Annotated in this window: 112 protein-coding genes, 10 tRNA genes and 3 pseudogenes (1 of these 125 running past the window's edge); 62 read left to right on the forward strand and 63 right to left on the reverse strand. The window is 43.9% G+C overall.

All coding sequences use genetic code 11. The features are described from left to right. Positions 1-386 precede the first annotated feature (386 nt). Positions 387-479, reverse strand: a tRNA-Ser gene (locus WGC32_RS03240). A 192-nt stretch (positions 480-671) separates the two neighbouring features. Here WGC32_RS03240 and WGC32_RS03245 point away from each other — a divergent pair. After that, positions 672-1,421, forward strand: a complete 750-nt coding sequence (locus WGC32_RS03245) for an SDR family NAD(P)-dependent oxidoreductase (protein ID WP_191481598.1) — start codon at positions 672-674, stop codon at positions 1,419-1,421. A 45-nt stretch (positions 1,422-1,466) separates the two neighbouring features. Here WGC32_RS03245 and WGC32_RS03250 read toward each other — a convergent pair whose 3' ends face one another. The 4 genes from WGC32_RS03250 to WGC32_RS03265 form a co-directional block, all read right to left on the reverse strand. Then, on the reverse strand, positions 1,467-2,477 hold the full coding sequence (locus WGC32_RS03250) for an aldo/keto reductase (RefSeq protein ID WP_342680675.1): 1,011 nt from the start codon (positions 2,475-2,477) through the stop codon (positions 1,467-1,469). 110 nt (positions 2,478-2,587) lie between these two features. After that, the gene (locus WGC32_RS03255) at positions 2,588-2,788 is read right to left on the reverse strand and encodes a spore germination protein (protein WP_342680676.1); all 201 of its coding nucleotides are present in this window, start codon (positions 2,786-2,788) and stop codon (positions 2,588-2,590) included. Between the two features lie 64 nt (positions 2,789-2,852). Continuing rightward, complete coding sequence (locus WGC32_RS03260; protein WP_342680677.1) at positions 2,853-3,305, reverse strand: hypothetical protein; 453 nt, start codon at positions 3,303-3,305, stop codon at positions 2,853-2,855. Continuing rightward, positions 3,299-3,505, reverse strand: coding sequence for a helix-turn-helix domain-containing protein (locus WGC32_RS03265; RefSeq protein WP_191481599.1), 207 nt, complete (start codon positions 3,503-3,505; stop codon positions 3,299-3,301). Before WGC32_RS03265 ends, WGC32_RS03260 begins: the two co-directional genes overlap by 7 nt. A gap of 176 nt (positions 3,506-3,681) precedes the next feature. Here WGC32_RS03265 and WGC32_RS03270 point away from each other — a divergent pair, with 176 nt between their 5' ends. The 15 genes from WGC32_RS03270 (at position 3,682) to thrC (ending at position 17,083) form a co-directional block, all read left to right on the forward strand. Then, positions 3,682-4,773 (forward strand): DUF362 domain-containing protein, encoded by a 1,092-nt coding sequence (locus tag WGC32_RS03270; protein WP_342680678.1) that lies wholly within the window; start codon positions 3,682-3,684, stop codon positions 4,771-4,773. A 24-nt stretch (positions 4,774-4,797) separates the two neighbouring features. Next, positions 4,798-5,964 (forward strand): phosphopentomutase, encoded by a 1,167-nt coding sequence (locus tag WGC32_RS03275; protein ID WP_342680679.1) that lies wholly within the window; start codon positions 4,798-4,800, stop codon positions 5,962-5,964. 46 nt (positions 5,965-6,010) lie between these two features. Further along, positions 6,011-6,424, forward strand: a complete 414-nt coding sequence (locus WGC32_RS03280) for a cytidine deaminase (protein WP_342680680.1) — start codon at positions 6,011-6,013, stop codon at positions 6,422-6,424. Between the two features lie 14 nt (positions 6,425-6,438). Further along, positions 6,439-7,761, forward strand: coding sequence for a pyrimidine-nucleoside phosphorylase (locus tag WGC32_RS03285; RefSeq protein ID WP_342680681.1), 1,323 nt, complete (start codon positions 6,439-6,441; stop codon positions 7,759-7,761). 12 nt (positions 7,762-7,773) lie between these two features. After that, positions 7,774-8,139: a TIGR04076 family protein gene (locus tag WGC32_RS03290; RefSeq protein ID WP_342680831.1), complete on the forward strand. Its 366-nt coding sequence runs from the start codon at positions 7,774-7,776 to the stop codon at positions 8,137-8,139. Between the two features lie 145 nt (positions 8,140-8,284). Continuing rightward, the gene (locus WGC32_RS03295) at positions 8,285-8,848 is read left to right on the forward strand and encodes a hypothetical protein (protein WP_342680682.1); all 564 of its coding nucleotides are present in this window, start codon (positions 8,285-8,287) and stop codon (positions 8,846-8,848) included. Positions 8,849-8,997: 149 nt separating this feature from the next. Further along, positions 8,998-10,851 (forward strand): TIGR03960 family B12-binding radical SAM protein, encoded by a 1,854-nt coding sequence (locus WGC32_RS03300; protein ID WP_342680683.1) that lies wholly within the window; start codon positions 8,998-9,000, stop codon positions 10,849-10,851. Further along, complete coding sequence (locus WGC32_RS03305; protein WP_191481548.1) at positions 10,835-11,503, forward strand: TIGR03936 family radical SAM-associated protein; 669 nt, start codon at positions 10,835-10,837, stop codon at positions 11,501-11,503. Before WGC32_RS03300 ends, WGC32_RS03305 begins: the two co-directional genes overlap by 17 nt. A 176-nt stretch (positions 11,504-11,679) precedes the next feature. After that, positions 11,680-12,024 carry a 50S ribosomal protein L19 gene (rplS, locus tag WGC32_RS03310; protein WP_191481549.1) on the forward strand — a complete coding sequence of 115 codons (345 nt, stop codon included), beginning with the start codon at positions 11,680-11,682 and terminating at the stop codon, positions 12,022-12,024. Between the two features lie 86 nt (positions 12,025-12,110). Continuing rightward, positions 12,111-12,719 (forward strand): signal peptidase I, encoded by a 609-nt coding sequence (lepB, locus tag WGC32_RS03315; RefSeq protein WP_342680684.1) that lies wholly within the window; start codon positions 12,111-12,113, stop codon positions 12,717-12,719. A gap of 13 nt (positions 12,720-12,732) precedes the next feature. After that, entirely contained in the window at positions 12,733-13,617 is an 885-nt protein-coding gene (ylqF, locus tag WGC32_RS03320) for a ribosome biogenesis GTPase YlqF (protein WP_191481550.1), read from the forward strand. A gap of 15 nt (positions 13,618-13,632) precedes the next feature. Continuing rightward, positions 13,633-14,253, forward strand: coding sequence for a ribonuclease HII (locus WGC32_RS03325; RefSeq protein ID WP_342680685.1), 621 nt, complete (start codon positions 13,633-13,635; stop codon positions 14,251-14,253). Then, positions 14,250-14,633, forward strand: a complete 384-nt coding sequence (locus tag WGC32_RS03330) for a YraN family protein (protein ID WP_191481552.1) — start codon at positions 14,250-14,252, stop codon at positions 14,631-14,633. Before WGC32_RS03325 ends, WGC32_RS03330 begins: the two co-directional genes overlap by 4 nt. Continuing rightward, positions 14,620-15,558, forward strand: a complete 939-nt coding sequence (locus WGC32_RS03335; RefSeq protein ID WP_342680686.1) for a dipeptidase — start codon at positions 14,620-14,622, stop codon at positions 15,556-15,558. Before WGC32_RS03330 ends, WGC32_RS03335 begins: the two co-directional genes overlap by 14 nt. Positions 15,559-15,589: 31 nt before the next feature. Continuing rightward, positions 15,590-17,083, forward strand: coding sequence for a threonine synthase (gene thrC / locus WGC32_RS03340; RefSeq protein WP_342680687.1), 1,494 nt, complete (start codon positions 15,590-15,592; stop codon positions 17,081-17,083). 42 nt (positions 17,084-17,125) lie between these two features. On the opposite strand, the gene WGC32_RS03345 is transcribed toward thrC, so the two are convergent. Beyond that, positions 17,126-17,299 (reverse strand): DUF1540 domain-containing protein, encoded by a 174-nt coding sequence (locus tag WGC32_RS03345; protein WP_342680688.1) that lies wholly within the window; start codon positions 17,297-17,299, stop codon positions 17,126-17,128. A gap of 93 nt (positions 17,300-17,392) precedes the next feature. Here WGC32_RS03345 and WGC32_RS03350 point away from each other — a divergent pair, with 93 nt between their 5' ends. From WGC32_RS03350 to WGC32_RS03445, 20 genes are all read left to right on the forward strand, one after another. Beyond that, positions 17,393-18,109: a metallophosphoesterase gene (locus WGC32_RS03350; RefSeq protein ID WP_191510622.1), complete on the forward strand. Its 717-nt coding sequence runs from the start codon at positions 17,393-17,395 to the stop codon at positions 18,107-18,109. Between the two features lie 121 nt (positions 18,110-18,230). Next, positions 18,231-19,649, forward strand: a complete 1,419-nt coding sequence (gene tig / locus WGC32_RS03355; protein WP_342680689.1) for a trigger factor — start codon at positions 18,231-18,233, stop codon at positions 19,647-19,649. Between the two features lie 131 nt (positions 19,650-19,780). Continuing rightward, positions 19,781-20,362, forward strand: coding sequence for an ATP-dependent Clp endopeptidase proteolytic subunit ClpP (gene clpP / locus WGC32_RS03360; RefSeq protein WP_191481558.1), 582 nt, complete (start codon positions 19,781-19,783; stop codon positions 20,360-20,362). A gap of 11 nt (positions 20,363-20,373) precedes the next feature. After that, positions 20,374-21,687 carry an ATP-dependent Clp protease ATP-binding subunit ClpX gene (gene clpX, locus WGC32_RS03365; protein ID WP_191481559.1) on the forward strand — a complete coding sequence of 438 codons (1,314 nt, stop codon included), beginning with the start codon at positions 20,374-20,376 and terminating at the stop codon, positions 21,685-21,687. Positions 21,688-21,960: 273 nt separating this feature from the next. Beyond that, positions 21,961-24,384 carry an endopeptidase La gene (lon, locus tag WGC32_RS03370; RefSeq protein ID WP_342680690.1) on the forward strand — a complete coding sequence of 808 codons (2,424 nt, stop codon included), beginning with the start codon at positions 21,961-21,963 and terminating at the stop codon, positions 24,382-24,384. A 19-nt stretch (positions 24,385-24,403) separates the two neighbouring features. After that, positions 24,404-25,006 carry a ribosome biogenesis GTP-binding protein YihA/YsxC gene (gene yihA / locus WGC32_RS03375; RefSeq protein WP_191481561.1) on the forward strand — a complete coding sequence of 201 codons (603 nt, stop codon included), beginning with the start codon at positions 24,404-24,406 and terminating at the stop codon, positions 25,004-25,006. Between the two features lie 37 nt (positions 25,007-25,043). Further along, a complete protein-coding gene (gene lysA, locus WGC32_RS03380) occupies positions 25,044-26,342 on the forward strand; it encodes a diaminopimelate decarboxylase (RefSeq protein ID WP_342680691.1) in 1,299 nt (432 codons plus the stop codon). A 139-nt stretch (positions 26,343-26,481) separates the two neighbouring features. Continuing rightward, positions 26,482-26,775 carry a YerC/YecD family TrpR-related protein gene (locus WGC32_RS03385; protein WP_191481563.1) on the forward strand — a complete coding sequence of 98 codons (294 nt, stop codon included), beginning with the start codon at positions 26,482-26,484 and terminating at the stop codon, positions 26,773-26,775. Further along, complete coding sequence (locus tag WGC32_RS03390) at positions 26,775-27,518, forward strand: class I SAM-dependent methyltransferase (RefSeq protein WP_342680692.1); 744 nt, start codon at positions 26,775-26,777, stop codon at positions 27,516-27,518. The genes WGC32_RS03385 and WGC32_RS03390 overlap by 1 nt, the downstream gene beginning before the upstream one ends. 3 nt (positions 27,519-27,521) lie before the next feature. Continuing rightward, positions 27,522-28,397 carry an Hsp33 family molecular chaperone HslO gene (gene hslO / locus WGC32_RS03395; RefSeq protein ID WP_191481564.1) on the forward strand — a complete coding sequence of 292 codons (876 nt, stop codon included), beginning with the start codon at positions 27,522-27,524 and terminating at the stop codon, positions 28,395-28,397. Between the two features lie 92 nt (positions 28,398-28,489). Then, positions 28,490-28,565, forward strand: a tRNA-Val gene (locus WGC32_RS03400). Positions 28,566-28,568: 3 nt separating this feature from the next. Beyond that, positions 28,569-28,645 (forward strand) — tRNA-Asp (locus WGC32_RS03405). A gap of 6 nt (positions 28,646-28,651) precedes the next feature. After that, positions 28,652-28,727 (forward strand) — tRNA-Phe (locus tag WGC32_RS03410). 4 nt (positions 28,728-28,731) lie between these two features. Next, positions 28,732-28,807 (forward strand) — tRNA-Gly (locus WGC32_RS03415). A 259-nt stretch (positions 28,808-29,066) separates the two neighbouring features. After that, positions 29,067-29,142: transfer RNA gene (locus tag WGC32_RS03420), tRNA-Val, on the forward strand. Positions 29,143-29,145: 3 nt separating this feature from the next. After that, a tRNA-Asp gene (locus WGC32_RS03425) sits at positions 29,146-29,222 on the forward strand. A gap of 6 nt (positions 29,223-29,228) precedes the next feature. Further along, positions 29,229-29,304, forward strand: a tRNA-Phe gene (locus WGC32_RS03430). A gap of 4 nt (positions 29,305-29,308) precedes the next feature. After that, positions 29,309-29,384 (forward strand) — tRNA-Gly (locus tag WGC32_RS03435). Positions 29,385-29,389: 5 nt separating this feature from the next. After that, a tRNA-Cys gene (locus WGC32_RS03440) sits at positions 29,390-29,464 on the forward strand. A 142-nt stretch (positions 29,465-29,606) separates the two neighbouring features. Then, on the forward strand, positions 29,607-30,308 hold the full coding sequence (locus WGC32_RS03445) for a DUF4956 domain-containing protein (protein WP_342680693.1): 702 nt from the start codon (positions 29,607-29,609) through the stop codon (positions 30,306-30,308). A gap of 478 nt (positions 30,309-30,786) precedes the next feature. On the opposite strand, the pseudogene WGC32_RS15095 reads toward WGC32_RS03445, so the two are convergent. After that, positions 30,787-31,203 (reverse strand): annotated as a pseudogene (locus WGC32_RS15095) (collagen-like protein); the annotation flags it as partial. A 180-nt stretch (positions 31,204-31,383) separates the two neighbouring features. Between WGC32_RS15095 and WGC32_RS03450 the strand changes: the two are divergent. Together WGC32_RS03450 and radA are read left to right on the forward strand one after the other, a co-directional pair. Then, positions 31,384-32,199, forward strand: coding sequence for an N-acetylmuramoyl-L-alanine amidase (locus WGC32_RS03450; protein ID WP_342680694.1), 816 nt, complete (start codon positions 31,384-31,386; stop codon positions 32,197-32,199). After that, complete coding sequence (gene radA, locus WGC32_RS03455; RefSeq protein ID WP_191481568.1) at positions 32,150-33,538, forward strand: DNA repair protein RadA; 1,389 nt, start codon at positions 32,150-32,152, stop codon at positions 33,536-33,538. Before WGC32_RS03450 ends, radA begins: the two co-directional genes overlap by 50 nt. Here the strand turns inward: radA and WGC32_RS03460 are convergent. Beyond that, positions 33,535-33,699: a hydroxymyristoyl-ACP dehydratase gene (locus tag WGC32_RS03460; protein WP_342680695.1), complete on the reverse strand. Its 165-nt coding sequence runs from the start codon at positions 33,697-33,699 to the stop codon at positions 33,535-33,537. The two genes, radA and WGC32_RS03460, sit on opposite strands and share 4 nt — an antisense overlap. A 159-nt stretch (positions 33,700-33,858) precedes the next feature. Between WGC32_RS03460 and WGC32_RS03465 the strand changes: the two genes are divergently transcribed. The 3 genes from WGC32_RS03465 to WGC32_RS03475 all read left to right on the forward strand — a co-directional run bounded on the left by WGC32_RS03465 (position 33,859) and on the right by WGC32_RS03475 (position 37,243). Next, complete coding sequence (locus WGC32_RS03465) at positions 33,859-34,914, forward strand: efflux RND transporter periplasmic adaptor subunit (RefSeq protein ID WP_342680696.1); 1,056 nt, start codon at positions 33,859-33,861, stop codon at positions 34,912-34,914. A gap of 19 nt (positions 34,915-34,933) precedes the next feature. Beyond that, the gene (locus WGC32_RS03470; protein ID WP_342680697.1) at positions 34,934-36,118 is read left to right on the forward strand and encodes an ABC transporter permease; all 1,185 of its coding nucleotides are present in this window, start codon (positions 34,934-34,936) and stop codon (positions 36,116-36,118) included. Between the two features lie 144 nt (positions 36,119-36,262). Continuing rightward, on the forward strand, positions 36,263-37,243 hold the full coding sequence (locus tag WGC32_RS03475) for a tyrosine-type recombinase/integrase (RefSeq protein ID WP_191481572.1): 981 nt from the start codon (positions 36,263-36,265) through the stop codon (positions 37,241-37,243). Between the two features lie 15 nt (positions 37,244-37,258). Here the strand turns inward: WGC32_RS03475 and WGC32_RS03480 are convergent, their stop codons facing one another. From WGC32_RS03480 to WGC32_RS03525, 10 genes are all read right to left on the reverse strand, one after another. After that, a complete protein-coding gene (locus WGC32_RS03480) occupies positions 37,259-37,942 on the reverse strand; it encodes a hypothetical protein (protein ID WP_342680698.1) in 684 nt (227 codons plus the stop codon). A 131-nt stretch (positions 37,943-38,073) separates the two neighbouring features. Then, positions 38,074-38,880 carry a pyrroline-5-carboxylate reductase gene (proC, locus tag WGC32_RS03485; RefSeq protein ID WP_191481574.1) on the reverse strand — a complete coding sequence of 269 codons (807 nt, stop codon included), beginning with the start codon at positions 38,878-38,880 and terminating at the stop codon, positions 38,074-38,076. 35 nt (positions 38,881-38,915) lie between these two features. Next, positions 38,916-40,271, reverse strand: a complete 1,356-nt coding sequence (gene scfB / locus WGC32_RS03490; RefSeq protein ID WP_342680699.1) for a thioether cross-link-forming SCIFF peptide maturase — start codon at positions 40,269-40,271, stop codon at positions 38,916-38,918. Between the two features lie 88 nt (positions 40,272-40,359). Then, positions 40,360-40,500: a six-cysteine ranthipeptide SCIFF gene (gene scfA / locus WGC32_RS03495; protein WP_342680700.1), complete on the reverse strand. Its 141-nt coding sequence runs from the start codon at positions 40,498-40,500 to the stop codon at positions 40,360-40,362. A 62-nt stretch (positions 40,501-40,562) separates the two neighbouring features. Continuing rightward, positions 40,563-40,988, reverse strand: a complete 426-nt coding sequence (locus WGC32_RS03500; protein ID WP_342680701.1) for a TIGR04086 family membrane protein — start codon at positions 40,986-40,988, stop codon at positions 40,563-40,565. Between the two features lie 92 nt (positions 40,989-41,080). After that, entirely contained in the window at positions 41,081-41,422 is a 342-nt protein-coding gene (gene yajC / locus WGC32_RS03505) for a preprotein translocase subunit YajC (RefSeq protein ID WP_191481577.1), read from the reverse strand. Between the two features lie 76 nt (positions 41,423-41,498). After that, positions 41,499-42,629: a tRNA guanosine(34) transglycosylase Tgt gene (gene tgt, locus WGC32_RS03510; protein ID WP_191510596.1), complete on the reverse strand. Its 1,131-nt coding sequence runs from the start codon at positions 42,627-42,629 to the stop codon at positions 41,499-41,501. Positions 42,630-42,700: 71 nt separating this feature from the next. After that, a complete protein-coding gene (locus WGC32_RS03515; protein WP_342680702.1) occupies positions 42,701-44,797 on the reverse strand; it encodes a heavy metal translocating P-type ATPase in 2,097 nt (698 codons plus the stop codon). Between the two features lie 86 nt (positions 44,798-44,883). Beyond that, positions 44,884-45,156 carry a DUF6110 family protein gene (locus WGC32_RS03520; protein ID WP_191481580.1) on the reverse strand — a complete coding sequence of 91 codons (273 nt, stop codon included), beginning with the start codon at positions 45,154-45,156 and terminating at the stop codon, positions 44,884-44,886. A gap of 157 nt (positions 45,157-45,313) precedes the next feature. Further along, on the reverse strand, positions 45,314-45,526 hold the full coding sequence (locus WGC32_RS03525; protein WP_191481581.1) for a FeoA domain-containing protein: 213 nt from the start codon (positions 45,524-45,526) through the stop codon (positions 45,314-45,316). Positions 45,527-45,767: 241 nt separating this feature from the next. On the opposite strand from WGC32_RS03525, the gene WGC32_RS03530 reads away from it, so the two are divergent. From WGC32_RS03530 to WGC32_RS03540, 3 genes are read left to right on the forward strand one after another with little or no spacing between them, the layout of a single operon-like run. After that, positions 45,768-46,877: an HD domain-containing phosphohydrolase gene (locus WGC32_RS03530; protein WP_342680703.1), complete on the forward strand. Its 1,110-nt coding sequence runs from the start codon at positions 45,768-45,770 to the stop codon at positions 46,875-46,877. A 1-nt stretch (position 46,878) separates the two neighbouring features. Beyond that, the gene (locus WGC32_RS03535; protein ID WP_191481583.1) at positions 46,879-47,238 is read left to right on the forward strand and encodes an Hpt domain-containing protein; all 360 of its coding nucleotides are present in this window, start codon (positions 46,879-46,881) and stop codon (positions 47,236-47,238) included. Continuing rightward, the gene (locus WGC32_RS03540) at positions 47,235-49,766 is read left to right on the forward strand and encodes a hybrid sensor histidine kinase/response regulator (protein ID WP_342680704.1); all 2,532 of its coding nucleotides are present in this window, start codon (positions 47,235-47,237) and stop codon (positions 49,764-49,766) included. The genes WGC32_RS03535 and WGC32_RS03540 overlap by 4 nt, the downstream gene beginning before the upstream one ends. A 56-nt stretch (positions 49,767-49,822) precedes the next feature. Here the strand turns inward: WGC32_RS03540 and WGC32_RS03545 are convergent, their stop codons facing one another. After that, positions 49,823-49,990 carry a hypothetical protein gene (locus WGC32_RS03545; RefSeq protein ID WP_342680705.1) on the reverse strand — a complete coding sequence of 56 codons (168 nt, stop codon included), beginning with the start codon at positions 49,988-49,990 and terminating at the stop codon, positions 49,823-49,825. Next, a complete protein-coding gene (locus tag WGC32_RS03550) occupies positions 49,980-51,857 on the reverse strand; it encodes a heavy metal translocating P-type ATPase (protein WP_342680706.1) in 1,878 nt (625 codons plus the stop codon). Before WGC32_RS03550 ends, WGC32_RS03545 begins: the two co-directional genes overlap by 11 nt. Before the next feature lie 162 nt (positions 51,858-52,019). Between WGC32_RS03550 and WGC32_RS03555 the strand changes: the two genes are divergently transcribed. Further along, positions 52,020-52,277, forward strand: coding sequence for a heavy-metal-associated domain-containing protein (locus WGC32_RS03555; protein WP_342680707.1), 258 nt, complete (start codon positions 52,020-52,022; stop codon positions 52,275-52,277). Positions 52,278-52,337: 60 nt separating this feature from the next. Here WGC32_RS03555 and WGC32_RS03560 read toward each other — a convergent pair whose 3' ends face one another. The 6 genes from WGC32_RS03560 to WGC32_RS03585 form a co-directional block, all read right to left on the reverse strand. Beyond that, a complete protein-coding gene (locus WGC32_RS03560) occupies positions 52,338-53,066 on the reverse strand; it encodes a biosynthetic peptidoglycan transglycosylase (RefSeq protein ID WP_342680708.1) in 729 nt (242 codons plus the stop codon). 117 nt (positions 53,067-53,183) lie between these two features. Beyond that, positions 53,184-55,241 (reverse strand): ABC transporter permease, encoded by a 2,058-nt coding sequence (locus WGC32_RS03565; RefSeq protein WP_342680709.1) that lies wholly within the window; start codon positions 55,239-55,241, stop codon positions 53,184-53,186. Then, positions 55,238-56,002, reverse strand: coding sequence for an ATP-binding cassette domain-containing protein (locus WGC32_RS03570; protein WP_191481590.1), 765 nt, complete (start codon positions 56,000-56,002; stop codon positions 55,238-55,240). The genes WGC32_RS03565 and WGC32_RS03570 overlap by 4 nt, the downstream gene beginning before the upstream one ends. 111 nt (positions 56,003-56,113) lie before the next feature. Further along, positions 56,114-57,106: a sensor histidine kinase gene (locus WGC32_RS03575; RefSeq protein WP_342680710.1), complete on the reverse strand. Its 993-nt coding sequence runs from the start codon at positions 57,104-57,106 to the stop codon at positions 56,114-56,116. A gap of 26 nt (positions 57,107-57,132) precedes the next feature. Continuing rightward, positions 57,133-57,804: a winged helix-turn-helix domain-containing protein gene (locus WGC32_RS03580; protein ID WP_191481592.1), complete on the reverse strand. Its 672-nt coding sequence runs from the start codon at positions 57,802-57,804 to the stop codon at positions 57,133-57,135. 110 nt (positions 57,805-57,914) lie between these two features. Beyond that, positions 57,915-58,304, reverse strand: a complete 390-nt coding sequence (locus WGC32_RS03585; RefSeq protein WP_342680711.1) for a DUF4186 domain-containing protein — start codon at positions 58,302-58,304, stop codon at positions 57,915-57,917. A 160-nt stretch (positions 58,305-58,464) separates the two neighbouring features. Here WGC32_RS03585 and WGC32_RS03590 point away from each other — a divergent pair, with 160 nt between their 5' ends. Next, the gene (locus tag WGC32_RS03590) at positions 58,465-58,716 is read left to right on the forward strand and encodes a DUF6061 family protein (protein WP_087293638.1); all 252 of its coding nucleotides are present in this window, start codon (positions 58,465-58,467) and stop codon (positions 58,714-58,716) included. A gap of 149 nt (positions 58,717-58,865) precedes the next feature. On the opposite strand, the gene WGC32_RS03595 is transcribed toward WGC32_RS03590, so the two are convergent. Both WGC32_RS03595 and WGC32_RS03600 read right to left on the reverse strand, forming a co-directional pair. Next, complete coding sequence (locus WGC32_RS03595; protein WP_013379461.1) at positions 58,866-59,093, reverse strand: DUF2188 domain-containing protein; 228 nt, start codon at positions 59,091-59,093, stop codon at positions 58,866-58,868. A 4-nt stretch (positions 59,094-59,097) separates the two neighbouring features. Continuing rightward, positions 59,098-59,313 (reverse strand): hypothetical protein, encoded by a 216-nt coding sequence (locus WGC32_RS03600; protein ID WP_013379459.1) that lies wholly within the window; start codon positions 59,311-59,313, stop codon positions 59,098-59,100. 344 nt (positions 59,314-59,657) lie between these two features. On the opposite strand from WGC32_RS03600, the gene WGC32_RS03605 reads away from it, so the two are divergent. From WGC32_RS03605 to WGC32_RS03620, 4 genes are read left to right on the forward strand one after another with little or no spacing between them, the layout of a single operon-like run. Further along, on the forward strand, positions 59,658-60,992 hold the full coding sequence (locus WGC32_RS03605) for a transposase (RefSeq protein ID WP_342680712.1): 1,335 nt from the start codon (positions 59,658-59,660) through the stop codon (positions 60,990-60,992). Further along, positions 60,979-62,772: a type I restriction-modification system subunit M gene (locus tag WGC32_RS03610; protein WP_342680713.1), complete on the forward strand. Its 1,794-nt coding sequence runs from the start codon at positions 60,979-60,981 to the stop codon at positions 62,770-62,772. The genes WGC32_RS03605 and WGC32_RS03610 overlap by 14 nt, the downstream gene beginning before the upstream one ends. Further along, positions 62,765-64,084 carry a restriction endonuclease subunit S gene (locus tag WGC32_RS03615; RefSeq protein ID WP_342680714.1) on the forward strand — a complete coding sequence of 440 codons (1,320 nt, stop codon included), beginning with the start codon at positions 62,765-62,767 and terminating at the stop codon, positions 64,082-64,084. The genes WGC32_RS03610 and WGC32_RS03615 overlap by 8 nt, the downstream gene beginning before the upstream one ends. A gap of 2 nt (positions 64,085-64,086) precedes the next feature. Further along, positions 64,087-67,140, forward strand: coding sequence for a type I restriction endonuclease subunit R (locus WGC32_RS03620; protein WP_342680715.1), 3,054 nt, complete (start codon positions 64,087-64,089; stop codon positions 67,138-67,140). 32 nt (positions 67,141-67,172) lie between these two features. Here the strand turns inward: WGC32_RS03620 and WGC32_RS03625 are convergent, their stop codons facing one another. Together WGC32_RS03625 and WGC32_RS03630 are read right to left on the reverse strand one after the other, a co-directional pair. Continuing rightward, positions 67,173-68,366 carry a sigma-70 family RNA polymerase sigma factor gene (locus WGC32_RS03625; protein WP_087293555.1) on the reverse strand — a complete coding sequence of 398 codons (1,194 nt, stop codon included), beginning with the start codon at positions 68,364-68,366 and terminating at the stop codon, positions 67,173-67,175. A 32-nt stretch (positions 68,367-68,398) separates the two neighbouring features. Beyond that, positions 68,399-69,514, reverse strand: coding sequence for a DUF6076 domain-containing protein (locus WGC32_RS03630; protein ID WP_087293556.1), 1,116 nt, complete (start codon positions 69,512-69,514; stop codon positions 68,399-68,401). Between the two features lie 173 nt (positions 69,515-69,687). Between WGC32_RS03630 and WGC32_RS03635 the strand changes: the two genes are divergently transcribed. The 6 genes from WGC32_RS03635 (at position 69,688) to WGC32_RS03660 (ending at position 75,893) form a co-directional block, all read left to right on the forward strand. Then, positions 69,688-70,299: a CHC2 zinc finger domain-containing protein gene (locus WGC32_RS03635; protein ID WP_342680716.1), complete on the forward strand. Its 612-nt coding sequence runs from the start codon at positions 69,688-69,690 to the stop codon at positions 70,297-70,299. Beyond that, a complete protein-coding gene (locus WGC32_RS03640; protein WP_087293558.1) occupies positions 70,277-71,572 on the forward strand; it encodes a DNA primase family protein in 1,296 nt (431 codons plus the stop codon). Before WGC32_RS03635 ends, WGC32_RS03640 begins: the two co-directional genes overlap by 23 nt. A 422-nt stretch (positions 71,573-71,994) precedes the next feature. Then, positions 71,995-72,216 (forward strand): LLM class flavin-dependent oxidoreductase, encoded by a 222-nt coding sequence (locus WGC32_RS03645; protein ID WP_055080156.1) that lies wholly within the window; start codon positions 71,995-71,997, stop codon positions 72,214-72,216. A 338-nt stretch (positions 72,217-72,554) separates the two neighbouring features. After that, positions 72,555-73,820 carry a plasmid recombination protein gene (locus WGC32_RS03650; RefSeq protein WP_087293560.1) on the forward strand — a complete coding sequence of 422 codons (1,266 nt, stop codon included), beginning with the start codon at positions 72,555-72,557 and terminating at the stop codon, positions 73,818-73,820. 19 nt (positions 73,821-73,839) lie between these two features. Further along, complete coding sequence (locus WGC32_RS03655) at positions 73,840-74,145, forward strand: hypothetical protein (protein WP_087293562.1); 306 nt, start codon at positions 73,840-73,842, stop codon at positions 74,143-74,145. Then, positions 74,142-75,893, forward strand: a complete 1,752-nt coding sequence (locus tag WGC32_RS03660; protein ID WP_087293564.1) for a recombinase family protein — start codon at positions 74,142-74,144, stop codon at positions 75,891-75,893. Before WGC32_RS03655 ends, WGC32_RS03660 begins: the two co-directional genes overlap by 4 nt. Here the strand turns inward: WGC32_RS03660 and WGC32_RS03665 are convergent. The 20 genes and pseudogenes from WGC32_RS03665 to WGC32_RS03760 all read right to left on the reverse strand — a co-directional run bounded on the left by WGC32_RS03665 (position 75,865) and on the right by WGC32_RS03760 (position 96,966). Then, complete coding sequence (locus tag WGC32_RS03665) at positions 75,865-76,647, reverse strand: DUF5131 family protein (RefSeq protein ID WP_342680717.1); 783 nt, start codon at positions 76,645-76,647, stop codon at positions 75,865-75,867. The genes WGC32_RS03660 and WGC32_RS03665 overlap by 29 nt on opposite strands. A gap of 137 nt (positions 76,648-76,784) precedes the next feature. Continuing rightward, the gene (locus tag WGC32_RS03670) at positions 76,785-77,474 is read right to left on the reverse strand and encodes a zinc-dependent alcohol dehydrogenase (protein WP_342680718.1); all 690 of its coding nucleotides are present in this window, start codon (positions 77,472-77,474) and stop codon (positions 76,785-76,787) included. Positions 77,475-77,519: 45 nt separating this feature from the next. Continuing rightward, positions 77,520-77,795, reverse strand: a pseudogene (locus WGC32_RS15100) (alcohol dehydrogenase catalytic domain-containing protein); the annotation flags it as partial. Between the two features lie 111 nt (positions 77,796-77,906). Next, positions 77,907-78,686: a DeoR family transcriptional regulator gene (locus WGC32_RS03680; RefSeq protein ID WP_191483310.1), complete on the reverse strand. Its 780-nt coding sequence runs from the start codon at positions 78,684-78,686 to the stop codon at positions 77,907-77,909. A 122-nt stretch (positions 78,687-78,808) separates the two neighbouring features. Then, on the reverse strand, positions 78,809-79,933 hold the full coding sequence (locus WGC32_RS03685; RefSeq protein ID WP_191483309.1) for a hypothetical protein: 1,125 nt from the start codon (positions 79,931-79,933) through the stop codon (positions 78,809-78,811). Then, positions 79,930-81,339 carry an FAD-binding oxidoreductase gene (locus WGC32_RS03690; protein ID WP_224771885.1) on the reverse strand — a complete coding sequence of 470 codons (1,410 nt, stop codon included), beginning with the start codon at positions 81,337-81,339 and terminating at the stop codon, positions 79,930-79,932. The genes WGC32_RS03685 and WGC32_RS03690 overlap by 4 nt, the downstream gene beginning before the upstream one ends. Before the next feature lie 15 nt (positions 81,340-81,354). Then, positions 81,355-81,723 (reverse strand): DUF1667 domain-containing protein, encoded by a 369-nt coding sequence (locus WGC32_RS03695; RefSeq protein WP_191510214.1) that lies wholly within the window; start codon positions 81,721-81,723, stop codon positions 81,355-81,357. Further along, positions 81,720-82,982 (reverse strand): NAD(P)/FAD-dependent oxidoreductase, encoded by a 1,263-nt coding sequence (locus WGC32_RS03700; protein WP_342680720.1) that lies wholly within the window; start codon positions 82,980-82,982, stop codon positions 81,720-81,722. The genes WGC32_RS03695 and WGC32_RS03700 overlap by 4 nt, the downstream gene beginning before the upstream one ends. Next, entirely contained in the window at positions 82,979-84,673 is a 1,695-nt protein-coding gene (locus WGC32_RS03705) for an FAD-dependent oxidoreductase (protein WP_224771650.1), read from the reverse strand. Before WGC32_RS03705 ends, WGC32_RS03700 begins: the two co-directional genes overlap by 4 nt. 14 nt (positions 84,674-84,687) lie before the next feature. After that, entirely contained in the window at positions 84,688-85,377 is a 690-nt protein-coding gene (locus WGC32_RS03710) for an FGGY-family carbohydrate kinase (protein WP_342680721.1), read from the reverse strand. A 147-nt stretch (positions 85,378-85,524) separates the two neighbouring features. Continuing rightward, positions 85,525-85,982 (reverse strand): annotated as a pseudogene (locus WGC32_RS03715) (FGGY family carbohydrate kinase). A gap of 334 nt (positions 85,983-86,316) precedes the next feature. After that, positions 86,317-87,186, reverse strand: coding sequence for a ketose-bisphosphate aldolase (locus tag WGC32_RS03720; RefSeq protein WP_191510219.1), 870 nt, complete (start codon positions 87,184-87,186; stop codon positions 86,317-86,319). A gap of 90 nt (positions 87,187-87,276) precedes the next feature. Further along, a complete protein-coding gene (locus WGC32_RS03725; protein WP_342680722.1) occupies positions 87,277-88,158 on the reverse strand; it encodes a class II fructose-bisphosphate aldolase in 882 nt (293 codons plus the stop codon). A 191-nt stretch (positions 88,159-88,349) separates the two neighbouring features. Beyond that, positions 88,350-89,846, reverse strand: a complete 1,497-nt coding sequence (locus WGC32_RS03730; protein WP_342680723.1) for an FGGY-family carbohydrate kinase — start codon at positions 89,844-89,846, stop codon at positions 88,350-88,352. A gap of 14 nt (positions 89,847-89,860) precedes the next feature. Continuing rightward, complete coding sequence (locus WGC32_RS03735) at positions 89,861-91,354, reverse strand: FGGY-family carbohydrate kinase (protein ID WP_342680724.1); 1,494 nt, start codon at positions 91,352-91,354, stop codon at positions 89,861-89,863. Between the two features lie 15 nt (positions 91,355-91,369). Next, positions 91,370-92,878, reverse strand: coding sequence for an FGGY-family carbohydrate kinase (locus tag WGC32_RS03740; RefSeq protein WP_342680725.1), 1,509 nt, complete (start codon positions 92,876-92,878; stop codon positions 91,370-91,372). Positions 92,879-93,083: 205 nt separating this feature from the next. Then, the gene (locus WGC32_RS03745) at positions 93,084-94,292 is read right to left on the reverse strand and encodes an aspartate kinase (protein WP_342680726.1); all 1,209 of its coding nucleotides are present in this window, start codon (positions 94,290-94,292) and stop codon (positions 93,084-93,086) included. A 13-nt stretch (positions 94,293-94,305) separates the two neighbouring features. Beyond that, positions 94,306-95,205 carry a homoserine kinase gene (gene thrB / locus WGC32_RS03750; RefSeq protein WP_342680727.1) on the reverse strand — a complete coding sequence of 300 codons (900 nt, stop codon included), beginning with the start codon at positions 95,203-95,205 and terminating at the stop codon, positions 94,306-94,308. 55 nt (positions 95,206-95,260) lie between these two features. Further along, entirely contained in the window at positions 95,261-96,502 is a 1,242-nt protein-coding gene (locus WGC32_RS03755) for a homoserine dehydrogenase (protein ID WP_342680728.1), read from the reverse strand. Positions 96,503-96,522: 20 nt separating this feature from the next. After that, on the reverse strand, positions 96,523-96,966 hold the full coding sequence (locus tag WGC32_RS03760; RefSeq protein ID WP_342680729.1) for an ACT domain-containing protein: 444 nt from the start codon (positions 96,964-96,966) through the stop codon (positions 96,523-96,525). A gap of 396 nt (positions 96,967-97,362) precedes the next feature. On the opposite strand from WGC32_RS03760, the gene ytvI reads away from it, so the two are divergent. After that, entirely contained in the window at positions 97,363-98,439 is a 1,077-nt protein-coding gene (gene ytvI / locus WGC32_RS03765) for a sporulation integral membrane protein YtvI (protein WP_342680730.1), read from the forward strand. A 109-nt stretch (positions 98,440-98,548) separates the two neighbouring features. Here ytvI and WGC32_RS03770 read toward each other — a convergent pair whose 3' ends face one another. Next, positions 98,549-100,777 carry a transglycosylase domain-containing protein gene (locus WGC32_RS03770; RefSeq protein WP_342680731.1) on the reverse strand — a complete coding sequence of 743 codons (2,229 nt, stop codon included), beginning with the start codon at positions 100,775-100,777 and terminating at the stop codon, positions 98,549-98,551. A gap of 193 nt (positions 100,778-100,970) precedes the next feature. On the opposite strand from WGC32_RS03770, the gene WGC32_RS03775 reads away from it, so the two are divergent. The 5 genes from WGC32_RS03775 to WGC32_RS03795 all read left to right on the forward strand — a co-directional run bounded on the left by WGC32_RS03775 (position 100,971) and on the right by WGC32_RS03795 (position 105,249). Beyond that, positions 100,971-101,297 carry a hypothetical protein gene (locus WGC32_RS03775; RefSeq protein WP_191482270.1) on the forward strand — a complete coding sequence of 109 codons (327 nt, stop codon included), beginning with the start codon at positions 100,971-100,973 and terminating at the stop codon, positions 101,295-101,297. Between the two features lie 254 nt (positions 101,298-101,551). Continuing rightward, on the forward strand, positions 101,552-101,938 hold the full coding sequence (locus WGC32_RS03780; protein ID WP_191482269.1) for a VOC family protein: 387 nt from the start codon (positions 101,552-101,554) through the stop codon (positions 101,936-101,938). A 113-nt stretch (positions 101,939-102,051) separates the two neighbouring features. Beyond that, complete coding sequence (locus tag WGC32_RS03785) at positions 102,052-102,936, forward strand: PHP domain-containing protein (RefSeq protein WP_191482268.1); 885 nt, start codon at positions 102,052-102,054, stop codon at positions 102,934-102,936. Next, positions 102,911-103,999 (forward strand): ROK family protein, encoded by a 1,089-nt coding sequence (locus tag WGC32_RS03790; protein ID WP_191482267.1) that lies wholly within the window; start codon positions 102,911-102,913, stop codon positions 103,997-103,999. Before WGC32_RS03785 ends, WGC32_RS03790 begins: the two co-directional genes overlap by 26 nt. A gap of 41 nt (positions 104,000-104,040) precedes the next feature. Beyond that, the gene (locus WGC32_RS03795) at positions 104,041-105,249 is read left to right on the forward strand and encodes an MFS transporter (protein ID WP_342680732.1); all 1,209 of its coding nucleotides are present in this window, start codon (positions 104,041-104,043) and stop codon (positions 105,247-105,249) included. Between the two features lie 44 nt (positions 105,250-105,293). On the opposite strand, the gene WGC32_RS15105 is transcribed toward WGC32_RS03795, so the two are convergent. The 12 genes from WGC32_RS15105 to yfmF all read right to left on the reverse strand — a co-directional run. Further along, positions 105,294-105,614 (reverse strand): DUF3795 domain-containing protein, encoded by a 321-nt coding sequence (locus WGC32_RS15105; protein ID WP_462933614.1) that lies wholly within the window; start codon positions 105,612-105,614, stop codon positions 105,294-105,296. Continuing rightward, entirely contained in the window at positions 105,611-106,747 is a 1,137-nt protein-coding gene (locus tag WGC32_RS03800) for a glycerate kinase family protein (RefSeq protein WP_342680733.1), read from the reverse strand. The genes WGC32_RS15105 and WGC32_RS03800 overlap by 4 nt, the downstream gene beginning before the upstream one ends. A 162-nt stretch (positions 106,748-106,909) precedes the next feature. After that, the gene (locus tag WGC32_RS03805; protein WP_342680734.1) at positions 106,910-107,791 is read right to left on the reverse strand and encodes a YitT family protein; all 882 of its coding nucleotides are present in this window, start codon (positions 107,789-107,791) and stop codon (positions 106,910-106,912) included. Positions 107,792-107,822: 31 nt separating this feature from the next. Further along, positions 107,823-108,269, reverse strand: a complete 447-nt coding sequence (locus tag WGC32_RS03810; protein WP_342680735.1) for a Mini-ribonuclease 3 — start codon at positions 108,267-108,269, stop codon at positions 107,823-107,825. Positions 108,270-108,283: 14 nt separating this feature from the next. Next, the gene (obgE, locus tag WGC32_RS03815) at positions 108,284-109,555 is read right to left on the reverse strand and encodes a GTPase ObgE (RefSeq protein WP_342680736.1); all 1,272 of its coding nucleotides are present in this window, start codon (positions 109,553-109,555) and stop codon (positions 108,284-108,286) included. Between the two features lie 237 nt (positions 109,556-109,792). Next, the gene (gene rpmA, locus WGC32_RS03820; protein WP_191482260.1) at positions 109,793-110,077 is read right to left on the reverse strand and encodes a 50S ribosomal protein L27; all 285 of its coding nucleotides are present in this window, start codon (positions 110,075-110,077) and stop codon (positions 109,793-109,795) included. A gap of 4 nt (positions 110,078-110,081) precedes the next feature. After that, complete coding sequence (locus WGC32_RS03825; protein WP_342680737.1) at positions 110,082-110,396, reverse strand: ribosomal-processing cysteine protease Prp; 315 nt, start codon at positions 110,394-110,396, stop codon at positions 110,082-110,084. 2 nt (positions 110,397-110,398) lie between these two features. After that, positions 110,399-110,710, reverse strand: a complete 312-nt coding sequence (rplU, locus tag WGC32_RS03830) for a 50S ribosomal protein L21 (RefSeq protein WP_191482258.1) — start codon at positions 110,708-110,710, stop codon at positions 110,399-110,401. Between the two features lie 216 nt (positions 110,711-110,926). Beyond that, positions 110,927-111,793 (reverse strand): bifunctional methylenetetrahydrofolate dehydrogenase/methenyltetrahydrofolate cyclohydrolase FolD, encoded by an 867-nt coding sequence (gene folD, locus WGC32_RS03835; protein ID WP_342680738.1) that lies wholly within the window; start codon positions 111,791-111,793, stop codon positions 110,927-110,929. Beyond that, positions 111,783-112,880 (reverse strand): prolipoprotein diacylglyceryl transferase, encoded by a 1,098-nt coding sequence (lgt, locus tag WGC32_RS03840; RefSeq protein WP_342680739.1) that lies wholly within the window; start codon positions 112,878-112,880, stop codon positions 111,783-111,785. The genes folD and lgt overlap by 11 nt, the downstream gene beginning before the upstream one ends. Before the next feature lie 84 nt (positions 112,881-112,964). Further along, on the reverse strand, positions 112,965-114,311 hold the full coding sequence (gene yfmH / locus WGC32_RS03845; protein ID WP_342680740.1) for an EF-P 5-aminopentanol modification-associated protein YfmH: 1,347 nt from the start codon (positions 114,309-114,311) through the stop codon (positions 112,965-112,967). Beyond that, positions 114,238-115,343, reverse strand: partial view of an EF-P 5-aminopentanol modification-associated protein YfmF gene (gene yfmF, locus WGC32_RS03850; protein ID WP_342680741.1) — the 3' portion only. Its footprint extends 184 nt past the window's final position; 1,106 of the gene's 1,290 nt are visible here — the last part of the coding sequence; its start codon lies beyond the right edge, outside the window; the stop codon is at positions 114,238-114,240. Before yfmF ends, yfmH begins: the two co-directional genes overlap by 74 nt.

Genomic DNA, 115,343 nt, shown 5'->3' on the forward strand with positions numbered 1-115,343 from the left:
TTATAGCAGCTTGGACGTTGCTTCTTGCTTAAGCTCTAAACTCCCACCGGCATAGCCGGCGGTTTTTGAAGCCCCAGCGACTTACCGCTGGGGCTTCTTTGCTAAAGCATAATAAAAAAAGAACAAAAGCGTTTTTTGAACGCCTTTGTTCTTATGGCTGCCATATTATCACAAAATGAAATTGTTGTCAAATTTTTTTTTAAATTTTTTGACTTTTTTATAGTTCTGCTGTGTATTTTCTGTGTATTACGATGCGTAAAATTATGTTACTTAGTGTCATTCTATGGCACTCAGAAAACGAATAAAAAACTTGATTTTTTCGCATAGACATGCGGTTTTTCGCATAAAAACAGGCTCCGTAGAATATTCCTACAGAGCCATGCTTTTGGCGGAGAAGGAGGGATTCGAACCCTCGAAGCGCTATCAACGCTTACACGATTTCCAGTCGTGCGCCATAAACCGGGCTAGGCGACTTCTCCTTATCTTTTTACTTTTTCTACAGGACGCTTAATTATTATACGACAGCAGCTTTTATTTGTCAACCAGAAATTTCATAAAATTTTATTTATATTATTTTTTACAAAATTTCATGAAAAAAGCGTACAGTTCACTTAAATTTCTTAAATCTGGATTATAATAGCTATAGCAAAACTCAAGAGGGGTGGATCAAAATGACCGCGTTAATTACGGGAGCAAGCTCTGGACTTGGCCGGGATATGGCAAAGCTTTTAGCGGCTCGTGGGTATGATTTAATTTTGGTAGCTCGACGTCAAGACCGCTTGGAAGCTCTGAAAAGAGAGTTGCCATGTAACGTAGAAATTCTATGCCTCGATCTTGCAAAAAAGCGAAATTGTTATATCCTTTACGAGAAGGTCAAACATGAACCCATTCAAATTCTGATCAATAATGCTGGCTTTGGTTTGTGCGGCGATTTTGCTCAAACTGATTTGGAGACAGAACTTTCTATGATCCAAACCAATATTCGGGCGGTACACATTTTGACCAAGCTTTTCTTGCGGGATTTTCTTCAAAGGGATAAAGGCTATATCCTGAATGTAGCCTCCTCAGCGGCATTCCAACCAGGCCCCTTGATGGCGTGTTATTATGCAAGTAAAGCATATGTACTCCGCTTAACCCAAGCAATCCGTGAGGAGCTGCGGCGAAAACACAGTAAAGTCTATATTGGAGCCCTGTGTCCAGGGCCATTTCATACAGAATTTAGTGATAAAGCGCATGTTAAGTTTGCCGTGCCCAGTCTCACAAGCAGGGAAGTTGCATCCTACGGGTTGGCCCAGATGTTCCGGCGTAAAGGTGTGATTATTCCGGGGAAACTAATGAAGGCCTCCAAGTTTTCTCAGCGATTTTTACCGGACAACATTGTCACAAAGTTAGCATATCATATGCAGAAAAGAAAAAATTAGGCAAAAGGAATCACCGTGTCCATGGACACGGTGATTCCTTCCATTCTATTTAAGGAATGTTTGATAATCTTCCCAGTTTTCCCTGAGCAATTTTGGCGTATCAAGCCCGTAAGGACAGTGGTCAGAACAATGATTGCAATGAATGCAGTTTTCAATGCGGGACATTTTTTCCTGCCACTCTGGAGTCAGATAGGGAGCGGAAGGCATCCGGCGCAACAGAAGGGACATGCGAGCGCTGTTGGGAATCTCAATCTGTGCGGGGCAGGGGAGACAATAACCGCATCCGCGGCAGAAATTGCCGGAAAGATCTTTTTTGTCTTTGGAGATCAAAGCAGCAATTTCCTCCGTCATCTGTGGTGGATTATCCACAAAGGAAAGAAATTCATCCAATTCCTTTTCTCGCTGTATCCCCCAGATGGGGAGAACATGGTCATATTGTCCGATAAAAGCGGCAGCGGCTCTCGCATTGGTAATGAGCCCCCCAGAAAGGGCTTTCATAGCAATAAAGCCCATTTGCTTTTCTTTGCAAAGATTAACAATTTCCAGATCTTTTTCGGTTGCCAAGTAACAGAAAGGAAACTGCATAGTGTCATAAAGCCCTGACGCAATGGCTTCTTTTGCTATGTGGAGACGGTGATTGGTTATGCCGATAAAGCGAATTTTCCCCTGTTTTTTCGCTTCTAATGCGGCCTCATATAATCCCGTTCCGTCCCCAGGCTTTGGGCAAAAATCTGGGTTATGGAACTGATAAATATCAATGTAATCAGTTTTCATCATCCGAAGTGATGTGTCTAGATCTTTCCAGAATCCATCTCCATCCTTAGAAGGTGTTTTAGAGGCCAAAAAGATATGATGACGCACATCACTCATGGCATATCCAATTTTTTCCTCGCTGTCCGAGTAGCTGCGGGCAGTATCAAAGAAGGTCATTCCTCCCTCATATGCCTTCCGAAGCAGCTTTTTTGCTTCATCAAAGGAAACCCGTTGGATTGGAAGAGCACCAAATCCATTCTTATCTACGGTAATTCCAGTTTTTCCCAATGTAACCTTTGGCATAATTTTTCGCCTCTTTTTATAGGAGTCGGGAATATCCCATTCCCATTATAATCAAATAGAAAAGATTGTACAAGTTTTTACAAGAAAAAGAAGCGATCTGACAGAATATCTTAAAGATGGTAGCCTTGGCGTAAACGATTACGGATAAAAAGCTTTTTAAACGCCTTTGGGTTAAATGGAATCAATGGATAGAGATAACTTTTCCCGGAGATTGTCTTATGGAAAGCAATGGAAAAAATAAGCAGCAGTATCCCGGCAATATATCCATAGAGGTCGAAGAAAAAGGTGAGAACAAGGGTGATCATCCTCATAAACTTTAAGGCATATGATTTGCGAAAAGAAACCGTGGACAGATTCTGTCCACGGTTTCTTTTTTCACATTCTTCGACTCATGAAAAAGTAGATGATAGCAAAGAGGATAGCAGCGGTCCAGAGGCAGCAAATCAGGGTGATGAGAACAGTGAAGTTCATCATGGCAAATATCAAGCTGGCAAGGGTAATGCCTAGAACAAAAATAACAAAGGTCCATTTGCATGTTTTCTCCATGATGGTTTGCCGACGCTCATCGTTTTCGTCAATTTGAAATTGCTGCAGCTTCTGTGGATTTCGCAGGAGTAACAAGATTTGTATCAAAAGAAAAGCACCTACCAGAGCCACGCTGCCGCCGCCTCCTAAGAGAAAACCGCTGGCAAAGTCAAATTGACTGCTTTGGCCTCCACCATGAATTGTAGTATAGAGACCAATGGAAAAGACGCTCAGCCCGATAATCAGAGCAATGATAGAATAAATAACACGCAACCGGATGGTCTTGGCTTGCTTAATCAGCATAACGATTCCTCCTCAAACAGAAAGACTTCTTCAATTGTTAGGCTAAATGTTTTGGCAATTTTGTGGGCCAAGAGGATGGAGGGATTATATTTCCCGCTTTCTAAGGAAATGATGGTTTGGCGAGAGGTTTCCACCATAGTGGCCAGCTGTTGTTGGGTAAGACCGTGCTCCTCTCGGAGCGCGGCAATGCGGTTTTTCAACGGGATATTTCCCCCTTTTGCACGTGCGTTATTTTGATGTAAAGTTAACTTTACGTCCATTATAAACAAACCTTTGTGCTATGTCAAGTAAACTTTACATCAAGAAAAAATATAGGTTGAAAAACAGCTAATAAGCGGATACAATGAGGGTAGAAAAACAAAGGGGGGCGTTTGCCATGCAGATCGAGGATATTTATGTCATTTATGGGAAAAAACCAAAATCCATGGTAAAGGAACTTTTGGAAAAATCCGATATTATATCTGAAATCCCGCAAGGGGCGATGATTGGATTGAAGCCCAACCTGGTGGTTTCCAAAGGGGCGGAAACCGGTGCTACCACTTCTCCAGAAATTGTTGAAGCCATCATCGAATATCTTCAAGAACACGGCTATGACAAGATCACCATTATGGAAAGCTCCTGGGTTGGTGATGACACCAGCCGTGCTTTCCGGGTATGTGGATACGAGGATATTTCCCGCAAATATCATGTGCCACTTAAGGATTTAAAACGCGACTCTTCTACCGTGCACAAGGCAGGGGGATTGGGGATCGAGTACTGTGATACGCCCTATCATGTGGATTATCTTATCAACCTTCCAGTGCTCAAAGGGCATTGCCAAACAGGGATGACCTGCGCGCTCAAGAATATGAAGGGCTGCATTACAGACCGGGAAAAGAGAAAATTTCATACCATGGGACTTCATAAGCCCATTGCCTGCCTCAATAAAGTGCGTTGTGCAGATCTTGTATTGGTCGACGGGCTGCGGGGCGATTTGGACTTTGAAGAGGGAGGAAATCCAGTGGAAATGAATCGGATTCTTCTCGCCAAAGACAGCGTTCTGGTGGATGCCTATGTGGCTCAGCTCATGGGATATGAAATCAGTGAAATTCCCTATATTGCTATGGCCGCTGAACTGGGTGTAGGCAGCATGGAGGTGGAAAAGGCCCATATCGTGGAGCTTAACACCGACCATACAGGGGCCAAACTCACTTCTTCCAGAAGGGCACGGGCTCTCGCCAAATATATTGATGAAAATGATGCCTGTTCCGCCTGTTACGGAAGCTTAATTCATGCCTTGACCCGAATGGAGGATCGTGGCATGCTGCGAAATATTCAGGGAAAAATTCATATAGGACAGGGTTTCCGAGGCCAACAGCCCGGCGGAATTGGTGTCGGTGTCTGCGCCAAAGGCTGCGATAAATGCGTCATTGGATGCCCGCCCAAGGCCATTGATATTGTCAAAATGTTAGAGGATCAGTTTATCTAACAGGAAGTACAGAAGGGTTATTTTATGAGAGTGTTTTGCATCGTCCTTGACAGTATGGGGATAGGGGAGATGCCGGACGCGGCATCCTACGGAGATATTGGAAGCAATACGCTGGGAACAATCCGGCGCTCTCCCAAATTTCATGTACCGATTTTGGAGAGACTAGGTATTTTCCAAATCGATGGCGTAGCTCCAATGGAAAGGACAGTGGCACCAGAAGGGGCTTTTGCCAGGCTTTCTGAAGCTTCCAAGGGAAAGGATACCACCACAGGCCATTGGGAGATGATGGGGATTATTTCTCCCCATCCCATGCCAACCTATCCTAAGGGCTTCCCGCCCGAGGTGATTCAAAGTCTGGAGAAATCCTGGGGCAGAGGAATCCTATGCAATCAGCCTTATTCCGGAACAGCGGTCATCCATGATTACGGGCAGGAGCATCTAAAAACAGGGAAGTTGATTGTCTATACCTCGGCAGACAGCGTACTGCAAATCGCCGCTCATGAAGGGATTATCCCGGTTGAGGAGCTCTATGAATATTGTCGGATTGCCCGGCAGATCATGCAGGGGGAACATGGTGTCGGCCGGATCATTGCAAGGCCATTTCAAGGTACCTATCCTGATTTTTGGCGAACAGCCCATCGACGTGATTTTTCCTTAGCCCCGCCCGGGAAGACGACGTTAGATTTTCTCAGTGATGCGGGAAAAGATGTTATTGCCGTGGGAAAAATTCATGATATTTTTGCCGGGCAGGGGATAACAGAGTCCATTCATACGGTTAATAATGATGAGGGAATGGAAAAGGTCCTGGCTATCGCAGAAAAACGGGATTTTGACGGTTTTTGTTTTGTCAATCTTGTGGATTTTGATATGATATATGGACATCGAAATGATGTAGATGGTTATGCTGCGGCCCTGAGCGCATTTGATCGGCAGCTGGGAAAGCTTCTGCCCCGGCTGCGTGGGGACGATCTGTTGATGATCACCGCTGATCACGGATGTGATCCAGGCACCGAAAGTACAGATCACTCCCGGGAATATGTACCATTGATGCTCACAGGTCCAATGGTTTACCCTATTAATCTAGGTACGAGGGAAACCTTTGCCGATATCGGAAAAACAGTGCTTCATGCGCTGAAGATTGAAAATAATCTTCCTGGAAAATCTTTGTGGAATTTAGTGCGCAAGAAATAATAAATAGACGCTGCCTAGACGAGAAGACAGCAGAAGGGAGTTTGTCATGTATCGAACTGAACTCATTCACGAAGCTATTCTGGCAAGAAAAAAAGCTTATTGTCCCTATTCCCATTTTGCGGTAGGCGCTGCGCTTCTAGGGGAGAATGGCAAGGTTTATCATGGTTGTAATGTGGAAAACGCTTCTTATGGGGCGGGCAATTGTGCGGAACGTACCGCAGTTTATTCTGCCATTGCCCAAGGAGAAAGAAAATTTACCGCTATCGCAGTAGTCGGCGGTTATGAGGCGCATCCGCTTCCTTTTGAAACGTATGCATTTCCTTGTGGAGTATGCCGCCAGGTCCTCTGGGAATTGGGTGGGCCGAACCTTCATATCATTGTCGCTAAAAGTGAGGATGATTATCAAGAATATAAATTAAGCGAATTACTTCCCAAAGCATTTGGAGATCAAATGAAGTAAAGGGGGAAACTGCTGTGCGGATGGTAGACCTCATCGAGAAAAAGCGAGATGGCGGAAAGCTTTCTAAAAAGGAAATAGAAACCATTTTTTTGGGGTTTACTCAAGGTGAAATACCGGATTATCAAATGTCCGCCTTTCTTATGGCGGTATATTACCGGGGAATGGATGAGGAAGAAATTTCAGATATGACTGCGGTTATGGCTGGTTCCGGTGATATGGTGGATTTGTCCGAAATTCCCGGCGTTAAGGTGGATAAGCATTCTACAGGTGGTGTGGGGGATAAAACCACCTTGATTGCTGCCCCTATTGCAGCTGCCTGCGGGGTAACCATTGCCAAAATGAGCGGCCGTGGCCTTGGCTTTACCGGAGGCACGGTGGATAAATTGGAGTCCATTCCGGGATTTCGCACAGAAATCCCACGGGAAGAATTCATGAAAATTGCCGGTGAGACTGGAATTTGTGTCATTGGACAGTCAGGAAATCTCGCCCCAGCGGATAAAAAAATCTATGCGCTTCGGGATGTAACAGCAACAGTAGATAGCATTCCGCTGATTGCTGGAAGCATCATGTCTAAAAAGATTGCCGCCGGTAGTGATTGTATCCTTCTGGATGTAAAGACGGGCAGCGGCGCTTTTATGAAAAAGCTGGAGGATGCTGTCAAGTTGGCTGAAATTATGGTGCGCATAGGTGAAAAGGTCGGGCGCCATACAGCAGCACTTATTACCAATATGGACGTTCCTCTGGGTCATGCCATCGGCAATTCTCTGGAGGTTATTGAAGCGATACACACATTGCAGGGCAAGGGCCCTGAAGATTTAACCTCTATCTGCCTAGAACTTGCCGCCAATATGATCTTCCTTGCCGGAAAAGGCGAAATCAGTCAGTGCCGAAAAATGGCCAGACAAGCGCTCCAAAACGGCAGTGCTTATCAAAAATTAAAAGATATGATATCCGCGCAGGGTGGAGATATTGGAGTGATTGATTACCCTGAAACCTTTGAAAAGGCAAGGGTATGTCATGAAGTACCAGCGCCGGCAGGAGGCTATATCACCCACATGGATGCGGCTCAATGCGGCATAGCTTCTATGCTTCTAGGGGCAGGAAGAGCAACAAAGGAGAGCCTTATCGACCATAGCGCTGGAATTGAACTTATCAAAAAAACAGGCGATGTGGTTAAACTAGGAGAGCCCATTGCGCGACTGTACACTTCGGATCCGTGCCTTCTACCCGATGCCCAAAAGGCCTATTTACAGGCGGTGGAGATTTCAGATCATCCGCCAATGACCCAAAAGCTAATTATCGGCAGGGTTACCACCAAAGGTGTCGAATACGTCTGATAAGCTGCAAATCTGGAGGATAAGTATAAAAAATGGTATAACGAGGAATACGAGTTTGAGATCGAGGTAACCGGCTTTCTTCGCAGTGATCATACAGAGCGGTATTGCCGTAATGGGGAGGAAATAGGAGATAAATATACCTGCACCTATGGCTGCCCAGTCAATGAAGACGGACTGGGAATCTGCTCAAAGGTCATGATGATACTGTATCCTATCATGGAAGCGGTCAGAAGCGGTGGAGATTTAGAAAATATCGGTGGCTCCAGTCAGTATAGCAAGGATGTTGTATGTCCTGATGGCTGTGTAATGTTCAGATTAACAGCAAAAAAACTAGGAAATCTGAATTTTTATAAAGGGAAATTTTTTGATCCTGTCTAAAATTGGCCAATAGAACAAAATTCCAGACTGTAAAAGTGAAAGAGCTATAATCAAGGAGCAGCCAATAGCTGCTCCTTGATTATAGCCAATCCCCTTAAAAATCAGAAAAAAATATCAATAAGCCCAGAGGGAGGATATAAAGTCTATGGATTTGAATGATAGCGCGCTGAAAATCAACGCAATACAAGGACTCGGTATCATTCGGCTGGGCTTTTGGCTTGTTAAAAAGCCGAGTAAAACACCAGAGGAAGCATCGGCCGCCAAGGCGTTTCTAAGAACTTTTTGGATTACTCTTAGCGTTGTCCTATTCTTCGCTGTCCTTTTGTTTATCCTAACTGGATATACGATGGACGGAGTGGTGGGATATCAGGGGGACTATGACGAATCACGTACCGGCCGGATAGAAAATGGCCAGATCCGCTATGTGAAAAATGAACTTTACTATATTTCGTTAGAAGAAATTGACCTATCAGCAGAGGAGCTGTCTGAAGGCACACATATAAATCTGTATTTTGATGCTGAAGGGAATGTAGTGGCCGCCGAAAATGCGGATGAGATTGACAGAGAAGTTCAGTCCAGGGTCATTCTTACAATATTGGCTATGGGTGCGATGGTGGTTGTGCTGATTGCTTTTGCTATAATCGCCAGAAAAACATTTGGAAAGCCATGGTATCAATGGGCAACACGGGTGCGAAATAAAAAAATTTAAGCCGTGATACAAATTGAGAAACAGTGGGATGTGTGGTATAATAATTTGAAATTTGCATGGATAGGCCATGCTGTATACAATCAAAACGATGTTGTGCATTACCAAAATGAATGAACGGGTAAATATTTTATAATAGATGGGGATGAATTATGAGCGTAAATAAGGATATTGAGCAGATTTTGATGAAAGTTCAGAAACCTGGCCGCTATGTAGGGGGAGAGCTTAATTCCGTCATCAAGGACAAAGAAAAGGTGGACGTTAGATTTGCTTTTTGTTTTCCTGATGTTTATGAGGTGGGAATGTCCCACTTGGGGATGAAGATCCTGTACTCTCTGATCAATGAGAGGGAAAATTATTGGTGTGAGCGTGTATTTGCTCCGGAACTGGACATGGAGGAGCAGATGTTCCTGCACAAAATTCCCCTGTATGCGCTAGAAAGCAAGGACCCTCTGCGGGAATTTGATATCATTGGATTTACGCTCCAATATGAGCTTTGCTATACTACGGTTCTCAATATGCTGCATATGGCAGGGATACCAGTGCGCAGCGCTGACCGTGATGCCAGCTATCCTTTGGTGGTAGCTGGCGGCCCCTGCGTTTGCAATCCAGAGCCTATGGCAGATTTTATTGACGTTTTTCTCTTGGGAGAAGGGGAAGAAAACCTGTTGGAGCTTATCGATCTATATGAGCTCGCAAAGCGGGAGAAAATATCCAAACAAGAATTTTTGCAGCAAGCCAGCCATATCAAAGGCGCCTATGTACCCAGCCTTTATGATGTTTCGTACAATGAAGATGGTACCATCCAGAAGGTAACTTCCTTGGGTGGAGCGCCCATGCCGGTGGAAAAGGCCATCATCAAAGATATCGATCAGGTCTATTATCCGAAAGAATTTGTTGTACCTTTTATTGATACGGTCCATGACCGGGCAATGGTTGAGGTCCTGCGTGGATGCATCCGGGGATGTCGGTTTTGTCAAGCTGGATTTATCTATCGTCCGTTTCGAGAAAAGCATTATCAAACGATTGACCGCAATGCCCGTGATCTTTGTGCCAGTACTGGTTACGAAGAGATCTCTTTGACCTCGCTTAGCACCAGTGACCTCACTGAAATTGAGCCACTTCTCAACAGTATGCTCAGCTGGACTGAGGATGAAAAGGTCAGCATGTCTCTGCCATCACTGCGGGTCGACAATTTCTCAAAGGAGTTACTCGACAAAATTGCCAAGGTGAGAAAAAGTGGACTAACTTTTGCGCCGGAGGCTGGTTCCCAGCGGTTGCGGGACGCGATTAACAAGAATGTGACTGAAGAGCAGATTATGAAAACCTGTCAGACCGCTTTTGAGGGAGGATACACCAACGTAAAACTCTATTTTATGCTGGGACTCCCCACAGAAACAATGGATGATGTAGCCGCTATTGCGGATACAGCCCAAAAAGTGGTGGATCTATTTTACAGCTTGCCCAACAGGCCCAAGGGGAGGGGCGTCAATGTAACGATCAGTGTTGCATGTTTTGTTCCTAAGCCTTTTACCCCCTTTGAATTTGAGCCTCAGGATACGATAGAAATGCTCCGTGAAAAACAAAAGCATCTGGTGGCATCGGTGAAATCTAAAAAGATTTCCGTGCATTATCATGAAAGTAACACCTCTGTATTGGAGGGAGTTCTTGCAAGAGGAGATCGGAGACTTTGCGATGTCATTGAATACGCATGGCGTCACGGATGCAATTTGGATAGCTGGGATGAACATTTCCTCTACCAATCCTGGGTGGATGGATTTGCTGCCTGTGGCATTGATCCCGCATTTTATGCAAACCGCCGTCGAGAATATAACGAAATTATGCCTTGGGATCACTTAGACTACGGTGTGAGCAAAAATTTTCTCATTCGTGAGAATAAAAAGGCGTATCAAGCACAGACGACGCCCAACTGCAAAGAAAGCTGTAGCGGTTGCGGAGCTAATAAGCTGATGGGAGGGCCATGTGTCAATGGGCAATGTAAATGAATTTAAAAATATCCGCATTTTTTTCTCCAAAAAAGGAGATGCAAAATATATCTCTCATCTGGATCTGACCCGCTGTATGCAAAGATGTATCAAAAGGTCTGGTATTCCCATTTGGTACACCCAAGGCTTTCATCCTCACCAATACATGACCTTTGCACTGCCGTTGGCGTTAGGCTATGAAAGTGAATGCGAATCTATGGATATACGCCTGACGGAACCGATGGATTTTCAAGAGGTCAAGGAGCGCCTCAATGATGCATTGCCCCGTGATATTCGGGTACATAAAGTAGCTGATCAGCAGATGGATCCAAAAGAAATTTCCTTTGCTGACTATGAAATCCAGGTAGCCTTTTCTTGTGACGACGTTTTGACTAAGTTTGAAAAACTCATGGCAATGGAAAGGATCAATGTAGAAAAACGGACCAAGAAAGGTATCAAAGAGGTGGATCTCAAGCCCTTGGTTCAGGTGATTTCCACTGGGGAGGAAAACGATCAGCTCCTGCTGAAGTTAAGATTGCCAGCAGGAAACACTCTCAATATCAATCCAACCCTGCTTTTTGAAGCATTTTGCAAAGTCTATCACTGTGAAGTGGAGGCGTATCATATCCTTCGTACGGGCATCTTTACTGGGAATTTAGCTGAATTTTGCTGAGAAAACCTATTGCATTTGCCCAATGTTTGTGGTATCATATATAGGCATTTAGTGGCCTCCGCGCATCTTGTGCGGTGGGGTTTGATGCCCGGAATTTTGTTCCGGCGACATTAAAGCGGGCAGTCCTCTGGCACAAGGTGCGAATGAATGTCTGAAAAATAAGGAGGAAGTATCGAATGGATGCTTTGAAACACATTGCTGCGGATTGTATGAAATCCGAAGTGCCCAGCTTTGAAATCGGCGACACTGTCCGTGTTGACGTTAAGATCAAAGAGGGCGAGAGAGAAAGAATTCAGGCCTTTGAAGGTATTGTCATTGCCCGTCAGCATGGTGGCGTCAATGAGACTTTCACAGTGCGCCGCGTTGCTCATGGCTGTGGAATTGAGAGAGTTTTCCCTCTGCATTCCCCCAATGTTGACAAGGTTACTGTCATTCGGCATGGCCGTGTCCGCAGAGCCAAACTGTTCTATCTGCGTGATAGAGTGGGTAAAGCTGCCAAAGTCAAAGAGCAGATTCGCTAATTGATGCTTTCGGTAAAAAGGGACAGTTTTTGTCCCTTTTTTGCTTTATTCTGAAACTTATTCTGTTAAAGAATTGGAGGTTCATCATGGAAGATTTTATGCCCATAGAACCAATGGAGGATCAGGAACCTTCAAGGCAGTCTATCATAAAAGCAGAGAAAAAAAATAAAAATAGAAAATACAATAACTTTTTTGAATGGGTGGAGACCATTGTTGCCGGCGTTGTCTGCGCTGTGCTATGTTTTACTTTCGTGGTGCGCATGGTCGGTGTAGAAGGAATCTCCATGCAGCCGACACTATACGAGGGTGACCGGATCCTTCTGTCTAACTTGATACCTGTATATAGCAATGGAGATGTGGTAGTTGTTACCAAACATCACATTGATGATCGTCCTCTCGTCAAGCGGATCATTGCCACTGCGGGTCAGACCATCGACATCGACTTTGAGCAGGGCAAGGTTTACATTGATGGGGAAGAAATTGACGAACCCTATATCAAAGAAGCGACCTACACTGATGAGGGAACCGAGTTCCCCTTAACGGTGCCTGAGGGCTACGTTTTTTGCATGGGTGATAACCGCAATGAATCCATGGACAGCAGAGATCCGAGAGTAGGCCTGATTGACACCCGTTATATTTTAGGAAAAGCTGTTTTCAGGGTTTATCCATTGGATAGTATCGGATTGATCGATTAAGCAGGAGGAAATTATGATCGAAGCACCTTCCATTCAGTGGTTTCCAGGACATATGGCAAAAACTCGGCGGCTTATGCGGGATAGCCTGAAGATGGTGGATATCGTCATTGAGCTGACAGATGCCCGTATTCCCCAAAGCAGCCGCAATCCGGAGATTGACAAACTCATTGGAAATAAGCCGAGAATTGTTATGCTTAATAAGGCAGACGCAGCGGATGAGACCATCAACAATGCCTGGTGTAGTTTTTATGCTTCCAAAGGGATTGCTGCCTTGGCTGCCGATTGCCGCAGTGGGAAAGGGCTCAAGGCGTTTTTACCAATGCTACGTAAGGTACTGTCAGATGAGCTTTCCAGAAGGGAGAGCCGGGGAAATGTGGGAAAGCCTATCCGCATGATGGTGGTGGGCATCCCTAACGTGGGAAAGTCCTCTTTTATCAACCGGATGGCTGGAGGCAAAAGGACCAAGGTAGAAGATCGCCCCGGTGTCACGCGCAGTCAGCAGTGGGTCAAGGTAAATGGCGGCCCAGGTCTTAACAATTTGGATCTGCTCGACATGCCCGGTGTGCTCTGGCCTAAGTTTGAAGACCCCTTGGTGGGAGAAAAGCTTGCATTCACCGGAGCCATCAAGGATGATATCATGGATATTGAGCTTTTGGCGGCAAGACTTCTAGAGTTTCTCAATGAAAACTACCGTCAAATGATCTGTGGACGCTATCGTCTCGAAGAAAATGAAGTAACTGACCTAGCGGGCTTTGACCTTCTTTCCCTCATTGGCAAAAAGAGAGGAATGCTTATTTCCGGAGGCGAAGTCAATACAGAACGAGCGGCCATTATGGTGCTGGATGAATTTCGCAGTGGAAAAATTGGCCGTATATCCCTGGAAGCACCTACCGCATAGAAAGGGGACACCACTATGGCAGATATTGATATACTTGCACCTGAGAAAAAAGCAAAAAAACAGGGGTGTTCTCTTATTTGTGGGGTCGATGAAGCAGGGAGGGGGCCCTTAGCTGGACCTGTATATGCGGCAGCGGTGATCCTACCAGAACACTTTGACCTTCCAGGACTCAATGACTCCAAGAAATTGAGCCCCAAAAAGCGCGAACTACTCGACCAGCTTATCAGGGAACAGGCAATTTCCTTTTGTATTGCCAGTGCTAGTGAACAGGAAATAGACGAGATCAATATTCTCCAGGCGACTTTTCTGGCTATGAAGCGGGCGGTATCTGGACTTTCCACGGTGCCAGATATTGTACTAGTTGATGGCAATCGGGATCCAGGGCTTTCTATCAAAACGGAATGTATCGTCGGCGGTGATGCCAAATCCGCCAGTATAGCAGCGGCTTCGATTCTTGCCAAGGTGGCAAGAGACAAAGTCATGCAGCAGCTTCATGAGCAGTATCCTATGTACTGCTTTGATAAGCATAAAGGCTATCCTACCAAACTCCATTATGAAAAAATTTCGGAATATGGGGTATCCCCAGTACATCGAAAGACTTTTCTTAAAAAGTATTTTGCGGGAAAAGCACAATGAGCCGCCGAGATATTGGAAAGTTGGGGGAGGATTTTTGCGGGCACATCCTTGCCGCAAAAGGATATAGGATTCTCGCACAGAACTATCACTCCCGCTACGGAGAGATCGACCTAATCGTACAGAAAGAAGGCATTATTGCCTTTGTGGAAGTCAAAGCACGCAAGGCGGATGGAATCGCGCTTCCCAGAGAATACGTGGACGTGAAAAAACAGAGGCGGTTGATAAAAACGGCGATCCAATATCTTTCGTCCACAGGGGTAGAGTTGCAGCCCCGTTTTGATGTATTCGAGGTAAAATTACATTCTCAGACTGGTGCGGTCATCGGATACAAGTATATTGAAAATGCATTTGAAGTTGGTGATATTGATGCGATATTTTGATCTGCACTGTGATACCATTACCGAAATTTGCCGAAAAAAGACAGAGCTATCGGATTATAGCGGTCATCTTTCCATCGAAAAAACCAAGGGAATTCGTCTGTGGAGGCAGTGCTTTGCCATCTTTGTTCCCGATGACCAGCGGGGTGATGCCGCCATCTCCTATTACGAACGGCATTATCACTATTTTAAGAAGCAGATGATGGTAAACTCAGATGAAATATCCTGGCAAAGGTCTTTATCGGAAATTACAGGTGATCAGACCGCAACTAAAGCGGCTATTCTCACTGTAGAGGGTGGTTGTGTCTTGGCTGGGGACCTAAATCGGGTACAGCAATTATCCGAGGACGGGGTTCGGATGATTACATTAACCTGGAACGGTGAGAATGAACTAGGTTGTGGCATCTCATCTAACAAAGGTCTGACCCCTTTTGGACTTCAGGCGGTACAGGAAATGGAACAGCAGGATATTGTTGTCGACGTTTCCCATCTTTCTGATGCAGGGCTTGATGACGTGATTAACTGTACTACTCGCCCCTTTATGGCCAGTCATTCTAGCTCTCGGGCCCTTTGTGATCATCCCCGTAACCTGACCGACATGCAATTTGGCGCTTTGGCCAAAAAGAGATGCTTGGTAGGAATCAATTTCAGCAGAGGATTTTTAAACAGGGATAGCCAGAAGGCATCCTATCGTGATATGATAAAACATATCGATCACTTTCTTGGCCTAGGCGGCGAAGATGTCGTAGCCTTAGGTTCTGATTTTGACGGCACAGATATGCCAGCTGATTTTCCGGATATTACGGCGATACCGCGCCTCTATGAGGAAATGTTGCGTTTAGGATACCCAGAAAAGCTGGTAGATAAAATCTTTTATCAAAATGCAGCCGACTTTTTTGTCAGATATGAGCAAAGCAAAAAGCAATAAAAATTTCCATAGATTTTGAGGGGGAAAAGTAATGCAATATCAAAGCACCAGAAATTCCAGTGTCCGCGTTTCATCAGCGCAGGCTATCTCTCAGGGAATTTCTCAGGATAAAGGTTTATTCGTTCCTACAAGTATCCCAGTCCTGACCGCAGAGGATATCCAGGACATGTGCGGCATGGATTATATTGCCCGGGCGAAAAAAGTTCTTGGCGCCTATCTCACCGATTTCTCTGATGAGGAGTTAGGCGCATGTGTCCAGGGCGCATATCAGGGGAAATTTGAGGAAGATAAAGTTGCCCCTCTCTCCAAGGTGGGGGAAAACACTTATTTCCTGGAATTATGGCATGGCCCTACCTGTGCTTTTAAGGATGTTGCTTTACAATTACTTCCTTATTTGCTGACAACCTCTGCCAAGAAGGTAGTAGATGGAAAGAAAATCGTCATCTTGGTCGCTACTTCCGGTGATACAGGTAAGGCAGCTCTCGAGGGATTTAAAGATGTGGAGAACACCTCCATCCTGGTATTTTATCCAGAGGATGGGGTGAGTCCTATGCAAAAATTACAGATGACTACCCAAGCTGGGGAAAATGTGGCAGTTTGCGCCATTGAAGGTAATTTTGACGACGCTCAAAATGGAGTAAAAGCTATATTTACTGATCCTGTCATGGCGGCAAAGCTGGAAAAGCATGGTATGATGTTTTCCAGCGCCAACTCTATTAACTGGGGAAGACTGGTACCCCAAATTGTCTATTATATCAGTGCCTACTGTGATTTAATTGCGGATGGAGAGATTAAGGCAGGGGAGCCCATTAATGTCGTAGTTCCTACCGGGAATTTTGGCAACATTTTGGCCGCTTATTATGCACGGGAGATGGGCATTCCCATTGCCAAACTGATCTGCGCCTCCAACCAGAACAATGTGCTCACCGACTTTATTCGTACCGGCACCTATGATAAAAATCGGGTATTCCATACCTCGATTTCTCCTTCTATGGATATTCTTATCTCCAGTAACCTGGAGCGGCTGCTGTATCATCTTTGCGGTAAAGATGACAAAACGCTTACTTCTTGGATGCAGGCATTAACAGAAGAAGGAAAGTATGCCATCGATCCGCAGATGAGAGCAGAGCTTCAGAAGGTATTCTGGGGTGGCTATTGTGATGACACAGCAACTAAAAATACAATCCATGAAGTGTTCCAAAAATATTCCTATTTGTGCGATACCCATACTGCGGTAGCCGTCAATGTTTATGAGCAGTATGTAAAAGAAACCGGGGACGCCACCAAAACAGTGATCGCGTCTACCGCCAGTCCTTTTAAATTCTCTTCCAGCGTACTGGATGCTATTGCTCCGGAAAAGGTGGACAAGAATGATTTTGTGACGGCAGAACGCCTCAGCCAGGTGTCTGGTTATGCTATCCCCAAGGCACTGAAAGAATTAAAGGATAAGCAGCCACGTTTTGACACATGCTGTACCCGAGAAAATATGGAACAAATTGTTCTGGAAATGTTACATATCCAATAGACAAAAAACGCCCGATAGCCGGACGTTTTTGAAAACCAGTAGCTATTTGGGTTTAAATGTGCTGCAAATTGTATCTCCTGTCATGGCGGCAAAGGTGGGGCCAATTTTAACCTCTTTGGCCATACAATGGGAACGTTTTTCATTGTACATACAGTTAACAACTTCGCATTTCACGTTGGGCATATGATCTGGATGAGAATTCTGCTCTTTATTCATAGGAATACTCCTTTCGATGATTTCTTCTTTATTTTTTTACCGCAGTTTTCTATTATGCAGAACATGTGATATGATTTGAGAAAAAGGTGGTTTATGAATATATTTGCCATTGCCGACCTCCATCTATCTTTAGGCAGTGATAAGCCAATGGATGTATTTTCCGGCTGGGACGGCTATGTAGAAAAACTGAAGGATCATTGGTGTTCTAAGGTGAATGAAGCTGATATTGTCGTCATTGCTGGGGATGTCTCCTGGGGAATGTCTTTGGAGGAAAGCCTGACAGACTTTGAATTTATTCATAGCCTGCCTGGACAAAAATATATTCTCAAGGGCAATCATGATTATTGGTGGACAACGGCAAAAAAAATGAACAGCTTTTTTGAACAGCATGGATTAACCAGCCTGCACATCCTCCATAATAACTGTGTTGTCTGCGGAGGGCTTGCTCTGTGCGGGACGAGAGGTTGGATCTTTGAAAATGGCCAGCCACAGGATCAAAAGATTGTAGCCCGTGAAGCACAGAGGCTGGAAACCTCTCTGAAAGCTGCGGGAGATCGGGAAAAGATCGTTTTTCTCCATTATCCGCCCATATATATGAAAGAAATGTCCGTAGAAATTATGGAAGTATTGCATCACTATCAAGTAAAGACCTGTTATTACGGACATATTCACGGTGGGGGAAGACGGTTTGCCCTCAATGGCACTTATATGGATATCCAATTCCAGTTAATATCTTGTGATCAGGTTGATTTTGATCCGGTTTTTGTGGCTTCAACCGAAATGAAAGAGCCCGCAGAGAATATGACTTAAAAAAAGAATAATTCTTTACAAGTTTGCAGGAAAAACTTCAAAAAAAAACTTGGTATTTTCGTGCAAATATGATATAATCACTAGGATAAATGCGTTTAAAGTAACAGGAGGAAGTTCTGAAATGAGTTTAACTTCGGCAAAACAGGTGGAGACCAATAAGTATGAATTAGAAATTGCTGTAGACGGCGATACTTTTAATGCTGCTGTTGATCAGGCATTTCGCAAAAACGGAAAAAAAATGCAGGTGCCTGGCTTTCGGAAGGGAAAGGCTCCCCGTTCTATCATAGAGAAAATGTACGGCGAGGGCATCTTCTATGAGGATGCAATCAATTCTGTTTATCCCGATGCCTATGAATCCGCCGTCAAAGAGGCTAAGATTGAGCCGGTAGACCGGGCGGATGTTGAGGTGCTTGAGGTAGGCAAAGATGGCTTTACCTTTAAGGCGACTGTTACTGTCAAGCCAGAAGTCGAAGTTGAAAACTACAAAGGTATCGAAGCCACCAAAAAAATTGTCAATGTTTCCGAAGAGGAAATTGACAGCGAGATTGAGCGGCTGAGGGAAAGAAACGGCCGTATGGTCAATGTGGAAGACCGCGCCGCACAGAATGGCGACAACACCATTATTGACTTTGAGGGATTTGTTGATGACGTTGCCTTTGATGGAGGCAAGGGTGAGAATTATCCCCTGACTTTGGGTTCTAATCAGTTTATTCCTGGCTTTGAGGATCAGATTGTTGGCCACAATGTTGGGGATGAGTTTGATGTCAATGTCACCTTTCCTGAAGAATATCATGTAGCAGACTTGGCTGGAAAACCTGCGGTTTTCAAAGTAAAACTTCATGAGATTAAAATGCGTGAGCTGCCTGAGGTTGACGATGAGTTTGCCAAAGATGTCAGTGAGTTCGATACCGTGGCGGAGTTGAGAGACGACCTGAAAGCAAAGCTTTTGGAAGCTAAGCAAACTGCTGCGCAAAATGATTTGGAGAATCAGCTGATTGATGTTGTTATCTCTAATATGAAGGCTGAAATTCCTCAGGTCATGATTGAGCATCGCATTGACGAAATGGTCCGCGATTTCGATTATCGCCTGCAGTCCCAGGGAATGAATTTGCAGACCTATCTCCAGTATACTGGCATGGAGATGGATTCCTTCAGAAAAACTTTTGCCGAGCAGTCGGAACGTCAGGTTAAGGTAAGATTGGCTCTGGAAAAAATTGTAGAACTCGAAAATATCGAAGTAGAGCAGGAAGCAGCGGATGCAGAGATGCAGAAACTTGCTGAGCAGTATCAGATTGATCTGGATAAAGTAAAGATGATTATTCCTGAAGAGGAAATCAAGAAAGATTTGGCTGTCAATAAGGCCATTGATATGATCCGCGATACTGCAAAGGTCACAGAAGTAGCTGACGAGCCGGAGAAAGAAAAGACCGAGAAAAAAGCCCCGGCAAAAAAGTCTACTAGAAAGGCACCGGCTAAAAAAGCTGCAGCTAAAAAAGCGGAAGCTCCTGTTGAGGAAACAAAAGACGAAGTTACAGAGTAATTGATAGCTCATGTTACATATATTTCAGCGGACTTAGCTCCGCTGAAATATATTGTGCTTTTAGAGGAATATTTCCCGGAAATATTTGAACTTGAGAGAAACTCAGTGTTTATCATGCGGAGGTGTGTTAGATGAGTTTAGTCCCAATGGTAGTTGAACAGACCAATCGAGGAGAGCGTTCCTATGATATTTTTTCTCGCCTGCTGAACGATCGTATTGTTATGCTGTGCGAGGAGGTCAATGACGCCAGTGCTAGCCTAGTAGTAGCCCAGCTTCTTTATCTGGAGGGGCAGGATCCTGATAAGGATATCAGCCTATATATCAACAGTCCTGGTGGTTCTGTTACCGCTGGCATGGCAATCTATGATACTATGAAATATATCAAGTGTGATGTCTCCACCATTTGCATGGGATTGGCGGCTTCTATGGGCGCATTTTTGTTGTGTTCTGGAACCAAAGGAAAACGTTTGGCCTTGCCCAACAGCGAGATCATGATCCATCAGCCTTCAGGCGGTGCTCAGGGGCAGGCTACAGATGTAAAGATTCATGCGGAATGGATCATGCGGACAAAAGCCAAGTTGAATAAAATGATGGCGGAAGCTACAGGTCAGCCTCTGGAGGTAATCGAACGGGACACTGAGCGTGACAACTTTATGTCTGCAGAAGAAGCCGTGAAATACGGATTGGTCGACAGAGTGATTTATGAACGATAGGTTGTGATACAATGCCAAGAAACGACGATGGCAGAACGGTAAGGTGTTCTTTCTGTGGAAAAACCCAGGATCAAGTGCGGCGTTTAATTGCTGGACCTGGTGTTTATATCTGCAATGAGTGTATTGAACTGTGCCAGAGCGTAATGCAGGATGAGGGCTATGCTTCACGTCGATCAAAACCTGTGCGGGAAGAGATTGATATTACCATTCCAAAGCCACAGGAAATCAAGGCCATTTTAGATGAATATGTCATTGGTCAAGACGCAGCCAAGATTGCTTTGTCCATTGCCGTATATAATCATTATAAGCGGATATATTTCGGTGGAGAAGATGGGGTAGAGCTACAGAAAAGTAATGTACTTCTGTTAGGACCTACTGGTGTCGGCAAAACACTGCTGGCTCAAACCCTTGCCAAAATCCTCAACGTACCTTTCGCAATTGCCGATGCCACTACATTGACAGAGGCAGGGTATGTGGGCGAGGACGTGGAGAATATACTGCTTCGGCTCATTCAGGCTGCCGATTTTGATATTGAAAAGGCTGAACGTGGCATCATCTATATCGATGAAATCGATAAAATCACAAGAAAAAGTGAAAATCCCTCCATCACCCGCGATGTCAGTGGTGAAGGAGTACAGCAGGCGCTTTTGAAAATTTTGGAAGGTACCATCTCTAATGTTCCACCTCAAGGGGGCCGCAAGCACCCACAGCAGGAATTCATTCAGATTGACACCTCCAATATTCTCTTCATCTGTGGTGGTGCCTTTGAAGGAATTGATAAGATCATTGAGCGCCGTGTATCCACTTCTTCTTTGGGCTTTGGTGCCAAGATAAGAACTAGCGCCGATAAGGAGACAGACAATCTCATTGCACAGGTCATTCCCCATGATCTGGTCAAATATGGGATGATCCCAGAATTGGTAGGACGTATTCCTGTCATTACTACCCTCAATGCACTGGATGCACCTAGTCTGGTGCGGATTTTGTCCGAACCCAAAAATGCTGTAATTAAACAGTATAAACGCCTTTTTGAATTAGATGGAATTGACTTAGAGTTTGAGCCAGAGGCTTTACAGGCGATTGCGGATCAAGCGATTGAGAGTAAAACTGGTGCTCGTGGGTTGCGTACTATTATGGAACGAGTCCTTCAACCCATTATGTTTGATTCCCCATCCGATGCTACGATTGAGGAAATCACAATTTCCAAGGCCTGTGTCGACGGAACGGGGGAACCTGATATACTGCGCAATCCCAATAAAAAACCAATGAAACTACAATTGCCATCAGACCGGGCGATGAAGCCGAGAAAAGATTCTGTCAGCTAATCCAAATATTGGATAGGAAAGCAGCCGCAAATACGGCTGCTTTTTCTAAATAAAGAAGAAAATATGAAAAGACTTTGTGCGTATCAGGAAAAATATACAGGAAAAGTCTCTTTTGGACTGATGAGCCAATCATTTTGTTCAAAATTAGGGCAATTTGTATAAAAAGTAAACATTTTGCACTTGAATTACACGATTTTTTTCTTTATAATGAATGTCAATTGAAAAGGTAAATTTGAACCTTTTCAAAAAGCTAGGAGAAAGCGAGGGAAGTTTATGTACGAAATCGATGAAAACACAGTGAGAATGCCGATGCTGGCGCTCCGTGGACTTGTCCTTTTTCCTAACATGATCCTTCATTTTGACGTGGGAAGGGAAAAATCTATTGCAGCTTTAAAAAAGGCAATGGATGACGACCAGTACATATATCTTGTTGCCCAAAAAGATATTCGCGATGATGATCCGCAAGACTATGAAATCTATAATGTAGGTGTCGTTGCGCAGATCCGGCAGATCCTCAAGATGCCGGGGGATAGTCTGCGGGTATTGGTAGAGGGCGTTTATCGCGGTCAAACTAAGGAGATTGTCTCGACATCCCCTTACCTTGAGGCGATTGTGGAGAAGATGCCTCTCACCCAAATGCCAAAGTCCAAGTCTGTCGCATGCCAGGCGAGAATGCGCACATTAAAAGAACTCTTTGAGGAATACTGCTATCTTTATGCCAAGGTGCCCAAAGAAATTATTCTCAATGTGATGGAAACAGAAGATCCTGTTTATCTGGTGGAATACATCGCTGGGAATATTATGCTGAAGGTAGAGCAGAAGCAAACAATATTGGAGCAATCCAGTGGGATGAAACGGTTAGATCTGCTCATTAAATATCTGGATCAGGAAAATAAAGTCCTCACTTTGGAGAAGGACATCTATGCCAAAGTGAAAGACCAAATTGATGAAAACCAGCGGGAGTACTATCTACGGGAGCAGATGCGTGCTATTTCTGAGGAGCTGGGAGAAACAGAAAATGTACAGGACGAGGTAGACGGCTATCAAAAGCGGATTGCCGCATTAGATGTAGACGATGAGAGCAAAGAAAAACTTTATAAAGAAGCTGATCGCCTCTATAAAATGCCTTCCAACTCCCATGAGGCGGCAGTGATCCGCTCGTGGCTCGATGTCTGCTTGGATTTGCCTTACAATACCAGAACGAAAGATAAAATCGACATTGCAAAAGCCCAAAAGTTTTTGGATAAAGAGCACTACGGCCTCAAAAAAATCAAACAACGTATCTTGGAACTGTTGGCCGTTCGGGTTATGGCGCCAGATATCAAAGGACAGATTATTTGTCTGGTAGGCCCTCCAGGAGTGGGAAAGACTTCTATTGCCCGTTCCATAGCCCAAACTATGGGAAGAAAATATGCCCGAGTTTCCTTGGGAGGCATCCGGGATGAGTCTGATATCCGTGGACACCGTAAAACCTATATCGGCGCTATGCCTGGCAGAATTATCACTGCTTTGCAGCAGGCTGGTTCTCGTAATCCTCTCATCTTGTTGGATGAAATCGATAAAATGAGCAACGATTTCAGAGGAGATCCCTCTGCGGCCATGCTCGAGGTTCTTGACAGTGAACAAAACAACGCATTTCGGGATCACTATGTAGAAATCCCCTTTGATCTTAGCGAGGTATTGTTCCTTACTACGGCCAATACGCTGGATACTATACCTGCGCCTCTTCTTGACCGTATGGAAGTCATTGAACTTCCCAGTTATACAAGAGAAGAAAAATTCCAGATTGGAAAGCGTCACCTGGTTCCAAAACAGATGAAACGCCATGGACTCAACAGCAAGAACTTCCATATTTATGATGATGCCCTTTACGATTTGATTGATAACTACACACGGGAAGCCGGTGTCCGTAATCTGGAGCGGGTGATCGCTTCCCTCTGCCGAAAGGCGGATAAATGCTTGGTGGCTGGTGAAGTACAGAAGGTCAACATTCGAGATAAAAATATTGAAGAATTCCTTGGCGCCAAAAAGTTTAAGCCAGAAAAGATTTTGGAGACAGACGAAGTAGGAGTTGTCACCGGACTTGCTTGGACCTCTGTGGGCGGTGAGACTATGCCCATCGAGGTTGCTGTTATGGATGGAAATGGCAAAATCGAGCTCACAGGTTCTTTAGGAGACGTGATGAAGGAGTCTGCCCATGCGGCAATCAGCTATGTGCGCAGCCGTGCTGATGAGCTTCTCATTGAGCCTGACTTCTATAAAACGCGAGACATCCACATTCATGTGCCAGAAGGCGCGGTGCCAAAGGATGGTCCGTCGGCAGGTGTTACCATGTGTACTGCTATTGTATCCGCTCTGTCCAATACACCGGTACGTCGAGAGGTTGCAATGACAGGAGAAATTACCTTGCGTGGTCGGGTTCTACCCATCGGTGGTCTGAGGGAAAAAACGATGGCCGCCTATGCAGCAGGGGTAAAAACCGTAATTATTCCTCAGGACAATGTTCCCGATCTTGAGCAGGTAGATGATGTGGTCAAATCCTCTATCAAGTTTATTCCTGCCGCTAAAATAGATACCGTTTTAAACCATGCACTGATTAAAAATCCTGCTGTGGTTCAGCCTGATGACGATGGCTGCAAGACAGGTGTAAAACTTAACGAGAAAAAAGACATCAAAAATCGCTTTATTACCCAGTAAAGAGAGCAAAGGAGACAGTATGAATTATCACGCCATAGAGTTTGAAACATCTTTTGGTCTGCTTTCTCAATTGCCCCCTTCGACCATGACGGAGATTGCTTTTTCCGGTCGTTCTAATGTAGGAAAATCTACATTAATTAATAAAATTTTTAATCGAAAGACTCTGGCCAAAGTGAGTTCTGTTCCGGGAAAAACTAAAACGATCAATTTCTTCAAGGGAGATAATGTTCGTTTTGTGGATCTTCCTGGATATGGTTTTGCAAAGGTATCAAAATCAGAAAAAAGAAGATGGGCTGAGTTAATGGAGGGGTATTTTAATACCGAACGGGATATTGCCCTGGTCTTTCAGCTTATCGATATGCGTCATCCTCCCACGCAGGATGATCTAATGATGCTTCATTTTCTAATTGAGAGTGAAATCCCTTTCGTCATCATTTTGACAAAGTCTGACAAGCTTAGCAAATCCCAAAAGGAAGAACGGTTGGCAGCTCTCCAAGAAGAAATCCCTTATGCCGACCAAATCACCATGATTCCCTTTTCTTCTGTAAAGGGCGATGGCGTTGAAGATATTAAGGCAATTATTGACGACATTGCGGATGAAATTGCCGAAGTAGGGGAATAGGCATCAAAAGATATTGAAGACAAAGGAGAAATGCGACGTGTTTATTTCAGATTGCTTGGGAATTAATGAGGCCGGACACCTGACCATTGGGGGAGTGGATACCATTATGCTGGCCGAAAAATATGGTACCCCTCTGTATGTGATGGATGAGGATGATATCCGGCGAAGCTGTAGCCTTTACAAAAAATCCATCGACAAATATTACGATGGACAGGGACTTGTCACCTATGCCAGCAAAGCTTTCTGCTGTAAAGAAATTTGTAAGGTAGCAGCTTCAGAAGGCTTGGGCCTTGATGTAGTATCTGCTGGAGAGCTTTACACGGCGCATGAGGCCGGATTTCCTATGGAGAAGGTGTTCTTCCATGGCAATAACAAGACAATGGAAGAATTGACACTGGCTTTGGAATATGGCGTAGGACGTATTGTGGTCGATAATCTGACAGAACTAGCGTTTCTCAATACTTTGGCCCGTTCCCAAGGAAAGACGGCGAATATCTTTTTCCGCATCAAACCTGGTATTGATGCTCATACCCATGATTTTGTACGTACTGGGCAGATTGATAGCAAATTCGGCCTTGCGCTCGAGACGGGCGAAGCCATGGAAGCGGTAAAAGAAGCTCTCGGTTACGAAAATATCTGTCTAAAAGGGCTACACTGTCACATAGGTTCTCAAATTTTCGATATTGAACCCTTTGAGCATGCGGCACAGGTTATGCTTGGCTTTATTGCACAAATCAAGACAGAAACTGGTTATGAAATAGGGGAGCTAAACTTAGGCGGCGGATTCGGTATTAAATATATTACCGAGCATGATCCTGTGGAATATGACAGCTATATGCAAAAGGTTTCTGCCGTTGTTAACAGCACCTGCAAAGATCTTGCAATTAAGCGGCCGTTTATTATTATCGAACCAGGACGTTCTATTGCTGGACCGGCAGGCATCACCCTTTATACTGTAGGTGCTGTAAAGGAAATCCCCCATATCCGTACTTATGTTTCGATCGATGGAGGGATGACCGATAACCCGCGTTATGCGTTGTATCAATCTGAATATGAGTGTCTGGTGGCAAGCCGTGCTGGTGAGCCCAGAGAAAAGGTTGTCACCATTGCCGGTAAATGCTGCGAGAGCGGCGATCTCATCGGGGAAGGAATGCATATTCAGGATGTGAAACCCGGTGATATCATTGCTGTTTTGGCTACTGGTGCTTATAATTACTCAATGTCTTCTAACTATAATCGAATTCCTAAACCCGCTGTCATCTTTGTCAAAGGTGGTAAAGACCGGCTAGTGGTGAAACGAGAAACCTTGGAAGATATTATCCGCAACGATCTGTAGGGTAGTTTTTATGACTCTAGCGCATCGGAAGGAACCGGTGCGCTTTTCTCTGTCTATTTTTTTATAGAATCATTTACTTTTTCAGTTCAGTGTGGTAAACTATGAATAGACCTATCATGTGTAATTCGGAGGAAGGCATATGAACAGCAAACTGAAAGATATGAATGTGGATTATCTCTTCAAAGCGATTTTGTCTTTGGAAACTCTGGAGGAATGTTATAATTTTTTTGAGGATCTATGCACTGTTCCTGAGTTAAAGGCTTTGTCACAGCGGCTGCATGTAGCTAAAATGTTGGAAGAGCGCCATGTATATAGTGATATTGTCAATGAGACTGGCGCCAGTACGGCGACCATCAGCCGTGTGAATCGTTCCCTCAACTATGGTTGTGACGGTTATCGGGTGGTTTTTGAAAGACTGAAGGATGAAAAATAATGGCGTATCATTGTTTTGCGGCCTATTATGATCGGCTGACCTGGGATGTAGATTATCCGGGGAGAGCACAGTATTTTCAGGCATTGCTGCAAAAATATCACCGTGGCAAGGTCGAGCTTTTGCTCGACCTTGCCTGCGGTACAGGCAGCTTATCTCTCGAATTAGCTCGTCTCGGCTATGATGTTATTGCCGTAGATGGTTCTGAGGATATGCTTTCACAGGCCATGGAAAAGAACGATGGGAGTTATCCCATTCTCTTTTTATGCCAGCAGATGGAGGATTTGGATCTTTACGGTACGATTGATGCTGCAGTTTGTGCTTTGGACAGCATTAATCATGTGACAGACCCAAAGACGGTTCTAAAAATTTTTCAAAGGGTATCCCTTTTTATGAATCCCGGCGGCATCTTTCTTTTTGATGTCAACACACCTTATAAACATCGGGAAATACTCTCTGACTCTACCTTTGTCTATGAAGACGATGATCTATATTGTGTATGGCAAAATGGGCCAGCGGATCAGGAAGATTGTGTGGAAATCACACTAGATTTCTTTTCCTGGAACGGTGAGAGCTATGATCGGGAATCTGAGTCTCTCAAGGAGCGTGCCTATGCTCCGAAATTACTGACAGAATGGCTGCGGGAATCCGGTATGGAGGTACTGGCAATTTATGGAGATGATACTTTTCAAGCGCCAGTAGAAAATACCCAACGGCTTATATTTGTAACAAGAAAGAGTGAATAATGTATGGGAAAATTAGTACGGGCATTGAGTAAAGATGGTGGAATTTCTTGTATTGCCATTGATTCCACCGATATCGTTGCACGGGCTGAGCGTATCCATCAGACCAGTGCTGTTGTTACAGCGGGTTTGGGGCGTTTGCTAACGGCTGCATCTATTATGGGCTCTATGCTAAAAGATAAAGAAAATTCTATTACCTTACGTGTAGCAGGCGATGGCCCAGTTGGCGCGCTGATTGCAGTAACTGACGGCGAAGGCAATGTGAGGGGATATCCAGTCAATCCTATCGTTGAATTACCCCTTAACCAATATGGTAAGCTGGATGTGGGAGGTGCTGTAGGGAAAGGTGTTCTTCATGTAATCAAAGATCTAGGAATGAAAGACCCTTATGTTGGGCAAGTGCCTCTCATCTCTGGAGAAATTGCAGAAGACATTACCAGCTATTACGCCGTCAGCGAACAAATTCCCACCGTCTGTGGGCTTGGCGTACTTGTCAATACGGATCTAACTGTACTTTCCGCTGGAGGATATCTTATACAGCTTATGCCTGGGGTAGGAGAGGAGACCATTTCTGAATTAGAAGAAAATGTCAAGAAAATGCCTCCGGTATCCCAAATGCTCCATGAAGGGTTAACACCTCAACAGATCATAGAAAAAGCCTTAGACGGCTTTGAGCCAAACATATTAGAGGAAAAAGAGGTTTCCTACAAATGTGATTGTAGTAGAGAGCGGGTAGAACGTGCCCTGCTTTCTCTTGGAAAAAAAGAACTGCAAAAAATGTCAGAGGAAGATAAGGTCACAGAGGTTGGTTGTCATTTTTGTAGTAAAAAATATCGATTCAATCAAAAAGAAATAAAAACTTTGATGGCGAGAGCAAAGTAATATATCAATTTATAAAAAGCTTGACATTTTTGGGGGAATCATGTAGAATTAATTTCGCTGCTTGTGTTTTGGATAATTTGCAGCGAAATTGTGGGAGCATAGCTCAGCTGGGAGAGCACCTGCCTTACAAGCAGGGGGTCACAGGTTCGAGCCCTGTTGTTCCCACCAAATGGCCCGGTAGTTCAGTTGGTTAGAACGCTAGCCTGTCACGCTAGAGGTCGTGGGTTCGAGCCCCATCCGGGTCGCCAATGGATGCCTCTGTAGCTCAGTCGGTAGAGCAGAGGACTGAAAATCCTCGTGTCGTTGGTTCGATTCCGACCGGAGGCACCATCCTGCGGGTTTAGCTCATCTGGTAGAGCGCCACCTTGCCAAGGTGGAGGTAGCGAGTTCGAGCCTCGTAACCCGCTCCATAATCAAAAACACCTGAAGCAAATTTGCTTCAGGTGTTTTTGATTATTTGCCAAATGTCAAGAGCTAAGAATAACCCCGGGGAAAAGGGCATATGATAAGACTATCCTCTCGTTTTCTCCACAATCTTTATCTAAATCCAGTGAAAAATTAAATCGGGTTCATTTGGTAATTTTTTTTAAGAAAAACATTGACTTTTTTCTGTCTTTATTGTAAAATAATATTCGTCGCTGATGAGAAGTGACAATTTTCTGTAAAGATGGGAGCATAGCTCAGCTGGGAGAGCACCTGCCTTACAAGCAGGGGGTCACAGGTTCGAGCCCTGTTGTTCCCACCAAATGGCCCGGTAGTTCAGTTGGTTAGAACGCTAGCCTGTCACGCTAGAGGTCGTGGGTTCGAGCCCCATCCGGGTCGCCAATGGATGCCTCTGTAGCTCAGTCGGTAGAGCAGAGGACTGAAAATCCTCGTGTCGTTGGTTCGATTCCGACCGGAGGCACCATCCTGCGGGTTTAGCTCATCTGGTAGAGCGCCACCTTGCCAAGGTGGAGGTAGCGAGTTCGAGCCTCGTAACCCGCTCCATATAAGGCGCCATAGCCAAGTGGTAAGGCAGAGGTCTGCAAAACCTTCATTCCCCAGTTCAAATCTGGGTGGCGCCTCCAAAGAAAACACCCCTGAAAGTTCAGGGGTGTTTTCTTTTGTCCTTACCTAGATTTCATACATCAAATCATGTATAATTAAAGTCTATTATCTTCATCAATAAATCGTATGATAATTGAATTGCTTTCAAAAGGGGGTGTAGATATGAAAGAAATATTGAATAGTTTCTTCACTCGGGAATATGCACTGTCCCTTGAGGAAATTTTGGTTCATATTACGGTGTCTGTGATCATAGGTATGGTCATTTTTCTTTCATACTGGATCACCCATACTGGTACTATCTATAGCAGAAGGTTTAATGTGTCGCTCATCGTATTAACTGTTCTTACCACATCAGTAATGATCGTCATTGGTAGTAACATTGCCCTTTCCCTTGGTATGGTAGGTGCTCTCTCCATAGTACGCTTCAGAAATGCAGTGAAGGATCCTAGAGATACTGTCTATATTTTCTGGACAATTGTTGTAGGCATCTGCTGTGGCATCGGTGACTATATCATTGCGAGTATTAGTACATTAGCTCTTTTTGTTCTACTTTTGGTTGTTGGCAGAATCAAAAATGATTATAAAAGGCTACTGGTTATCCGGGCACATAAACGATTGGAAAAGGACATTCAATCTATGGTTACCTCATTTTTTAGAGCAAAAGAAAAGTTGCAAGCGATGAATACCACCAAAGATACAGTGGAATTTATCTATCAATTACCCTCTCGGCGCTTCTCTCAGATAACTAAGGCAGACAAAAAAATTTTAGAGCAAGTTGATAAAATGGAGGGAATTGATTATGTCAACATCGTTTCGCAAAACGACGATATCACTGATAGGCAACATGGCAAATATAAAAGTTGAACCCGGACATAATCTTTAAGATTTTGTCCGGGTTTTTTATTCCAGAAAAAATTCAATTGGGAAACGCAATAATATAGAGATAAAATTCACCGGAAGAAAGCGTTGCAGAAGATGCAATGAGAAAATCAAGATTTGTGCTGTCTCCTATGACAGGAAATGCTGTGGTTGATTCTGTCGAGGCGGAAAGACCTCCTGCCGTTGTTGTTGGAACCTTCGAGTTAAAACTTACTAAGATGGTTCCATTTGCTCTGCTGATGACCTGGAGGTAGCTGTCTGTATTGGTAGCCCCGAAAAAGGAATAAAAAATAAGATAGAAAGGTCCAGTCGCTAATGTGATTGTTGTTGGACTTGACTGTGAAATTAAATCAGGGGCGGAATTAGAGATTTCCACAAATTCAATGGGAGAACTCGTTGTGATCCTAGAGGCGTTAACATATCGTGCCAATAAAGCACCTGGTCCCGCTGCTCCAGTAGCACCGGTAGGGCCAGTATCGCCCCGTGGACCCTGTATACCTGTGGGACCCGTAGGGCCTGTCACACCGGCAGGGCCGGCATCTCCTTTGGCTCCCGCTATTCCTTGAGGGCCCTGAGGACCTTCGTGGCCTTGTGGGCCTGTAGGCCCAGTCGCTCCTGTAGGTCCTTGCATTCCCGTTGGACCCGTAGGGCCGGTTGGTCCTGTTGAGCCTGTTGTACCAGTGGATCCAGTCGCTCCAGTGGCTCCGATGATTCCCTGCGGGCCTTGGGCGCCTACAGGACCTTGTGGACCTGTAGGCCCAGTGGCGCCCTGTGGGCCTTGAGCACCCGTTGGACCCGTAGGACCGGTTGGACCGGTAACCCCACCAGGGCAGGGAGGACGACAGCAATAAAATGGGCAATGATAATTCAAGGTAATCATCCTTTATGAGATTTTATGATAGAAAGATATTTTTACATCCTATGCAAAATCTCTTTTGAAAGCGACTGGCCACAGGTTGCTATTTCTTGTGCAATGATAGAAAAAAAGGTATAATGGATTTAATCGTTAGTCTATTCACTGGACATACAGACATAAAATGTTTGTGGGGTGATAGAAAAGATGGCGATGAAAATTAATTATTTGAAATTGGTCGTACCCATTACCACACTTGCTGTGGTGATTTTTTGTATGTCAGCCGGTCATATTGTAAAAACGAATACTGTGATGGTTAATGTCAATACAGAAAGACAGCAGAGTAAAAAAGTAATCATCGATGCTGGCCACGGAGGCATGGATGGAGGAGCTGTTGGAGTAGATGGCATTGTTGAAAAGGATATTAACTTGGCTATTGCTCTCAAGCTGCGTGACCAGCTCCTTATGAATGGATATGAAGTTATTTTGACACGGGATAGTGATACCTCGCTACACGATGCGGATAAATCATCAGTTCGAGAACAGAAGATCTCTGATATAAAAAACCGCATGAAAATGATTGAGGACAATGAGGATGCGATTTTTCTCAGCATCCATCAAAATCAGTTCGGTATATCTAAATACAATGGGGCACAGATGTTTTTTAGCCCCAATCATCCTGAGAGCGAGATCCTTTCCCAAACGCTGCAGGATACTTTTCAGGAAATATTGCAACCTGAGAATACCCGGATACATAAAAAAGCGGGTGACAACCTTTATCTGCTTTATCATGCGCAATCTCCAGCGGTTCTTATTGAATGTGGTTTTTTATCTAACCCTGAAGAGGCACATAAATTGTCGACTTCCGAATATCAGGATGAAGTCGCTTTCACGATAGCATGTGCTCTAAATCGGTATTTTGCATCGAATATTCGGGATAAACAAAGTCAAAAAGAAATGGATGGTACAATCAATGGCAGTCAAATCAAAAACAATTTATGTATGCTCCCAGTGCGGAGGTGAAACAGCCAAATGGTTCGGGCGTTGTCCGGAATGCGGAGAGTGGAACACGCTAGAAGAACAGGTGAAGAATGTTGTAACAGGCTCTAAAAAAAGCGGCACTGTAGCGGTTTCTACAGCCGGCGGCCACGCTGTGACGCCAATGAATATCCAGCATATTACCTTCGGAGATGAGGATCGTTACAGCACAGGTCTTCAGGAATTGGACCGAGTATTGGGTGGCGGCATAGTACGTGGTTCTCTGATCCTGCTCAGCGGTGAACCAGGAATTGGAAAATCTACACTACTGCTGCAAATTTGCGAATATCTAGGGCAGGGGCAGAAGGTACTCTATATCACCGGGGAGGAAAGTGAAAAGCAAATTAAGGTCCGTGCTATGCGTCTTCATGTACAAACTGAAAATTTGTTTATCGCCACTATTACTGATGCACAGACAATTGTGGATACCATTGTCAAGGAAAGTCCAGATATTGTTATTATCGACTCCATACAGACCATGCATGTTGAGTCAGTACCGTCATCCAGTGGCAGTGTTTCTCAGGTGCGGGAGTCCACCCAGCTGCTTATGAGAGTGGCCAAGGAATACGGTATCTCTATCTTTATTGTTGGTCACGTCAACAAGGATGGTGCCATTGCTGGCCCCAAGGTGCTAGAGCATATGGTAGATGCCGTATTATATTTCGAAGGGGAGAGAAACCTTTCCTACCGTATTTTAAGGGCTGTTAAAAACCGGTATGGCTCTACCAATGAAATCGGTGTATTTGAGATGCATGATACTGGATTGGAAGAGGTAGAAAATCCCTCCCAGATGCTTTTATCTGATCGTCCACAACATGTCTCCGGTACTTGCGTTTCTTGCGTTATGGAGGGTTCTAGGCCGATTTTAACCGAGGTGCAGGCCTTAGCCACCAAGTCTGGTTTTACCGCACCAAGAAGGACTGCAACTGGCTTTGATTATAATCGGATGGCGCTGCTCATCGCAGTATTGGAAAAGCGGGCAGGTTTCTTTTTTGGAACTTTGGACGTTTATGTCAATGTCGTTGGAGGCCTGCGCCTCGATGAACCTGCGGCAGATCTTGCAGTTGCTCTGGCTTTAATGTCCTCTGTTACCGATCAGGTCATTGACCAGTCGGTAGCTGCCTTTGGAGAAGTGGGACTGGCTGGAGAAATTCGGGCAATCACAAGCATCGAACAACGTTTGACCGAAGCATCTCGTCTGGGATTTTCTAAATGCATTATTCCAAAACGTTGTTTGCGCTATATTAAGCAACCCGAAAAATATGGAATGGAAATTGTGGGAGTTTCCTATATCCGCGACGCCTTTAAGGCACTTTCCCGCTAATCTTTAACATTTGCTTGATAATTGACAGGCTGCTCTTTACTATTTTCTACATAGTAAAGGCAGCCTTTTTCTTTTGAGGAAGTAATATATGGCACCTTTTCTAATGTGCAGTAACCGTCCTTCTGATGCAGGCAAGGTTTGTCACAGGCGACGATGTTCATATTCATTCTCCTTTCGCTTTATCTGCCGGGGAAGATTCACAATACAAATATTTTGCTGTAAAAAAATCAAAATATTCTGGAAGGTCGCTTCATGCCTCATAAATCCCAGACTTTGTGAAAAAATAGGGGAAGAGATGATATGCGCAGTCGGAGGTCAAAATGAAACTAAAAATTGTAGTACTCATGATAGTCATTCTACTTATTCCTGGCACCCTTCTCATACCTACCATTGTAACAGCTGCTGTAGATACTGCTCAGGTGGTGATTGCAAAAGAAACACGTTTTGTCGATCAGGTGACAGCGACTGGTACCATTGAAAGCCTTGAGGAAGCACAACTATATTTGGATACAACCGTAGTGCCAGATCAGGTCTACGTGGAAGTCGGGGATTATGTAACCGAAGGCCAGGTGATCGCGGATGTAGATGTCAATAAATCCAAAGCAGTTATTGCGCAAAATCCCTTTAACAGCCTTGGTGAAACAGAAATAGAGATTCCGGATGAGCTCTCAGAGACACTGAGTGTTTTTGGCGCATTAAGTGGTTTAAGTGAAGAAGAATTGATCCAAGCATTCTCCGCAGCACAAGGTGGTAGCAAGAATGCTCAGATTACGCAGACTCTAGAGATCCCGACCCAGCTAACAGCACCCATGTCTGGCGTTATCGGTGACCTTACCCTCCAAACAGGAATGCCTACTCAAGCCGGAACAGCAGCCGTCACCATCGTGGATAATTCTAAATTGGCCCTTCGCGCTGAAGTGGGAGAATCACAGATACAGGAGGTATCCCATGGAGATCGATGTTACATTACTGGTTCTGGATTCTCAGGAAAACATTACACCGGCACAGTAACTCGAATTTTTCCCACCGCCAAAAAATCAAGTACAAACCTAAACACAGAATCAACTGTAGAAATTCTTATTGAAATAGATCAGCCGGATCAATATCTCATGGCAGGTTTTACTGCGAAAGCACAAATCGTGACGGAAATAAGAGAAAATGTTCTGACAGTGCCCTATGAGTCAATAGGACAAGATGAAGACGGTAAGGAATATGTATTCCTTTATGAAAACGGAAAGGCCGTACAGCGCTATATTGAGACAGGGGAGGAGATGCAGTCCGGCGTAGAGGTGACTGCTGGATTAGGACTAGGAGATGTGGTCATTCAAAATAATAGCAGCATCCGTAACAATGGTCAGTATGTGAGGATTGTTTAGATAAAAGGGAGAGGAAAATTTGTTCGATTTAATTATTGCTAGTATCAAAAATCTCCGTAGAAAAAAGTTCCGAAGTTTCTTGACGATTTTGGCCATCTGTATCAGTGTCGCCTCATTTGTTCTTATTTCTACTATCGGGGATGTGGGAAAAAGTGCAATTGAGACAGAACTAAGCAGTCTGGGAATCGATGGGGTTTCCATTTTACCTGAAGATAAAGAGACTACCTTACTATCTGAAGAACAGCTCCAGGAAATCAAGGAGTTTGATGGAGTAAGCAGCGCAGTTCCAATTGTCATGCAATACACAGATGTAAAGGTTGGCGCGCAAGAGTCCCAATCATTGATTTGGGGCATTGATGCAGGAGCAAAACAGGTCATTGCCTTGACACCAATTTACGGCCGACTCATCAATCAGTACGATATAGCTACATCGGCCAATGTATGCGTTGTAGATGAATCAATGGCGCTGGAAGCCTATCGACGTAGCAATATCGTGGGGAAAAATATCCTACTTAACATTGGCGGAAGTTGGGAATCATTTGAAGTTGTCGGAGTAGTCTCTTCTGGAGGAAATATATTACAAAATATTGTAGGAAATTATATTCCATCTTTTTTATATGTGCCATATTCCAGCTGGGGCCTTCTATCTGGTCAAAGTAATTTCGATCGCATCGCCATTAAGGTACAGGAAAATTATGATGTAGACAGCGTTGGCAGAGAAATTGTCGCTACATTGAATCAACAAGAGGGCGCTATAGGAGCCTATAAAAGTGAAAATATTTCCCAGCAGAAGGATCAACTTACCGAAGTTCTTTCCATTGTGACAACCGTTCTTTCTGTCATTGCCGGCATTTCACTCGTGGTGGCGGGGCTCGGTATTATGACGGTAATGATGTCATCAGTTACTGAGCGAACGAGAGAAATTGGGATAAAAAAAGCAATCGGCGCCAGTAGGCGCAATATCATGGTAGAATTTCTCATTGAAACCTTGACAATTTCCTTCCTGGGCAGTGCAATCGGCACTGCAATTGGGCTTGGCGTTGCCATTGTGGGTTGCTCAATGGTTGACGTGGAGATTATTATCAATCCACAGTTGATTCTGACCTGTGTTGTCTTTTCTGTGGGGACTGGTGTACTGTTTGGGGTATATCCAGCGCAAAAAGCGGCTAGTCTCAAACCAGTAGACGCACTGCGCAACGAATAATAGCTATGGGGAGAGAGACGAATCCAAAATATTTATTATTTCGCTAAATAAAAATTTAGCGAAATTAAGGGGAGACAAAATAGCAAGTCCATGGTATAATAATAAGCAAGATATTCCTAACCTAACTGACTGGAGTGATTGTCTTTGGCCACGTCTTCATATAATGATTGTCCAGAACTTTTAAGAAATTTTCTATTTTATATGGAAACGATCAAAGGTCGTTCACCCAATACCATTCAGGGATATTATCTTGATATCCGTCTATTTCTTAGATTTTTAAAACTCCATAAACATCTTGTTTCCGCGGACACTCCAGTAGATCAAATTGATATTGCTGATGTTGATGCTTCGCTTATAAAAAGTGTTACTTTATCAGATGTCTATGAATTTATGCATTTTATCTCTTCAGAACGCCAGAATAGCACTAGGACACGATGCCGAAAAGCATCCAGCTTAAAAGCATTTTTTAATTATCTTACTGTTAAAGCTAATATTTTGGAACAAAACCCCATTAAAGAATTAGAAGTTCCGAATAATAAAAAAAGTTTACCAAAATATTTGTCTTTAGAAGAGAGTATTTCTCTGCTGTCTCAAGTGGACGGTGATAACAAAGAAAGAGATTATTGTATTTTAACTTTATTCTTAAACTGCGGTATGCGCTTATCCGAGCTTGTAGGGATTAATTTAGGTGATATTAAAGAAAGCAGCATTAAAGTGACTGGTAAAGGCAACAAAGAGCGAATGATATATCTAAACGATGCGTGTATAGAAGCCATCAATGATTATCTTCCCATCCGACTCAAAAAAACGCCAAAAGACCGGAATGCACTTTTTATTTCACGCAATGGCAATCGGATTAATAAGCGCCGGGTGGAACAGATCGTTACGGAAAATTTAAAGAAGTGTGGCTTAGATGGGATGGGATATTCCGCCCATAAATTGAGACATACTGCAGCAACACTAATGTATCAACACGGTCACGTAGATATTCGTGCGCTGAAAGAAATTTTAGGGCACGCAAATATTGGAACAACAGAAATTTATACCCACGTCTCCAATGAGCAGCTCAAAAAAGCTGCAGATGCATCTCCCCTTGCCCATGTTCGAAAAAAAAGCAAGACATAGTGTGGCTTTCATTTCCTATAGAGTGGTGAAAAAGCTTCCAAACAGGCTGATAATTCCGCTTTCCAAAGCACAACCCACAAGATAAAAAGCTGTAATGCCCATATACTTTACACACATTTTTTTAGCATGTTTCCCTAAGGCAGTATGGTTGTCATCTGAAAGCACCTTAAAAAAGAATAAAACAGAAAGTTTTAAGGACTCTTTTGCTGCCCATAAAATTGAAAACGCAATGAAAAGCGCATTGGGCAGGAGAAAAACCAGTGCAGCAAGAATACCATTTTGACCTAATGTACTATAAGCATATCCCATAGACAGGCCAACGCCTAATCCCTTAAAAAAGACAACTCCCAACATGAGCGGCTGTGCAATCGCGGTAAACCCCATAAAAAAGAGAATAAGTAAATAAAGCAATCCGGAAATAAAAGAAGAGCTGAAATTTTGCAGAAAGGTCTGCCCTGCTTTTACTTCTATAAACTCTTTGGTGATAATGCCCAAATCAGAGAGTGCATCAATCCCTATCTTTTTGGTTAGCAGTGTCCCAACAATAACGCCGAGAAGCAATATAACTGCAAAGATAATCGTAAAAACATGTGGCAAAAGATAGTTTTTGGCGGAGCTTTTTTGAGGAGTCAGGGTCGGCGGTAACGAACTATGGATCCGTCTTGCTGCCGTATTTGTCATCACAGTCCTGTCCATCATCCTGTCCCATCCTTTGCTATCAGTATAGTCTAATTTATGCAAAAAAGAGGACAACTATGACTGAATATACTCTATATTAACTCTTAAGTAAAAAATGAAAGCGGGAGCCATTTTGGCTCCCGCTTTCATTTCTATTTTCCTAACTCATAGGCCCTGTCGATACACCGTTTCATTGCCTCTTCCAGAATACCCTTCCAATCCTTTTCGTAGAGAGTATCCACCAATTTGAGTGTCGTACCCCCAGGAGAACAAACCATCCGGATGAGTTCGTCCTGGCTTTTCCCTGACTGCAGCATCATTTGCGCAGAGCCAATTAAGGTCTGACAGAACAACGTATTCGCTGTTTCCCTATCAATGCCCAATGAATCTGCATAATCGGCTACAATTTTTGCGAGTAAATAAATAAAAGCCGGACTACTTCCATTGACGGGAATAATTTCATTCATTTTCTCCTTTGGAATGACTACTGCCTTACCTACGGAAGAAAAAATATCGAAGACAAGCTGAAATTCAGTATCCGTAACCGGTGGAATTTTAGCCAAGGCAGATGCACCGCATCCAATTAAAAGCGGTGTATTTGGCATCACCAATACCACCTTACAATCAAAATCAAGGGTAGCTTTAATGTAGGTATCACTGATTCCTGCTGCAATGGAAATCACAACATGGTGGTCATCAATGTGCCCTTTCAGTTCTGTCAAAACGCTTTCAATGACTTGTGGCTTCACAGCGAGAAAAATATAGTCACAATGGTCAGCTAAATCTACAGAATTTTTCGCAATTGTTATTCCCTGCTCTTGAAAATATTTGCAGCGTTCTTCTGACACATCAAAAACATATAGATTTTCCTTGGGGACAAACTGTTTCAGGATAATTCCTTGGATAATGGCCGTTGCCATATTCCCTCCGCCAATAAATCCAATACGAATCCCATTCATTGCGCCAACCACCTTTTCTTTGTATTTTCCTAATTTTACTCTGCAAGCGCTGCTTTGATCATGATCGCACACTCTAGCCGCTTTTTCTCCATCTCACAGGCAAGATGATAGGGCTTTAAGATATCTCCTGCGTACTGAAAGTTATTGGCATTACATCCACCACTGCAGTAGAACTTGGCCCAGCAATCACGGCATTCCTGCTTACCATAGATATTGGCCTTAGCAAAATTTTCCTTCCGTTTTTTATCTTCGATTCCAGTATCCACAGTACCCATTTTCCACTCTTCCATCCCTACAAACTGATGGCAGGGATAGATGTCACCATCGGGGGTAACCGCCACATATTCGTTGCCGCAGCCGCAACCCCGCAGACGTTTAATGGCGCATGGACCCTGATCCAAATCAATCATAAAGTGGAAAAAGTTAAAGCTTTTTCCACTCTTTTTGTGTTCAATGATGATTTTTGCCAGTCGTTCATATTCCGCAAACACTGCCGGTAGGTCGGCCTCGGTAATTGCATAATCATTGGATGCATCTGTAACAACAGGCTCAATGGATATTTGGTCAAATCCTTCATGATAAAAATGAAGTACATCTTCCGCAAAATCCAAGTTATATTTAGTGAAGGTACCGCGGACATAATACTGATCATGTCCCCTTTTTTCTACCAAGCGCTTAAACTTGGGAAGAATGCTGTCATAGCAGCCACTGCCATCAACTCGGGTGCGGATGCGGTCGTTGACCTCTTTTCTTCCATCAATGGATAGGACCACATTACTCATTTCCTTGTTGATAAAGTCAATTTTATCATCATCAAGCAGCATTCCATTGGTGGTCACTGTGAACCGAAAACGTTTATTGTGGATTTTTTCTAGACCTCGGGCATACTTTACTACTTCTTTGACAACATCAAAATTCATCAGTGGTTCGCCGCCAAAAAAATCTAATTCTAGATTATGCCGCTCTCCGGAATTAGCAATCAGAAAATCGATGGCTTTCTTTCCAACCTCCAAGGGCATCAACCTGCGTCCGGCTCCAAAATCTCCGGTGGATGCAAAACAATACTTACAACGCAGGTTGCAGTCATGAGCAATATGAAGGCACATGGCTTTAATAGGAGAAGAAACCATCATATCACGAAATTGCTCATAGTCATCTTCAGAAAAAAGTTGTCCTGCTTTATACAGTTCATATATTTCTTCATAAGTTTCCTCTATTTCCCGTTGTTGAAAGTTGGGGAGCTCCTTAAAAATATTCTGCGGACATACCGGTGCTAAAGGCGCAGAGAGGAAATCTAGCATATGGTAAAATAATTCATCAACGACATGAACTGCGCCACTGTGAACATCCAATACAATGTAATAACCGTTTAAAAAATACTTATGTATCATAACTTTCCTCACAACTCAAATTTAAACATAAATTAAGGGACAGAAACTGTCCCTTAATACATTTCATACAATTTCGGAATCTGGCTGACTATTTCTCACATTTCTGATTTGCTACTGTGCAAGAAGTTTTGCAAGCAGACTGGCAGGAAGCCTGGCACTCACCACAGCCACCTTTAGCAGCAGATTGTTTCAGATTGGCATTATTTAAAGTTTTGACATGTTTTTTCATGATACACTCTCTCCTATTCTTTTATATGATAAAATTATACCATATTTTTCTTATCCAGGCAATTAGTTTCTTCTCCGTTTTTGGTTAACCCCCAAAATTCCACCCAACACAGCAAATACAATGGCACAAAGAAATTTATAAATTCCTGTATTTGACAGATAACTCTGGCCAGTGACCATTGTACAAACCAAAATAAGAATACAAAAAATTAACCCACAACAAAAACCGTAGAATAAGCCATGTTCACCACTTAGCTTTGCGGCAATCAAACCGGAAACAAATGCTCCCACTGATAAACATACAAGGCTCAACGGCAAAATAATACCCTTGGGGAAATCTTGAATCGTTAAAAGCAGAGAAAAAAGAAAGAGCAAAAGCCCCGTGACAACAATGCCAATACCAACCCCAATTCCTACCGGTTTTAGATAGGTAATGACAAAACTTTCCTCTAGCTTTTGCTGCTCACGTCTTGATTTTCGCTGTTTCATATGTCCCCTCCTGGTTCTTTGTCATACAATGATGCTCCAACATCATTGTATGACAAAAGCCAAGGACATATGACGCTTCGTAAGGAAACCGTTTATTTTTCCGGTTTTTCTGCTGTAGGTTTAGCAGGAGCAGCTTCAGCCTCGTGAGGAGTATTATTGCTCTGAATCGCCCAGCGAGCCAATCTCATTTTACTTCTGTCACTTCCAGTTTCAATGACAATAGTGTCTTCTTTCATGCTGACTACACGGCCGATAATTCCGCCAATAGTAGTGATTTCATCTCCGATTTCCAGGCTGCTGCGCATTTTCTGCACTTCTTTTTCTTTCTTCTTTTGGGGACGAATCAAAATAAAATACATCAGGACGATAATGAGAACAAGCGGGGCAAACTGATAAAGCAAAGCAGTTGCCGTATTCCCAGTTTCTAAAAGCATGTTTTTTGCACCTCCGAATATGATAAGAAAAATTATAACATAACGCCTCAGGCGATGCAATAATCTTCAAAAGAATTTAAATACGTTTTCCCAAAATTGGAAGATATTTTTCCCTAAACGCTGCAAATTCTCCCAAATCCAGGGCTTCACGAATCTTTTCCATCAACGTGTTATAAAACCACAGATTATGCATCACAGCCAAGCGCATCCCCAACATTTCATTGGCCTTAAACAAGTGACGAATATAAGCACGAGAATGGCGTTGGCAGGTCGGACAAGTACAATTCATATCCACCGGTCGGTCATCTTTGGCGTATTTATTATTGGCAATATTGATAATTCCTTCCCACGTGAACATATGCCCATGGCGAGCATTTCGGCTTGGCATGACGCAATCAAAAAGATCCACGCCCCTATACACTGCCTCAATAATGTTAACAGGAGTGCCTACCCCCATCAAATAACGAGGTTTATTCTTCGGCATACAAGGCTCTACCGCAGAAATAATACGATACATTTCTTCTGCGGTTTCTCCCACTGCCAAACCGCCAATAGCATAGCCATCCAAATCAAGTTCGGCAATGTCCTTCATGTGTTGGATCCGAATATCGTCATAGGTTCCCCCCTGGTTGATACCAAAAAGCAACTGATGAGGATTGATGGTGTCCGGACGCTGGTTGCATTTTTTCATCTCTTCCTTACACCGAATCAGCCAGCGGGTTGTACGAGCGCAGGATTTCTCTACGTATTCTCTGGGAGAAGGGTTTTCAATACATTCGTCAAAAGCCATCGCAATCGTGGAAGCTAGGTTTGACTGAATCCTCATACTCTCTTCAGGCCCCATAAAAATACGCTTTCCATCTACATGGGATTGGAAATAAACGCCTTCCTCTTTGATTTTTCTGAGGGTAGAAAGTGAAAAGACTTGAAAGCCACCGCTATCGGTAAGTATTGGACGGTTCCAGCCCATAAACTTATGCAAGCCACCCATGTCGTGAATAAGACGATCCCCGGGTCTCACATGAAGATGATAGGTGTTGCAAAGTTCTACCTGACACTTTAAATCTACCAAATCATAAGAGGAAATTCCTCCTTTGATCGCAGCCGATGTTCCCACATTCATAAAGGCCGGCGTCTGCACAGTTCCATGAACCGTTTCAAAAATACCTCGCCGTGCGCTTCCCTCTGTTTTTATTAACTGATACATTGAGTCACTCCAACGTTATTTTATCTTATTAACTATAGCAAATTAAAAGGATAAAAGCAAATATTCATGTATCAGTGAGCTGATTTGTTCTCCTCGGAAATTAAGTTTTCCATGCTACGTAGGCTGATTCCAAGAGTTGAGGCGTTGTGTAAGAATGCAGATACCGTCGGTTGAATTATGCCCCCAGCTCCAAGTAAAATTAAGCCGCCATTCACCCCCAATATAATTCTATAATTGGTGTGAATCCGCTTCATCATTGCTTTGCTTAAGCGTCGTAAGGTAAGAAGTTCTTGAAGGTCTTCCGCGGCTACGGTAATATCAGCAATTTCCCGGGCAATTTCCGCTCCATCACTGATAGCAATTCCTACATCCGCAGCTGAAAGTGCCGGAGAGTCATTGATCCCATCCCCAACCATAACAACGATGTTTCCATTTTCTTTTTCTTTTAAAATGTAGTTGGCTTTATCCTCTGGTAAAACTTCAGAGTAATACTCGTTCACTCCTACCTGTTTAGCAATCACTGCCGCAGTACGATCACTATCCCCTGTCATCATTACAACTTTATGGATCCCCTCATGTTTTAGTTGCTGAATAACATCTTTAGCTTCCTCTCGTACTGGATCCTCAATGCAAATCACAGCTGCTAGTTCGTTTTCAATGGCCAGATATAGATGGGAATATTCTGAGGGAAGTTGATCAAATTTATTCTTAAACTCGTGGGGAATACCGCATCCCTCATCCTCAAAAACAAAATGATAGCTTCCAATAATCACACGTTTCTCTCCGATATATGATGCAATACCATGAGCAACAATATAGTCAACCTTGGAATGCATTTCATGATGCTCTAAATGCTGTTCTCTGGCCGCCTTCACCACTGCTTTTGCCATAGAATGAGGAAAATGTTCTTCCAAACAAGCTGCCATTCGCAGCATTTCTGCAGAAGTGCCATCTCCGAAGACAACGACATCCTTGACTGTCGGCCTTGCTTTTGTCAATGTACCTGTTTTATCAAATACAATTGTTGTTGCATCAGCCAGTGCCTCCAAATATTTTCCGCCCTTTACAGTGATATGATAGGAGCTAGCTTCGCGGATGGCTGAAAGTACGGTAATCGGCATCGCCAGCTTTAATGCGCAGGAAAAGTCTACCATAAGCACGGACAGTGCACGCGTAATATTTCGTGTAACCAGCCAGGCGATTGCTGTCCCAATAAAGGTATAAGGGACTAACCGATCCGCCAGATGCTCTGCCTTGCTTTCTACAGATGATTTCAACTTTTCTGAAGCCTCAATCATTTTGATAATATTTTCATATCTTGTCGATCCGGAAACTCTTTTAACTTGAACTGTCAATTCTCCCTCTTCTACAGCGGTCCCCGCATAAACATAACCTCCTGACTCCTTTTTCACTGGCAGTGATTCACCTGTTAAAGAGGCCTGGTTAACCATAGCTTCTCCCCCCACAACAATGCCATCAAATGGAATCAGATTCCCCATATGGATAACTACATGATCTTCAGGCATCACAGCAGCTATATCTACAAGTACTTCCTGATTTCTCCGTTTTAGCCAGACCTTTCCTACATTTAAAGAGAGACTACGGGCAAGATCGCCTACCGACTTTTTATGGGTCCACTCTTCGAGAATCTCTCCAATACTCAGAAGGAACATGACCGAACCTGCAGTGGTAAAATCTCCCCGTAAAAGTGACACCCCAATGGCTGTTGCATCCAACACTGGCACTTCTAGTCGCCCCCTCAGCAAACAGCGTAATCCTCTCTGAATGTATCGGAGGGATTTGACGCCAATATATAAAGCGCGAACGGGAGCGGGGAAAATAAATTTGCAGCAAGTGCGTACTAGAATTTTCCAAATTAATGTTTCTCGATATTTCGCATTGAGCTCACGCCCAGAACTCTCCAATAGTCCTTTCGGTACATTAACATTTTCATATTGGAATCGCTGCAACGATTTTAACAGTAGGTTGCGATCACCACAATAATAAATGATGGCATCTCCTGTCTGCTCATATACTTTTGCTTTTTGGACACCATGTAGATGTTCTAGATAATAAAGAAAAATATCCGCTTGTTGAATTGACATTGAAGATTGTACCAAATGAATCCGAAGTCTTCCCAATATTTCGTGTTTGATAATAAATTTCACAACAAGTCCTCCACAATAATTCTACAGCTAACTGCAGAAAAAAGGGCTGTATCTTTTGATGCAGCCCAAAACTCCTTTCTATCTTATTACTCTGTTATGTTCTCATCGATCAATGTAGCCGCCTCTTCAGCAGTCCTTTTTTCATTGATCTGTTTAGCCTCCGCTAAAATATCCTCCGCATTTTCCTGTGCTATTGTTACCGTCTTCATCACACTTTCTTTTGCTCGAAGGGCAGCTGCTGTGCAGTGGACATACACTTTTTTCGCATCTTTGCTCGAAAGGATTTTGATCCCAGCTGTTCCAAAGAGAACTCCTCCTAAAAATAACCCGATCTTTTTTACTTGAGAGACTTTTAACACAATAAATTCCTCCTTTTATTTATGAGAATAGCCAGTGATAAACAACATAACAAAGCAAAAAGCTGCTGCAAATGCCCAAAACCGATGTCGCTTCATTTTTTGCACATCCTTTCCTATTCTTACTCTGTCTATAGGTTTCTTTGGTAATTTTGTTCCCTTATACTATAATACGCTTTGCCATTTCACTACTAATTGCAACCCTAGTGTCCTTGACCATAACAATTAAGTTACCCCCAATGGTAGAAATGACAGTCACTTTGCCCCCAACGACAAATCCCATATCCTTTAAATGGGATTTTAATTCGAAAGAACCACCCACTTTTTTTATGATCTGCTCCTCTCCAGGAGAGACAAAACTTAACGGCAACATTTTTCATCTCCTGTCTTATTATTAACGATAGTTAGCTTTCGCTAATTTTAGTTATCCCTAGCTAATTCTAGATAATTTTACCACTATACAGATCATTTGTCAAACAACTAAAATTCATCCGACTTTTTAATTTTTTTAAGTAGTTTCTTAGAATCAGTGTCTTCTCTATAGTGTTAGATCAGTAAAATGTAGTATAATAAAAAATATAAACGGAGTTTTCTGTTAAGAAAGGATCGATAGTATGGGGGATAATCGCCTTCCCGCAGTGGCATATAACGCTCCGGATACTATATTGGTCGTAGACGACGACGAAATCAACCGTGGAATTTTAGAAAACATTTTCTGCTCTTCTTATCAGATAGATGAAGCTGAAAATGGAAAAATTGGTTTGGGAAAAATTTTAAAATCTCCCGATAAATTTTGTGCTGTTTTATTGGATGTTGTTATGCCAGAAATGGATGGAATTCAGGTATTGCGGCATCTAAAAAAACTGCAAATTCCTGATTTAATTCCTATTTTTTTAATTACAGCAGAGGCTAGTGATAATACCATAAAGGAAGCTTATCATTTGGGAGTTATGGACGTAATTAGTAAACCAGTTATCCCTTATATGATTCAAAAAAGGGTTAATTCTATTGTGGAGCTTTTTCAAGCGCGAAAGCGTCTAGGAAATGTAGTGGAAAAACAACAGTCAGAATTATTACGTCAGGCGCAACAGATCATTCAACTTCACATGGGAATGATTGAGTCTCTCTCAACTGCTATTGAATTCCGCAGCGGTGAATCTGGTACTCATGTTCGGCGTATCCATGACATTACCAAATATATGCTCACCCATACTGTATTGGGCAAAGATCTTGGGACGGAAACTATTGATCATATAGCCTTAGCATCTATTATGCATGATGTTGGGAAAATAGCTATTCCTGATGCCATCCTAAATAAACCCGGAAAACTGACGGCAGAAGAATTTGAAATTATGAAAACTCATACCCTCCAAGGTGCCCATCTGCTGGAAAAAATCCCACAAATGCAGGCACTGCCAGCTTATGAATATGCCTATGATATCGCTAGACATCATCATGAACGCTGGGATGGACGTGGTTATCCTGATGGACTTAAAGGAAATGAAATTTCTATTTGGTCACAAATTGTAGCACTGGCCGATGTTTATGATGCACTGGTAAGCAAACGCGTATATAAAAATGCTTTCTGTCCACAGAAGGCGCTAGACATGATCCGATATGGAAAGTGTGGCGTGTTTAATCCGGATTTATTAGAGTGTTTTTTCTCTGTGGAAAAGAATATTAGGGAACTATATTACGCGTATAGTGCGGAGGAGGTTGTTTAATTTGGACGTCCGACTTATCGAGTCTCTAACTGACGCTGGTATTGATGTAAACAGTGCTATAGAGCGCTTTATGGGGAACGAATCTTTATTTGAGCGCTTTTTAAAAAAGTTTCTAGAAGATTCTAATTATCATGATTTGCTTGCTGCCATATCTTCAGGTGATAGCGAAGGGGCCCTTAAGTCATCCCATACGCTTAAAGGCATATGTGGAAATCTTTCAATGAACCATTTGTTTGACCTTTTAACAAGACAAGTGTCTCTTTTTAGAGAACAACGTTGGAAAGAGGCTACCGAAATGATGTCAGACATTACCGAAAGTTATATAAACATCACCCAGGCAATTCGGAGGAACTTTTCATGAGGAAAACAAGAAAAAAATGGAAAGATATGCTTCGACATGGGAGGATCAATATTTTTGCGTTTTTAGTTCTTGTAATTTTGGCCAGTAGCGGTCTTTTATTATTGCGAACAAAATTGCTCCAAAATGCGCAAAGTCTAGGAATGTCTCTCTCCCGAAACTATGCAGCGGAGGAGAGTAATAACCTCACGGTCTATAAAACTCTTCTTTCTTTTGGCACGCAATCTATGGAAACACGAATAAAAGATGGGCTGTCACAAGAAGAACTGTCGGAATGGATACAGATGTATTTTCAACGTCTGCAGGCGGTACTGGGAGTAGAAAGCGTAGATCCCTATGCGGTTATCAACGGAAAAATTATTGCCGCCAATCCCTGGGAAGATGATGATACTTACAATATTTATGAGACCCAATGGTATCAACGAGCAATCGCTGCAGAAGGTGAAGTTATCTTTACCGATGTTTATACTGATGCCATCTATAACAAACCTGTCATTACTATAGCGCAAAAATGCGCCAATATTAATGGCTTGTTAGCTTTTGATATCTTTCCTGAAAGTTTTCAATTTCAGGTTAGCCTAGAGGAATTGCCAGAAGGAAGCTCTTTTTTTCTGTGTGATGCTTCTGGTACACTAATCTATAGCCAAACAGATCTGATACAACCAGACCATAAGCTGCAATCATATATAAGCGGGGTAATTGATAAGATTAATGCTGGAGAACTTTATCGCTATGATACCAGCGTTGTCGATTTAGAGGGAAATCGACGTGCGGTTTATTATACTGCAATGGATAATGGTTGGATATCCATGATCACCATACCATACTCCAGCATCTTAGGGGACTTGTATCAGATTACAATCGTTTTTTCTATTCTCTTTGGACTTTTCTTCGTGGCGGTCATATGGCTTTCCTGGCGGGATGTGAAACTAAATAAGCGCATTGACCGCACAAATGAAACCGTTCGCGTATTAGGAAATTCTTACTATGCTTTATATCGTGTCAATGTAAAAGATGACACATACGAAATGATTAAAGGCTCCAAATATATTCGAAGTAGAATTCAAAAAACAGGAAAGTATGAAATTTTACTCAATGTCATGGGAGAAATAATTGAACCAGATGCCTATCATGAATATATGGAAAGCTTTTCCTTGCAAAATATGCAGAAGTTACTGTCTAAAAGAATTCGAAACTTTGGCGGGGATTTCCAGCGAAAATTTGGTGATGAATACCGTTGGGTCAATGTACGTGTATTGTTTGATGAATCTCTGGAGCCACAGGAAGCGGTGCTTTGCTTCCGTGAAGTTGAAGAAGAAAAAAATAGGCAGCTTCAAGAAAGAAAGTTATTACAAAATGCACTGGAAAATGCAAGACAAAGCGAAAAGGCCAAGCAGGCATTTTTCAGTAATATGTCTCATGATATGCGCACCCCTCTTAATGCAATCATTGGTTTGTCCGATCTTATCTCTCAATACTCAAAGGATCCCCAGAAGGTTTCAGAATATATCGAGAAGATCAACTTTTCCAGTAATCAGCTCTTAAACCTCATTAATGATATTCTGGATATGTCTCGCTTTGAACAAGGAAAAGTGATTTTGGACAGTCAACAGTTTGATTTAAAAAAATGCATAGAAGACTCTATGGCAGCTTTCCGCTTACAGGCTGATAAGGAAAAGAAAAATTTTATGGTCTCTTTTCAGATCGACGATAGCTATGTACTAGGAGATTCGCTGCGCATGAGTCAAATCTTGAACAATCTTGTTTCTAATGCATTGAAGTTCACTGATGAAGGCGATTCCATATCGGTCGAGATAAAACAGCTTGGGCGGGATAAACAGGCCAAATATAAAATTGTGGTCAAGGATTCTGGATTAGGCATGTCAAAAGACTTTCTCCCACGTCTCTTTGAACCTTATGCCCGGGAAACACGTTTTAGCGGCAAAGAAATTTCCGGTACAGGGCTTGGCATGCCAATTGTTAAAAATCTAGTCACCCAGATGAGTGGGCAAATCCAGGTGGAAAGCGAGTTGGGAAAAGGAAGTACTTTTACTGTTGTCCTCCCCTTTCTTGTTGTAAATGCGAATGAGTTAATCGAGAATGAGTCAAAAGTTTCCAGCTCCAGAGAAATCTCCCTGGAGGGCAGAAATATTCTTTTGGCTGAAGATAACCTTATTAACATGGAAATTGCAACTGAAATGCTCACCATGTATGGAATCAAGGTTACTCAGGCATGGAATGGTATTGAAGCAGTCGACTTATTTCAATCATCTCCGCTTTTTACCTATGATGCGATATTGATGGACATGCAAATGCCTCAAATGGACGGATGTGAAGCGGCAAAAAAAATTCGTTCTCTGTCTCGGCCTGACGCTACAACAGTTCCAATCGTTGCCGTTACAGCCAATGCTTTTACAGAGGATATTGCGCAAACGACATCTGCTGGTATGAATGCTCATATATCCAAGCCTATTGACTTTCTTTTGCTCTGCCAAACTCTTTCAAAACTAATGATGCAATCTGACCGATAATAAAAAGCCATCGCTCTAACGATGGCCTTTTATTATGAATGTTGTCTTTATCAAAATTAAAAAATTAGTCGAATAGTAAAAATGATCAACAGCACTGCGCCTATACCGGTTGCAGTTCCATAAATCTTTCTCGATCCTCGATCCCCTTTTTCCTTTAAGAAGTAATAAATTCCACCAACTAAAATTAATGCGCCAATCAGTATTGCAATCACATTAATTAACATTTCTTTTCCTCCATTTCAACAATATTGCAGAATTTATAATAACCAGTACAGATCCCGCATTATGTACAAGGGCGCCTACAACAGGATTTAAAATCCCAGTGATTGCCAGAATAATTGCTAAAAAGTTTAGAGCCATAGAAAAGGTTAGATTACATTTAATCGTGGTCATCATTCGATGTGATAAAGCCAATAAATGTGGTATTTCTTTAACTTCATCGTCGACCAATGCAATGTCCGCTGCATCTACGGCGATATCACTTCCCACACCACCCATGGCAATTCCCACATCTGCTTTTTTCAGAGCAGGTGCGTCATTGATCCCATCCCCAATCATACAGATGGAATCTTTTTTCTTCTGATAAGTGTCAATCCAGATAATTTTGTCTTCTGGCAGACAGTTGGCATGAACTTCACGGATTTGCAGCTTTTGTGAAATGGCCTGTGCCGCTTGATCATTATCCCCTGTCAGTAAAACAGGTTGAACGCCAAGAGAGTCTATGCTCTGAATCATCCCTGCGCTTTCTGGCCGAAGCGCATCGGATAAGGCCAAAAATCCCGCGAGCTTTCTTTGAATAGCTACGAAAATAATCGTACACCCCTGAGACCGATAAGTGTCTGTCTCCTTCATCAGTACTTCATTTAATGCTACATCAGATTCGTTCAATAATTCTTGATTTCCTGCTATAATCTCTTCTCCGCAGACAAAGGCCAAGACGCCACGGCCAGGCAGCATTTGAAACTGTTCATTTTGTAAAAGAATGTCCTGTTTGTCCTTCCGATAGCAGCGAACGATTGCCTTCCCCAAGGGATGTTCTGAACGCTGTTCCGCAGCAGCAGTTAAAGCATATAGTTTTTCTTCGGGATATTCGTTCATATAGCTTTTTACTTTGACTACTTCAGGTATTCCATAAGTAAGTGTCCCTGTTTTATCAAAAGCAATCATTGAAACAGTAGATAAACGCTCCAATGCATCACCCTCTTTTATGAGGAACCCATGTTTTGTTGCATTTCCAATTGCTGCCATAATGGCGGTAGGAGTGGCCAGCACAAGCGCGCAAGGGCAAAAAACGACCAAAATGGTAACTGAGCGAATAATTTCTCCAGTGATCAGCCAGGTCACCGCTGCTGCCGTCAAAGCAATGACCACGATCCAGGTAGCCCAACGATCAGCAATACCAACAATTTTTGCCTTTCCTGCATCTGCTGATTGTACCAGTCGAATCATACGCTGGATTGAACTGTCTTCTCCAACTTTTGTAGCCTTCATATCAAAGGAGCCAAACTGATTGACTGTGCCGCTTGATACATCATCACCAGCCGCTTTATCCACAGGGAGTGATTCTCCTGTCATGACGGCCTGGTTAATTGACGTCTGTCCTGAGAGGATAACTCCGTCGACTGGGACAGTTTCTCCAGGTAGAACACGGAGAATGTCGCCTACCTTCACCTGCTGCGCGGGCACTATCCTTTCATGCTTCCCATTCATAATCCGCGCTGTCTGAGGAGTAAGATGTACTAATTTTTCAATCCCAGCCCTTGCCTTTGCAACTGTGAGGTCCTCTAAAAGCGCACCGAGTTGCATAATAAAAGCCACTTCACCGGCGGCAAAATCTTCTCCAATAATGACAGAGGCGATAAGTGCAATAGATACTAAAACATCCGCTTTAATGTCAAATGCAGTAATTAGCCCAATAATTGCCTCTAAAATGATAGGAATTCCACAGAAAATAATGGCAATCCATGCTGCATCAAAAGGAAGTGGAATAAAATCAAAAATACTAACAAGTAGTGCAAATCCGGAAACAACCAAGCAAACTATATCTTTTTTTATTCCTCCCCATTCTAATAAAGCTTCTAATTTTCTCATAACGCGCCTCCTTTTATACCTATAGGGGTACATGTATATTATATCAACCCCTATAGGTATTGTCAATGATATACACGTGTTATAATTTTATGTTGACGCTTATAAAAGAATATGATACAGTTATGTTAGCTAAAGCTAACTTTAAAGGGAGGTAAAGATTTTATGATTAAATATACTGTAACCGTGGAAGGAATGCAGTGTGGCATGTGTGAAGCTCATGTCAATGATGCTGTAAGGAAGGCTTTTCCTGTGAAAAAGGTGAATTCATCCCATAGCAAAAACCAGACCGTTATTATTGTCGATCAAGCCATAGATGAACAAGTTTTAAAGAAAACTATCTCTGATTCTGGATATGCTGTATCTTCTATTGCAAGTGAGCCTTATGAAAAGAAGGGATTTTCTTTTTTTAAAAAGGGATAAGTCTTACAATTTAACCTTAACACTCAAAAGGGAAGCTCCTAAGAGCTTCCCTTTTTTATACTAGCTTTCTGATAATAGCTCCTCTGCCCTGTTCACCGTCATCACATTGCAATCGATCATACGGATGAGCACCTGACGCATACGTTGTTTAGCCAGCGCTGGATTGGTATCAAGAGAATAAGAGCTAGGCGCATTAGGCAAACCTGCTAACATAACTGCTTCATAATCGCTAAGATCTGACGGATTCTTTCCGTAATATCCCTGAGCCGCTTCATATATTCCCTCATATCCACTGCCAAAATAAATAGTGTTCACATATAGCTCAAAGATTTCTTCTTTTGTATATTTTGATTCCATATCTAAGGCTGCAAAAACTTCTGCAAACTTGCGCTCTAATTTTTTCTCCTGTGTAAAGTATAGGTTCTTCATTAGCTGTTGGGTAATTGTACTCCCACCTTCAGCCGGAGACATGGTGCGAATATCGTTGAGCAACGCCCGCCCAATCGCAATAACGTCAATTCCGTTATGCGATAGAAAACGATGATCTTCTACAGAAATAACGGCATCTTTATAGATCTGTGGGAGTTCCTCATAGGTAGTAAAGCCCTCCCTGCTGCGTATGGATTCAACCTTCTCCGTTATCGGTACTTGATCGATTGCATCGCGGTACATAAAATATCCTTTAATACCAAATACAGCACAGACAACAAAAACTAAGCAGAAAGCGATTGCCACAAGTCCAAATAAAATCTTGAAGATTCGGCGAAGAATTCTTTTGATTTTGAGCATCCCCTTTCTGTTTCTTTGGCGTTTTTCTTCCCTGCTCTCATTATATCACAGCATGAAAACGAGATTAGAAGCACACTTTGTCATTTCTGTGAAATCTTTTGAACGTTTCCTTTAATTTTATACCGCTTCTTTTCCAATGCCGCTGACAATGGAATAATATGCTTTCGAAGTGATCTTGTACACTAGCATATAAAACAAGGTAAAAATCAAATAACAGGCTATGGTAGTTAAGATGAGAAGATATAAATTGGTCAAATTGAAAAGGGTCAATAGCTTGGAAATTAAGGGAAATGCAAAGCAAAGATGGATACCTGCGGCAATAAGGGGAAGGAAAAATACAGTCAACACCTGGGAATTAATGCTCTTTCGGATATCCTTTTGCGTCATGCCCACCTTTTGCATAATTTCAAAGCGGGATTGATCCTCATACCCTTCAGAAATCTGTTTGTAGTAAATAATGAGTACAGCAGCAAAAATAAAAACTACCCCTAATAGGATACCCAGGAAGAAAAGTCCGCCATAGAGGCCATAGAACACTTGTCTTTCGTTGGCTACGCTCTCACATTGGATAACAAAGCTGTCATCTTCGCTGGAAAAAGAGAGCTGACCCAAGCCGTTTTGTATTTGTCGATAAATTTGTATCTGGATTTCGTCATCACATTCCAAGTCGAACCCATAAAACCAGTGAAGTTCTATTGCAGGATTTCCATTATCATCTGTAGCATCCATGAGGGGAGCAAGATATTGTTCAAAATCCGGTACAAAAATATAGAGAGAAGGAACCGTCTCCACCGCATCAATCCCATTATCGGTAAAATGGGTTACTGCCTTTTTCACCTTCATAGGCTTTGCATTATCAATGGCAATCGTCTCTTCGGTATAACCGTTCTCTATCGTAGTGTAAATAAGAACCTCATCATCCCTTAGGGTTTCCTGCTGTCCCATCAAACGGTTGTAATCATCCAAGGATATCACAAATACTTGCCATACATCGGAATATGTGCTCAGCTGAAATGTAGGCACCGACGATTGATCCGTCTGCACCACACCATCACTGATATATCCAGGAAATTCTGCTACACGGTAATCCAGTGTATTTTTCCCTTCCTGCCCATTTTCTAAAAGGACCTGGTCAGAAAGTTCTCTAATTCTATCTGTAGTTTCAGAATCGATGGTGGAAATTTTGCTTGCTTGGGTGTCCAGGCAAATGTTACGTGGATAATAGGCCCGAAGGCTATCTTCTGTACCGATATATAAGCAAACGGTAGAAGAAACCATGACCAAGACCATGGTACAAAGGATACAAATAGACGCAAGGCCCGCTCCATTTCTTTTCATCCGATAAGCCATGGAGGATACAGAAACAAAATGATTGGCTTTATAGTAGTAGTTCTTTTTCTTCTGAAGGATCCGGCAAACGGCAACCGATCCTGAGATAAAGAGAAGATAGGTTGCTACGATGACCATAATAACTGCAACAAAAAACCAAAGCATAGCCATAATAGGGTCTTCAATCGATACCGCTAGATAATAAGCCCCTCCTAAGATGACGACACCGGCCAACGCAAAAAACCAATTGGCTTTGGGAGGCTTTTCTCCCACATTTTCACTATGGAGTAGCTCGATGGGGTTTGTCAAGTGGATCTGGCGCAGCGTATTGAGAAGAATGAGCAGAAATATGCCCGCAAACAAAGCTAAAGTCTGTATGATGGCCTGTGGTGCTATGGTCAAGGAAAATGTTATTTCTGCAGAGAGAATGTTAATCATGGCAAGCTCTGCAAATTTAGAGAACACAATACCAAAAAATAATCCAATGGCCAGAGAAATCCCCGCGATAATCAAGCTTTCCCATAACAGAACCCTGGCGAGATTCCATTTTCCCATTCCGAGAATATTGTAAAGCCCGAATTCCTTTTTTCTTCTACGGACCAAAAAAGAGTTCGTGTAGAATAAAAAAATCAGTGCAAATACGCCGATAACACCACAACCAAAACCTAACATCATCTGCATGGTGTCTCCGCCTGGCATACTGTTAAGGATATCACTAATGGAGAGAAACGACACGATATAAAACATCATCACCATGCCAATACAGGTCAAAATATAAGGCGTATAGAGCTTTTTGTTCTTCCGTATGCCTGTCCAGGCCAACTTTGAATAAAATCCTTTTTTCATCTTGTTTCACCACCTGTTGCCAACATGGTCAGTGTATCCGCAATTTTTTGATAAAGCTGTTCATTAGAATTATTACCCCGGTATATTTGATGAAAAACTTCTCCGTCCTTAATAAAGAGAACTCTACCCGCATGACTTGCCGCCTTGACAGAATGCGTTACCATCAAAATTGTCTGCCCATTTCGATTGATTTCTCTAAACAGATGGAGGAGCTCATCTGTAGCCTTGGAATCCAGGGCACCAGTGGGTTCATCCGCTAGTATCAGCCGCGGATCGGTGATTAGTGCCCTTGCCACCGCAGCTCGTTGTTTTTGGCCTCCTGAGACTTCATATGGATATTTTTTCAAAATATCTGTGATAGCCAGCCGCTCGGCAATAGGAGCGATTTTCTGTTGCATTTCTCGATAGCTTTTTCCGGCTAGCACCAAAGGGAGATAGATGTTGTCCTCGAGAGAAAAGGTATCCAACAGATTAAAGTCCTGAAATACAAAGCCTAGATGATCCCGTCGGAATGCTGCTAGACTGGATTCTTTGATTTTACCGATATCCCTCCCATCAAGCAAGACAGTTCCACTTGTCGGCTTATCCAGTGCTGCTAAAATATTGAGAAGGGTGGTTTTGCCTGATCCAGATTCTCCCATGATGGCGACATATTCGCCCTGCTCCACACTAAATGTCACATTTTTAAGGGCTTCTACTTTATTACCGCCAAGACGAGTCGTATATACCTTTTTCAGTCCATTGACTTCCAAAATACTCATGTAAAAAGGCCTCCTGTTTTTTGTTGTTCTTATTGTAACAAAAAGGAGAAATGTAGCTCCATCGAATTGGCTTACATTTCTCCCGATATTTCTTACAGTTTTGTAAGAAGTCTATTCGACTTCAATATTTTTTCTCGCCAAAGAAATCCGCACAACGGTCCCATCTTCAAGAGAAGAATTAACTGACAAGTTGTGCCCTAGATGATCACATATTCTTTTGCATAAATACAATCCGATACCACTGGCTTTCTTATCTCTGCGGCCATTGTAGCCCGTATATCCCTTTTCAAATATACGCGGCAAATCCTCCGGTGCAATACCAATTCCCGTATCCCGTATACACAATGTATCAGGCGTTTCTAAGTCAATCGTAATACTGCCTTCCGAACGGGTATACTTAATCGCATTAGACAGGATCTGTTCAATGACAAATTGCAACCATTTCTCGTCAGTAATTACTTGTTTGTGCAACGGTTCATAAACAAGCCTAATTCTCTTCCGAATAAACTGGCTAGAAAACTTCCTTATCGCCTGCTTCACAATGTCATCCAGCTCCTGCAAACGGATCACATAGTCTGTTGAATCCGAGCCCAAACGCAGATAGCATAGGACCATTTCCACATATTGCTCAATACGGAATAATTCTTCTGACAACTTTCGGGAAAGCTCCGTATCCTCGTTTTGTAATGTGAGATGCATGGCGGCGATTGGGGTCTTAATTTGATGAGCCCAAATGGTATAGTAATCCACCATATCCATATATTGCCCATTTAATTTGTTTGCTGTCTGTTTTTGTTCCTCTATTAACTTCTGGATAATCTGCAAATAGTCATCATCATCTTGGGAATCTCCAAATGGAAAAATATCCATTAAAGCAGCGGGCAACTTCTGGAGTGCTGTAAGTCGTTTGTGTTTTTTATATGCCCTGCGAAGATCAAACAAAATAAATATTATTTCCAAAACTAAACATACACATGCCGGGTAAAGAACAGCGCCTATGGGCAAATGATACAATGCAAAGGCAGATAGAAAAATCGCACAAAAAAGCAAAGCTAATCCTATGATTCGCCGGCGGTCTTTTAAATAATTGAGAAAAAACTTCATTTCCTTCCTATCTTCTTTCTTTTACCTCAGTTCAGCAAATATCCCTCTCCAAATTTTGTCATGATAAAGTCCTTTAGTCCAAAGGTGTCTAACTTTTTTCGCAATCGGTTGACATTGACAGTTAATGTATTTTCGTCAATAAAACTATCACTTTCCCAAAGTCGTTCCATCAACCTTTCCCGGCTGACGACCTTTCCTTTGTTTTCCATAAGCGTCAGTAGAATGCGGTACTCGTTTTTAGAAAGCTCTATATTCTGGCTCTTGTAGGACATTGTGTGATTTTCTAAATTCAGAATAGCCCCATGGTGTTCCAATACAGAAACTGCAGATCCGAAATCGTAAGTACGACGCAATAGGGCCTGCACTTTTGCGATAAATACACTCTGATCAAAGGGCTTCGCAATAAAGTCATCTGCGCCCATATTCATCGCCATCACTATGTTCATATTATCCGATGCCGATGAAATGAAAATGATCGGTACTTTCGATACCCGGCGAATTTCTGTACACCAATGATACCCATTAAAAAATGGCAGCGAAATATCCAATAGAACAAGGTGAGGACGGTACTCTGAGAAGTCTTTCATTACATTCCGAAAATTCTCCACGCATTTTACTTCCAGTTCCCACATCCTTGCCTGCTCTGCCATAGCCTGCGCAATCCCCATGTCATCTTCTACAATCAAAATTCGGTACATATTCTTAAATTTCTTCCTTCTTCACACAAAAGCATTCCAGTTCTCATTGTCCTTACTGATAAAATTCATTTTAACTATACCAAGAATCTCTGTCAATCATTCAGTTGGGATCATGCATCTTCCCCGTCATTCTTGTTGCATTCTCTATCGGGTGAAGAATGCAATTGCCGGCGAATCCATTCCATAATCACAGAAACTACATATGTCTGTTCATCTGCTGTCAGCGTTCTTCCTTTTGGAATATGATGCCACTTTGAAAGGCACCCTCTGCAACAGGTTCCTGTGGCATGTTGTGCCAAAAAAACAGGATGCCCCCGCATAGGTGTCTGCTTTCCATCGTTTATCGGCTCTGCCGGTGCTAGCCTTTGTCTGACAAAGTCAGCCGCATGTTTTTCAATGACATCCATTCCTTTTTGTCTTATATATCCCATATCCTGATATCCCAGGTGAAATTTACTTCGAAATTTGGATTTTTCCAATCGATTAAATAATTGATTCATAAAATCCTGAAAATCTTGGCTTAACAGTGATAAGGAACTAAATCACTTATCAACTGTTAGCTGACGGTTTTCGGGTGCATACGAAACTCCCGTCTGATTCCTAACAGGAATTAGGCGGGAGTTTTTCTTGTTAACAGAGCCTATATTGGAGGATATCATTATGAAAACATTACTTTCCTGTGAGTTTAACATGGACACAGGCTGCGTTGAACTAAGATATTCTGACGGCAGCATAATTTCCATTAACTGCACCGCTGTAGAGGACGAAGTTGCGAATAGCCGTTTCCAGCGGTCTGAACTGGACTGGCTTATCTACAACGATCCGCTGTCTTATGCGGAATTGATTTTGAATGGTGATCCAGAAAAATACTTGCTAACCGTAACGGAGATCCCGCAGTTAGATTCTGATTGATAACTCTATAAATCTTGACGTGCAAAGGGCATCCATACGAAAGCATGGATGCCCTTTGTCTTAACTTGGCCTTGTGGCCGGCAAGCATTTTACCCACTTTTCTCCTTATAGACTTCGTGGAGCCTTTGGAGACCAGTGTTTTATCGAAATCAGCCTTTCGGCGGATGAGGGTCCCCTCCATGGCTATCCGCAGACTGAATACGACCGTCCAGCCCATGAATGACAAACTCAGTGCCTTGGTTTCGGCTGATTTGTCTTCCAGCATTTACTGCCTGTTCCTTGGTGGAATAGTGGCCACTGGAGCGTTGAGCTCCGCCACGTTTTACATCCCAGCCACCATTGGGATTGTGAACGACATGATGAGTAGAACGAGCCATACGATTACCCCCTGTGTGCCTTAGGACAGCAGATTGCACAACCGTCCGCATCGAGATAGATTTTCTTCGCATGAGCTACTGCCTCAACCTCGCTTTCAAAGTAGCCCACATACTGTGCGCTACGGATGCCAAGCTGTTCAGCATGCTCTTTTGTATGGACTTCATGATGAAGGCCAGGATTTAACGTCTGATTGTTGTTAACATAGTAATAATGATACATATAATTTTCCTTTCTGCTTGACCAAACAAGCGATACATGATATTTTGATAGCGTACATATTGCAAATGAGCGGTTAATCTGTGCCAGCAGATTGCCGCTCTTTTTATTTGTACATAAGACACCACCTCCTTAAAAGCTTCGGAAATTCACCTGTCCACGGCTTCCGTTGGGCCGGTGAATTTCTCTTTTTCTGATGGTTCCATTATACAGCTATTTCTGCTATATGAAAAATTAAGATGTTCGTTGTTTGGTGGCAAAATTAGAAAAATATAAGATAATAGTTAAAACTGTTTGATTTTTGGTGGCAAATATTGTATAATGAAATAAGATGGGAGGAGTGTGCCTTGGGAAAAAAGCTATACACAAAAGAAAACATCTCCAAAGCCGAAACCGAATGGCTGGGCATACCCGAACTTGTGGTATTAAAAACAAACAGGGATGATGTTGGTTTAGAAGTTGTACATCGTAGATACTTTGAGGATGAAAAATTGCTCTGCCCTGCTTGTCGTTCCTCGAAAACACGCTGCTCTAAAATTGTGGATCGAAAACTCAAGGATTTATTGTGGCTTGACGAGGACCACAAGACATTTCAAATTATCAGCCTACTTTATCATCAGCGTTATATGCGCTGTGATAACTGCGGGCAAAGCGTTTTCCCTGAGCCTACAGAATTTGGAGAAAAAGGATGCAAATTCACAAACCGGCTATCAGATGCCTTGGCAGATGGAACCTTTCAATTCTCATATAAAAAAGTATGCCAGCATTACGGTGTTCCAGCTTCTACTGCTTCAGTGGGTGAAGTAATGCGACGCAGAATCCAATGTAGGGAGTCATTGTTGCCGCCGGTCAGGACACCACATATCATTAGCATTGTCGAGGTGGTGTTTTTTGGGGAGTTCTATCCCGCTGTTTTAGGAATTTGGGATGATGAGGTTTATTGCCTGGATATTTTGCGAGATTCATCCGAGGAAACCTGTGGTGCATTTCTGAAAACATTGGATGCTAACCAAGTTGAAACCATATATGTAGACCCAGTCGATAGCTTATTTAGTGCTGTGAATCAGTACTTTCCAATGGCTTCAATTGTGGTGACTGATGAGGCGATTAAGCGATATGCCAGAAACGCTATGCTTGATATTATCCATTCCGACGGAAAGCGATTTCCGGTGGTTCATAAAGACCGGCGATTGACGGTACTCCACAAAGACCTGGATGATAGAACTGTAGTTCCCAGAATCAAGGAAGGGATGAAGAGTAGGCCGAGGTTACAACAGGCTTACAATCACCATCAGAGATTGTTGGAGCTTATGGAAACCAAGTGGTCGATGGAAGATCTCCGAACATGGGCAGACCAGATTCCGACAGAGGTAGATGAGTTTTTGGCAGTTGGTGATATTATTGATATCTTTGGCGAGCAATTAAGCGGATTTTTGACACTGGGCGAGAAGCCACCCAACAATTATCAGTTTGCGGTGCAAGGCATCTGTGACGCTATCAAGGATATGCCGCACTGCATTTTCGATGTAATGCGTGGTCGCTGCATCTTCTCTATAACTCACGACACCATGGAGGAAAACGGAGAACTGTGGCGATACGGCATTAAGTCAAGTCGTTTAACCGAGAAAATCAATGAGATCTCAGCCAATATTAGGGAGGAACGAGATTATGGATACCAATGAAAAGATCAAAATAGTCGGTACAAACATTCAAGAAAAAGCAAATCTGATATGGAATGTGGCGAACAGTCTATTTGGAGCATATAAGCCTCATGAATATGGTCTGGTTATTTTGCCCATGGTCGTGATTAAGCGTTTTCATGACTGCTTACTCCCGACCAGAGAGAAAGTGCTGGCCACTTATGAAAAGGTGAAACAGTTAGCCGTCAAAGATGGTTTTCTGCGTACTGCATCTGGCTATCGTTTTTACAATACCAGCCAGTACACCTTCGAGCGACTGAAAGCTGACCCAGAGAATATTAAGACCAATTTCGAGGCGTACATCAACGGCTTCTCCGATAATGTTATTGACATTCTGGCGAATATGGGCTTCTTTACGCAAATCGAGCGTATGGCGGATGCGGGAGTGCTGTATCAGGTCATCAGCGACTTCACTGCTGACAATGCAGATATGAATCCTGAGAAAATTTCCGCAATCGATATGGGCTATGTCTTTGAAAACCTTGTTCAGCGTTTTTCTGAGAGTTATGATGAAGAAGCAGGTGCGCACTTCACCAGCCGTGACATTATTTATTTGATGTGTGACTTGCTTACCATGAATGCGGATTTTTCCGGCGAGGATGCCCCTGCCAAGACTGTATACGATATGGCGATGGGCACCAGTCAGATGCTTACCTGTATGGAAGAGCGTGTTCACGCCCTTGACAAAGAGGCTGAAATCATCTGTTATGGCCAAGAAATCAACCCTTTTACTTTTGGTATCGCCAAAGCGGACATGCTGATCCGTGGTGGCGATCCTGAAAACATGCAGTTCGGCGACACCTTGAATGCGGATAAATTCAAGGGCTATACCTTTGACTACATCATCTCTAATCCTCCATTTGGTATCGATTGGAAGCGTGAAGCAGCTGATGTGGAGAAAGAACATAAACTGGGCGATGCCGGTCGGTTTGGCGTTGGCTTACCTCAAAAATCCGATGGGCAGATGCTGTTCTTGCTGAATGGCATTGCTAAATTGAAGGACACCGGCAGAATGGCTATTATTCAAAATGGTTCCTCTCTCTTCACAGGAGATGCAGGAAGTGGCCCCAGTGAAATCCGTCGCTATATTATTGAGAATGACTGGTTGGATGCCATTGTTCAGCTCCCCAATGACAGCTTTTATAACACCGGGATTGCAACCTATGTCTGGGTAGTCTCTAAAAACAAACCCGAAACACATAGAGAACGCATTTTGCTGATTGATGCCAGCAAGTGCTGTGAGGCACGCAGACGTCCTATCGGTAATAAGCGTGTAGATATTACGGAATCTTGCCGCAATTTGATCATACAGGCATACAGCGAATATAGAAGTGCAATTTTTACAAAGACCTTAGAAGATAAAAAAACAGTGTTGACTTGCAAAAGCAAAGTGCTTGATGCCATATCGCTTGGCTACAATAAAATTACAGTGGAAAGTCCTGCTTTGGATGATGATGGCAAACCGATTGTAAAAAAAGGAAAGCCAGTAGCCGATACCTCCAAGCGTGACACTGAAAGTGTTCCACTTGATGAAGATGTGGATGCTTATTTTGCACGGGAAGTTCTGCCTTATCGTCCGGGTGCTTGGATCGACAAAAGCAAGACCAAAGTCGGGTATGAGATTCCATTCACTCGTACCTTTTATGAATACGAGGAACTGGAACCGGCGGCTGATATTGCAGAACGCATTGCGGCCCGTGAAAAGGTACTGATGGAGAAATTGCAGGCATTGTTTGGAAATGGTGGTGGGCAAAATGAGTGAGATTACTACCTATGAAAAAACAAAAGATAGCGGCATAGAATGGATAGGCCGCGTTCCCTCTCACTGGCGTGTCCACACTTTGTATCAACTTGTGACCCAGGTCAAGGAAAAAAACAGCAATCTTCAGGAAAAGAATCTGCTGTCTTTGAGTTACGGCAAAATCAAACGTAAAGATATTGATTCGCCGGATGGACTTCTTCCTGCGTCTTTTGACGGCTATAACATTATCGAAGACGGGGATATTGTCCTTCGTTTAACAGATTTACAGAACGACCATACAAGCCTTCGGGTAGGTTTGGCCACAGAGCGTGGTATTATTACCTCTGCTTACACAACCTTGCGTCCAATAGACACAAGCAATTCAAAATACTTATATTACCTACTCCATGCCTTTGATCTAAAAAAAGGATTTTACGGTATGGGGTCTGGCGTGCGACAAGGACTAAATTACGCAGAAGTGAAAGAGCTTCGTGTCGTGCTGCCGGGTCAAGATGAACAGAATGCTATTGTTCGATTCCTTGATAATCAATGCGGACAAATCGATTCAATTATTGAGGAAGCGAAATCGAGTGTTGCCGAATATAAAAAATTACGAGAAGCGGTTATCTTTGAAGCAGTAACCAGGGGAATTAAACATAGAGAAAAAACAAAAGATAGCGGAATTAAGTGGATTGGAGAAATCTCAGAATCATTTTCCATTACCAGAATGCGATATATTGTAAGTGAATACAAAGCGGGCCCATTTGGAAGTTCCTTAATTACAGATAAGCTGAATAATCAAGGAAATATATTAGTATATACCCCAGAACACATTGCTACCCAAAGAACTGATTTAGAAAACAATTTATATTTGCCTGAAGAACGAAGGAAAGAAATGGCGCAGTTTTTTGTCCAACCCGGAAATATTATATTTCCTATAGTTGGTTCTCTTGGACGCGCAATGCTAATAACTGACAGTATGCCTGAAGGAATAATTAATCAACGGTTAGCAAAATTCAAATTAGATGAAAGTAAAATCGACACTGAATACTTTTTATGGATGTTTGCTCGCAGTACTTTTTATGCACAATTCATAGAAGTCAACTGTCGTGGTTCATTTATCGTAAATCTTACCAAAACCATTGTATATGATATGCCAGTTATTCTTCCAAACACATTAGAAGAACAGCGGCAGATATCAGCTTATTTAAAAAGAAAATGCGGATTGATTGATGAGCTAATCAAACAAAAGCAATCGTTAGTTAAAGAGCTTGCTGACTACAAGAAATCCCTTATATTTGAAACTGTCACAGGCAAAAGAAAGGTGGTGTGACCATGAACGAAACAGAAAAACGCTTTGAAGAATTCATAGAGTCCTACCTTGTTTCTGAAGATGGTGGATGGACAAAGGCAACGGATGCCGGTTATTGTAGCGATGAAAGCAAAGATATGTTTCTGGACATCGTCACTCTGACCGATTTCGTAAAAAGTACCCAACCCATGGCATGGAAACGCTTCGAGCGGATGTGTACGATCACCCCGATTCGGCAGTTTTATAAGGCATTTGAAAATGCCGTCACGCAGGATGGCCTGATTTCTGTCCTACGTCATGGCTTTAAGCATCGTGGCATCAATTTTCGTGTATGCTATTTTAAGCCTGAGTCTGAGCTGAACGAGGTGTCCATCACCAACTACCAAAAGAACGTCTGCCAGTGTATCCGACAGTGGCACTATTCTAAACGCAACACAAATACAGTCGATATGATGCTGGCTATCAACGGCATCCCCGTTGTGGCGATTGAACTGAAGAATCAGCTCACCGGGCAGTCGGTGGATGACGCTATGCGTCAGTGGCAATATGACCGCAACCCAAATGAACCGGCATTCGGATTTAATAAGCGTGTTCTCGCATACTTTGCCTGCGACCTCTACAATGTATATATGACTACCCAGCTGAAAGGCCCGGAGACAACTTTCCTTCCTTTCAATCAAGGCAGTGCCGGTGCAGGCAAGGATGGCGGTGCAGGTAATCCGAAGAGCACCGATGGCAGCTATGTAACTTCATACTTCTGGGAGAAAGTCCTCCAGAAGGATAGCTTGTTGGATATTCTGCAAAAGTTCATTAACTACGAAAGAACAGAAAAAAAAGAGACTTTGCCGGACGGTTCCACAAAGAAAACCGTCAGCAGCAAAGTCATTTTCCCACGGTATCACCAGTTGGATGTCGTGCGTCAACTGGTCAATCATGTTAGAACTAATGGCGCTGGACATAACTATCTCATCCAACACAGTGCCGGTTCCGGCAAGTCCAATTCTATCGCTTGGACGGCTTACCGTATGGCCAGCCTCCACAACGAAAACAACGATGCAGTTTTTAACAGCGTAATCATTATTACAGACCGCCGTATTCTCGATCAACAGTTGCAGGCCACCGTTTCCAGCTTTGACCATACTTTGGGAAGTGTGGTTACGATTGACGAGAAGAAAAACTCTGGCGCTCTGCGTGATGCCATTAACGATGGAAAGCGCATTATTGTCACCACTTTGCAGAAGTTCCCAGTGATTTACAATGAAGTCGAGTCCGCTGTTGGTAAGCATTATGCAGTTATTGTAGATGAAGCACACAGCAGCCAGACCGGACAGAGCGCATTAAAACTCAAGGCGGCTCTTGCCGATGTGAGCGATGCTCTTGCAGAATATGCTGAACTGGAAGAAAAGGCTATCGAAGAAGTCGAGGCAAACGATATTCTTGTGCAAGAAATGCTCAGCCAAGGTAAACACAGCAACATGAGTTTCTTTGCCTTTACTGCAACGCCCAAAGGCAAAACCCTGGAAATTTTCGGCGAACCTCAACCGGATGGTTCTTTCCATCCCTTCCACATCTATTCGATGCGACAGGCTATCGAAGAAGGGTTTATCCTGGACGTTTTAGCGAACTATACCACATACAAAATGTGTTATCAAATCGCAAAGAATGTCCAGGACAATCCGGAAGTCCCTACCTCCAAGGCTGTTAGAACGATTCGACGCTATGAGGAATTACATCCACACAACCTTCAGCAGAAAGCAGCTATTATTGTAGAGACTTTCCGTGAGGTCACAAAAAAGAAAATCGGTGGCCGTGGAAAGATGATGGTAGTTACTGCGTCCAGGCTGGCAGCAGTCCGTTACTATCATGAAATTAAGCGTTATCTTGAAAGCAACAATTACGACGATGTAGAAATCATGATTGCTTTTAGCGGGAGCCTGAAAGACCCGGATGACCCGACAGGTACCGAATACACCGAAAGCGGTATGAATGTGGATCGCAACGGCAATCGGGTGAAGGAAAGTCAGACAAAGGCCGTATTCCACGAAGAAGGTAATATCCTTATTGTTGCGGAAAAATATCAAACAGGCTTTGATGAGCCGCTTCTCCACACGATGATTGTTGACAAAGAGCTTCGTGATGTGAAGGCTGTTCAGACTTTAAGCCGTGTCAACCGCATCTACCCTGGCAAAGAGGATACCTATATTCTCGATTTTGTAAATCCGATTGAACGCATCCGTGAAGCTTTCCAGCAGTTCTATCAGGAAACCAGTCTGGATGAAGAAATCAACTTCGATTTAATTTACACAACACAGAAAACGCTTCGTGGTTTTGGCATCTATACAGATGAAGATATTGAAGAGGTTTCCAGTATTTATTTTGATCCGGATGTGCGCAAGGCAAATCTGACTCAGGGAAAGATATCCAATGCGCTAAAGCCTGTGGCTGATAAGTACAACGAACTCAATCAGGAGCAACGCTATCAGTTTCGTAGAGAAGTCCGTGCGCTCGTTAAGTGGTATAACTACATTTCTCAGATTACCCGTATGTTCGATAAAGAACTGCACAAAGAGTACGTTTTCTGCTCTTACTTGGCCAAGTTGCTTCCCTCCGATCCCGTACAGCCATTTGATCTTGATAATAGAGTCAAGCTGGAATATTATCGTCTGGAAAAGACATACGAAGGTGCAATCGAACTTGAAAGCAAGCCTGGCTCTTGGAAACCGACTCAGCCAAAACGAGCTGGCGGTCAGAAAGATCGTACCAGTCCATTGGACGAGATCATTCAGCGCATCAATGAAGAATTCTATGGTGAATTCACAGATGCAGACCGTGTAATGGTTGATACGCTGTATCAAAAAATGCGCAAGGATTCTAAAGCAAAAAAAGCCGCAAAGACCGAGGATCGCCAAGTATATGAGAGAAGTCTTTTCCCGGGTATTTTTGATACAACCGCACAGGAAGCTTATATGGAGAACACCGCAGCATATGAGCAACTCTTCTTGGATGCAGATAAGTATCAGGCTGTGATGAGAGCTTTGGCGGATCGTCTGTATAAAGAACTGCACGACGACAAATAAGGTGGAAGATATTCATTCTTAAAATATGGGAATCATATTTCAAATATCATTACCCCATCCTTGGGCAGATTATGATTTGGAGAAGTTTGCAGATGATAGATTGCCTGTTTTGCAAATTTCTTACTTACCGTCGAATCCCACTCTGCCAACCGGATGATCTCCGCTGTTCCAGCCTCAAAATCAAACGAAATCTCGCCCCATTCGCCGTCGTTGTCCACCTGGTAGAGGTAGACAGCGGCGGCGATTTTCTTTTTGCGTTTGGTCTGGGACTTGCGTTTCAGTCGGATCATGTGAAGAACCCCGGCTTCTGTAAGCAAATAGGCCAGGTGTTCCACGGCTTTGCGATATGCCCGTTCTGCGCCGCCGGCTGTACTCCCCTCAAAGAGGACTGCCAATTCTTCAAAGGTCAGCCGGGTGCTGAGTGGGCTGACCCGCCCACAGGTCATACAGATGGCGTTTCGTTTTTCCAAAAGGGTCTGCTCTCGGTAATTCAGTTTTTCAAATGCTTCTCGGACAGCTTCAGCCTGGATGCCGTTCCAGAGAATCTCCGCATAGTCCCAATGGTCATCCCGGCTGACATCCTCGCCGGTTTCTTCGCTGTCCTCGTCCTGTACGGTCTGGTAAAACGGAACACGGTTTCGGTTTTGCTTGGCCAATGCCAAAAACTTCGCTGCGGTCTCCTCTGTGCAACCGTTTTTCTGGGCATATTTCTGGATTGCCGCCTGTTCAGACTGACCGGATTGATTATAGAGCCAAGCAATCCCACGAACAGCCTTGTACTCATCCACATTTTCAAAGGAACCGGCCTCCTCCTGCATTCGGCAGGTCAAAAGGGCGTTCCCGATAAAATGATGGGCATAGGTCAGAAAATCCGCCCCTTGTGCGGGATCGTATCCCCGGAGACAGTCCAACATGGCAAGCACACAGCCCATTTTGTAGTCCAAAAAGCGTTCTGGGTCATAGCGATCCAGCCCCTCCCGCAGCAGAAAACGGCGAACACGGCCATTAAGCCGATTTTCATAGCAGTGCAGGAAAAAGGAGAACCAGCGCAATTCACGGCTCCGCACAGCCTCAATGATGTAGTCGTTCATATTTTCCAGAACAGGCGGTTCCGAGTCAAGCTGAAAGATACGTTCCACTTCCCGCATGGTCAAGCCCTTGGATTCCGTCAGAAAGCTGTATTTGGCACAGTAGCAGGGTAGCTCCCATGACCACGCTGTATCCATTTTCCCTCACCGCCTTTCTGGTGTTTCGTTGCTTAGTTTTTTTGTACTGCTTTCAACAGTGCATCTTGGGTCATTTCCTGCTCATAGACAGTGCTGGCATAACGCTGATCTGAAAGCGCACGGAGCATCTTATCTTTTGCCAGCTTTTTCATAGCTGCTGCCGTTTCTTCATCCAGCTTTCCACGGCGGGTGCTTTGCAAAATGGTGTTCATACGGCGGGTATAAATCGCCTTAATGGGATGATCGTCTGAAAGCTCCCGCTGCTCCCGGCCTCTTAGATTGCCGATTTGCCGACACGTCCGTCCCCGCTGATCTCCCGGGGCCAGTCCGCCGCAGTATTTGGTATGCCGTGCGTCAATTGTGAGAAACCATCTGCCGCAGATGGGGCATTTCTTAGGTGCATGGCCCACACAAAGCCCCTCAAACAGATCGGAACGAAACATTCCCACAAAGGAGACATAGTGCATCCGCTTGACCAACTGTGGCTCCGTCTTTCCAGGCCGAATAGCGACTACATACTGCACCGAAGCATTGGTCAGGGTCATCCAAGCCGGGTTATCCAGCGACAGAGTTGGCTCGCCTTTGAAGAACTTCCCGAACATTGCCGCATAACCGTCCGAGGTGCGGTCATAGCCTGGTTCATTCAACCGTTCTGCAAATTTCGTCAAGGCTTCTTTGTATTGCCCCAGAGAATAGCTCAAATGCCCCAGCACTTGTGCTATTCGGACGAGCATTGTTGCCTTGCAATGCTGACCAGTCAAAGCACAGATCAGCTGCTCCTGCTGAGTGAGCTGCAGATAGGCTTTTGCATCCTCCATATATTCTTCGGAAAAGATGGCTGCAAGTTTTTGCTCAAAATAGCTTCGATTCAGGCGGGAGAACGGTGGTGTGGCCTGCAAAAAGGAGATGATCTCGCCAGCGGCCTGCTGCACCTGCGGCAGCAGCTCCATATCCACGGAACCGATGTTCATCCCCTGAAGCAGCTGGTTCAGCACATTGCAGGGCGTATCCAGCTTTTCAATGGTGGTGTCCGGAATGTTCAGCACCTCGCAGCCAATGGTTCCCGTGGGCATGGTGCTTCCCTCATAGGTCACGGTGTCCTGCCAGAAATCCAGCGATAAAACCGAATGGTTGATAATCTGATCCATCTTCTCCCTCCTGTCATGTTTTTCTATTTTCATAATAGCACACAACAAAGGCGTTGTCATGTTTTTTAAAAACGGCTTGTCATGCCATTAGCCTGTTTTTTTCGATTTTCCCCATAACCTATACAGAGGTGTGAGAAAACTGCCCCATCAAAAAGGAAATGGAGGGAATCTGTATGAATTTGTTTGAAGTGGTGAAAGCCAGTATCAACACACAGGAAGCAGCACAGACATATGGAATCGATGTCAACCACCATGGCATGGCACTGTGTCCGTTCCATAATGACCGTCATCCGAGCCTGTATGTATCGGATGACCACTATCACTGTTTTGCCTGTGGAGAACATGGGGATGTGATCGACCTGACCGCCAAACTGTTTGACCTTCAGCTGTATGATGCGGCCCGAAAACTGGCGTCGGACTTTCACCTTGCGCCGGACAAGCCCTTGCCGGAAGCCATTCGTCGGAAAAAGGAACACAAAACCAGAGCACAGCAGCTTCGTGAAAACGAGCAGCTGTGCTTTTCTGTTTTGAACGAGTATCGGCGGTTGCTCCTGGATTGGGAAAAACGGTATGCACCGCAAGCGCCGGAAGATGTGCCGGACGAGCGGTTTGTGGAAGCCTGCCACCGTCTGCCATGGGCAGAGTATCAGCTGGACATTCTGCTGCAAGGCGATTCCTATGAACGAGGCGAAACCGTGAGTGAACTAACAACAGACGGATACATCCGCAAATTACAGGCCCGCCTGAGAAAGGATCGATACCATGAACAACCCTGTTTGGATTGATGAGAAAGGGAAAATCATCGAGCCGGAATATTGCCGGGATTTCCTGTCCCGGCATCCCATGCGCTGCATCAACGACCGCTTTTATACGGTGGATGGACCGTTGCCGGATGAAAGTAAATTGAAGCGGACAATTTATGAGGAAATCTCGCCCTGGCTTCATGCCAAGGTTGCACAGACGGTGGAGCAGGTAATCAAAGCGTTGAAGCTGGCGGCATACACAGACCCGTTGCCCCTGCAATGTGACCGCATCCATGTAGCGAACGGCACTTATTTTCTGGACGGTGTTTTTTCAGGGGAAAAGGAATACTGCAATAACCGCCTATCGGTGTCTTATCGGGCAGATGCTCCTGCACCGGAACACTGGCTGCGCTTCCTTTCGGAACTGCTGCAGCCGGAGGATATTCCCGCCTTTCAGGAGTATCTGGGCTATTGTCTGATCCCCTCCACCAAGGGCCAGAAAATGCTCATGTTGATCGGCAAGGGAGGCGAGGGCAAAAGCCGCATCGGTGTGGTGATGAACGCCATTTTCGGGCTCAACATGAATACCACTTCCATCCAGAAGGTAGAAAACAATCGTTTCGCCAGAGCCGATTTAGAGGGCAAGCTGCTGATGGTGGACGATGATTTGGACATGAACGCCTTGACCAAAACCAACTATGTAAAATCCATCGTGACCGCAGAACTGCGGATGGATTTGGAGCGGAAGAAAGAGCAGAGCTATCAGGGTCTGCTTTATGTACGCTTCCTCTGCTTCGGCAACGGAGCATTGACTGCACTTCACGACCGCAGCGACGGTTTCTTTCGCCGCCAGATCATTCTGACCACCAAGGACAAACCAGCGGATCGGTTCGATGACCCGTTTCTTGCTGAGAAACTGATTGCCGAAAAAGAGGGAATCTTCCTCTGGATGCTGGAGGGATTGCGGCGGCTGATTGCTAACCACTACCACTTTACCATTAGCCAGAGAGCCAAGGACAATATCACTTCCGCTGTTCGGGATGCCAATAACATTCTGGACTTTCTCGATTCTGAGGGTTATGTGGCATTCAAGGCCGATTATGAAGCCAGCACCAAAAATCTGTATGCAGCCTATAAGCGGTGGTGTGAGGACAATGCAGAAAACCCACTGTCCCCAAAGAGCTTCGCAAACCAGCTCAGCCAGAACGCTGAACGCTACCATTTGGAGCCGGTCAGCAATCTGCACATCGGTGGCGGAAAGCGATGCCGGGGATATACGGGCATTTATGTTCTGCTCTCGCCTATGGAGTTGTAATGAAACTTCAAAACCTTCTGTTCGTGCGTTCATGCGTTCCGGATCGGACGCAGCCGTTGGAACAGAGGAACGCACGAACGCAAAAATCGAAGTTCATTTTTATATTTGATAGCCCGGCTGGGCGTTAAAATTGGTAATGCTCAATCAATGGTTGTGCAAACGGTGAAAAACACTACCATAAGCAGAACACAAATCATCATTCGGTGATTTGCGGAACAGTGACGCAAGTATGCGGAAAGGTGGCTATTTTTACGGTTTAACTTGCAAACCCACCTAACGGTAAAGTCGATGGGATGCTGTTGCGGACAGTTCTTCATGGACGCAATCCTGGGCGCTTTTTAAGAAGCACTCAAAATTTACTGTACCGTGTAGCGTGTATGCTCCACGACAAACTAACTTTACGAAAGAATGAGGCGTTTTCTATGAAATCCAATTTGAGAAATGAAATCAAGTCGTACATCGTGCGTTCCGGTTACACAATGCAGGAAGTCGTTGATCGGCTTTCTGAGGATTACGGCTGGAGTGACAGCGTTTCCAACCTGTCCAACAAGCTCCAGCGGGAGTCTCTGCGGTATGTGGAGGCGGTACAGCTTGCCGACGCCCTTGGCTATGATCTCGTATGGCAGAAGCGGAGGGACAAATGATGCCCGCCGTATCTCCCGTCTCCATCGAAAAATTCGCAGATTTGGAGATGGATGGCAGAGTGGATTTGCAAAATCTGCTCTGCCTGTGAGCGGCAGAAATGAAGCAATCAAGATTGCGGAGAGGCTGTCGGTCACACCGCCTTTTGAGGATTTGGGTACCACACACAAACCTCTAAAGGCGGCAAGGCATCCGCAGATGCCGCATTCCCCCTCGGAGAGCCCACGGCACTTTGCAGCCCTTCGGGATGAAAGTGTCATAGTGGGTTATTACACTTCCCGCAGGAAGTGCATCCCCGTCCCCCAGCCGTCTGCCGCACAACAGAAAGGAGCTGATTTTTATGGCCAGAAACGACGGAATCGACCGCACCTTTGCCCGTAACCAGGACTTGCCCACCCTTGATGATGTGGCGAAGGTGCAGGAGCATAACGAACGGGAAAAGGACAGCTACTCCAACCAGGATATTGATACCACCCAAACCTACCGGAATATCCACTTCAAGGCTCCCACCGACAGCTATGCCGCTATGTTCGATCAGATGATTGCCGATGGTGTCATCTCCACTCGTGGTCTGAAAGCCGATGCGGTGAAATACGGGGAACTGATTTTTGATGTGAACTCCGCTTACTTTCACAATCACGGCGGATATGAATATGCCAAGCAATTCTACACCGACGCATACAAAGCTGCCGTAGAGATCGTGGGCGGTGAGCAGTATATCCTCTCTGCCGTCATGCACGCCGATGAGCGCAACCGAGCCATGTCGGAAGCTCTGGGGCAGGATGTGTATCACTACCACCTTCATGTGGTCTATGTCCCGGTGGTGGAAAAACAGATTCTCTGGTCGAAGCGGTGCAAGGATAAGTCCCTTGTAGGTACAGTCAAGGAGACCATTATGCAGGTCAGCCGCAGTAAAAAGTGGGAATCCAAAGTTGCTCTGGATGAACAGGGCAATCCGCTTCTGACCTCCAAGGGCAAGAAAGTTCTGCGGACATCGTACAGTGTCCTGCAAGACGATTTCTTCAACTATATGAAAGCTGCCGGATATACCGATGTGGAGCGTGGAGAGCGTGGCAGCACTGAAGAACATCTGACTGTGACCCAGTTCAAGGTGGCACAGGAGCAGCAGCGGCTGGAAGATGTGACCGCCCAAATCGCTCAGACGGAGCAGGCGCTGGACACCGCACAGGCTGCTGTTGAGAAAAAGCAGAAAGAGCTGCAATCCCTGCAAAAGCAAACCAAAGAACAGCGCACTGCCGCCCTGACCGTACAGGAAATCCGCTCCATGGGGAAAAAGACGATCACCGGCAATATCACTTTGACCCCATCCGAGTGCAGTACGCTCAAGGATTATGCGGTCAATGGGATTCTTGCCAAGGCGGAAAACAGCCGTTTGGAGGAAAAACTGCAACAAGCGCAAAAGAGCGTCGCTGTCTGGAAACAGCGATATGAATCACTGAAAGAACAGGCACGGCCTTATCTGGAAGCTGTCAAGCTCGCACCCGAAAAGGTGCGGGCTTTTCTTGACGCCATTTTGACACGAACTCGGCAAACAAGGCAGCACGATCAGCCTTCCCGCCGCAAGTCGCAAGATATGGAACTTTAACAGAAAGGAATTTTTGCTTATGACCAATCTGACAACAAAACTCAATAAGCTGGTGCTCGATAATGCTCCTTCGGAAAAACTGATTAACGCTTGTGCCGAAATCGATATTGAATCCTGCTTTGACCCGATTTTTGAACCGCCGATTGATTTTCTGGAAGAATGCCGGAAACGCTGGGAAAACCGGATGAATCCGTTCACCGGTACGGTGGAACGAAAAATCGGAAATACCTGGTATCTGCTGGAGACTGTATGTGACGGAAATGAGCCGCTTACTCACAAGGTAAAACGGCTCATTTTCTCGGATAAGGAGGCGCTTTGTTCATGACACAGACTCAAATTCATGCTACAATATCACCATGCACACCGATTCTGTCAGCTGACCCAACCGTAAAGGAGGACGCTATGTTGGATCAGCAGAAAATCACCATCCTGTACTGTCGCCTCAGCAATGAGGATGCACTGGATGGAGAATCAAATTCGATACAGAATCAAAAAGAGTTTTTAACCCGGTACGCAGCCGAGCATGGCTACACCAACCTGAAAATTCTGGTGGATGACGGATATACGGGAACCAATTTTGACCGCCCCGGCGTACAAGAAGGCTTTGCACTGGTTAAGCAGGGGCTTGTCGGTTGCTGGCTGGTCAAAGATCTCAGCAGGTTTGGCCGAGATTACCTGACCGTTGGGCAGTACACAGACATCATTTTCCCCAGCTACGATGTGCGTTTTATCGCCGTCAACGATGGTGTGGACAGTGAACGAGGCGACAGCGACGGCTTTGCCGCTATTCGTAATTTGTTCAACGAATGGTATCCACGGGACACCAGCAAAAAAGTCCGGGTTGTATTCCGTCAGAAAGGCACCAGCGGAAAGCATCTGGGAAAACCGCCCTATGGTTATCGCACTGACCCTACCGATAAAGACCATTGGATCATTGACGAGGATGCCGCCCCAGTAGTCAAGCGCATCTTTGACTTGGCTATTGACGGCAAGGGGCCGGAACAGATTGCCCGTATACTGGAGAAGGATAAGGTGTTGACTACCAAGGCGCTGTATGCCAAACAGTCGGAAAATCATCCTGACCCGAAAAAGCGTAAGAAAATGCCGGAGCGCCCTTACCATTGGATTGGTCAATCGGTTGCGGGTATTCTGGAACGGATAGAGTACACCGGCTGTACCTGCAATTTCAAGACCTATTCCAAGTCCTACAAGCTGAAAAAACGGATTCCCAATGCAATTGAAGATATGTGTATCTTCCCCGATACGCAGGAAGCAATCGTTTCTCAGGCTCAGTGGGACAGAGTGCAGGAGCTGCGAAAAAACAAACGCCGTCCCACAAAAGCGGAACGGCAGGGATTGTTCTCCGGGCTTCTGTTTTGTCCTGATTGCGGGAATAAGTTGCACTTTGCTACCTGCAAGAGCTTTGACGGCAAGCAAGACCACTATGTATGCTCCAGCTACAAAAGCGGTCGAGGCACCTGCTCTGCCCACTATATCCGGGAAGATGTACTGCGGGAACTGGTGTTGGAGCGCATCCGTGCGGTCAATACCTATATCCGGCAGGACGTGGAGGGGTTTCAGGAAGAATGGCTGCAATGCCGCCGCTCCGATCAGGAACGCAACATCCGTGAAGATCGGAAGCGAGTGGAGCAGGCCAAGAAACGGCTGGCTGACCTGGATGTTCTTCTGTCCCGACTTTATGAGGACTTTGTCCTGGGTGATCTGAGCAAGGAGCGGTATAAGAAAATGACCGCCGATTACGAGGCAGAACAGGAACGGTTAAAACTCGAAATTGAAGTGACGGAAGAATGGCTGGAAACGCAGGAAACTATGAGTGCTGATGTAGACGCCTTTGTCGCCCTGACCCAGAAGTATGTGGATGTGCCGGAATTGACACCTACGATAGTCAATGAGTATATCAAGAAAATTGAGGTGTTTCCACCGGACAAATCCAGCGGCAAGCGGGTACAGAAGGTAAAAATCTATTTCAACTTCGTGGATGATGTAGAGATTCCTGTGATTTCCGAGCCTGTTGTTGCGAAATCTACCCCTGGACGCAGAAAAACGGCGTGACCATTGCGGTCACACCGTTCTCTGCCCCTCGCAAAGCTAAATAGTACCTTATCACTATTAAGCCTTCCGTTTCCAGTTTTTTTACTACTGCTGGGTTCGGGATAAAATTGATTCCCGCCTTCATGGCTTGCTCCTGTTGTAGCTCTAGTTTCGAAATATGATAGATCTTCCCGTCTTTCAAGAAATTTGTTCCAGTCCTATAGAAGTAAAAAGCTACTCTGGAATCTATACACTGTTTCCTCAGATGACATATCCAACGGTAATCACAAATGCGGCCATTTTTCCCTTGATCACCACCGCAAATTACCTCGTTTACTTTTCCCTCCACCAAATATGGAGCAATATGAGTTTCGCTTAGAATTGGTAATACAAGAATTTTACGGTGATGGATTGGATATTTTAAGAAGATCGGAATCTGCCTATCAATCTCTTCTTGATTTCGGCATATACATCCTATTGCTACATTGGGATAACCCTCTCCCCAATCGTTGGGCAAGACAGCGGGAAAGCGCTCAATCTTTTGTGTAAGGATTAAAAAGTTTAAATCCTGCCTTTCGCTTATCATCTTCCAAGCTTGTCCACGCCACAAATCTGCCTCTGGAAGAAAAAAGTCACCAGTGGAACAAGTAGAAACAATCACAGTCCCGTGTTCAATTTGATTAACACCTGAGGTGTCTTTCCTGACAGGAAGATCAAAATCTGAAGTTTTACAAAGGAGGTTTTTCTTTTTCTCCCATGGATTCCATATGATCATTGAACTGCCTCCCGAAACTAATAAATTTATTATACCCTATCACATAAAAAGAGGCCACAAAAGATTTCAACTTTTGTGGCCTCTAGAATGAAACAAATATGTATTTACCTTTTTATAATCTTTTGTACGGCAAGTGACTATTCATTGACAATAGCAACTTTAATGCCTTCCATGCTCAGGTTCATCTCCAGAGCTTCGGTAACCTTCTCTAACGGATATTTATGAGTGACCAATTTCTGAATCGGCAAGCCCATCTCATGAAGTGTATCCATCAGTGCGATAGTCTTCGGATAATCCTCAACTGCGTAGGCCCAAGATCCTACCAAGGTGATCTCCTTGTTGCAGAAATCAAAGTGGGGATTTACTGTGCACTCACCATTGTTAACAAAGAAACCAACTTCGCAGACACCACCGCCACGTTTGACCAACTTATAGATATTAGATGCTGCACTGGGTACGCCGGTGCACTGGAACGCAAAATGAGCATTTCCAGCTTCCTTTTCAATGACGGCTTTCATCTCGTCAAAACTTCCATAATTAGTAAAGTTATAGGTATACTTTGCACCAAACTCTTTGGCAACAGCTAATCTGGAATCACTACCATCGACTGCAATGATGTTGGTAATACCAAAAGCCTTCACAGTGGCCAACATGCTCAATCCGATAGGACCACAGCCTTGGATAAGTACAGTAGAGTTAAACCCTAAAAGACCGGTAGATTTTGCTCTTTCCAGTGCATGGACAGCAACAGCCAAGGGCTCGATGAGCATACGGGTATCCAAATCATATTTGCTGACGTTGAATACAGAGGATCCTTTCCGCAGCACCAAGTATTCACCAAAATAGCCGTTGAAATGAATATCATCATCCGGCATCAGGCCATAGCAACCAAGATTGTCACACAAATTGGGGCGGGATGGAAAATCGATGCAGGACGGGCAAGTGCCACAAGTAAACACAGAGGTGACAATTTTATCGCCAACTTTCAGGGGTTTACCAGTAGTATCCGTTTTAATATTTTTGCCCATTTTGATGATTTCGCCAGTACCCTCATGACCCAATACAATTGGAATATAACCAAAAGGATCATTCTTGTACTCATGAGCGTCAGTGCCACAGACACCTACACCTTCGATTTTAACAAGCATCTGATCGTCATTGATTTCGGGAATATCATATTCCTAAATCTCAAACTTTCTCTTTGCCACTAGCATTGCTACTTTTCCTTTAGCCATTACAATACCTCCTAAAATTAATAATTAAATGACCTCAATATTTTGTAATGCCATATATTGTCGATACTCTTCAGGAAAATCGTCATCGACGATAAAGGCATCAACTTCATGAATGGGCAACATACGAAAAAGGGATCGTTTATCAATCTTGCTGGAATCTGACACCACATAGCATTTTCCGGAAACTTCCCGCATTGCCACGTTGCTCTCCACTTCGGCCAACACGGGGTGCATTATGCCACCTGAAATACTAATCGCTGATGTTCCAAAAAAGCACTTGTCGATGGTGAAAGACCGGATAAACTCAGCTGAACCTGGACCTACAATCATTCCAGAGCGGGTACGTACCTTTCCACCTGGCAGGTAGACTTGGACATTGGGGAGCAAAGAGGCTTTCGCAGCAATATAAACATTTAGCGTGACGATACTCAGTGGCGTTTTGTCCCCAATATAATCTAAAATATACTCTGGCGTACTTCCTGAATTAAGGCCAATGGTATCACCGGGTTCAACAAGAGAAGCAGCTTTTTTCGCAATCACTTGTTTCGCTTCATAGTTTGTATTACGTTTTGCTGTCAGAGCCAGTTCTTTCACTCCGTTATGAATGTTGGGCGTTGTACCTGAATTATTGATACAAGCGCCGCCATATACTAACGTAATGTCCCACTTGCCAGCCAGCGCTTTAAGGTCCCTGCGAATTGTTTCTTCTCTCACCCCATATTTCTGACTAAGTTGGGAAACCTTCACAGAACCGACCCTAAAAAGTTGATCTAAAATTTCCTTTTGCCTATCTACACTGAGCATAATATTTTATCCTTTTCCCTTAATCATAATCAAAGCTTACACATGTTAACTTCAAAAGTTCACCATATGAGATGTACAATTAATAATATATCATGTTTACTTTTATGTGAATAGGGCAATTTTTAACGAAGATAGTCCAGATAGTATTGTGCAGTATTACCTAATCTGTGTAATTTAAAGTAGGCATGGGGATCACAAACGATAATTTCTTTCCCTCCCGCCTTCTTGATATCTGTTACAGCCATTGCACCTATGCTGGAAAGAAGTTTGTCATCACCTGTTCCTAAAATAAACTCAGAGCAAACCGGCATTCCCCACATGGTAACAGTGTTTACCCTTTTATCTCCTTCGACGAAGGGAAGGAATTCACAGCTATTATGGATTGGCTTCTCTTCCTGATTTTCCGTTAGCTCATTGAGCAGGTCTGACATTCCCAAAAATCGGGTATAAAAGCTGCCGCCATATAGATAAGCCTTAGAAGCTGTAATCTCTGTAGCGAGTTCCAAAATATTGATGATTTCAAGCTCATGTGAGATGCCTACTGCTTCACAGAGGGTAGTCAACAGGAAATGACTTTGACCTGTAAGGGTAATAACTCTACGGATACCTTTTTCCTCTAGTTGATCTATCAACTTCTGAAAATGGGCAATCCCTTTGTCCACAAGGCCCATAGCAAAATATTCAAACCCTCCGAAGTAGGGGCCAATATCTTCATGAACCTGTATATCTAAGCTATTCAAAAAGTCACCCAAATGAATGGCACTCGAAGAACAAAAAGCATAGGTGGCATCGTCGACAAACAAACAAATATTGCTGTCTTCCTCTACAGGAATCGCTTCTTTCCATAATTGACGTTCATGGGCATCTATGGGGAGAATATGATCTCCCTGAGAAGCGATTGTCTCCAATAATTTGTCGGCATCCTCACGATAAAATCCATGCTTCAAGAAAAGCTCCCGACCTAATATCTGCGAGAAAAGATATCCATTGGGACTCTCACCAAAGTTTTGCCAACGCTCTCCTAAACCGGAAAGGAGAGATGAAAATACGAGATCAGCTCCAAATTGGGATGGCTCTAATTCTCCCAGCCAAACGGCCCTGATAATTTGTGCTACTCTTGATGGATAATAGCACATATCCCTTGTAGCCAGATATTCCGGACAATAACAAACAGCCTGATCCATATGAACCGCCTGATGTTTGAGGATATCCGCAAATACTTTATTGTCAAGTGAGAATTTTCTCATAGTCCCAGCACCCCCTTGTTCACTATTCCATCTGGATCGAGTCCGTCTTTGAGCGCCTGCATCACCTGGATACCGCTCTTTCCATGTTCTTTTACCAAGAACTCTGCCTTGGCCGTACCTACTCCATGATGGTGAGACACATTGCCACCATATTTCAAGCTAGTCTCACAGGCAATTCTCAAGCACTGTAAATAGCGCTCCTCTCCAGCTTTATCATCTCCGCCTGTCTTAGAGTGAAAGATGACATAGACGCTGGCGCCATTGTGATAAACATGGGAAAAATGGCAGTCCACCACTTCGCAGAGAGGTTCTAAAGCCTTTTTCATCTCCCGCCATACGTTTTCAATGCAGTCCCAAGGAGCTGCCACCTCAATTGCGTCAGCAGTACCGCCTGGTATTGCATCGTAATCCAACATCTTCTTGGTGGAAAAGCGGGTGTCGAACCACTCTTTAGCGGCTAACTCCCCTTTAGGCCGCCCCAGTCCTGCTCGGCAGATCTCATCAGTAAGCCGGGCTTCGAGTTCAGTCATTTCCCGTTCTCCTTCAAAGACCAGAATTAAAAGAGCAAAACCTTTTTCGAAACGATATTGGGCAATTTTATGGCTTGCCTCCACTTCATCATAAAGACGTACCACTGCAGGCCGCAGGCCCCTCTGTATAAAGCGGCGGATGGCCTCTAAGCCATCAGGAGTGGAGGGGAAAGTATATGCCCGGAAAATCCGATGTTCTGCGACAGGATAGATCTTCATTTCCACCTCGGTAACAATACCGTATACTCCCTCACTGCCAAGAAAAATCTCATTGAGCTCAGGTCCGGTGGAACGTTTCGGAGCTTTATGGGTGGCTAGTATTTCTCCATTAGGAAGTACTACCCGCAAAGCAGTGACCATATCATCCATTTTGCCATATTTCGTTGAAAAGGTGCCAATGGCACGAGTCGCTACCATACCGCCTAAACAGGCGCTTTGAAAAGACTGCGGATATTGTCCACAAGTATAGCCATGTTCATTGAGCATATTTTCAAACTCTGCCCCTGACAAGCCGCAACCGCCGGTTGCCGTTGCATTTTTAACATTAATTGAAAAATGCTGAAGTCTCTTGGTATCAATCACAACTTCGCCATGATACGGGATGGTCCCGCCTACGATGCCGCTTCCTCCCCCATAAGGGATTACATGTATTTTATACTGCTGGGCAAGTTTCATGATGCCACTGATCTCTTCCTCATTTTCAGGGCGCAGTACACCACTGGTTTGATAAGGATATTTTCCTTGAAGCATCCACTTATATTCCCTGGGATAGCATCCGTGGGAATAGATGAGCTTCTCTTCAGGGGAGAGCAAAATTTCAGTACCAGGACACTGAACTCGTACCTCATCCCAAAAGCGCTGTAATGTCTCGTTCATCATCTTAGTTCCTTTCTATTGATCTGACCTTGAAATCGTTCTGGCCGCTATGATGTCGATACCTGTGCCCAAAATATCCTGGACAACAATCTGTCCCATAGTGACCGGAGCTTCTAGTTGCAATGTATAAAGGTAATGAAGGCAATCCTTTAACATTCCTTTTGGCACGGTATCACTGCTGATTACTGGCAACATATGGATATGGGAGCCTTTGATACTCACTGTAGTGGTAATCATCCGCCGGGGATTTGTGTATTCGTTTCTGGCATAATTTTCGCCTCGTACACATCTGTTTCCTGAAACGGTGATCTTTCCTTCCTCGTCAACCAAAGTGATATCACAGCTTTGAGGACAGACAATACAGGTATAATCTATTTGTTTCATTTGCCTTCCTCCTCAAGTACGTCCACAGTGACGCCCCCACTCATTCCTGCGCTAAGTTGAATCGGAATTGCCATCATTTCAGGCGGAGCGGCCACTTTATAGTGTTTCTGTGCAACTATTTTTTCCCCGCATTTGACAATAGCTTTTGCATTTGTCATTGGCTTTCTAACACGCAAATAGAGAGTACATGTATCGTCCTCTTCTGGTGATTTGTAAGATTGCGGCAACACGAAAGAGACATTCTCTCCTGCCTCAATGGCATAGCTAGACCCAACCGGTGCCCCTTTCTTTAGGTAGGCCGCCGCACTGGCAGCTGCTCTTTCTCCTGTTGCAGACACATAGTCTACTAAATCAAAAACAGCAGCTACATTTCCCGCGGCAAAGATTCCTGGAACTGATGTCATCATCCCATCATCTACCAAAGGCCCTCGGGTAATTGAGGACAGCATAATTCCAGCTCCCCTGCTCAGTTCATTTTCGGGAATTAATCCTACCGATAGAACCAGCAAATCGCAGGCAATTTGTCTCTCAGTTCTCTTTATCGGTTTTCTCTGAGCATCCACCTGTGCTACAGTAACTCCTGTAATCCTTTCCTTACCATGAATCGCTGTGACGGTTGTGGAAAGATGAAGAGGTATTCCATAGTCTTCCAAACACTGGACCACATTTCTTCTGAGGCCACCCGGAGATGGCATTACTTCATAAACACCTTCCACCTGGATGCCTTCTAAGGTCATACGACGGGCCATAATGAGCCCAATATCGCCGGAGCCCAGTATTACAGCTCGTTTTCCAGGCAAAAATCCCTCCACATTGATGTACTTTTGTACCGCTCCGGCGGTGAGTACTCCAGCAGGCCGACTTCCCATAATTCCTACTTGACTCCGAGTGCGTTCTCTACAACCCATCGCCAAGATGACTGCGCCTGCATCTACCTGAGTAAGCCCCTCTTTCTCACTTGTTACCAAAAGAGTCTTATCAGGGTGTAGTTCTAGCACCATCGCGCCCAACATCACCTGAATATCATTTTGATGTACCATATCTACAAAGCGCTGGGCATATTCACAACCTGAAAGTTGCTTTTTAAATCGAATGAGGCCGAAACCATCATGGATACATTGATTCAGGATACCTCCGAGATCAGCGTCACGTTCAATGAGCATCACCTTTTTGACTCCAAGTTCTTTTGCTCGAACTGCTGCGGCCAAGCCAGCAGGTCCTCCGCCGATGATTGCAATATCTACCTGTTCTTTTCTCATCGATCGATCACCTGCCTCGTCTTTTCCAAAAGTACTTGGGATCCCTCTCCCTTGAGGGTAACCTCTAGCGGGGAAACACCAAGCTCCCTAGAAAGGATTTCTAGTACTTTTGCTCCACAAAAGCCCCCTTGACAACGGCCCATGCCTGCTCGTGTCCGCCGTTTGACAGAATCTATGGTTGTCGCTGGAATTTTTCCATGGATGGCTTTGACAATTTCTCCCTCAGTTACACTTTCGCACCGGCAAATAATGTGGCCATATCGTGGATCTTCTTGGAGCATTGCCTCTCGTTCCGCTACGCTTGCTCTAGCAAAAGGAGTCTGCGCTTGACGCACCGGCTGAAAATTTGCTTTATTTTTAACATTTGGCATCCGCTGCAGCAACAACGTATCTACCAACTCTGCAATAGCCGGGGAACTTGCCAATCCAGGAGACTGAATACCTGCTACATGCATAAAATTATGAAGCTTTTTGGAATTCTCGATAATAAAATCCTCTTCGTAGGTAGCTGCTCGATTTCCTGCAAAATAGGTTATTACGCCGCTTCTATCCATTCCCTCTACCAGACGAAAAGCCTTGCCTAAAATGAAATCCATATCTTCCTGTTCAACGGAAAGGTCTTCCTTATCCCATACTTCCTTTGCAGAAGGTCCCCACAGCATTGTACCGTCTGGAGTCATCATAGGACCTCCGCCTTTGGTATAGTTGCTCGGAGCCAATCCAGCAAAGGTAGAAAGTTTTCCTTTGTATTCTTTGTCGAAAATAACAAGTCCCCCCCGGCGAGGATGAATGCTGTAAAAGCGATCCCCTGCCATTTCAGCAATTTCGTCTGCATAGAGACCCGCGGCATTAATGACAAAGTCACATTTTATTAAGCCTTGATTTGTCAGTACACCTGAAATCCGGCCATTGTCAATTTCCATATCTACAGCGCGGCAGGAGAGACGGAAGCGCACCCCATTGTCCACAGCGTTTTCTGCCAATGCCAGTGCAACCTCATATGGCTCCACATATCCGGCAGAAGGCGTCCATAACGCACAGGTAATGGCACTGGAAAGTGCCGGCTCAATTTCTCTTGCCCTCTCTCCAGAAATGATTTCAATACCGGGAACGCCATTCTTTTTTCCGTTTTCGTAGTATGCCTCAATGACTTTTCTATCTTCTTCATCAAAACCACAGACAAAAGATCCTGTCCGATTAAACTGAAATCCCAGATCTCTGGCCCAATCACTATACAAAGCATTTCCGCGAACGTTGAGCTTAGCCTTGAGTGTATCCGGTTTTGAATCATATCCAGAATGAATCATGCCATTATTGGCTTTTGTTGTACCACAAGCAATATCTTCCTTCGCTTCAATCAGCAGTATATCTAATTGATAGCGGCTCAACTGCCGGGCAATTCCGCATCCAGTGACACCACCGCCAATAATAACAACATCCGCCCGATCTACCTCACCTAATGCACGGTAAGGGGATATATCCTCTTTTTTCTTCTCCTTCACTTCCGGAGATTGCAGATCACACACCACATGGCGCACGCCTGGTAACTTGGCCGCCATGTGTCCTACATCCACAACCTCCTGCCAACTTCCAAGGCTTCCCGTGAGATGGGCGATACCATCCTCATCCAGGTCAATTTCTGCATGACCATGGATTCCCATCTGAGCAAGCCGATCATAAAAACTTTGCAAGTTTTAATCACTCCTCATTGCTTGATCCATTTGCGGCTTCTTTCCACCGCTTCTAGCCATTCACTATAACGTTTTGCTCTTGTTGTATCTTCCATATGGCTGGTAAAAGTAGCATCATATGTAACTGCACGGTCAAAATCTTCTTCACGCCATATGCCCGCGGCTAAACCTGCTAATTCTGCAGCTCCCAAGCTAGTAGCTTCCACCGAATTTGGACGCCGAATAGTCGCGTCAAGAATATCCGCCAATAGCTGAGCCAACAGGTTATTCTTAGAAGCCCCGCCATCAATACGAATGTCGGTTACGCCCTGTCCAGAATTCTCTTTAATGGATTCAATGATATCTTTAATAGAAAATGCAATGGATTCCAAAGTTGCCCGACATACATGCGCCTTTGTTGTACCACGATTGATACCGATCATCAGCCCCCTGGCAAAAGGATCCCAGTGGGGAGTTCCTAGTCCTGTTAAAGCAGGAACCAGATAAAGTCCGTTAGAATCCTCTACTGAACGCGCTAGCGTTTCACTGTCAGCAGATTTTTCAATGATTCCAAGACCATCCCGAAGCCACTGGACAGCAGATCCTGTAACTGCTGCATAGCCTTCCATGGCATAACTAATGTGTTCCCCAATTTTCCAACCGATCACGGTATTAATTCCACCCTCTGGAATAACCGCACATTGTTCGCCAATATTGACATCCAAGAAAGAACAGTACCATTTGTCAGTTTTGCCATGCCCGCTCCACGGCAACCCTGTGCATAAAGAGCTGCATGTTGGTCAGCAATAGCACTCATAATGGGGATTTCTGCCCCTAAAATCTCTGAAAGAGTGGTGCCAAAATTTCCCGAATCATCCATGATAGACGGGAAGCAAGCAACGGGAATTCCCAAACATTAGTGAAGAATAGACAGTAGCAATGGTCCAACCTGTCGCCATTTTGCATTTCATTCCCCAGGGACTATTGTTAAGTTCTTCGCAACGAGCACCGGTACGGCTGTCCTGCCAAACAATCGCATGATATAAGGGAATTCCTGTCTCCTTATCCCAAATCACCGCAGTGGCCCTCTGGTTAGTAATGCCAATACAGGCTATTTCATTAGGAGAAATTCCTGCCTAGAAATAGCATTACGACATTGCTGTACTGTCTTATCATAGATTTCCATGGCATCGTGCTCAACTTTGTCCTCGCTTGGAGTAAATTGAGTGAATTCTTCGTAACTCTGGGCAATAACAGAAAACTCTTGATTAAAGATAAGCGCCCGAGTTCCAGTGGTACCTTCATCGATAACCAATACATACTGTTTCATAGCAAACCTCCTTATTTCTATTAGAATATAAAATTGGTTTTATATTGTTTATTCAACTTTAATTATAAATATTTTGTTGTTTTATATTATATTTATGTGGTTTTATCTAATGATATCGGATAGTTGTGGCAATGTCAATTCCTGAGATATCCCCAAACTTTTGCCATGATATTTGTGCATGTCTACTTTATCATTAAATTTTGATGAAATAAAAAGGGAAATCCAATATAAGAACTTGCTCTTTTACGGTTTAGGGTACTGTAATAGGTTCGTTTATCCAGATAAAAACAATAAAAAGCCCGGCGGAAAATTTCCGCCGGGCTTTTTATTGTTTTTATCTATTCATGAATACTTTCATTGCTTCCATGGCATTTTCTTGCATATATTTAAGACCAAGATTGGAAATGATCTGGAAGCCGACCAAATCATCTGCATTTTTAATATAGTCAGCAATATGAGGAGACGGTGCTGTTGCCATATAAGTATAATAATTGATCTTTCTAATTCCGTTACTAATAGCCGATTGGAAGCCTTCGGGGCTAACGCCGGAGCCACCATGCATGACAAGACCAACATTCTCAGGAATAACCTCTTGGACCTTTGCAACAACATTGGTGTCCAGCTTCGGTTTTGTCCGATAAAAGCCATGAACCGTGCCAAAAGAAATCGCCAAAGCGTCACACTGTGTCTCCTCACAGAAGCGGGCAGCTTCAGAAGGATCAGTATATAGATCTTCCGGTTTGTAATCTACAACATTACCATCAGCATCTAAAGTACCAGCTTCTTTATTGGGCATCTTACCCAACTCTGCTTCGACTGTCATCCCCATCTTATGAGCAAAGGTGACAAATTCTTTTACATTGGCAATATTCTCCTCATAAGGCATTGCAGAGCAATCATACATTACTGAGGGGAACCCAACACGAACAGCTCTCCACAACATAGACGGTGAAACACCATGATCCAGATGACAGCAAACCGGCACCTTCGCTTTGCGAGCATAATCGAGCATTACAGGACCAATATCTTCAATTTTTGTAAACCACTCATGTCCTTCTGCATGATCCAAAATAACGGGACAATTCATTTCTTCCGCTGCCGCTATAACAGCACGAACGGCCTCAAATGTCGGTGTATTAAAAGCGCCAACGGCATAATTTCCCTTTTTGGCATCTTTAAAGAGCTCAGCCAAATTTACTAACATTTTTATCTCTCCTTGTCATAAGTATTCAGATCCAGTATCGTCCATTTGCATTTAATCCGATGAGAACGATTCCCAAGTTGAGAAATCCAATTAGTCTTTGTTTAAGAAAATCTTAATTGCTGCCATGCATTTCTCTTTCATAATTTCATAACCCATCTGGGCAATATTCTCAAAATAAATAGGATCTTTGCTGCCTTCAATCGTCTTTAGAATTTCAGGAGCAGGCGCTGTAGTCATTGCGGTGTAATAATTGATCTTTCTCACACCATGATTAATAGCATCTCTAACCTGTGCAGCATCAACACCAGAACCACCATGCATGACAAGGGAGGTATGGGGAGTTTTCTCTTTAATCGCTTTAAGTCTCTCGATATCCAGGTTGGGCTTTGCTACATACTTTCCGTGAACAGTTCCAAAGGAAACGGTCAGTGCATCAACACCAGTCCTTTCGCAGAATTCTCCCGCTTCATTAGGTCTAGTGAAGAACTCACTTAACGGGATGTCGTCTGTTCTCGCAGTATTCCAACCAATGGTCATACCTTTACCGGGCATATTGGCTGGCATTTCATTGATCATAGCTTCAACTGAAACACCGATGCTATGCGCAATCTTTACAAATTTCGAAGTCTTTTCAACGTTAGTTTCAAAATCATAAGCAGACATATCATACATAATCGAAGTAAAGCCAGCCCTAATGGCACGAAGTACAAAATCATCTGTCAGGCCGTGATCGATATGTACAGCTACAGGAACGGTCGCTTTTTTGGCATACTCAATCATCAATGGGCCAATAACGTCAATATCAACTACTCCCTGATCTCCCTCTGCATGGTTAATCATAACCGGAGAATTCATTTCTTGCGCGGCATCAATAACTGCTTTTAAGGTTTCCAGGGTCGGAGTATTGAAGCCACCGACAGCATAGTTGCCTTTTTCGGCGTCTTTCAATATGTCTGCAAAATTCACTAACATTTTCATTACTCCTTATCTTTAGATTTTTTGCCAGTCCTATCGGCACAAATCATTTCACATCGCCAACAAAGACTAAGTTCATTATACTTTTTTCACTTAATAAGTGCAATATTATTTTATAAAGTTTTGATATAATTTATATACAAACATCTTAATTCAAACTTTAGCAATTTAAACAAACATGTCTGTACTTATTTCATTATTTTCAAATAACTGCTGTACATTTTTTTATATTTTTCATAATATTGATCATAGATTTTTGACTTTTCAGGATTCGGCACATAAGTCTTACCTAAACGGATAAGATGGTCTACAGCTTCCTGCAAATCTTTATATTTTCCCAATGCCACACCGGTCAACATGATGCAGCCGATAGTTCCAGCCTCCGCATTTTTTAGCGCAGTAAAGGATTTTCCTGTCACATCCGCTTTGATCTGTAACCATACAGGACTTTTGGCTCCGCCGCCTCCTGCCCTAAATTCATCGATACGAATTCCTTCTCCCTCCAAAAGATCATAGAAGGTACGCATTTCGTAGGCCAGTCCTTCCATCAATCCTTTATAGATATCAATCGGCTTTGTTTCCAATGAGACATTGAGCATAGCAGCTCTTGCATGGGGATTGTGATCCGGCGTTCCTGTTCCCGCAAAATGCGGGGTAATAAGAAGTCCACTGGGAGCATCTTTTACCTGCTTGTCCAACTCGTAATAAATATCCTTTCCTTCCTTCTTTGCCAGTTCATATTCATACCGTGCAATCGTATCCCGGAACCATTGGAGTAGCACACCGCCAGTTGCCGTTTCTGTATAGGAATAATAGGCCCCCTTGACAGCATGAGGTACAGTGGGGATGGTGTTTTTTAGCAAAAATTCATCTGGCTGGAATTTCTCTACAAACATGGTGGAAACATGAATAGTTCCCGTAACATCACAACAAATTCCTGGACGGAGCACACCTGACCCTACAGCGCAACAAGCCTGATCATGACCACCTGTGCACACCCTAGTGTCCAGAGGGAGCCCCAACTCATTAGCAAGCTCTTCCTTCACCGGTCCGACAATTGTTCCAGAGGGCACTGGAGTGGAAAACTTTGCTGGATCAATTCCAGCAGCGTCGCAGATCTCTCTGGACCAAGTTAGCGTACGAATATCAAGTGCCATGGTACGCGCAGCCAAAGAATAACTGATCATCCGCCGGCCTGTTAGCTGATAAATGATAAAATCCTCAATGAGAGGTAATTTATCCGCACGATCATATATATCGGTATGTCGTTTGAGCCACATTAATTTGCATACAGAAAAAAAGGTTGCAGGTGCAACACCAGTAATCTCCATGATTCTAGCTTTTCCACCCATTTTTTCTGTGAGCTCTTTCATCTCTTCTTCCCCACGGCAATCGGTATAGATAATTCCGCGTCCGATGATATTATCATCGCGATCCATCGGAATCACCATTTCCCCTAGGGAATCTACACCAAAGGCTTCAATCTTCTGATCAGGGCATTGAGCAGCCGCGTTTTTTATCACCTGTTTGACTGCATTCCAAATGTCATTTCCATCTAACTCGTGATATCCACCTTCCCTTTTGGCTTCATAAGCGCAGTAATCGGTACCGCAGACTTTTCCACTATCATCCATAATCGTAAACTTGCAGCCGCTAGTGCCGATGTCAAGTCCTGCAATTGCCATTTTATTTTCCCCCTTTATTTCATGATCCAATCTACAGCACCGCTGATCCTTTTATACTTTTCATACAGTTCATTGTAGATCGCATGTCGCTTCGGATCGGGTTCATAGGTGCGGCTAAGTTTAACATAGGTTTTTGCCGCATCTTTCAGATCCTTGTGTTTGCCAAGAGCTACACTAGCAAGCATAACACATGCCACGGTTCCGGTTTCGCTATTTTTCAGCGCCTGGAAATTACGCCCCGTCACATCTGCCTTGATCTGCAGCCATACAGGACTTTTGGCTCCGCCGCCCGATGCATGAACATGGCGGATTTCAATTCCTCCACTTTCCAGAATATCGTAAAAATGGCGGATCTCAAAAGCAAGGCCTTCCATTAATCCTTTATAGATATCAATCGGCTTAGTCTCCAATGACAATCCCCAAAAAGATGCTTTCTGCCCTGGTCCCTCCATAGCCCCTGTATCTGCAAAAAATGGTGTAATGAGTAAACCTGTAGGCTCTGGTGATACCATAGCATCCAACATCTGATAAACATCTTTTCCTTGCTCTTTGGCAATTTGTTTTTCCATGCGGCCTAGGTTATCACGGAACCACTGTAAAAGCACACCACCAGCACCAATACCCCAAAAATAAAGGTGTGCATCGGGTAAAGCGTGGGGCACAAAACTAAAATAATGCTGGATCATAAAATCCATGGGGAGCAAATCCCTGGAATAAAAAGTATTGTTTTGGGTTGTACCTGTGCCCTCCATGCAGACATAGTCTTCAACAACGCCAGCACCCAGCGCGCAGCAGGCCTGATCATGACCCCCGGTACAAACAACCGTGTCCGGAGAAAGTCCCAATTCCTGTGCTAAGGCTGGTTTTACAGTACCGACAATCGTACCAGCTGGAACTGGCGTCGAAAACTTCCGGTAATCTATCCCCGCCGCATCCATTACCTCGCGGGACCATGTCATGGTATTGACATCGAGACCCAAAGTCCGCATAGCGGAAGAATATGCAACTTTTCTTTCTCCAGTAAACAGATAGGTGGCAAAGTCCTCCATAAGCAAAATTTTATTCGCCCTATCGACTATGTCACTGTGTTTTTCCATCCACATCAGCTTACACAAAGTATACATGGAGCGGGGTACTGTACCGGTGATCTCTGTCATTCTCTTCTCTCCACCCATCAGACGAACCAATTCCAGACATTCCTCCTGACCCCGACTGTCAGTGTAAATTATCCCTCCTCCAATGATATGATCATCCTTATCCAAAAGTGCCACTGTTTCACCCAAAGTAGTAACTGCAAATGCTTCTACTTTTTCCTCTGGACACTGGGCCGTTGCATTTTTTATCACACGTTTAACGGAATTCCAGACCTCTTCACAATCCAATTCGTGATGACCGCCCTCCCGTTTTGCTTCATAGGGGCAATAATCCTTTCCCAACACATTGCTTTGTTCATCCAGAATGGTAAATTTGCATCCACTGGTACCAATATCGAGTCCTGCTAAAGCCATAAGGGTGACCTCCTCTTATTTCGCAATTTCGTCCCACAGCAGATCGTCCACAATAGAGCCAAGCCTGCGGAACCTCTGATAGAATTTTTCGTATTCCTGATGACGCTGCATGTTGGGCCGATATGTTTTTCCGGCCTTTACATAATTTTTCGCCGCATTTTTTAAGTCTTTATATTTACCAAGTGCGACGCCACTAAGCAATATGCAGCCGATGGTTCCCGCCTCACTATTTTGGAGCGCTGTATATTCACGGCCGGTGATATCTGCTTTCAGCTGCAACCAAACCGGACTTTTCGAGCCCCCACCTGTAGCAAGCACGGAATGGATAGGGATCCCCTGTTCTTCCAGCAAATCAAAAAGCATCCTCTGTCGGAATGAGAGGCTTTCCATCAAACCTTTATAAATATCGGCAGATGTAGTTTCTAAAGTGACACCCAGAAATAGTCCCTGCCGTTGGACTCTACCCAACTGATTATATCCAGCAAAATCTGGAAGGATAACGAGCCCAGATGGTCCCTGGCGTACCTTTTCATCCATATACTGAAAAAAGTCTTTTTGCTGTTCCGCCACAATTTCTTTTTCATATTTCCCTAATTGGTCCCGGTACCACTGCAAGAGCAGACCGCCTACAGACGCTGCATCAAATATGTAGTGTCCCCAGGGAAGAGATCCAGGCAAAAGGCTTAGGTAATTATCCAGCATCAGTTGAGTGGAAATGGGCTGGGGTGAAAAGACAATATTGCATTGACATGTTCCTGTCACATCCAGACAAACTCCGCCCTCAAATATCCCAGAGCCAATGGCACAGCAGGTCTGATCCATGCCTCCAGTACACACTTTCGTCTCCGGCGAAAGGCCTAATGCGTGGGCAAGGGAGGTCTTCACTGTACCCGCAATCGTTCCTCCAGGCGCTACAGGAGAAAACAAGTGTTTATCTATTTCAGCAGCGTCAAACACCTCATCTGACCACTGATAGGTACTAACATCAAGCGCCATGGTCCGTGCCGCAGAGGAATAACTAAGCAGCCGTTTTCCCGTTAAAAAATAAATGAGAAGATCTTCCGTCAACAAAATTTTTTTCGTTCTACTATAAATATCCGTATGGTTTTTTAGCCACATTACTTTATTGATGGTAAAAATGCATCGCGGGACCATACCGGTAACTTCAACAACACGCTCAGCTCCACCTAGCTTTTCTGTGATCTCACCGCATTCTCTTATACCGCGCGTATCTGTACACAGGGTGCCTTTCCCAATAATCTGGTCATTTTCATCCAAGGGAAAAGCACTCTCGCCTAATGTGGTTACAGCAAAAGCCTCTACTGTAACATCAGGACACTGGGCCGTCGAACGGCGAATCACATCTTGGACCGCTTCCCAAATTTCATTTCCATCCAGTTCATGACATCCGCCTTCACGGATCGCTTCATAGGAATGATAGGCAGTTCCAAGAATTTGCCCCTGCTCATCCATAATGGTAAATTTGCAACCACTTGTCCCAACATCAAGTCCTGCCAGTGCCATAAAACCTCACCGCCAATGAAAATATGTAATGACTATATTATATATCCTTAAAAAAAGTAATGCAATCATGTTTAGATAATTAATTCAAACCCGTTAAGTTTTTATATAAAGTGACGAAAAAGCTCTTGTTCGTTTTTGACATCCTCCTCAAAAAGTGAATGAAAAAGCCGCGCATTGTTTGCGCGGCTTTTCTCAAAATTTTTCTTTAGTCATGGATAAACGCATCATGAATTACGTTGAGAGCTTTCTCAGAATCATTGATATCAATCAAGATAGAAATTTTAATTTCACTAGTTGAGATCATCTGAATGTTGATATTGGCCTCGCCTAGCGCTTCAAACATTTTAGAGGCAACTCCAGGATTGGATTGCATTCCAGCACCAACCAAAGAAATCTTGGAGATATTTTCTTCACAGACAATGTCCTCGGCTCCGATGCTCTTCATATGCTCGTGAAGCGCATCCAATGCTGCCTGTTTATGAGAGCGGGAAACTGTAAAGCTGATGTCTTTGGTCCCATGGCGCCCAATGGACTGAAGGATAATATCTACATTAATCTTTTTTGCCGCCAACAAGGAAAATAGCTTAAATGCAATACCCGGCTTATCCGGCAGTCCTACCACCGAAATACGCACCACATCATTATCCCTTGCTACACCTCTAATCAACATCTTTTCCATGCTGACAACCTCCTTTACAATCGTACCCGGTCTTTTCACAAGGCTAGACCGTACCTCAAGGTTTACATTATATTTTTTAGCCATTTCAACGGAACGGTTATGGAGTACCTGAGCCCCTAAAGATGCAAGCTCCAACATTTCGTCAAAGGAAATTTCCTCTAACTTCTGGGCATTTTTCACAATTCGTGGATCAGCTGTATACACACCCTCCACGTCGGTATAGATTTGGCACAAATCCGCATTCAGCGCTGCGGCTAACGCTACGGCGCTGGTATCAGATCCGCCACGTCCCAGAGTGGTAATATCATCGTATCGATTAATCCCCTGGAAGCCTGCCACTACCACAATGTTCTTTTTTGCAAACTCATTTTCGATCCGCTCTTTATTGATTCGACGGATTCTTGCCGCACCATGGGTAGAATCCGTGAGGAATCCTGCCTGCCATCCTGTTAAAGAGACCACCGGACAACCAATCTTTTCGATAGCCATAGCAAGCAACGCAATTGACATCTGCTCGCCACAGGCAAGAAGCATATCCATCTCTCGTTTTGAGGCATTCTCATTGATTTCTGCCGCTTTTTCGATGAGATCATCAGTCGTATCGCCCTGCGCAGAAACGACTACGATGACATTATTCCCTTTCTGATATGTATCGGTGACAATTCTGGCGACATTGAATACCCTTTCGGCATTGGCTACAGAACTGCCGCCAAATTTTTGTACAATCAGACTCATTGCTTTCCCTCCGTCAAATATTAGCTAATATCTGTGTGCCTAGATTATCAATCATCATCTTTTTAATTTCCCAACTCTGATGGCCAAGATGGTCCAACCCTTTTCGTGCTTCCGTTTCAAAGGATTCAGCCATTTTTTCATCAACAATAGCCATTAAGGTGGATCCTGCGCCGCTAATGTAGGCTGCATATGCTCCCAGGTCATAGGCGAGCTGGAACACCTTATCGCCGTCTTTAATTAGCCCTAAACGATAAGGCTGATGGAGCCGGTCCTGTGCTGCAATCCGTAAATTCTGAAATTTTCCACTGTAAAGAGACACCGACATAAGCGCAGCTCGAGAAAGGTTAAAAACCCCATCTTTGTGAGCAATGGTCTGAGGAAGAGCGGCTCTCGCCATCTCTGTACTCATCTCAAAGTCAGGAATAAATGCGAAGAAACGAAGTTTCTCAGTAATCTCCTGTTTTACGCAGTAAACTTTACCCTCATCAATAACCGCCGTGACAAGCCCACCCAAAATTGCTGGTGTGGAATTATCCGGATGTCCTTCCATAACGGCGGCAAAATTCACAAGCTCATCCTGACTCAGCGGGTTTCCCATGAGCTCATTTGCACCAAACAAACCACCTACAATACAAGCGGAACTACTGCCCAGCCCTCTTGTCATTGGTATGTTGTTTTCCTGCTCAATGTGCAACCCGGTAAAGGGTTTTCCGCAAATTTCGAATAGATGCTTGGCAGCTTTATAAACTAGGTTATTTTCTCCTGTAGGGATGACGGTGTGATCTTTCGATTTGATCTCTATCCCGTCGATCTGCTCCATATAAATATAATTGTACAGATTCAGCGCCAGTCCCAAGCTATCAAAGCCCGAGCCAATATTTGCACTGGTAGCTGGAATTCTGATTTTGATCAATCAAGTTCACCTGCTCTATCAAGTTCTTTTTAAGTTGTCTGACCTCTCTTGGACATTAATAATCAAGAACACGGATCCGTCCAAGAACATCGAAACCAGCCGCCTTCAGAGCCTTGATTCCTTCTTCAGCTTTGGCTTCCTTAATAATTCCAGTAACGACTCCGATTTCTCCATCTAAAGAAGCCACCTTCAGCTCCTCAACTTCACCGAATAATTCCTTTGCCTTCTGCAAAGCTTTTTCCTTATTATCGCATTTTATACGTAAGTAAAAAGCAATTTCAGTCTGCAGGTAATCGAGGACGCCATCATCCTCTTCCTCTACCCAGAACGGCGATTTATAAACTCCCCAGTTTTTCACGCAGTCGATAACGTCAGCGACTACCGCCGACGCCGTAGGCAGTTTTCCTGCACCTTTTCCATAGAAGACGACATCTCCGGTGGCATCTCCACGAACTAAAATGCCGTTGAATACATCACTGACGCTGGCAAGCTGGCTTTCATGGGAAACCATGGCAGGGCTAACCATAATGGTTACCTTTCCATTCTCATCCCGTTTGGTACGGCCAATCAACTTAATGACCCCGCCCCAAGCTTCCGCATAGGCAACATCTTCCAAGGTAATCTTGGAAATTCCCTCTGTATAAACATGCTCTGGATAGATATGTTTCCCAAAGGCAATGGAGGCAAGAATGCAAATCTTTCTGCAAGCGTCGATGCCCTCCACATCAGCGGTGGGATCTTTTTCTGCATAACCTAGCTCTTGCGCCAGCTTGAGCGCGTCAGCAAAGGCCATCCCTTCGCGAATCATCTTGGTTAGAATAAAGTTTGTAGTACCGTTTAAAATACCAGCAATCTCGTCAATTTCATTGGCCGCCAAACACTGATTTAGGGGGCGAATAATGGGGATACCACCACCGACACTGGCCTCAAAAAGAAAATTGACATTTCTGGATTTGGCGATTGCCAAAAGCTCTGCTCCTTTTTCCGCTACCAGCTCTTTATTGGAGGTAACTACACTTTTCCCTGCCTCCAGGCAACGCTTCACATATTCAAAAGCTGGATGAAGACCTCCCATTACTTCCACTACAACTTTAACATCCTCGTCATGAACGATGGTATCAAAGTCCTTGATAAACTTATCACTGTAAGAAAGTCCAGGGAAGTCTCTGAGATCTAAAATATATTTGATCTCCATTTCCTTTCCGGCTCGTTTTTCAATGCTTTTCCTGTTCTTGTAAAAAACCTCAACAACACCAGAACCGACTACTCCATGGCCCATGACTGCAATCTGAAACATAACCGCACCTCATCTTTCATTTATTGACCTGATATCCTGCGTACCTCGACGACGCCCTCCAACTGCCGTAGAGTTGTAAATAATTCTTCCCGGCTGACGGTAAGCCCCTCTAAACTTACAGAGATGGAAACCGGCGCAACAGAATCTACCGGTATATTTTGATTAATCGTTAAAATATTAGCACCAACCTGATACAATTCTCCAAGAAGACGAGAGAGGACGCCAGGCTGATCCAAAAGCGCTGCATAAACCGTAATGATATTTTCCGAAACATTGCTGGTGTATTGATATACACAATCTTTGTATTTATAGAAAGCACTGCGGGAAATACCCATCATGCGTGCAGCCTCTGAAGAATTTTTAGCTTGACCGGATGCCAGCAAATGCTTAGCCTGGACCACCTTTAGAAAAATTTCAGGCAGAACCTTGGTATCTACCAAAAGATATTGGGTTGGATTTTCCAAAAAGTCCACCTCCGAAATACGCCTGTTTCGCGAATAAATACACTATACACGGTTAAAACTTTTTTCTCAAACGCAAATAAGGTTAAAAACATTATATAAATCGCAAAATTTCTTTATTTTTTGAAAATACCTCTTTTATTCTTCTAAATTCTTTTATTTTTATAATATTATCTATTTTTTATATAGTTTTTTTCTTTTATATTAAATTAAATTAGATTAAATTTACATGAAATAGGGTAGAATAAAAGAAAAAATCTTGTCCGTCGCTGGACATTTCTATCTTATAATTGTCTCCCGGAGAAAAACAAATTTACCTGTGTATCAGGCTAATCCCTATGGTCAAAATAAATTCAAACGATTATCCGCGCTGCCAGCGCTCAATTTGAGGTGACTAACTTGGACCATCAAAGCCGCGTCAATTTCATCATCAATATTTTATTTTTTATCACAGTCTTTGTTGTGATTTACTTCTGTATTAACTTCGTGGTTCCTTGGTTTCTCCCTTTTATTGTAGGGCTGCTCATTGCTTTCTGTCTCAAACCGATCATCGCTTTTCTGAATGCTAAGCTTCCATTTCCCAAAAAGTTTTGTGCTGCCCTTACAATTTTGCTGGTATTTTCATTGGCTGGTGGAATTCTTTGGTTTGCCGGCACCCGCCTTTTAGTGGAGGCGGGAGAGCTATTTGCTCAATTCCCAGAAATCTACTCTACCAGTTTAGAACCAGTTGTAAGTAAAATTACAGATATGATTTTACAGTTGATGTCTCATTTTTTCCCCAGCACAGCTGATGCCACTATGCGTCTGCTCACCTCAATTTCTGAAAGTTTTGAGACGATCATTTTAAATCTTTCTTCCTCTGCTGTAGAATCCATTACAGAATTTGTAAAAAATATTCCTTCCATGTTGGTCACATTATTCTTTTCTATCATAGCTACCTTTTTTATTAGTATGGACTATACCAACGTGGTCAGTTTTCTGGCCCGTCAGATCCCAAAACGTCACCGTGCCCTTCTATTTGATATCAAAGATTTTCTGGTCCATACAGTTTTGAAAATGATAAAGGCATATCTCATTTTAATGCTAATCACATTTGCAGAGCTTTCCATTGGATTTCTCATCATTGATTTAGATTATGCTCTCCTTATCGCCGCCATGATTGCGCTTTTGGATTTGTTGCCTGTCATCGGTACTGGGGGCATTATGATTCCTTGGATCGCAATTGAACTTTTCCGCCAAAATTATAATCTCGCTCTCGGATTATCCATTATTTATCTTATTGTCACTGTCATTCGAAACATCATAGAACCCAAAATTGTTGGAGATCAAATCGGATTGCATCCAGTTATATCTCTGGCAGCCATTTATTTAGGACTGCGGACAATGGGAGTTATGGGAATGATTTTCATGCCTATTCTCGCTATTCTCATCAAATGGCTCTGCGAAAAGGAACATTTAAAGCTTTACAATAAATAATTTTGTTAGAAATTTGCAAATCCTATTTTTGCCCTTCTCTCATAAATCACATAAATACACAATTTGCATAAAATAAAAGCAGCATCAGACGATGCTGCTTTTATTTTTATTAATCGACTTTCCACCAAGGTTGTCCGGTTTCCTGATTAATGCCATTTTCATCAATATTATCGTCTTCCTGGGCTGTCAGATGTTCAATACAGGTTCCCGGAATATTGCTGGCTTTATAGTAGCCCGTTTCGGTGGAAGGACAATTTTCGGTGGCAATATCACCAGAAACTGTACAAAATTCTCTTGCCACCACCTTGGTGCTCTCCGGGAAGGAGCCGGAACTGCGATTCTCATAGATTTTACTCATAACATTTTTCCAAACAATTGGTGGCGGATAAACGCTGTAATGAATTTCCTGCTGAATGTCATAACCCATCCAGACCACACCTACATATTCCGGGGTCAGTCCAACAAAACACTGGTCCTTATCATCGGTGGTTGTACCAGTCTTACCTGCCACAGTAACCCCATCTAATCTAGCGTTATAGCCAGTGCCGTTGGCACCTGTGACAACACCCTGCATCATCTTGTTGACAATAACAGCAGTTTCTTCACTGAGTACACGAGTCGGTGTTTCTTTATTTTCCAGCACCACATTGCCTTCGCTATCTAACACCTTCGTATAGGAATGTGTTGGAGTAAACAAACCTCCATTGCCGTAAATCTGGTATGCTCCAGCAAGTTCCAGAGGAGATATGCCATCAGTCAAACTGCCGAGGCTCATGGCAGAAAGGGTAATATCCGTATAGATTTTCCCATTTTCCCCTCGGCTGTCCACCAAGCTATACATATCCAGTTTATTCTTCAAGAAGTCAAAGCATGTCCTTGGTCCCAACTGATTGCACACATAAACAGCAGCTGTATTGGTAGATCGACGGATTGCTTCCGCAGTGGTAACATATCCATCTTCACCGCCATAGTAATTATCGTAGTTGACAGGGTTCCAGTTGTCATACTCTGTATGGGTATGCCGTGTGGCGTCAATCATAGTAGACCAAGTCACCAAGTTATTCTCAATCGCTAAACCATAGACCGAAATGGGCTTCATCGTAGAACCATTGGATCGGGTAATTCCCGTGCAGCGGTTCAGTACGCGGGCACCGGTTTTTTCACCACGGCCGCCAACCAACGCTTTTATCGCACCATTATAGTCAATAATCGTAAAAGAGGATTGTGGGGGCTCGGGATTGCGCACTTCTGGGAATGTGCTTTCATCCAGGTAACTTTCCTCCACAGATTTCTGAATAGATTCATCTATTGTCGTATAGATGCGATAGCCGCCGGTATAAAGCTGTTGGGTTGCATAAGACTCCTCATAGCCTTTCTGTTCCATCAAATCATTGATGACCTCATCAATGACATAGTCAACAAAATAGCTCTGAACCTCGCTACGCTCCTCAATATACTCCTCTTTTAGGAAATTAAGTTCCTCTGCTACAGCCGCATCATGTTCGGCTTGGGTAATAGAACCAAGTTCCAGCATCTCATCCAAGATATATTCTTGGCGCACTTTATTTTCTTCAGGGTTATTGAAGGGATTGCGTAGCTCGGGATATTGCGTAATCGCAATAATCGAAGCACACTCCGCCAAAGACAGCTCGCTAACGTCCTTGCCAAAATAAAGGTTTGCTGCTGCTTGAACTCCCTTGACTCCGTTACCTAAAGGGATCACATTAAGATACGCTTCTAGTATTTCTTGTTTTGAGTATTCCTTCTCCAGATTCAGTGCCGTAAAAATTTCTCTAACTTTACGGTCAACACGGACAGCGTCATCTCCCGTCACATTTTTGACCAGCTGCTGGGTAATGGTGGATCCTCCCTGTTTTGTAGGATAAATCTTGACAAACATGTTGACAAACGCGCCCAGTGTTCGCTTCCAATCCACACCCTCATGTTCCATGAATCTAGCATCTTCTGCAGCGATTGCCGCTTTCTGCATATATTCTGGAATTTGTTCGATATCAACCCAGATGCTATTATCGGCACTTTGTAGACGTTGAAGTTCATAAGTCTCTCCCGTCTCCGAATCAGTAGCATAAAGAATCGTCGTATAGTTGAGCTGCAGTTCTCTCAGATCAATGTTAGAATCACGGTCTACATAGTCAAGTACATTGACAGCAAGAACTGTTCCCACAATACAGCCGGTGATTACCATGATAAAAAAGCAGGTCGCCAGCACCTTGCCGATAGTGGAGAAAGTCTTTTTAATCCCTCGGACCACGGGAGAAGACCGCTTCTTCTCCGCTCCCGAAGTTGCTCTGTCGGTCTTATTACGTTTTTCCTTCATTGGCTGGTCTCTCCTCCTTACTAGCCATTTCATTATAACATAAAGCGGACAGAATATGTTAACGAATTTGCGAAAACCTATGGATAAATCTTTCCTCCCAGCGCATAGCTCCATCCAGTATTGTCAACACTAAGATTATACAATGCTTGTCCGCCTCAATATAACTGTGTGGACGAATTCTGGAGGTTCTTTTATGGGAAAAACAGTTGCATATATAGGTTGCATTCTCATGGTACTCTTAACAGCGGCCTTGGCCACCATCTTTTTTATTGAACATGGTAGTAAACCGGAACCTGCTCTGGTTGCAGAATCCTCTGTGCCTATTGGGGATTATCAATATGTACTCAGGGATTATGGTGGCAAGCTAGCCGTTTTTGAAGCAGACAGTGTAACTCCAGATATTGTATTTGATGTATATATCAAAAATCTCCCTGAATTTGATATTAAAGAATTACAGACCGGAGTCTATGCTAGAGATACAGAAGAGCTTAACCGGCTCATAGAAGACTACATCAGTTAGCCTGTTTATAGTATGCACATTTTTTCTCTTGTTTAACGGATTCTATTCCTAAAGAAACAGAATGTCAATGGTTTCAGCAAAAACTTAAAAAAGCCTTCATATTTTTATCAGGGAAATTTCACAAATTTAGACAAAACAATTACAGCATTTCTTCTAAATTTTAACCTTTTTGACATTGCATTTTCTTCTTGCTTTCACTATAATGAAGGAACGACTAAAAGCCGATCCTCGTGTTCGGCAGAAGGAGATTCGCAATGGGTTTTACCTTCGCACATAATAATATTAATGTGATGGATCTAGAGCAAAGTCTTGCTTTCTACAAGGAGGCCCTTGGTCTAACCGAATGTCGGCGAAAAGAGGCCAAAGATGGCAGTTTTATTTTAGTTTATCTTACAGACGGTAGTTCCCGTCATACCCTGGAACTCACTTGGCTGCGGGATCGCAATGATCCTTATGACCTGGGAGACAATGAATTCCATCTTGCTTTTACCACTGATGACTTTGAAGCTGCACATGCCCTCCATAAAAAAATGGGATGTATCTGCTACGAAAATTCTGCTATGGGCATTTATTTTATTTCCGATCCCGATGGATACTGGCTCGAAATTATTCCAAGTAAAAATAATAAAAGCAGCCGCTAATATAGCGGCTGCTTTTATTATGGGTTGACAAATTAATAAAAAGCGGCTATACTTTTGTTATTAACTTTTAAAATAAACATTTAAAAGTATGTTTTAAAATGTGAGGAAACAAAATGGCTCTAATCGACCTACATATACATTCTCAATATAGCAACGATGGCGAATATTCCCCACAAGAACTTATGTCTATGTGCGCCCATTCTTCTCTCAAAGTTGTTGCCATTGCTGATCACAATTGTATCGATGCTATTGATGAAAGCCGAAAATTGGCCCAGGAGTACGGCCTTACTCTGATTCCAGCCATTGAATTAGACTGTACCTACGCTGACGTTAACCTTCATCTCTTAGGCTACTATATTGAACCCGATAAAAGCATCTTTGATCCCGTTAAAAATAGCATCATCACTCAGGAACAAAAGACATGCCAAAAAAGGATGGCTTTGATCCGAGGGGCCGGTATTGATTTTGATCAAGAGTTTGCCAATTCTCTTGCCCGCAATGGCGTTGTCACTAGCGAAATGATTGCCGAAGCAGCGCTGGCGTTAGATAAAAATAGAAATAATCCATATCTTTCCCCCTATTATCCCGGTGGATCTCGCAGCGATAATCCTTTTGTTAATTTTTATTGGGATTATTGTGCGCAGGGAAAGCCTTTCTTTGTACCAGTCACCTATATGAGTCTCCATGACGCCTGTACGCTTATTAGGAAAACTGGAGGAGTACCCGTTTTGGCTCACCCAGGCAACAATATTAAAGAAAATGAAGAGCTTTTGCAGAATATTTTTCAAGAAGATGTGTGCGGCATGGAAGTTTTTAGTAGCTATCATAATCAGGCTCAGACTGATTTCTATCTCCGGTGGTCACAGCAGCTAGGGGTTATTCCCACCTGTGGTAGCGATTTTCATGGTAAAACAAAACCTAGCATCACTCTCGGCAGTATTGACTGCCAAGAACAGGCAGAAGAAATCTGCTATGCATTACAAAAAGCACGAAGATAAAGGAGCTGTTCCCATGCTACATCAGGCGGGAAAACCCGAACTCATAAAAAAAATGAATATCGAGCTAATTTATCAAACTCTCATTGCCTTGGGTAGCGCTACCCGTGGTGAAATAGCGGAAGCGACCCACATGAGTGTCACAACAGTACGCAGCTTGCTGGAAGAATTAGTCACATTGGGAGAAATTGTAGAGAGTGACTTAGATGTTTCTAGTGGAGGAAGGCGTCCGCAACGATATATCCTCTCCCCTAACCGCAACCGTGTCCTTGTTCTCTATCTGGAGGAAGATCGTCTTTATTTTCGCGTCAACAAACTAAATGGAGAAATTCTCGAAGAAAATAGTGTTGCTATTATGCCAAAAAGCGCAGAAGCTGATGCCGTCCGGTTTGCCTCCAAATGCAAAGAACTTTGGAATGTTTCAGCTATAGGCCTGGGTGTCCCTGGTGTCGTGGAAAAAAGCGGATTTTTAGTGGACAACGGCTGGGGTCGATGGACTATCAACGACATCGGAAAACAAATGCAACATGCCTTAAATCTCCCAATGCTGTTAGAAAATGATCTCAATGCTGTTGCCCTGGGCTTCTGCCGTCAATACATTCACCAGCATCCCCAATACCAAATGGAACAGATGAATGTAGCTTATATTTATCTAGATCGTATCTGCAGCGGGTCTGGCATCATCGCAGGAGGTAAAATTGTACGGGGTGATAAAGGTTTTGGCGGCGAATTGGGATATCTACCGATGGGCGGCGGCATGACACTAGATCAAGCGATTGCCTCAGTAGAAAGCAGTGATGATAAGGCCAAATATATCGCGCAGGCCATTGCTGCTGTTAACTGTGTGGTCAATCCCTCTTTGGTTGTCGTCAGTGGCAACATTCTTAAAGACTGCCGTATTCAACTCGATCAAATTCGGCAACACGCCCAGCAGCAAATCCCCCAGCGAATGCTGCCAGATATCCTATATCCTGACAGCTTCCGTAATGATTATCTCACAGGGTTATCTTATCTGACAATCCAAATGCTCCTTCCACTGCTTCCGATGAAGGATGAACCTCAATAAGGAAGATTAAAACATACCACTGACAGAAAGGACAGATACAGTTGGATATCAAGAAAAAAGAAGTATTGCTGATTACTATTATTTATCTCTCTTTTATCAGTTTAGGTCTTCCTGATGGAATTCTCGGTGTTGCCTGGCCCTCGATACGTGTAGAAATGGGGCTTCCCCTGGAAAGTGTGGGGATTCTCACTACTTTGCTTTTGTGTTTATCGGCCTTTTCCAGTGTGATAAGCGGTCGAATTCTTCGCCGTTTTGGAACTGGAGCCGTCACTTTCGTAAGTTGTATGATGACAGGTCTAGGGCTGCTTGGATTCTCCCTTTCTCCTAGCTTTGGATGGCTGATTGTCTGCGTGATTCCCCTGGGATTTGGGCAGGGCGCTGTAGATTCAGGGCTTAACCGTTATGTAGCAGATCACTACACCTCCCGACACATGAACTGGTTGCATTGCTTTTGGGGTTTAGGAGCTTCAGTTGGTCCTATCATCATTTCTAGTGCGCTTTCATGGAGCGGCTCCTGGAGAGGCGGCTATCAAATGGTATCCTCTATTCAGCTGACACTTGCTGTCATCCTGTTTGTCAGTGTGATCGCTAAGCTTTGGCAGGATAAAATTCAAAAAGGCCAGCCATCGAGTAATACAAAAGATCCTTCTCATAAAGCCAAAGTTTTTGGAAGGCTCGCACCAACACTTGGCGTTCTGCTCTTCTTTCTCTACGCCGGAATGGAATTTACTGTAGGTGTCTGGGTCAATAGTGTTTTGGTAGAGTCTCGAGGAATTCCTGTAGCTATCGCCGCTCTCTGTGTCACTCTCTACTATGGCGGTATAATGGTTGGACGTTTTCTTTGCGGCATTGTTGTCAACAAAATGGGAAATCTACGTATGATCCGCCTTGGACTGACTTTCGCAGTTGCTGGGGCTTTGATTCTTTGGTTCGTTCCGATGTCCTGGGGCGCCTTGATAGGAACCACGATGATCGGCGTGGGAATAGGGCCTGTTTATCCCTGTCTGATGCATGAAACTCCCATCCGTTTCGAGAAGAGTGTCAGTGATAAACTGATCGGTTATCAAGTAGGCGCCGCTTGTCTGGGCGGCTCCGTCCTTTCGTCAGCTTTGGGGGTGTTTCTCTCGTGGTTCTCCCTGGAACTTTTCTTCCCAGTGGTCGTTTTACTTCTTATCATCAACTTTTCTGTCAGTGAACTATTGGAAAAGAAGGCGACCCATCCTACTGATTTTGTATCTACTAAAATATAAAACACAGACAGGGCGCTGTTATATGACGGCGCCCTGTCTGTGTTTTATATTCGACTCAAGTCCTGTTTCTTTTTTGACACACCATATTGGTCTGTAAACTTACAGGGGTAATCATTACAGGAAGTACAAGCCTTGACGTGACGTCTACGCGCGCAGTTGCGCATCTCGCACCCGGCGCACATCTTTTCAGGAACGATATCGGATTGACACCCTCCACATCTCATCTCCTCTTTCTCAAAAACGCAGTCCACTGTTGAATATTCTCGGGCAGTTCTCTCCATCAGCGCCTTATCTCCTGTGTGAAACGCAATATAAAGCGGACATTCATTACATTGAAGACCACAATATCCTGTAGAGTTCATCATTTCTCCTCCATCTGGACCAAAAAGCCCATAAGGTTATCTACCGTTAAATAAAGATCTTCTCTGCTTCTTTCTTTAAGCTTCTCAAAAGGGGCTGCAATTCGGTTGATGCTAAAAATTCCAGATACCCCTTGAGTGTAGACTTCTTCTAAATTATCTCCAATATCCCCCACAATTGCCACAAGTGGGATGCCTAAGGTTTGCGCTCGTTTGGCAGTACCTATCACTACTTTGCCTCGCAGGCTTTGCCCATCAATTTTGCCCTCACCAGTGAGAATCAAATCTGCTCCAGATGCCTGACGGTCAAAATTCACAGTATCAAGAACCGTATCAATTCCCATTTGAAGCCGTGCATCAAAAAAGGCTGCCATGCCTCCACCCATGCCGCCCGCTGCTCCTGCTCCAGGTAATTCTACAATATCTTTTCCCAGGTCCCGCAAAATGATTTTTCCAAGATGGGCGAGTCCCAGATCAAGACGGAAGACCATTTCTGTATCCGCCCCCTTTTGTGGACCAAAAACTGCCGCAGCACCTGTAGTTCCACAGAGAGGATTATCAATGTCGCACATGGTAACGATTTCTACTCCAGAAAAGAGTTTTTTAGCTGCGGAAATATCAATGTGGGCAATGTCTCCCAGTGTCTCGCCTACGGGCACAAACGCAATTCCTTCTTTGTTATAAAAACGTACCCCTGCGGCTGCCGCAGCCCCACATCCCCCGTCATTGGTAGCGCTTCCGCCAAGGCCTACAATAATTTTTTTGCAGCCCTGCTGTACGGCATGGCAAAGGAGTTGTCCCACTCCGTAAGTAGTGGTTTTCTCTGGATTTTTGCGATCTCCTACTAGGGGCAGGCCGGCACATGCTGCCATTTCAATAACCGCCGTATCCTTCCCTATCTTTCCGTAAAATCCGGTCATCTCCTTAAAATAAGGTCCTTTGACATTGATCGAGATTTTTTCTCCTCCCATAGCCGCCAGAAAGCAATCGACACTTCCCTCTCCTCCGTCGGCCACCGGAATGGATATGATCTGCGCCTCTGGGAAGTGCCTGCGGATTGCCCTTTCCATCAGTTCACATATTTCTGTAGAAGTCATTGTGCCCTTAAAAGAGTCGGGAACTAGAACGAATTTTTTCATGCCAGCTTTCCTTTCCCATTTTTCTCCATTGTAAAACAGAGGTGTTCAGTTGTAAAGTTTAAAATTTTGAAATGCGGCGGGAACATGGCTCTCACTAAAAGCAAAAGAGGCAAGCTATCATTTCAATATAGCTTGCCTCTTTTGCTTCATTAGAGTTCTCACTTACAAACGCTTTTTCTCCACTTTAAAGCCTTCACCAAATACTTCTGAAGTATCCAGCGCGATAATAAATGCATTGGGGTCGCTTTCCAACGTGATTTGTTTAAGCCTATAAAACTGATTTGGACGGACAGCGCACATGATGATCTTCTTTGGATCCCCTGTATATGCGCCCTCTCCTGCTAACAGTGTTACACCGCGGTCGAGGCCTTCCAGGATAGTTTGTGCCACCTGATCCGGTATATCGGACACCACCATGACCATTTTGCCCCGATCCATCCCATAAAGTACAACATCAATCATTACTGAACTAGAAAAAATGCACACCGCACCATAAAGAGCCGATTCCATACCCCCATAGACAGCTGCTGCAATCAAAAGCACCACGCAATCGATCAATAGCATCAATCTTCCCATCTGCATATGAGGCCATCTTCTTTGCAAGAGTCGGGCTACAATATCGGTGCCACCAGTGGTAGATCCCCTCATGAAAATGATGCCGAGACCAATACCTAAAATAACGCCGCCTGCCAGGGAGGCCATTACCATGTCTCCGGTAAAAACTGGCATACCTCTGGTAACAACATCGATCATCAAGGTAGAAAGCCCCACAGTGATCAATGTGCGCAAGGTAAATCGTCTGCCAATAAAGCGAAATCCCAGCAGAAGTAAAGGAACGTTGATCAAAAACGATAAAGCTCCGATAGGTAAACCCGTCAAATAGCTAATTACGGTTGCAAGTCCGGTTACACCGCCCGGTGCGATCTCATTGGGAGCTGTAAAAATATGGACAGCAATTGCATATAAAAAGGTCCCGATTATGTCACTACAGACGTCAAGCAAGAGATGTATCTTTTTATTGCCACTATTTAAGATCGCATGCATGAGAAAGTCTCCTTATCGGGCCCAAAACTTTTTATTGGTTGTCTTCCGTGTTTCTGTCTTTCTCTGTCTGTGCATCTAATCCAGATGATATGATGTCAAAAAGCTGTATAATACGATCCAGTTCTCCCTTGAGGTACAAATAGCCAAACAGGGCTTCTACTCCGGTAGCCCTTCTATATTCACAAGGATCCGCGTTTTTCGGTACGGTAGAAGAATGACTATTTCTTCCCCGCTTCAGGATAGAAAGCTCTTCTTCACTCAATATGGGCTCAATCAGCTCATATCCCAATGACTGCGCCGATGCCCGTACCCTAGAAACGGACATTTTATGCAATTTATAAACCGGCGCATTAGGAGTTCTCTGCAACAGCTGTTCTCGTACCATAAGTTCATAAACAGCGTCTCCTACAAATGCTAAACTAATGGGGCCTAACTGTTTCGGATTCATTGGTGTCGATAATAAGTCTAACGTAAGCATTCTCCTTTTCGCTTCTAACGGACATAATCAAATTCTAGATCATAGATACTTACAGTGTCTCCCTCTTGTACTCCCATTTCCTCCAACTTATTGATGATACCGCTTTCTCTCAGAACCCTCTGGAAATATTGGAGGGACTCATAATCGTCCATATTTACTGTGGACAAAATCGGAATCAGCCACTCAGCTTCCACCTCAAAAATTCCCTCGCGTTTACGAACTTCGAACTTGTCCCGTCCAGTGGGTGCAAAAATTTCCATTGGGAGCGGCTCTGGTTCATAGCGAAGAATTGGAGGCAGTTGATCCAACTGCGCAGCCACCTCATTTATCAGCGCATCCACGCCAGTGCGGGTAGCCGCAGAAATTGGGAAAAAGGGAATTTGTTTTTTCTCTATATACTGGCGAAAAGCCGCAATCTGTTCCTCGTTAGCCAAATCGCATTTATTGGCGGCCACTATTTGTGGGCGTTTTGCAAGTTCTTCATCAAAATTTTTAAGCTCTTGGTTAATCTTTTCAAAGTCTTCGATGGGATCTCTTCCCTCAATACCCGAAACATCCACTAAATGGACAATGAGCCTGCAACGTTCTACATGACGTAGGAACTCGTGCCCCAGCCCTATTCCCTCGCTGGCCCCTTCAATCAGGCCTGGAATATCTGCCATAACAAAGGACTTTTCTTCATCAACCCGCACAACACCTAAAACTGGTGTCAGCGTCGTAAAATGATAATTGGCAATTTGGGGTTTTGCCTCACTGACCACCGAAATCAAAGATGATTTTCCCACATTTGGAAATCCTACCAATCCGACATCTGCCAGAAGCTTGAGTTCCAGTGTCAACTCAAAGCATTCTCCCGGCATGCCAGGTTTTGAAAAGCGAGGGATTTGTCGGGTGGGAGTCGCAAAATGTTGATTTCCCCAACCGCCTTTTCCTCCTTTGGCGACGACAACTGGTTCTTTGGTGGATAGATCCGCCATGATGCGTCCCGAGTTTGCTTCTTTGATTACTGTACCCAAAGGTACCTTAATAACCAAGGGTTCGGCGCTTTTCCCTGTACACCGCTTCTTTGATCCAGGCTCACCATTGGGCGCTACATAGTTCTTACGATACTTAAAATCCACTAACGTGGAAAGATTCGTATCCGCCTGAAAGACAATATCACCGCCTCGACCTCCGTCACCGCCATCAGGTCCACCGGCTGCCACATACTTCTCCCTATGAAAAGAAACTGCACCGTTTCCGCCATTTCCTGCCTTAACCTTGATTTTTACTTTGTCGATAAACATTGCTCTCCACTGCCATTTCTCCGCGCAAAGGCGTTCTTGCTATTTTGTGCGCGGCCAAAACAGCAAGAGAAGCTCTAGATTTATTGTACCACCCAGCCAGGTGGACATACAAGTATAGGATGAAAAAGTAAACCTTTCATTCTCTTTTCTTCCAATTCTAGACGTATTCCTTTTATTTGATCTATAATAAAAAATCCCGGACAAAAGCCCGGGATTTTTGCATCTGTTGCTGTGAACTTATGCCTCTACGGGATAGACGCTGACCTTTTTACGGTCGCGGCCCAGGCGCTCAAATTTAACCTTGCCGCTTACGGTTGCAAACAGTGTATCATCACTGCCGCGGCCAACGTTTTCACCAGCATGGATATGGGTACCTCTCTGGCGAACCAAAATGTTTCCTGCCAGAACAAACTGACCGTCACCACGTTTTACACCCAGTCTTTTGGACTCGGAATCACGGCCGTTCTTTGTGGAACCGACACCTTTTTTATGAGCAAAAAATTGCAGGCTAATCTTCAGCATTGCATTACACCTCCGAAACATTGATTGAAATTGTGTTTGGATATGCTTCCGATAGCAGGTTGAGTTGGAGCAAAAAGGCTCTCATAAAATCCTCAGCTCGCTGATCAGGAGCCATGAGTTTCAGTGAAATCCAATTTTCTTCTACCTTGACCTGCGCTTTAGCACCTACGACTTCCGTAATGCCATTAGCCGTCAGTTGTAGAGCGGAGGAAACTCCAGCGCAAACGATGTCTTCCCCTGCGTTGGCAAAGCCAGCATGTCCAGAGACATCAAACGCAACAAGTTTTCCATCCTTTTGGGTAAACTTTGCAGTTACCATTCTTATGCGTTAATAGACTGAATCTCAACTTTGGTATAGGGCTGTCTATGACCCATTTTGCGCTTGGAATCCTTTTTAGGACGATAGGTAAGTACTGTAACCTTCTTGCCCTTGCCGTTTTTCAGGACTTTTGCAGTTACTTTTGCGCCTTCCACAGTGGGGGTACCTACTACGATACCGTCGTCTTTTCCAACAGCACAAACTTTGTCAAACTCAACTACTGCGTCGACGTCAGCCTGCAGCTTTTCGATGAAAACAACATCACCCTCACTGACGCGATACTGTTTTCCACCAGTCTCGATAATTGCGTACATAGATGTATCCTCTTTCTTTAGTCTCGCTACTACTAAGGCGGGGATAAGCCCACTTTGTGCCCAGAGTATGCGGCATTACATATCATACCAAACTCCTGGCAATAAGTCAAGCATTTTTCATTCTCATCCATCGTTTTTGTAGCCTTCAGAGCGATTTTCTTTTTCCGTACCAGCAGATGCCGGAAACCAGATTTGTCTCCTCCGCTTCCCGCTAATTTATTTGCGTGCAGCACGTTCTTTTGCCGCCGTCAGCGTATTTTTCATCAGCATAGAGATGGTCATCGGTCCTACGCCGCCCGGAACAGGAGTTAAATATCCAGCGACTTCCTTTACATTTTCAAAATCCACATCACCACAAAGTTTCCCGTTCTCATCTCGATCCATGCCCACATCAATGACAATAGCTCCAGGCTTTACCATATCTGCCTTGACAAATTTGGCGATTCCGACTGCTGCAATCAAAATATCCGCCCTGCGGCAGACCTCAGGCAGGTTCTTCGTCCGGGAATGGCAGATGGTGACGGTAGCATTCTTATGAAGCATCAGCATTGCCATTGGCTTTCCAACAATGTTGGAACGCCCAATGACCACACATTCCATTCCTGTCACATCCACACCGATGGAATCGATCAGCTCTACAATTCCGGCAGGAGTGCAAGGCAAAAAGCTGTAGTTGCCGATCATAATTTTTCCCACATTCTGTTCATGGAAAGCATCCACATCCTTTTTAGGAGAAATAGCTTCAATGACCGCCTTTTCATCGATGTGCTTTGGCAAAGGTAGCTGGACCAGAATCCCATCAATCTCCTCACGGCTGTTGAGTTCTTTCACAAGCTTTACCAGTTCCTCTTGGGTAGTTTCAGCGGAAAGCGCGTGTTCTTCCGAATAGAAACCTACCTCCGCGCATGCTTTCTTTTTATTGTTGACATAAACTCTGGAAGCAGGATCATCTCCTACAATCACTACCGCCAATCCTGGGGTAATACCTGTCTTTTCTTTCAGATCTTTTGTCTCGACTGCAATCTTCTCTCGGGTCTGCTGAGAGACCGCCTTCCCATCAATAATTACAGCACTATTCGCCATCAGTTTCTTCCTCCTCATGTTTGTCTTGTTCTTTCTCTTCTTCTACTATTTCTTCGGATTTATCCGCTTCGCCCTCTTGGCTATCATCTTTAGAGGCGCTATTTTCTTCTGATAGGATGATGCCAATTGATGCGTCGTTAGTACCTGCCTTCTTCACCAGTTTTTTATATGCTTTATAGCCATGAGCCAAAATATATTGAGACTCTGAAGTATTGACATAAAGCGTCTCTTGGCTATCGATCCCAGACTTTCTCAGACGATAGCGAGTATAAATCCATATAGCCAGCGCAGCCAATACAAAAAGCGCGGCTAACAGCTGGGAAATACGAATGCGCCCTAACATCAGACTATCTGTCCGCAGTCCCTCGATGACAAAGCGTCCTGCTCCATACCACATACTGTAGAACAGGAATATTTCTCCATCAAACCGGCGATGCTTGACATAAAAATGGAGCAAAACAAAACCTAAAATACACCAAAGGGATTCGTATAAAAAGCAGGGATGAACCATGCCGGTAGGATCGATCTGCATCCCTTGTGCGGTCAATTGGTCCAAATGTTGTGTCAGGTAGTTTTCTATGGTAGGGCTGGTCATTCCCCAGGGTAAGGTGGTATTGCAGCCAAAAGCCTCAACATTGACAAAGTTACCCCAACGTCCAATGCCCTGGCCGATGAGAAATCCGAGAGACACCAGGTCAAGAGTAGGCAGCAGCTTTACTCCGCGTATTTTGCAGGCGATAGCGCCGAAAATCACTGCACCAATAAGTCCACCATAGATACCCATACCGCCTTCCCAAGTCTTAAAAATGCTAAGTAGGTCATCTTTATAAATATCCCAGGAAAATACGACGTAATAAAGTCTTGCGCATATTACGCCACCAATGAGGCCGATAATAACAACGTCAATAAGCCTGTCCAAATCCAGGCCAAACTTTTTGCATCGATAGGAAGCGTATAAAACAGCCAATAAAAATCCGGCGGCAATAATGATACCGTACCAGTAAATAGAAAAATTCCCGATCTGAAAAGCTACGTTATTAAAAGAAAAATGCAGTCCAAGCCCTGGAAAATCCACGATCTGCTGCATATGTACAGCTCCTTTCCCTGCGCGGGAATCTTCCCGCGCGTCTCTTATAAAACTGAAAATGAATCCTCTTTCACGATCAATACGCTAATTTCCAGTCGTATTCACAATAGAAACTGTGCCATATGATTCACACAGCATGTTCATAAAGCGCTCATTTGCTTCTTCATAAGTCATATTGGCAACCATTTCTACAATATCATAGATGCCACAACCACCAAAATGGGCCGTAACCATTGCGGAACTGAGGATTTCTACACTTTCAAAAGCCCGGACATAGCGGCCATAAACACAGCGCTTACTGCGCTCAAACTCCTCCTTGGGGAGTCCTGTTTTCTTCATCTCCGCAATACTTTCGCAAAGTCTTCTATATACTTCATCAGGATTTTCCGATTCGCCGGAAAAGATGGAGCAGAGATACCCTTCTCCAGAAAAAACTTCTGTTCCAAATGTCTGGTTAATCAGACCTGCATCATAAAGCTCTCTATATGTTTGTGAGCTTTCTCCCGCGACCACATCCAAGATCACTTCGTTGAGTAGATCTCCTTTCATAAAGCCCGCTCTGTCATCTGGAGTTTCCTTGAATCCGATACTAAACAAAGGCGTTGCCACGTCCAGCTTTTGCACATGCCGTTTGGACAGGATCTCCTTCGGTTCTATCACCGGTGCATTTTCAATCTGGATTTCTGGAGCTGTCGGAAGCATTCTATCGCAGCATTCTAGTACTGTATCAATATCAAAGTTACCTGCAATAGCAAGCACCATGTTGCGCAGGTTATAGAAGGTATTGTAACAGCTATAAAGGGTATCTGCTGTAATTTCAGCAATAGATTCCACCGTTCCCGCAATGTCAATCTTGACTGGATGATTTTGATACAAGCTTTCCAGCATATTAAATAGCACCCGCCAGTCGGGGCTATCGTCATACATTTTGATCTCCTGACCAATAATACCCTGCTCTTTCTCTACTGATTCCTTGGTGAAATAGGGACGGGTTACCAGATCCAAAAGGATTTCCAGAGAAGGTTTAAAATTCTGAGTGCAGGAGAAAAGATAGCAAGTTTTATCAAAAGAGGTAAATGCATTGGCGGATGCACCCGTCTTCGCATATTTTGCAAAGGCATCCCCGTCCTCTTTCTCAAACATTTTATGTTCCAAAAAGTGGGCGACGCCCGCCGGTACAGTAGTAAAAGGAGCATCCGGCGCAGTTTTAAAGGTGTTATTGATGGAGCCAAAATTGGTTCCAAACAAGGCATAGGCGCTGGAATAACCTTGCAACGGATACAAAAGCAGGGTCAAACCACTTTTATGCTGAATTTTTGTATAGGACTCACCCAGACGTTCGTTTTTGATAATCTCCCTATTCATGGTCTTCCGCTCCCCTTCCAGTAAGGTAATAAACAGTATCAAGCTGCACCTGGCTTGCCGCTTCAACTACTTCCTCCCGGGTTACCTTGTCAATCATATCGGCTTCCTCTTGGGGAGATCGGTATTCTCCTGTGATAATTTGGCCCAGATACCATCCTTCAATTCCTGCCAAGGAATCCCCAATATGGTCAAAGGAATTGCGCAGACTTAATTTCGCAGCGTTAAATTCTTCTTGGGTGTATTCGTTTTTCTTCATAATGTCTAGCTGCTTTAAGATCTCGTCATATGCTTTTTGCCTATTCTGGTCTTCAATTCCGCAATCAACCATCACAGTACCCTTGGCTCTATCAAACCGGGCAGCGCAGTAATAACAAAGGCTTAGCTTTTCCCTGACGTTGATAAACAAACGTGAAAACGGAGTCCCTCCGTAAATTGCCACCATCAGCCTTGCGGCAGCAATTTTTTTCTGGTCGCCACTGATACCGGTAGTAAAGCCTAACACCATCTTCGCTTGGGTTACATCCAATTGATCTGTAACTTGTTTGACCTCTCCCCCGCTTGCTTTTACCCGCATCTCTGGCAGGGCAGTTCCTCCACGCTGGATCTTTGAAAAAGCATGAGAAAAGATGCTTTCCGCTACAGCAGGGTCTCCTGCGCCACAGAAAAGTATCTCTACCTGTGCTGTTGCGAGTAAGCGCTGATAGGCTGCATATGCGGTTTCTGGCGTTATTTTTTCAGCCATTTCCTCACTGCCATAACGTCCCACACCAGCCGGTTCTCCAGCAAACATAATCTGGGTACAACGGTTAATGGCATAGCTTCGTTTTTCGTTAATTTCCGCCTGGATGGATGCAATCAAATATTTCTTTTCCAGCTCGACATCTGTAGGATCGAAATGGCCATCCACCAATTTAGGCTCCAGCAAGAGACCACAAAGCAGTTCACAACACGCTTTGATAATCTGCTCGTTCTCCATAGTAAAGCGATCGTCCAAGCTCTGGACGGACAGGTTAATGATTTGATCGTCGCCGACTTTTCGCACATCAGCATCCAACGCCGCTCCATAGAGAGAGGCCAACCGTCGATTTAGTTCGGTAA

Origin of the sequence: Zongyangia acetica, assembly GCF_038739695.1 — a bacterium.
Lineage (GTDB): Bacteria > Bacillota > Clostridia > Oscillospirales > Ruminococcaceae > Zongyangia > Zongyangia gallinarum.

Bases quoted from the DNA above. Each gene is read 5' to 3' on its own strand.
- WGC32_RS03245 (WP_191481598.1), top strand. From the start codon at position 672: ATGACCGCGTTAATTACGGGAGCAAGCTCTGGACTTGGCCGGGATATG.
- WGC32_RS03250 (WP_342680675.1), bottom strand. From the start codon at position 2,477: ATGCCAAAGGTTACATTGGGAAAAACTGGAATTACCGTAGATAAGAAT.
- WGC32_RS03255 (WP_342680676.1), bottom strand. From the start codon at position 2,788: ATGAGGATGATCACCCTTGTTCTCACCTTTTTCTTCGACCTCTATGGA.
- WGC32_RS03260 (WP_342680677.1), bottom strand. From the start codon at position 3,305: ATGCTGATTAAGCAAGCCAAGACCATCCGGTTGCGTGTTATTTATTCT.
- WGC32_RS03270 (WP_342680678.1), top strand. From the start codon at position 3,682: ATGCAGATCGAGGATATTTATGTCATTTATGGGAAAAAACCAAAATCC.
- WGC32_RS03275 (WP_342680679.1), top strand. From the start codon at position 4,798: ATGAGAGTGTTTTGCATCGTCCTTGACAGTATGGGGATAGGGGAGATG.
- WGC32_RS03280 (WP_342680680.1), top strand. From the start codon at position 6,011: ATGTATCGAACTGAACTCATTCACGAAGCTATTCTGGCAAGAAAAAAA.
- WGC32_RS03295 (WP_342680682.1), top strand. From the start codon at position 8,285: ATGGATTTGAATGATAGCGCGCTGAAAATCAACGCAATACAAGGACTC.
- WGC32_RS03300 (WP_342680683.1), top strand. From the start codon at position 8,998: ATGAGCGTAAATAAGGATATTGAGCAGATTTTGATGAAAGTTCAGAAA.
- WGC32_RS03305 (WP_191481548.1), top strand. From the start codon at position 10,835: ATGGGCAATGTAAATGAATTTAAAAATATCCGCATTTTTTTCTCCAAA.
- rplS (WP_191481549.1), top strand. From the start codon at position 11,680: ATGGATGCTTTGAAACACATTGCTGCGGATTGTATGAAATCCGAAGTG.
- lepB (WP_342680684.1), top strand. From the start codon at position 12,111: ATGGAAGATTTTATGCCCATAGAACCAATGGAGGATCAGGAACCTTCA.
- ylqF (WP_191481550.1), top strand. From the start codon at position 12,733: ATGATCGAAGCACCTTCCATTCAGTGGTTTCCAGGACATATGGCAAAA.
- WGC32_RS03325 (WP_342680685.1), top strand. From the start codon at position 13,633: ATGGCAGATATTGATATACTTGCACCTGAGAAAAAAGCAAAAAAACAG.
- WGC32_RS03330 (WP_191481552.1), top strand. From the start codon at position 14,250: ATGAGCCGCCGAGATATTGGAAAGTTGGGGGAGGATTTTTGCGGGCAC.
- WGC32_RS03335 (WP_342680686.1), top strand. From the start codon at position 14,620: ATGCGATATTTTGATCTGCACTGTGATACCATTACCGAAATTTGCCGA.
- thrC (WP_342680687.1), top strand. From the start codon at position 15,590: ATGCAATATCAAAGCACCAGAAATTCCAGTGTCCGCGTTTCATCAGCG.
- WGC32_RS03345 (WP_342680688.1), bottom strand. From the start codon at position 17,299: ATGAATAAAGAGCAGAATTCTCATCCAGATCATATGCCCAACGTGAAA.
- WGC32_RS03350 (WP_191510622.1), top strand. From the start codon at position 17,393: ATGAATATATTTGCCATTGCCGACCTCCATCTATCTTTAGGCAGTGAT.
- tig (WP_342680689.1), top strand. From the start codon at position 18,231: ATGAGTTTAACTTCGGCAAAACAGGTGGAGACCAATAAGTATGAATTA.
- clpP (WP_191481558.1), top strand. From the start codon at position 19,781: ATGAGTTTAGTCCCAATGGTAGTTGAACAGACCAATCGAGGAGAGCGT.
- clpX (WP_191481559.1), top strand. From the start codon at position 20,374: ATGCCAAGAAACGACGATGGCAGAACGGTAAGGTGTTCTTTCTGTGGA.
- lon (WP_342680690.1), top strand. From the start codon at position 21,961: ATGTACGAAATCGATGAAAACACAGTGAGAATGCCGATGCTGGCGCTC.
- yihA (WP_191481561.1), top strand. From the start codon at position 24,404: ATGAATTATCACGCCATAGAGTTTGAAACATCTTTTGGTCTGCTTTCT.
- WGC32_RS03385 (WP_191481563.1), top strand. From the start codon at position 26,482: ATGAACAGCAAACTGAAAGATATGAATGTGGATTATCTCTTCAAAGCG.
- WGC32_RS03390 (WP_342680692.1), top strand. From the start codon at position 26,775: ATGGCGTATCATTGTTTTGCGGCCTATTATGATCGGCTGACCTGGGAT.
- hslO (WP_191481564.1), top strand. From the start codon at position 27,522: ATGGGAAAATTAGTACGGGCATTGAGTAAAGATGGTGGAATTTCTTGT.
- WGC32_RS03445 (WP_342680693.1), top strand. From the start codon at position 29,607: ATGAAAGAAATATTGAATAGTTTCTTCACTCGGGAATATGCACTGTCC.
- WGC32_RS03450 (WP_342680694.1), top strand. From the start codon at position 31,384: ATGGCGATGAAAATTAATTATTTGAAATTGGTCGTACCCATTACCACA.
- radA (WP_191481568.1), top strand. From the start codon at position 32,150: ATGGCAGTCAAATCAAAAACAATTTATGTATGCTCCCAGTGCGGAGGT.
- WGC32_RS03460 (WP_342680695.1), bottom strand. From the start codon at position 33,699: ATGAACATCGTCGCCTGTGACAAACCTTGCCTGCATCAGAAGGACGGT.
- WGC32_RS03465 (WP_342680696.1), top strand. From the start codon at position 33,859: ATGAAACTAAAAATTGTAGTACTCATGATAGTCATTCTACTTATTCCT.
- WGC32_RS03480 (WP_342680698.1), bottom strand. From the start codon at position 37,942: ATGATGGACAGGACTGTGATGACAAATACGGCAGCAAGACGGATCCAT.
- proC (WP_191481574.1), bottom strand. From the start codon at position 38,880: ATGAATGGGATTCGTATTGGATTTATTGGCGGAGGGAATATGGCAACG.
- scfB (WP_342680699.1), bottom strand. From the start codon at position 40,271: ATGATACATAAGTATTTTTTAAACGGTTATTACATTGTATTGGATGTT.
- scfA (WP_342680700.1), bottom strand. From the start codon at position 40,500: ATGAAAAAACATGTCAAAACTTTAAATAATGCCAATCTGAAACAATCT.
- WGC32_RS03500 (WP_342680701.1), bottom strand. From the start codon at position 40,988: ATGAAACAGCGAAAATCAAGACGTGAGCAGCAAAAGCTAGAGGAAAGT.
- yajC (WP_191481577.1), bottom strand. From the start codon at position 41,422: ATGCTTTTAGAAACTGGGAATACGGCAACTGCTTTGCTTTATCAGTTT.
- tgt (WP_191510596.1), bottom strand. From the start codon at position 42,629: ATGTATCAGTTAATAAAAACAGAGGGAAGCGCACGGCGAGGTATTTTT.
- WGC32_RS03525 (WP_191481581.1), bottom strand. From the start codon at position 45,526: ATGTTGCCGTTAAGTTTTGTCTCTCCTGGAGAGGAGCAGATCATAAAA.
- WGC32_RS03530 (WP_342680703.1), top strand. From the start codon at position 45,768: ATGGGGGATAATCGCCTTCCCGCAGTGGCATATAACGCTCCGGATACT.
- WGC32_RS03540 (WP_342680704.1), top strand. From the start codon at position 47,235: ATGAGGAAAACAAGAAAAAAATGGAAAGATATGCTTCGACATGGGAGG.
- WGC32_RS03545 (WP_342680705.1), bottom strand. From the start codon at position 49,990: ATGTTAATTAATGTGATTGCAATACTGATTGGCGCATTAATTTTAGTT.
- WGC32_RS03550 (WP_342680706.1), bottom strand. From the start codon at position 51,857: ATGAGAAAATTAGAAGCTTTATTAGAATGGGGAGGAATAAAAAAAGAT.
- WGC32_RS03555 (WP_342680707.1), top strand. From the start codon at position 52,020: ATGATTAAATATACTGTAACCGTGGAAGGAATGCAGTGTGGCATGTGT.
- WGC32_RS03560 (WP_342680708.1), bottom strand. From the start codon at position 53,066: ATGCTCAAAATCAAAAGAATTCTTCGCCGAATCTTCAAGATTTTATTT.
- WGC32_RS03565 (WP_342680709.1), bottom strand. From the start codon at position 55,241: ATGAAAAAAGGATTTTATTCAAAGTTGGCCTGGACAGGCATACGGAAG.
- WGC32_RS03570 (WP_191481590.1), bottom strand. From the start codon at position 56,002: ATGAGTATTTTGGAAGTCAATGGACTGAAAAAGGTATATACGACTCGT.
- WGC32_RS03575 (WP_342680710.1), bottom strand. From the start codon at position 57,106: ATGAAGTTTTTTCTCAATTATTTAAAAGACCGCCGGCGAATCATAGGA.
- WGC32_RS03580 (WP_191481592.1), bottom strand. From the start codon at position 57,804: ATGTACCGAATTTTGATTGTAGAAGATGACATGGGGATTGCGCAGGCT.
- WGC32_RS03585 (WP_342680711.1), bottom strand. From the start codon at position 58,304: ATGAATCAATTATTTAATCGATTGGAAAAATCCAAATTTCGAAGTAAA.
- WGC32_RS03590 (WP_087293638.1), top strand. From the start codon at position 58,465: ATGAAAACATTACTTTCCTGTGAGTTTAACATGGACACAGGCTGCGTT.
- WGC32_RS03595 (WP_013379461.1), bottom strand. From the start codon at position 59,093: ATGGCTCGTTCTACTCATCATGTCGTTCACAATCCCAATGGTGGCTGG.
- WGC32_RS03600 (WP_013379459.1), bottom strand. From the start codon at position 59,313: ATGTATCATTATTACTATGTTAACAACAATCAGACGTTAAATCCTGGC.
- WGC32_RS03610 (WP_342680713.1), top strand. From the start codon at position 60,979: ATGGATACCAATGAAAAGATCAAAATAGTCGGTACAAACATTCAAGAA.
- WGC32_RS03615 (WP_342680714.1), top strand. From the start codon at position 62,765: ATGAGTGAGATTACTACCTATGAAAAAACAAAAGATAGCGGCATAGAA.
- WGC32_RS03620 (WP_342680715.1), top strand. From the start codon at position 64,087: ATGAACGAAACAGAAAAACGCTTTGAAGAATTCATAGAGTCCTACCTT.
- WGC32_RS03625 (WP_087293555.1), bottom strand. From the start codon at position 68,366: ATGGATACAGCGTGGTCATGGGAGCTACCCTGCTACTGTGCCAAATAC.
- WGC32_RS03630 (WP_087293556.1), bottom strand. From the start codon at position 69,514: ATGGATCAGATTATCAACCATTCGGTTTTATCGCTGGATTTCTGGCAG.
- WGC32_RS03635 (WP_342680716.1), top strand. From the start codon at position 69,688: ATGAATTTGTTTGAAGTGGTGAAAGCCAGTATCAACACACAGGAAGCA.
- WGC32_RS03640 (WP_087293558.1), top strand. From the start codon at position 70,277: ATGAACAACCCTGTTTGGATTGATGAGAAAGGGAAAATCATCGAGCCG.
- WGC32_RS03645 (WP_055080156.1), top strand. From the start codon at position 71,995: ATGAAATCCAATTTGAGAAATGAAATCAAGTCGTACATCGTGCGTTCC.
- WGC32_RS03650 (WP_087293560.1), top strand. From the start codon at position 72,555: ATGGCCAGAAACGACGGAATCGACCGCACCTTTGCCCGTAACCAGGAC.
- WGC32_RS03655 (WP_087293562.1), top strand. From the start codon at position 73,840: ATGACCAATCTGACAACAAAACTCAATAAGCTGGTGCTCGATAATGCT.
- WGC32_RS03660 (WP_087293564.1), top strand. From the start codon at position 74,142: ATGACACAGACTCAAATTCATGCTACAATATCACCATGCACACCGATT.
- WGC32_RS03665 (WP_342680717.1), bottom strand. From the start codon at position 76,647: ATGATCATATGGAATCCATGGGAGAAAAAGAAAAACCTCCTTTGTAAA.
- WGC32_RS03680 (WP_191483310.1), bottom strand. From the start codon at position 78,686: ATGCTCAGTGTAGATAGGCAAAAGGAAATTTTAGATCAACTTTTTAGG.
- WGC32_RS03685 (WP_191483309.1), bottom strand. From the start codon at position 79,933: ATGAGAAAATTCTCACTTGACAATAAAGTATTTGCGGATATCCTCAAA.
- WGC32_RS03690 (WP_224771885.1), bottom strand. From the start codon at position 81,339: ATGAACGAGACATTACAGCGCTTTTGGGATGAGGTACGAGTTCAGTGT.
- WGC32_RS03695 (WP_191510214.1), bottom strand. From the start codon at position 81,723: ATGAAACAAATAGATTATACCTGTATTGTCTGTCCTCAAAGCTGTGAT.
- WGC32_RS03700 (WP_342680720.1), bottom strand. From the start codon at position 82,982: ATGAGAAAAGAACAGGTAGATATTGCAATCATCGGCGGAGGACCTGCT.
- WGC32_RS03720 (WP_191510219.1), bottom strand. From the start codon at position 87,186: ATGTTAGTAAATTTGGCTGAGCTCTTTAAAGATGCCAAAAAGGGAAAT.
- WGC32_RS03725 (WP_342680722.1), bottom strand. From the start codon at position 88,158: ATGTTAGTGAATTTTGCAGACATATTGAAAGACGCCGAAAAAGGCAAC.
- WGC32_RS03730 (WP_342680723.1), bottom strand. From the start codon at position 89,846: ATGGCAATTGCAGGACTTGACATCGGCACTAGCGGCTGCAAGTTTACG.
- WGC32_RS03735 (WP_342680724.1), bottom strand. From the start codon at position 91,354: ATGGCTTTAGCAGGACTCGATATTGGTACCAGTGGATGCAAATTTACC.
- WGC32_RS03740 (WP_342680725.1), bottom strand. From the start codon at position 92,878: ATGGCACTGGCAGGACTTGATGTTGGGACAAGTGGTTGCAAATTTACC.
- WGC32_RS03745 (WP_342680726.1), bottom strand. From the start codon at position 94,292: ATGAGTCTGATTGTACAAAAATTTGGCGGCAGTTCTGTAGCCAATGCC.
- WGC32_RS03755 (WP_342680728.1), bottom strand. From the start codon at position 96,502: ATGTTTCAGATTGCAGTCATGGGCCATGGAGTAGTCGGTTCTGGTGTT.
- WGC32_RS03770 (WP_342680731.1), bottom strand. From the start codon at position 100,777: ATGAAGGAAAAACGTAATAAGACCGACAGAGCAACTTCGGGAGCGGAG.
- WGC32_RS03775 (WP_191482270.1), top strand. From the start codon at position 100,971: ATGGGAAAAACAGTTGCATATATAGGTTGCATTCTCATGGTACTCTTA.
- WGC32_RS03780 (WP_191482269.1), top strand. From the start codon at position 101,552: ATGGGTTTTACCTTCGCACATAATAATATTAATGTGATGGATCTAGAG.
- WGC32_RS03785 (WP_191482268.1), top strand. From the start codon at position 102,052: ATGGCTCTAATCGACCTACATATACATTCTCAATATAGCAACGATGGC.
- WGC32_RS03790 (WP_191482267.1), top strand. From the start codon at position 102,911: ATGCATTACAAAAAGCACGAAGATAAAGGAGCTGTTCCCATGCTACAT.
- WGC32_RS15105 (WP_462933614.1), bottom strand. From the start codon at position 105,614: ATGATGAACTCTACAGGATATTGTGGTCTTCAATGTAATGAATGTCCG.
- WGC32_RS03800 (WP_342680733.1), bottom strand. From the start codon at position 106,747: ATGAAAAAATTCGTTCTAGTTCCCGACTCTTTTAAGGGCACAATGACT.
- WGC32_RS03805 (WP_342680734.1), bottom strand. From the start codon at position 107,791: ATGCATGCGATCTTAAATAGTGGCAATAAAAAGATACATCTCTTGCTT.
- WGC32_RS03810 (WP_342680735.1), bottom strand. From the start codon at position 108,269: ATGCTTACGTTAGACTTATTATCGACACCAATGAATCCGAAACAGTTA.
- obgE (WP_342680736.1), bottom strand. From the start codon at position 109,555: ATGTTTATCGACAAAGTAAAAATCAAGGTTAAGGCAGGAAATGGCGGA.
- rpmA (WP_191482260.1), bottom strand. From the start codon at position 110,077: ATGCTGAAGATTAGCCTGCAATTTTTTGCTCATAAAAAAGGTGTCGGT.
- WGC32_RS03825 (WP_342680737.1), bottom strand. From the start codon at position 110,396: ATGGTAACTGCAAAGTTTACCCAAAAGGATGGAAAACTTGTTGCGTTT.
- rplU (WP_191482258.1), bottom strand. From the start codon at position 110,710: ATGTACGCAATTATCGAGACTGGTGGAAAACAGTATCGCGTCAGTGAG.
- folD (WP_342680738.1), bottom strand. From the start codon at position 111,793: ATGGCGAATAGTGCTGTAATTATTGATGGGAAGGCGGTCTCTCAGCAG.
- lgt (WP_342680739.1), bottom strand. From the start codon at position 112,880: ATGCAGCAGATCGTGGATTTTCCAGGGCTTGGACTGCATTTTTCTTTT.